Annotated in this window: 101 protein-coding genes and 1 pseudogene (2 of these 102 only partly in view); 63 read left to right on the top strand and 39 right to left on the bottom strand. The window is 71.7% G+C overall.

The window, feature by feature from the left end:
- The 6 genes from IO24_RS0116625 to IO24_RS0116600 form a co-directional block, all read right to left on the bottom strand.
- On the bottom strand, window positions 1–54 hold the start of the coding sequence (locus IO24_RS0116625; RefSeq protein ID WP_031136470.1) for a MaoC family dehydratase. It extends 459 nt beyond the left edge of the window; only the first 54 of its 513 coding nucleotides appear in the window; its start codon is at window positions 52–54; the stop codon falls past the left edge of the window.
- Window positions 55–59: 5 nt separating this feature from the next.
- Entirely contained in the window at window positions 60–1,019 is a 960-nt protein-coding gene (locus IO24_RS0116620; RefSeq protein WP_031136468.1) for an HpcH/HpaI aldolase/citrate lyase family protein, read from the bottom strand.
- The gene (locus tag IO24_RS0116615; protein WP_031136466.1) at window positions 1,016–3,064 is read right to left on the bottom strand and encodes a protein meaA; all 2,049 of its coding nucleotides are present in this window, start codon (window positions 3,062–3,064) and stop codon (window positions 1,016–1,018) included. The genes IO24_RS0116620 and IO24_RS0116615 overlap by 4 nt, the downstream gene beginning before the upstream one ends.
- A gap of 8 nt (window positions 3,065–3,072) precedes the next feature.
- Window positions 3,073–4,416 (bottom strand): crotonyl-CoA carboxylase/reductase, encoded by a 1,344-nt coding sequence (gene ccrA, locus IO24_RS0116610; RefSeq protein WP_031136464.1) that lies wholly within the window; start codon window positions 4,414–4,416, stop codon window positions 3,073–3,075.
- A 383-nt stretch (window positions 4,417–4,799) separates the two neighbouring features.
- Entirely contained in the window at window positions 4,800–5,627 is an 828-nt protein-coding gene (locus tag IO24_RS0116605; protein ID WP_031136463.1) for a TetR family transcriptional regulator, read from the bottom strand.
- A gap of 142 nt (window positions 5,628–5,769) precedes the next feature.
- Complete coding sequence (locus IO24_RS0116600; RefSeq protein ID WP_031136461.1) at window positions 5,770–7,575, bottom strand: 3-hydroxyacyl-CoA dehydrogenase family protein; 1,806 nt, start codon at window positions 7,573–7,575, stop codon at window positions 5,770–5,772.
- Window positions 7,576–7,970: 395 nt separating this feature from the next.
- Here IO24_RS0116600 and IO24_RS0116595 point away from each other — a divergent pair, with 395 nt between their 5' ends.
- Window positions 7,971–8,546, top strand: coding sequence for an adenylosuccinate lyase (locus IO24_RS0116595; protein ID WP_031136458.1), 576 nt, complete (start codon window positions 7,971–7,973; stop codon window positions 8,544–8,546).
- 2 nt (window positions 8,547–8,548) lie between these two features.
- On the opposite strand, the gene IO24_RS0116590 is transcribed toward IO24_RS0116595, so the two are convergent.
- From IO24_RS0116590 to IO24_RS0116580, 3 genes are all read right to left on the bottom strand, one after another.
- Window positions 8,549–9,076: a GNAT family N-acetyltransferase gene (locus IO24_RS0116590; protein WP_031136456.1), complete on the bottom strand. Its 528-nt coding sequence runs from the start codon at window positions 9,074–9,076 to the stop codon at window positions 8,549–8,551.
- Window positions 9,077–9,216: 140 nt separating this feature from the next.
- Window positions 9,217–10,800: an alpha/beta hydrolase gene (locus IO24_RS0116585; protein ID WP_031136455.1), complete on the bottom strand. Its 1,584-nt coding sequence runs from the start codon at window positions 10,798–10,800 to the stop codon at window positions 9,217–9,219.
- Window positions 10,801–10,937: 137 nt separating this feature from the next.
- Window positions 10,938–11,990, bottom strand: a complete 1,053-nt coding sequence (locus IO24_RS0116580; protein WP_031136452.1) for an Rv2578c family radical SAM protein — start codon at window positions 11,988–11,990, stop codon at window positions 10,938–10,940.
- 170 nt (window positions 11,991–12,160) lie between these two features.
- Here IO24_RS0116580 and IO24_RS0116575 point away from each other — a divergent pair, with 170 nt between their 5' ends.
- The 11 genes from IO24_RS0116575 (at window position 12,161) to IO24_RS0116525 (ending at window position 27,513) form a co-directional block, all read left to right on the top strand.
- Window positions 12,161–12,604 carry an SRPBCC family protein gene (locus IO24_RS0116575; protein WP_031136450.1) on the top strand — a complete coding sequence of 148 codons (444 nt, stop codon included), beginning with the start codon at window positions 12,161–12,163 and terminating at the stop codon, window positions 12,602–12,604.
- Window positions 12,605–12,760: 156 nt separating this feature from the next.
- A complete protein-coding gene (locus tag IO24_RS0116570) occupies window positions 12,761–15,151 on the top strand; it encodes an MFS transporter (protein WP_031136448.1) in 2,391 nt (796 codons plus the stop codon).
- A gap of 142 nt (window positions 15,152–15,293) precedes the next feature.
- Window positions 15,294–17,732 carry an ATP-binding SpoIIE family protein phosphatase gene (locus tag IO24_RS0116565; RefSeq protein ID WP_031136446.1) on the top strand — a complete coding sequence of 813 codons (2,439 nt, stop codon included), beginning with the start codon at window positions 15,294–15,296 and terminating at the stop codon, window positions 17,730–17,732.
- 121 nt (window positions 17,733–17,853) lie between these two features.
- Window positions 17,854–18,579 (top strand): class I SAM-dependent methyltransferase, encoded by a 726-nt coding sequence (locus IO24_RS0116560; RefSeq protein ID WP_031136445.1) that lies wholly within the window; start codon window positions 17,854–17,856, stop codon window positions 18,577–18,579.
- A gap of 194 nt (window positions 18,580–18,773) precedes the next feature.
- Entirely contained in the window at window positions 18,774–19,865 is a 1,092-nt protein-coding gene (locus IO24_RS0116555; RefSeq protein ID WP_234335227.1) for an SGNH/GDSL hydrolase family protein, read from the top strand.
- Between the two features lie 74 nt (window positions 19,866–19,939).
- Window positions 19,940–20,773, top strand: coding sequence for a M55 family metallopeptidase (locus tag IO24_RS0116550; protein ID WP_031136441.1), 834 nt, complete (start codon window positions 19,940–19,942; stop codon window positions 20,771–20,773).
- On the top strand, window positions 20,766–22,079 hold the full coding sequence (locus tag IO24_RS0116545) for a M20/M25/M40 family metallo-hydrolase (protein ID WP_031136438.1): 1,314 nt from the start codon (window positions 20,766–20,768) through the stop codon (window positions 22,077–22,079). Before IO24_RS0116550 ends, IO24_RS0116545 begins: the two co-directional genes overlap by 8 nt.
- A 4-nt stretch (window positions 22,080–22,083) precedes the next feature.
- Window positions 22,084–24,048 carry a S9 family peptidase gene (locus tag IO24_RS0116540; protein WP_031136437.1) on the top strand — a complete coding sequence of 655 codons (1,965 nt, stop codon included), beginning with the start codon at window positions 22,084–22,086 and terminating at the stop codon, window positions 24,046–24,048.
- Complete coding sequence (locus tag IO24_RS0116535; protein WP_031136436.1) at window positions 24,045–24,977, top strand: S66 peptidase family protein; 933 nt, start codon at window positions 24,045–24,047, stop codon at window positions 24,975–24,977. The genes IO24_RS0116540 and IO24_RS0116535 overlap by 4 nt, the downstream gene beginning before the upstream one ends.
- A gap of 134 nt (window positions 24,978–25,111) precedes the next feature.
- Complete coding sequence (locus IO24_RS0116530; RefSeq protein WP_031136434.1) at window positions 25,112–26,908, top strand: CocE/NonD family hydrolase; 1,797 nt, start codon at window positions 25,112–25,114, stop codon at window positions 26,906–26,908.
- 44 nt (window positions 26,909–26,952) lie between these two features.
- Window positions 26,953–27,513, top strand: coding sequence for a GNAT family N-acetyltransferase (locus tag IO24_RS0116525; protein ID WP_031136432.1), 561 nt, complete (start codon window positions 26,953–26,955; stop codon window positions 27,511–27,513).
- A gap of 13 nt (window positions 27,514–27,526) precedes the next feature.
- On the opposite strand, the gene IO24_RS0116520 is transcribed toward IO24_RS0116525, so the two are convergent.
- Window positions 27,527–27,874, bottom strand: a complete 348-nt coding sequence (locus tag IO24_RS0116520) for a VOC family protein (RefSeq protein ID WP_031136431.1) — start codon at window positions 27,872–27,874, stop codon at window positions 27,527–27,529.
- 48 nt (window positions 27,875–27,922) lie between these two features.
- Between IO24_RS0116520 and IO24_RS0116515 the strand changes: the two genes are divergently transcribed.
- A complete protein-coding gene (locus IO24_RS0116515; protein WP_031136429.1) occupies window positions 27,923–28,402 on the top strand; it encodes a phage holin family protein in 480 nt (159 codons plus the stop codon).
- A gap of 6 nt (window positions 28,403–28,408) precedes the next feature.
- Window positions 28,409–29,440 (top strand): SDR family oxidoreductase, encoded by a 1,032-nt coding sequence (locus tag IO24_RS0116510; protein WP_037667925.1) that lies wholly within the window; start codon window positions 28,409–28,411, stop codon window positions 29,438–29,440.
- Here IO24_RS0116510 and IO24_RS0116505 read toward each other — a convergent pair.
- The gene (locus tag IO24_RS0116505) at window positions 29,437–29,769 is read right to left on the bottom strand and encodes a hypothetical protein (protein ID WP_031136426.1); all 333 of its coding nucleotides are present in this window, start codon (window positions 29,767–29,769) and stop codon (window positions 29,437–29,439) included. The two genes, IO24_RS0116510 and IO24_RS0116505, sit on opposite strands and share 4 nt — an antisense overlap.
- Window positions 29,770–29,863: 94 nt before the next feature.
- The gene (locus IO24_RS0116500; protein WP_031136424.1) at window positions 29,864–30,826 is read right to left on the bottom strand and encodes a TIGR03557 family F420-dependent LLM class oxidoreductase; all 963 of its coding nucleotides are present in this window, start codon (window positions 30,824–30,826) and stop codon (window positions 29,864–29,866) included.
- Between the two features lie 171 nt (window positions 30,827–30,997).
- Between IO24_RS0116500 and IO24_RS0116495 the strand changes: the two genes are divergently transcribed.
- The 13 genes from IO24_RS0116495 to IO24_RS0116435 all read left to right on the top strand — a co-directional run bounded on the left by IO24_RS0116495 (window position 30,998) and on the right by IO24_RS0116435 (window position 41,069).
- Window positions 30,998–32,839 (top strand): NAD(P)/FAD-dependent oxidoreductase, encoded by a 1,842-nt coding sequence (locus IO24_RS0116495; protein ID WP_031136423.1) that lies wholly within the window; start codon window positions 30,998–31,000, stop codon window positions 32,837–32,839.
- On the top strand, window positions 32,836–34,683 hold the full coding sequence (locus tag IO24_RS0116490; RefSeq protein ID WP_031136420.1) for a transketolase: 1,848 nt from the start codon (window positions 32,836–32,838) through the stop codon (window positions 34,681–34,683). Before IO24_RS0116495 ends, IO24_RS0116490 begins: the two co-directional genes overlap by 4 nt.
- A complete protein-coding gene (gene ligD, locus IO24_RS0116485; protein ID WP_031136418.1) occupies window positions 34,680–35,639 on the top strand; it encodes a non-homologous end-joining DNA ligase in 960 nt (319 codons plus the stop codon). The genes IO24_RS0116490 and ligD overlap by 4 nt, the downstream gene beginning before the upstream one ends.
- A gap of 93 nt (window positions 35,640–35,732) precedes the next feature.
- A complete protein-coding gene (locus IO24_RS0116480; protein WP_078899295.1) occupies window positions 35,733–36,104 on the top strand; it encodes a gas vesicle protein GvpO in 372 nt (123 codons plus the stop codon).
- A gap of 46 nt (window positions 36,105–36,150) precedes the next feature.
- Window positions 36,151–36,585, top strand: a complete 435-nt coding sequence (locus tag IO24_RS0116475) for a gas vesicle structural protein GvpA (RefSeq protein ID WP_031136414.1) — start codon at window positions 36,151–36,153, stop codon at window positions 36,583–36,585.
- Window positions 36,582–37,355, top strand: a complete 774-nt coding sequence (locus tag IO24_RS0116470) for a GvpL/GvpF family gas vesicle protein (protein ID WP_031136412.1) — start codon at window positions 36,582–36,584, stop codon at window positions 37,353–37,355. The genes IO24_RS0116475 and IO24_RS0116470 overlap by 4 nt, the downstream gene beginning before the upstream one ends.
- Before the next feature lie 4 nt (window positions 37,356–37,359).
- Entirely contained in the window at window positions 37,360–37,623 is a 264-nt protein-coding gene (locus IO24_RS0116465; protein ID WP_031136411.1) for a gas vesicle protein GvpG, read from the top strand.
- On the top strand, window positions 37,620–38,372 hold the full coding sequence (locus IO24_RS45975; protein WP_031136409.1) for a hypothetical protein: 753 nt from the start codon (window positions 37,620–37,622) through the stop codon (window positions 38,370–38,372). Before IO24_RS0116465 ends, IO24_RS45975 begins: the two co-directional genes overlap by 4 nt.
- Window positions 38,369–39,478 carry an SRPBCC family protein gene (locus IO24_RS0116455; RefSeq protein WP_031136407.1) on the top strand — a complete coding sequence of 370 codons (1,110 nt, stop codon included), beginning with the start codon at window positions 38,369–38,371 and terminating at the stop codon, window positions 39,476–39,478. The genes IO24_RS45975 and IO24_RS0116455 overlap by 4 nt, the downstream gene beginning before the upstream one ends.
- A complete protein-coding gene (locus tag IO24_RS0116450; protein ID WP_031108661.1) occupies window positions 39,475–39,813 on the top strand; it encodes a gas vesicle protein in 339 nt (112 codons plus the stop codon). Before IO24_RS0116455 ends, IO24_RS0116450 begins: the two co-directional genes overlap by 4 nt.
- Window positions 39,810–40,565 carry a GvpL/GvpF family gas vesicle protein gene (locus IO24_RS0116445; protein ID WP_031136404.1) on the top strand — a complete coding sequence of 252 codons (756 nt, stop codon included), beginning with the start codon at window positions 39,810–39,812 and terminating at the stop codon, window positions 40,563–40,565. The genes IO24_RS0116450 and IO24_RS0116445 overlap by 4 nt, the downstream gene beginning before the upstream one ends.
- Before the next feature lie 16 nt (window positions 40,566–40,581).
- Window positions 40,582–40,770 carry a gas vesicle protein gene (locus IO24_RS0116440; protein ID WP_003994122.1) on the top strand — a complete coding sequence of 63 codons (189 nt, stop codon included), beginning with the start codon at window positions 40,582–40,584 and terminating at the stop codon, window positions 40,768–40,770.
- Between the two features lie 35 nt (window positions 40,771–40,805).
- Window positions 40,806–41,069: a gas vesicle protein K gene (locus IO24_RS0116435; RefSeq protein WP_030843810.1), complete on the top strand. Its 264-nt coding sequence runs from the start codon at window positions 40,806–40,808 to the stop codon at window positions 41,067–41,069.
- A gap of 62 nt (window positions 41,070–41,131) precedes the next feature.
- Here IO24_RS0116435 and IO24_RS0116430 read toward each other — a convergent pair whose 3' ends face one another.
- The 3 genes and pseudogenes from IO24_RS0116430 to IO24_RS0116420 all read right to left on the bottom strand — a co-directional run.
- Complete coding sequence (locus IO24_RS0116430; RefSeq protein ID WP_031136400.1) at window positions 41,132–41,302, bottom strand: hypothetical protein; 171 nt, start codon at window positions 41,300–41,302, stop codon at window positions 41,132–41,134.
- Window positions 41,303–41,344: 42 nt separating this feature from the next.
- Complete coding sequence (locus IO24_RS0116425; protein ID WP_031136398.1) at window positions 41,345–42,166, bottom strand: methyltransferase domain-containing protein; 822 nt, start codon at window positions 42,164–42,166, stop codon at window positions 41,345–41,347.
- A gap of 99 nt (window positions 42,167–42,265) precedes the next feature.
- Window positions 42,266–42,529, bottom strand: a pseudogene (locus tag IO24_RS0116420) (phosphoesterase); the annotation flags it as partial.
- A gap of 235 nt (window positions 42,530–42,764) precedes the next feature.
- On the opposite strand from IO24_RS0116420, the gene IO24_RS0116415 reads away from it, so the two are divergent.
- A complete protein-coding gene (locus IO24_RS0116415) occupies window positions 42,765–43,307 on the top strand; it encodes an MOSC domain-containing protein (RefSeq protein ID WP_031136395.1) in 543 nt (180 codons plus the stop codon).
- A gap of 63 nt (window positions 43,308–43,370) precedes the next feature.
- On the top strand, window positions 43,371–44,990 hold the full coding sequence (locus IO24_RS0116410; protein WP_031136393.1) for an ATP-binding cassette domain-containing protein: 1,620 nt from the start codon (window positions 43,371–43,373) through the stop codon (window positions 44,988–44,990).
- 13 nt (window positions 44,991–45,003) lie between these two features.
- Here the strand turns inward: IO24_RS0116410 and IO24_RS0116405 are convergent, their stop codons facing one another.
- Entirely contained in the window at window positions 45,004–46,104 is a 1,101-nt protein-coding gene (locus tag IO24_RS0116405; protein WP_031136391.1) for a baeRF2 domain-containing protein, read from the bottom strand.
- A gap of 64 nt (window positions 46,105–46,168) precedes the next feature.
- Here IO24_RS0116405 and IO24_RS0116400 point away from each other — a divergent pair, with 64 nt between their 5' ends.
- Window positions 46,169–46,456, top strand: a complete 288-nt coding sequence (locus IO24_RS0116400) for a DUF6158 family protein (protein ID WP_031136389.1) — start codon at window positions 46,169–46,171, stop codon at window positions 46,454–46,456.
- A gap of 190 nt (window positions 46,457–46,646) precedes the next feature.
- On the opposite strand, the gene IO24_RS0116395 is transcribed toward IO24_RS0116400, so the two are convergent.
- The 3 genes from IO24_RS0116395 to IO24_RS0116385 all read right to left on the bottom strand — a co-directional run bounded on the left by IO24_RS0116395 (window position 46,647) and on the right by IO24_RS0116385 (window position 48,225).
- The gene (locus IO24_RS0116395) at window positions 46,647–47,189 is read right to left on the bottom strand and encodes a type 1 glutamine amidotransferase domain-containing protein (RefSeq protein WP_031136387.1); all 543 of its coding nucleotides are present in this window, start codon (window positions 47,187–47,189) and stop codon (window positions 46,647–46,649) included.
- 130 nt (window positions 47,190–47,319) lie between these two features.
- Complete coding sequence (locus IO24_RS0116390; protein ID WP_031136386.1) at window positions 47,320–47,751, bottom strand: CBS domain-containing protein; 432 nt, start codon at window positions 47,749–47,751, stop codon at window positions 47,320–47,322.
- Between the two features lie 72 nt (window positions 47,752–47,823).
- A complete protein-coding gene (locus tag IO24_RS0116385; RefSeq protein ID WP_031136385.1) occupies window positions 47,824–48,225 on the bottom strand; it encodes a DUF2795 domain-containing protein in 402 nt (133 codons plus the stop codon).
- Window positions 48,226–48,383: 158 nt separating this feature from the next.
- Here IO24_RS0116385 and IO24_RS43000 point away from each other — a divergent pair, with 158 nt between their 5' ends.
- Window positions 48,384–48,563, top strand: coding sequence for a hypothetical protein (locus IO24_RS43000; RefSeq protein WP_078899290.1), 180 nt, complete (start codon window positions 48,384–48,386; stop codon window positions 48,561–48,563).
- Here the strand turns inward: IO24_RS43000 and IO24_RS0116380 are convergent.
- Entirely contained in the window at window positions 48,517–50,310 is a 1,794-nt protein-coding gene (locus tag IO24_RS0116380; RefSeq protein ID WP_031136383.1) for a thiamine pyrophosphate-requiring protein, read from the bottom strand. The two genes, IO24_RS43000 and IO24_RS0116380, sit on opposite strands and share 47 nt — an antisense overlap.
- A gap of 239 nt (window positions 50,311–50,549) precedes the next feature.
- Between IO24_RS0116380 and IO24_RS0116375 the strand changes: the two genes are divergently transcribed.
- The 4 genes from IO24_RS0116375 (at window position 50,550) to IO24_RS0116360 (ending at window position 54,712) form a co-directional block, all read left to right on the top strand.
- A complete protein-coding gene (locus IO24_RS0116375; protein WP_031136380.1) occupies window positions 50,550–51,344 on the top strand; it encodes an RNA polymerase sigma factor SigF in 795 nt (264 codons plus the stop codon).
- Between the two features lie 217 nt (window positions 51,345–51,561).
- The gene (locus IO24_RS0116370) at window positions 51,562–52,227 is read left to right on the top strand and encodes a hypothetical protein (RefSeq protein WP_031136378.1); all 666 of its coding nucleotides are present in this window, start codon (window positions 51,562–51,564) and stop codon (window positions 52,225–52,227) included.
- A gap of 179 nt (window positions 52,228–52,406) precedes the next feature.
- Window positions 52,407–53,654, top strand: coding sequence for an aminotransferase class I/II-fold pyridoxal phosphate-dependent enzyme (locus IO24_RS0116365; RefSeq protein WP_031136377.1), 1,248 nt, complete (start codon window positions 52,407–52,409; stop codon window positions 53,652–53,654).
- Window positions 53,651–54,712, top strand: a complete 1,062-nt coding sequence (locus IO24_RS0116360) for an MBL fold metallo-hydrolase (RefSeq protein ID WP_031136376.1) — start codon at window positions 53,651–53,653, stop codon at window positions 54,710–54,712. Before IO24_RS0116365 ends, IO24_RS0116360 begins: the two co-directional genes overlap by 4 nt.
- 2 nt (window positions 54,713–54,714) lie before the next feature.
- Here IO24_RS0116360 and IO24_RS0116355 read toward each other — a convergent pair whose 3' ends face one another.
- The gene (locus IO24_RS0116355) at window positions 54,715–55,347 is read right to left on the bottom strand and encodes a DedA family protein (RefSeq protein WP_037667942.1); all 633 of its coding nucleotides are present in this window, start codon (window positions 55,345–55,347) and stop codon (window positions 54,715–54,717) included.
- Between the two features lie 29 nt (window positions 55,348–55,376).
- Window positions 55,377–56,150, bottom strand: coding sequence for an MBL fold metallo-hydrolase (locus IO24_RS0116350; protein WP_031136372.1), 774 nt, complete (start codon window positions 56,148–56,150; stop codon window positions 55,377–55,379).
- Between the two features lie 82 nt (window positions 56,151–56,232).
- Between IO24_RS0116350 and IO24_RS0116345 the strand changes: the two genes are divergently transcribed.
- The 7 genes from IO24_RS0116345 to IO24_RS0116315 all read left to right on the top strand — a co-directional run bounded on the left by IO24_RS0116345 (window position 56,233) and on the right by IO24_RS0116315 (window position 65,829).
- Entirely contained in the window at window positions 56,233–56,634 is a 402-nt protein-coding gene (locus IO24_RS0116345) for a hypothetical protein (RefSeq protein ID WP_031136370.1), read from the top strand.
- Between the two features lie 109 nt (window positions 56,635–56,743).
- Window positions 56,744–58,819, top strand: a complete 2,076-nt coding sequence (locus tag IO24_RS0116340) for a phage holin family protein (RefSeq protein WP_031136368.1) — start codon at window positions 56,744–56,746, stop codon at window positions 58,817–58,819.
- A gap of 168 nt (window positions 58,820–58,987) precedes the next feature.
- The gene (locus IO24_RS0116335; protein WP_031136366.1) at window positions 58,988–59,416 is read left to right on the top strand and encodes an OsmC family protein; all 429 of its coding nucleotides are present in this window, start codon (window positions 58,988–58,990) and stop codon (window positions 59,414–59,416) included.
- 121 nt (window positions 59,417–59,537) lie between these two features.
- A complete protein-coding gene (locus tag IO24_RS0116330) occupies window positions 59,538–60,923 on the top strand; it encodes a hypothetical protein (protein WP_031136365.1) in 1,386 nt (461 codons plus the stop codon).
- A complete protein-coding gene (locus tag IO24_RS0116325; protein WP_031136363.1) occupies window positions 60,920–61,660 on the top strand; it encodes a glycerophosphodiester phosphodiesterase family protein in 741 nt (246 codons plus the stop codon). Before IO24_RS0116330 ends, IO24_RS0116325 begins: the two co-directional genes overlap by 4 nt.
- A 67-nt stretch (window positions 61,661–61,727) precedes the next feature.
- On the top strand, window positions 61,728–63,593 hold the full coding sequence (gene dnaK / locus IO24_RS0116320; protein WP_031136361.1) for a molecular chaperone DnaK: 1,866 nt from the start codon (window positions 61,728–61,730) through the stop codon (window positions 63,591–63,593).
- Window positions 63,594–63,777: 184 nt separating this feature from the next.
- On the top strand, window positions 63,778–65,829 hold the full coding sequence (locus IO24_RS0116315; RefSeq protein WP_031136359.1) for a laminin G domain-containing protein: 2,052 nt from the start codon (window positions 63,778–63,780) through the stop codon (window positions 65,827–65,829).
- Window positions 65,830–65,839: 10 nt separating this feature from the next.
- On the opposite strand, the gene IO24_RS0116310 is transcribed toward IO24_RS0116315, so the two are convergent.
- Together IO24_RS0116310 and IO24_RS0116305 are read right to left on the bottom strand one after the other, a co-directional pair.
- On the bottom strand, window positions 65,840–66,307 hold the full coding sequence (locus IO24_RS0116310) for a nitrate reductase molybdenum cofactor assembly chaperone (protein WP_031136357.1): 468 nt from the start codon (window positions 66,305–66,307) through the stop codon (window positions 65,840–65,842).
- Window positions 66,308–66,438: 131 nt separating this feature from the next.
- Window positions 66,439–67,302 (bottom strand): helix-turn-helix domain-containing protein, encoded by an 864-nt coding sequence (locus tag IO24_RS0116305; RefSeq protein WP_031136355.1) that lies wholly within the window; start codon window positions 67,300–67,302, stop codon window positions 66,439–66,441.
- Window positions 67,303–67,542: 240 nt separating this feature from the next.
- Between IO24_RS0116305 and IO24_RS0116300 the strand changes: the two genes are divergently transcribed.
- The gene (locus tag IO24_RS0116300; RefSeq protein WP_031136354.1) at window positions 67,543–67,968 is read left to right on the top strand and encodes a hypothetical protein; all 426 of its coding nucleotides are present in this window, start codon (window positions 67,543–67,545) and stop codon (window positions 67,966–67,968) included.
- Here the strand turns inward: IO24_RS0116300 and IO24_RS0116295 are convergent.
- On the bottom strand, window positions 67,950–68,756 hold the full coding sequence (locus IO24_RS0116295) for a helix-turn-helix domain-containing protein (protein WP_031136352.1): 807 nt from the start codon (window positions 68,754–68,756) through the stop codon (window positions 67,950–67,952). The two genes, IO24_RS0116300 and IO24_RS0116295, sit on opposite strands and share 19 nt — an antisense overlap.
- 117 nt (window positions 68,757–68,873) lie before the next feature.
- Between IO24_RS0116295 and IO24_RS0116290 the strand changes: the two genes are divergently transcribed.
- Together IO24_RS0116290 and IO24_RS0116285 are read left to right on the top strand one after the other, a co-directional pair.
- Window positions 68,874–69,179 carry a 4a-hydroxytetrahydrobiopterin dehydratase gene (locus IO24_RS0116290; protein WP_031106506.1) on the top strand — a complete coding sequence of 102 codons (306 nt, stop codon included), beginning with the start codon at window positions 68,874–68,876 and terminating at the stop codon, window positions 69,177–69,179.
- A 4-nt stretch (window positions 69,180–69,183) separates the two neighbouring features.
- Window positions 69,184–69,927, top strand: coding sequence for a class I SAM-dependent methyltransferase (locus tag IO24_RS0116285; protein ID WP_031136349.1), 744 nt, complete (start codon window positions 69,184–69,186; stop codon window positions 69,925–69,927).
- Here the strand turns inward: IO24_RS0116285 and IO24_RS45170 are convergent.
- The 3 genes from IO24_RS45170 to IO24_RS0116270 form a co-directional block, all read right to left on the bottom strand.
- Entirely contained in the window at window positions 69,896–70,543 is a 648-nt protein-coding gene (locus IO24_RS45170) for a hypothetical protein (protein ID WP_037667920.1), read from the bottom strand. The genes IO24_RS0116285 and IO24_RS45170 overlap by 32 nt on opposite strands.
- A gap of 93 nt (window positions 70,544–70,636) precedes the next feature.
- Window positions 70,637–73,291 (bottom strand): cellulose binding domain-containing protein, encoded by a 2,655-nt coding sequence (locus IO24_RS0116275; protein WP_031136346.1) that lies wholly within the window; start codon window positions 73,289–73,291, stop codon window positions 70,637–70,639.
- Window positions 73,292–73,443: 152 nt separating this feature from the next.
- Entirely contained in the window at window positions 73,444–76,362 is a 2,919-nt protein-coding gene (locus IO24_RS0116270; RefSeq protein WP_031136344.1) for a glycoside hydrolase family 48 protein, read from the bottom strand.
- Between the two features lie 451 nt (window positions 76,363–76,813).
- Between IO24_RS0116270 and IO24_RS0116265 the strand changes: the two genes are divergently transcribed.
- Both IO24_RS0116265 and IO24_RS0116260 read left to right on the top strand, forming a co-directional pair.
- Complete coding sequence (locus tag IO24_RS0116265; RefSeq protein WP_031136342.1) at window positions 76,814–78,535, top strand: glycoside hydrolase family 6 protein; 1,722 nt, start codon at window positions 76,814–76,816, stop codon at window positions 78,533–78,535.
- A 130-nt stretch (window positions 78,536–78,665) separates the two neighbouring features.
- Entirely contained in the window at window positions 78,666–79,565 is a 900-nt protein-coding gene (locus tag IO24_RS0116260) for a class I SAM-dependent methyltransferase (protein ID WP_031136340.1), read from the top strand.
- Window positions 79,566–79,679: 114 nt separating this feature from the next.
- Here IO24_RS0116260 and IO24_RS0116255 read toward each other — a convergent pair whose 3' ends face one another.
- From IO24_RS0116255 to IO24_RS0116245, 3 genes are all read right to left on the bottom strand, one after another.
- Window positions 79,680–80,555 (bottom strand): aldo/keto reductase, encoded by an 876-nt coding sequence (locus IO24_RS0116255; RefSeq protein ID WP_045296228.1) that lies wholly within the window; start codon window positions 80,553–80,555, stop codon window positions 79,680–79,682.
- 74 nt (window positions 80,556–80,629) lie between these two features.
- Window positions 80,630–82,456, bottom strand: coding sequence for an AMP-dependent synthetase/ligase (locus IO24_RS0116250; protein ID WP_031136337.1), 1,827 nt, complete (start codon window positions 82,454–82,456; stop codon window positions 80,630–80,632).
- 300 nt (window positions 82,457–82,756) lie between these two features.
- Window positions 82,757–83,635, bottom strand: coding sequence for a LysR substrate-binding domain-containing protein (locus IO24_RS0116245; protein ID WP_031136336.1), 879 nt, complete (start codon window positions 83,633–83,635; stop codon window positions 82,757–82,759).
- Window positions 83,636–83,796: 161 nt separating this feature from the next.
- Between IO24_RS0116245 and IO24_RS0116240 the strand changes: the two genes are divergently transcribed.
- Window positions 83,797–84,810 carry a bile acid:sodium symporter family protein gene (locus IO24_RS0116240; protein WP_031136335.1) on the top strand — a complete coding sequence of 338 codons (1,014 nt, stop codon included), beginning with the start codon at window positions 83,797–83,799 and terminating at the stop codon, window positions 84,808–84,810.
- On the opposite strand, the gene IO24_RS0116235 is transcribed toward IO24_RS0116240, so the two are convergent.
- From IO24_RS0116235 to IO24_RS0116225, 3 genes are all read right to left on the bottom strand, one after another.
- On the bottom strand, window positions 84,746–85,984 hold the full coding sequence (locus IO24_RS0116235; protein WP_031136334.1) for a DUF4185 domain-containing protein: 1,239 nt from the start codon (window positions 85,982–85,984) through the stop codon (window positions 84,746–84,748). The genes IO24_RS0116240 and IO24_RS0116235 overlap by 65 nt on opposite strands.
- Before the next feature lie 11 nt (window positions 85,985–85,995).
- Complete coding sequence (locus IO24_RS0116230; RefSeq protein ID WP_031136333.1) at window positions 85,996–87,867, bottom strand: sialidase family protein; 1,872 nt, start codon at window positions 87,865–87,867, stop codon at window positions 85,996–85,998.
- A 141-nt stretch (window positions 87,868–88,008) separates the two neighbouring features.
- Entirely contained in the window at window positions 88,009–88,926 is a 918-nt protein-coding gene (locus IO24_RS0116225; RefSeq protein WP_031136332.1) for a quinone oxidoreductase family protein, read from the bottom strand.
- 103 nt (window positions 88,927–89,029) lie between these two features.
- Between IO24_RS0116225 and IO24_RS0116220 the strand changes: the two genes are divergently transcribed.
- Window positions 89,030–89,467, top strand: a complete 438-nt coding sequence (locus IO24_RS0116220; protein ID WP_031136331.1) for a MarR family winged helix-turn-helix transcriptional regulator — start codon at window positions 89,030–89,032, stop codon at window positions 89,465–89,467.
- 90 nt (window positions 89,468–89,557) lie between these two features.
- On the opposite strand, the gene fdhD is transcribed toward IO24_RS0116220, so the two are convergent.
- From fdhD to IO24_RS0116195, 5 genes are read right to left on the bottom strand one after another with little or no spacing between them, the layout of a single operon-like run.
- Window positions 89,558–90,406, bottom strand: coding sequence for a formate dehydrogenase accessory sulfurtransferase FdhD (fdhD, locus tag IO24_RS0116215; protein ID WP_031136329.1), 849 nt, complete (start codon window positions 90,404–90,406; stop codon window positions 89,558–89,560).
- Window positions 90,407–90,413: 7 nt separating this feature from the next.
- Window positions 90,414–91,274, bottom strand: a complete 861-nt coding sequence (locus IO24_RS0116210; protein ID WP_031136327.1) for a 2Fe-2S iron-sulfur cluster-binding protein — start codon at window positions 91,272–91,274, stop codon at window positions 90,414–90,416.
- A complete protein-coding gene (locus tag IO24_RS0116205) occupies window positions 91,271–93,094 on the bottom strand; it encodes an NAD(P)H-dependent oxidoreductase subunit E (RefSeq protein ID WP_031136325.1) in 1,824 nt (607 codons plus the stop codon). Before IO24_RS0116205 ends, IO24_RS0116210 begins: the two co-directional genes overlap by 4 nt.
- A gap of 5 nt (window positions 93,095–93,099) precedes the next feature.
- Window positions 93,100–95,025 (bottom strand): molybdopterin oxidoreductase family protein, encoded by a 1,926-nt coding sequence (locus tag IO24_RS0116200; RefSeq protein WP_031136324.1) that lies wholly within the window; start codon window positions 95,023–95,025, stop codon window positions 93,100–93,102.
- Window positions 95,022–95,993 carry a 2-dehydropantoate 2-reductase gene (locus tag IO24_RS0116195; RefSeq protein WP_031136322.1) on the bottom strand — a complete coding sequence of 324 codons (972 nt, stop codon included), beginning with the start codon at window positions 95,991–95,993 and terminating at the stop codon, window positions 95,022–95,024. Before IO24_RS0116195 ends, IO24_RS0116200 begins: the two co-directional genes overlap by 4 nt.
- 234 nt (window positions 95,994–96,227) lie before the next feature.
- On the opposite strand from IO24_RS0116195, the gene IO24_RS0116190 reads away from it, so the two are divergent.
- From IO24_RS0116190 to IO24_RS0116125, 14 genes are all read left to right on the top strand, one after another.
- Window positions 96,228–97,562 carry an OFA family MFS transporter gene (locus IO24_RS0116190; protein WP_031136320.1) on the top strand — a complete coding sequence of 445 codons (1,335 nt, stop codon included), beginning with the start codon at window positions 96,228–96,230 and terminating at the stop codon, window positions 97,560–97,562.
- On the top strand, window positions 97,531–97,671 hold the full coding sequence (locus tag IO24_RS45660) for an MFS transporter small subunit (protein ID WP_167551616.1): 141 nt from the start codon (window positions 97,531–97,533) through the stop codon (window positions 97,669–97,671). The genes IO24_RS0116190 and IO24_RS45660 overlap by 32 nt, the downstream gene beginning before the upstream one ends.
- 149 nt (window positions 97,672–97,820) lie before the next feature.
- The gene (locus IO24_RS0116180; RefSeq protein WP_031136318.1) at window positions 97,821–98,759 is read left to right on the top strand and encodes a beta-ketoacyl-ACP synthase III; all 939 of its coding nucleotides are present in this window, start codon (window positions 97,821–97,823) and stop codon (window positions 98,757–98,759) included.
- 147 nt (window positions 98,760–98,906) lie between these two features.
- Window positions 98,907–99,584 carry a GntR family transcriptional regulator gene (locus IO24_RS0116175; protein WP_031136316.1) on the top strand — a complete coding sequence of 226 codons (678 nt, stop codon included), beginning with the start codon at window positions 98,907–98,909 and terminating at the stop codon, window positions 99,582–99,584.
- A 201-nt stretch (window positions 99,585–99,785) separates the two neighbouring features.
- Window positions 99,786–100,967 carry an ROK family transcriptional regulator gene (locus tag IO24_RS0116170; RefSeq protein WP_031136314.1) on the top strand — a complete coding sequence of 394 codons (1,182 nt, stop codon included), beginning with the start codon at window positions 99,786–99,788 and terminating at the stop codon, window positions 100,965–100,967.
- A gap of 85 nt (window positions 100,968–101,052) precedes the next feature.
- Window positions 101,053–102,570: a sugar ABC transporter ATP-binding protein gene (locus IO24_RS0116165; protein WP_031136312.1), complete on the top strand. Its 1,518-nt coding sequence runs from the start codon at window positions 101,053–101,055 to the stop codon at window positions 102,568–102,570.
- A complete protein-coding gene (locus tag IO24_RS0116160; protein ID WP_031136310.1) occupies window positions 102,567–103,586 on the top strand; it encodes an ABC transporter permease in 1,020 nt (339 codons plus the stop codon). Before IO24_RS0116165 ends, IO24_RS0116160 begins: the two co-directional genes overlap by 4 nt.
- Window positions 103,587–103,603: 17 nt before the next feature.
- The gene (locus IO24_RS0116155) at window positions 103,604–104,650 is read left to right on the top strand and encodes a substrate-binding domain-containing protein (RefSeq protein WP_031136309.1); all 1,047 of its coding nucleotides are present in this window, start codon (window positions 103,604–103,606) and stop codon (window positions 104,648–104,650) included.
- Between the two features lie 55 nt (window positions 104,651–104,705).
- Entirely contained in the window at window positions 104,706–105,917 is a 1,212-nt protein-coding gene (locus IO24_RS0116150; RefSeq protein WP_031136307.1) for a Gfo/Idh/MocA family protein, read from the top strand.
- A 15-nt stretch (window positions 105,918–105,932) separates the two neighbouring features.
- On the top strand, window positions 105,933–106,931 hold the full coding sequence (locus IO24_RS0116145; RefSeq protein ID WP_031136305.1) for a sugar phosphate isomerase/epimerase family protein: 999 nt from the start codon (window positions 105,933–105,935) through the stop codon (window positions 106,929–106,931).
- Window positions 106,932–107,194: 263 nt separating this feature from the next.
- Window positions 107,195–110,917: a ThuA domain-containing protein gene (locus IO24_RS0116140; RefSeq protein ID WP_031136303.1), complete on the top strand. Its 3,723-nt coding sequence runs from the start codon at window positions 107,195–107,197 to the stop codon at window positions 110,915–110,917.
- Between the two features lie 88 nt (window positions 110,918–111,005).
- Entirely contained in the window at window positions 111,006–112,190 is a 1,185-nt protein-coding gene (locus IO24_RS0116135) for an inositol-3-phosphate synthase (protein WP_031136301.1), read from the top strand.
- Window positions 112,187–113,230: an SCO3242 family prenyltransferase gene (locus IO24_RS0116130; protein ID WP_045296226.1), complete on the top strand. Its 1,044-nt coding sequence runs from the start codon at window positions 112,187–112,189 to the stop codon at window positions 113,228–113,230. The genes IO24_RS0116135 and IO24_RS0116130 overlap by 4 nt, the downstream gene beginning before the upstream one ends.
- Window positions 113,227–113,664 carry the 5' portion of a sugar phosphate isomerase/epimerase family protein gene (locus tag IO24_RS0116125; RefSeq protein WP_234335225.1) on the top strand. 726 nt of this gene lie beyond the right edge of the window, so 438 of the gene's 1,164 nt are visible here — the first part of the coding sequence; it begins with the start codon at window positions 113,227–113,229; the stop codon falls past the right edge of the window. The genes IO24_RS0116130 and IO24_RS0116125 overlap by 4 nt, the downstream gene beginning before the upstream one ends.

Here is a 113,664-nt window from a genome sequence, read left to right as displayed (position 1 = left end):
GTGCTTGTACGTCGCCCCGACCTCGAACTCCTCGTAGGTGCGCCCGAACTGCATCGCGCTCAGCCCTCCGGAATCTCGAACTTGCTGGTGCGCTGCATGCCGGCGGCGCGGCCCTTGCCGGAGATGACCAGGGCCATCTTGCGGCTGGCCTCGTCGATCATCTCGTCGCCGAGCATCGCGGAGCCCTTCTTGCCGCCCGCCTCGGACGTGTAGTAGTCGTACGCGTCCAGGATCAGCTCGGCGTGGTCGTAGTCCTCCTGCGACGGCGAGAAGATCTCGTTGGACGCCTCGACCTGGCCCGGGTGCAGCACCCACTTGCCGTCGAAGCCGAGCGCGGCGGCGCGCTGGGCGACCTCGCGGTAGCCGTCGATGTTGCGGATCTGGAGGTAGGGGCCGTCGATCGCCTGGAGGTTGTTGGCGCGGGCGGCCATCAGGATCTTCATCAGGATGTAGTGGTAGGCGTCCGCCGGGTAGCCGGGCGGCTGCTCGCCCACGACCAGCGACTTCATGTTGATCGACGCCATGAAGTCGGCCGGGCCGAAGATGATCGTCTCGACACGCGGCGAGGCCTGCGCGATCTCGTTGACGTTGTTCAGGCCCTGCGCGTTCTCGATCTGCGCCTCGATGCCGATCTTGCCGACCTCGAAGCCCATCGTCTTCTCGATCTGGGTCAGCAGCAGGTCGAGGGCGACGATCTGCTGGGCCGTCTGCACCTTCGGCAGCATGATGCAGTCGAGGTTCGGGCCGGCGCCCTCGACGACCGTGACGACGTCGCGGTACGTCCACTCGGTCGTCCAGTCGTTGACGCGCACGACCCGCGTCTTGCCCGTCCAGTCGCCCTCGTTGAGGAACTTGACGATGGTGTGCCGCGCCTCGGGCTTGGCCAGCGGGGCGCACGCGTCCTCCAGGTCGAGGAAGACCTGGTCCGCCGGGAGGCCCTGCGCCTTCTCCAGGAAGCGGGGGTTGCTGCCCGGTACGGCCAGGCAGGAACGCCGCGGGCGGAGACGGTTGACGGTCATGCGGGGACCTCCAGGGGGTCGAGCTTGTTCGCTTTCCGGATCTCGTCGACGATGCGGCCGATGATTCCGGTGATGTCGAAGTCCTTCGGGGTGAAGACCGCGGCCACTCCGGCTGCCCTGAGCTGCTCGGCATCACCGTTCGGGATGATGCCACCGGCGATCACCGGGATGTCTGTGGCACCCGCCACACGCAGCCGTTCGAGCACGTCCGGCACGAGCTGGGCGTGCGAGCCGGACAGGATGGACAGGCCGACCGCGTGCACGTCCTCGGCGACGGCCGCGTCCACGATCTGCTCGGGCGTCAGCCGGATGCCCTGGTAGACCACCTCGAAGCCGGCGTCCCGCGCGCGCACGGCGATCTGCTCGGCGCCGTTGGAGTGTCCGTCCAGGCCCGGCTTTCCGACCAGGAAGCGCAGCTTGCCCACGCCCAGGTCCTTTGCCGTGAGATCCACCTTGCGGCGGACCAGGGCCAGCGTGCTGCCCTCCTCGACGGGGACGGCCACCGGCGCCGAGGAGACACCGGTAGGGGCCCGGAACTCTCCGAACACCTCGCGCAGGGCCCCGGCCCACTCGCCGGTCGTCGCACCGGCGCGGGCGCACTCCAGGGTGGCCTCCATGAGGTTCCCGGTGCCGCGTGCGGCCTCCTTCAGCCGCTCCAGGGCCTTGCAGGGCCGCGGGTGGTTGAAGGGAGGCTGGTAGCGGCTGTCGCGCCACTGCTGGAGCGAGGCGACGACCCGGGCCTCGACCGCCGGGTCCACCGTCTGGATCGCGGTGTCCAGGTCGGCGGTGAGCGGGTTCGGCTCGGTGCCCTCGAAGATGTTGACGCCGATGATCTTCTCCTGGCCGGACTCGATCCGGCCCCGGCGCTCGGCGTGCGAGGCGACCAGCTGCGACTTGAGGTAGCCGGACTCGACGGCCGCCATCGCGCCGCCCATCTCCTGGATGCGGTCGATCTCGGCGAACGCCTCCTCGACCAGCTGGTCCACCTTCGCCTCGATGACCTTCGAGCCCTCGAAGATGTCCTCGTACTCCAGCAGATCGCTCTCGTACGCCAGCACCTGCTGGATGCGCAGCGACCACTGCTGGTCCCAGGGCCGGGGCAGGCCGAGCGCCTCGTTCCAGGCGGGCAGCTGCACGGCACGCGCGCGGGCGTCCTTGGAGAGGGTGACGGCCAGCATCTCCAGGACGATCCGCTGGACGTTGTTCTCCGGCTGCGCCTCCGTCAGGCCCAGGGAGTTGACCTGGACGCCGTAGCGGAAGCGGCGCTGCTTGGGGTTCTCGATGCCGTACCGCTCACGGGTGACGCGGTCCCAGATGCGGTTGAAAGCCCGCATCTTGCACATCTCCTCGACGAAGCGGACGCCCGCGTTCACGAAGAAGGAGATGCGGGCCACGACATCGCCCATGCGTTCCTGCGGCACCTGGCCGGAGTCGCGCACGGCGTCGAGGACGGCGATGGCGGTGGACATCGCGTACGCGATCTCCTGGACCGGCGTGGCGCCCGCCTCCTGCAGGTGGTAGCTGCAGATGTTGATCGGGTTCCACTTCGGGATGTGGGAGACCGTGTACGCGATCATGTCCGTCGTCAGGCGCAGGCTCGGCCCCGGCGGGAAGACGTGCGTCCCGCGGGACAGGTACTCCTTGACGATGTCGTTCTGGGTCGTGCCCTGGAGCTTGGTGATGTCCGCGCCCTGCTCCTCGGCGACGACCTGGTAGAGCGCCAGCAGCCACATGGCGGTGGCGTTGATCGTCATCGAGGTGTTCATCTGCTCCAGGGGGATGTCCTGGAACAGCCGGCGCATGTCACCGACGTGCGCGATCGGCACGCCGACCCGGCCGACCTCGCCGCGGGCGAGGATGTGGTCGGAGTCGTAGCCGGTCTGCGTGGGCAGGTCGAACGCCACCGACAGGCCCGTCTGGCCCTTGGCGAGGTTGCGCCGGTACAGCTCGTTGGACGCCTCGGCCGTGGAGTGACCGGCGTACGTGCGCATGAGCCACGGCCGGTCCTTCTCCCGCTTGTCCTCGGCGGGCTGACGCTCAGTCATCTGTGACCTCAGATGTTCCGGAAGCGGTTGATGGCGTCGATGTGCTGGGCGCGCTTGTCCTGGTCGCGCACGCCGAGGCCCTCCTCGGGGGCCATGCACAGCACGCCGACCTTGCCCTGGTGGAGGTTGCGGTGCACGTCGAAGGCGGCCTGGCCGGTGTCCTGAAGCGAGTACACCTTGGACAGCGTCGGGTGGATCTTGCCCTTCGCGATGAGCCGGTTGGCCTCCCAGGCCTCGCGGTAGTTGGCGAAGTGCGAGCCGATGATCCGCTTCAGCGACATCCACAGGTAGCGGTTGTCGTACTCGTGCATGTAGCCCGAGGTCGAGGCGCAGGTGGTGATGGTGCCTCCCTTGCGGGTGACGAAGACGCTCGCGCCGAAGGTCTCCCGGCCGGGGTGCTCGAAGACGATGTCGATGTCCTCCCCGCCGGTGAGCTCGCGGATGCGCTTGCCGAAGCGCTTCCACTCCTTCGGGTCCTGGGTGTTCTCGTCCTTCCAGAACTTGTAGCCCTCGGCGCTGCGGTCGATGATCGCCTCGGCGCCCATCGAGCGGCAGATGTCCGCCTTCTGGTCGCTGGAGACGACACAGATCGGGTTGGCGCCGCCGGCCAGCGCGAACTGGGTGGCGTACGAGCCGAGTCCGCCGCTCGCGCCCCAGATGAGCACGTTGTCGCCCTGCTTCATGCCGGCGCCGTTGCGGGAGACCAGCTGCCGGTAGGCGGTGGAGTTGACCAGCCCGGGGGCGGCGGCCTCCTCCCACGACAGGTGGTCGGGCTTCGGCATCAGCTGGTTGGACTTGACCAGTGCGATCTCGGCGAGACCGCCGAAGTTGGTCTCGAAGCCCCAGATGCGCTGCTCGGGGTCGAGCATCGTGTCGTTGTGACCGTCCGAGGACTCCAGCTCGACGGACAGACAGTGCGCGACGACCTCGTCACCGGGGCGCCAGGCGTTGACGCCCGGGCCGGTGCGCAGGACGACGCCCGCGAGGTCGGAGCCGATGATGTGGTACGGCAGGTCGTGGCGCTTGGCCAGCTCGTTGGTGCGGCCGTAGCGCTCCAGGAAGCCGAAGGTCGACAGCGGCTCGAAGATCGACGTCCACACCGAGTTGTAGTTGACCGACGAGGCCATGACGGCCACCAGGGCCTCACCCGGGCCGAGCTCGGGCAGGGGCACCTCGTCCAGGTGGATCGACTTGCGGGGGTCCTTGTCGCGGGTCTCGAGGCCCGCGAACATCTCCGTCTCGTCCTTGTGCACGGTGATCGCGCGGTACGACTCGGGGAGCGGGAGGGCGGCGAAGTCCTCCGACGTGGAGTCGGGCGACTGGATCGCGGCCAGGATGTCCTTAACGGTCACGGTGTTGCCTCCGGCGGTGAGCGCCCTGAGGGAGGGGCGCCGATGGTTACGTCGGTGCTGCTGAGGGTTGAGGGTGTGCCGTCGGTTCGGCGGTGGTGCTGTTCGGCAGCGCTGGGTGGCGCGGGAGGTTGCCTGTGACGCAGGCGCCCTGGGCGAGCAGGCGGGTGAGCTTGCTGGGACGTCGCCCGGACCTCTTCAACGTATGACACCGCGTGTCACCCCGCAAGGCACTGAGTGCCAGAAATTGACCTCAGATGAAATCTTTACGTAACAAATGAGCGATGATCGATCGAACGGGCTCTCCGAGGGCCTGCAAAACGGCCCCTGACATGCCAAAACGGCCACCCCGCGGGGTGGCCGTCATCACACGGGTGAAAGAGGGCTCAGCGCTCCTTGAGTGCCTGCTCGATCGTCCGCATGACCTCATCCAGCGGGGCGTCGGTGCGGGCGACGGTCACCAGCACCTCGCCCTGCGCCGAGGCCGTGGCCGCGGCCGGCTGCGGTTCCGTGGAGCGCCCGGCCCCGATGCCCGACCCGAAGGTCTTGCGCACGATCGCGAAGGCGTGGTCCAGCTGCGCCTCCACATCCCCCTGGGCGCCCGCCCGCAGCCAGCGCCGCAGCACGTGGTTGTGGGCCGTGACGACGGCGGACGCGGCGACCTCCGCCAGCAGCGGATCGTCGTTGGCGTCGTCGGCGTGCGCGCGCTCGTCGAAGTGGCCGAGGAGATAGCGGGTGAAGAGGCGCTCGTAGCGGGCCACCGACGCGATCTCCGCCTCGCGCAGGGTGGGCACTTCACGCGTCAGCTTGTAGCGGGCGACCGAGATCTCCGGCCGGGCCGCGTACATCCTCATGACTTCCTTGATGCCACGGCACACCGTGTCGAGCGGATGCTCGTGCGCGGGCGCGGCGTTGAGCACCGCCTCGGCGCGGATCAGGGTGTCGTCGTGGTCGGGGAAGATCGCCTCTTCCTTGGAGCGGAAGTGGCGGAAGAAGGTGCGGCGGGCGACCCCGGCCTGGGCCGCGATCTCGTCGACGGTGGTCGCCTCGTACCCCTTGGTCGCGAACAGCTCCATCGCGGCGGCCGCCAGTTCCCGGCGCATCTTGAGCCGCTGGGCGGCGGCGCGAGAGCCGGCGGCACTCTCCGGCGCGTCGGTCGCAGCTGGTGTACGTGAGGACTTGGCGGGCTGGGGCATGCCCTGAACGTACTGCATGTGCGCAGCTCGCTGCGCGTGACCTGGTTCTCCTCCGGCGCTGCGGGGCGGGGGAGGGGCGGGCCGGTCGGCCGGGTGGAACCGGTCCGGGCCGAGCAGGCCGCCCCACTCCGCGCCGGACCGGAACCAGTCGCCGGAACGCTCAGCGCTTGGCATATTCGCGGAAGCCACGGCCGGTCTTGCGGCCGAGGCAGCCCGCGGCCACCAGGTGCTCCAGCAGCGGTGCCGGAGCGAGCCCCGGGTCGCGGAACTCGCGGTGCAGGACCTTCTCGATGGCGAGTGAGACGTCCAGCCCGACGACGTCCAGCAGCTCGAACGGGCCCATCGGGTAGCCGCCGCCCAGCTTCATCGCCGCGTCGATGTCGTCGAGCGTCGCGTAGTGCTCCTCCACCATCTTGATCGCGTTGTTCAGGTAGGGGAACAGCAGCGCGTTCACGATGAAGCCCGCGCGGTCACCGCAGTCCACCGGGTGCTTCCTGATCCGGCCACACACCTCGCGGACCGTCGCGTGGACGTCGTCGGCGGTCAGCACCGTACGGACGACCTCGACCAGCTTCATGGCGGGCGCCGGGTTGAAGAAGTGCATGCCGATCACGTCCTGCGGGCGCGAGGTGGCCCGGGCGCAGGCGACGACCGGCAGCGACGAGGTCGTGGTGGCCAGGATCGCGCCCGGCTTGCAGACCTTGTCCAGGGCCGCGAACAGCTGCCGCTTGACCTCCAGGTCCTCGGCGACCGCCTCCACGGCCAGGTCGACGTCCGCGAAGTCGTCGTAGGTGCCCGTGGCGGTGATGCGGTCCAGGGTCTCGGCGGCGGCCTCCGCGGTCATGCGGCCCTTGTCGACCGAGCGGGCCAGGGACTTGCCGATGCGGGCCTTCGCGGTCTGCGCCTTCTCCGGGCTGCGGGCGGCCAGGACCACCTCGTACCCGGCCTTGGCGAAGACCTCGGCGATGCCGGAGGCCATGGTGCCCGAGCCCGCGACGCCGACCGAGCGGACCTCCCGGCCCGGAACCAGGTCGCCGCCCTCCAGCGGGGTCAGCGCGTCCCGCACGACGACCGGGCTGCCCGGCGCCTCGTACGTGTAGAAGCCACGTCCCGCCTTGCGGCCGGTCAGGCCCGCCTCGCTCAGCTGCTTGAGGATCGGGGCCGGGGCGTGCAGCCGGTCGCGGGAGGCGGCGTACATGGCCTCCAGGACCGTGCGCGCGGTGTCGACGCCGATCAGGTCGAGCAGCGCCAGCGGGCCCATGGGCAGCCCGCAGCCCAGCCGCATCGCGGCGTCGATGTCCTCGCGGGAGGCGTACTTCGCCTCGTACATGGCGGCCGCCTGGTTGAGGTAGCCGAACAGCAGGCCGTCCGCGACGAATCCGGGGCGGTCGCCCACCGCGACGGGCTCCTTGCCCAGGTCGAGCGCGAGGTTCGTGACCGCCGTGACGGCCGCCGGCGCGGTCAGCACTGAGGAGACGACCTCCACCAGCCGCATCGCGGGGGCCGGGTTGAAGAAGTGCAGGCCCAGCACCCGCTCGGGACGGGACGAGTCGGCCGCCAGCCGGGTCACGGACAGGGCGTTGGTGCCGGTCGCCAGGATCGTCTCGGGACGCACGATCCCGTCCAGCTCACGGAAGATCTGCTGCTTGACCTCGTACGACTCCGGGGCCACCTCGATGACCAGGTCGGCGTCGGCCGCGGTGCGCAGGTCGGCGGAGGTGCGGACACGGCCGAGGATCTCGGCGCGCTGCTGCTCGGTCAGCCGGCCGCGCTCGACGCCGCGGGCGGTGGAGGCCTCCAGGGCGGCGACGCACTTCGCGGCCTGGGCCTCGCTGATGTCGATGCCGACGACCGTGCGGCCGGCCTTGGCGAGGACCTCGGCGATGCCGGTGCCCATCGTGCCGAGGCCGACGACGGCGACGGTCTGCACCGGGGACTGGGACGGGTCGGAAAGGGGAGTGGCCATCGCGGGACTCCAGGATGAGGGTGACGACGGGGAACGCGCTCCGGGTGCGCCGGAGGCGGCCCGGCAGAAGCCGGACCACGGGCGCAACCGGGTGCGTGAGGAAGTGCGGGTGCTGGCCGGGCTGCGAAGCGCACACGCCCGGTGCCGCTCTGCGGGCGTGCACACGCCCGGGGTGAACGGCGGTTCCGGCCGGCCCTGTCCCGGGGCCGAGCCGTACTGCGGTACCTGAGGCACCGAACCGACTGCTCTCGCGCCGGCCGCGTCACCAGACCGCCGCGAGGAAATACGAGTGGGTAACTCGCTCGTCTGAGCTTAACCGGCGGGTAACGAGCGCGCCAGCCCCGGGTTTGTGATGTACGTCCCGCGCGGCTCGCACCGCCCCTAACCTCTGAGGCATGGACGAAGAGTTGCGATCACTCACGGAGCGCTTACGGCAGGAGTCGGGGGCGTCGCCCGCGTTCGAGCGGCTCGTGGCGACCGACGACCTCGACGCCCTGGCGGCGGTGCTGACCGAACCCGGGCAGCACCTGTGGGCGAGGGAGCTGGCCGCGTTCCGGCTGGGGCTCGCGGGGGACCGGCGAGCCTTCGAGGCCCTGGTGCTGCTGCTCAACCACCGTGACCCCCCGCGCTGCGCCTCCGCCGCCCATGCCCTCGCCCGGCTGGGGGACCCCCGTACCGCCCGGGCGGCCGCCGCCCTCGCCACCAACGAGCTGCGCGTCGCCTACGCGCTGCACCCGGTGCGCCTGCTGGTCGAGCTGCGCGCCCCGGAAGCGGTGCCCGCGCTGATCACCACGCTCCAGCGTCGCCTGCGCCCGCACGATCCGTACCGCCGCGTGGCCCTCGCCTGCGTGGACGGGCTCGGCGCGCTGGGCGACGCCCGGGCCAGACCCGTCCTGAACGAGGCCCTCGCGCATCCGGCGCTGGCCGAGGCGGCGGTGCGGGCGCTGGGGCGGATCCCGAAGCGCGGGTGACGTCAGCGGGGGAGTGCCCTGGCGTACCGCATCTCGGGGACTGTGACCCCCTCCACGTCGAAGAGCTCCTCGGCGCCGTCCGCCCGGAAGCCGGCCCGTTCGTAGAAGCGGCGGGCCCGGTCGTTCTCCTTGAGCACCCACAGGAGAAGACGGCCGTGGCCCGCGGCGGTGCAGCGCGCGACCGACTCCGTGAGCAGCGCCTGCCCCACGCCCTGCCCCACGTGATCCGGGTGCACGTAGATGGCGTACAACTCGGCCTCTCCGGTGCGGACTTCACCCTGCCGATGCGGGCCGTGGCAGGCCCAGCCGACCAGCTCGCCGCCGGTGACCTCGGCGACCAGGTTCACCACACTGACGTCGCCCTGCGAGAGGTGCGTACGACGGCGCTCGGCGTCCTCCTCGACGCTGAGCCCGTCCAGATACGACTGCGGGATCAGGCCCTGGTAGGCGCTGCGCCAGCCGCCGACGCGGATCTGAGCGACACGGTCGCAGTCGGCGAGCGCCATCTCCCGTATCCGAAGGCTCCTCATGGCGCCACAGCCGAGACCTGGCGGGCCCGCGCTGCCGGCGCGGCCTCGCCGTCGGGGGCGGAGATCCTCGTCAGCTCATTCATGGGTCCATGGTGGCGCATGACACTGACAACGCCCGCCCCCGACGGATCGTCAGCCGCTCAGTGACGGAAGCCGAGCAGGCCGTGCAGCGCCGAGCCGTTCGAGGAGGCCGACGCCGCCTTCGAGGTCGTCGCCGCGGGCTTCGGGTCGGGCAGCGCCTCGCACACCGCGTCCGCCTCGCCGTAACGGCGCGGCACGGTGCCGTCCGTCAGGTAGGCCGCCAGGTGCTTGTCCAGGCAGGCGTTGCCGCTCAGCGTGACGCCGTGATTGCCGCCGCCCTCCTCGACGATCAGGCTGGAACGGGCCAGCAGGTGGTGGACGGTGACAGCGCCCTCGTACGGAGTGGCCGCGTCGCCGGTCGCCTGGAACAGCAGGGCCGGCGGCAGCTTGCCGTTGGCCACGTTCACCGGACGCAGCGAGTCCGTCGGCCAGAACGCGCACGGCGCGTTGTACCAGGCGTTGTTCCAGGTCATGAAGGGCGCCTTCTCGTACACCGCCCAGTTGTCCTTGCGCCATTGCCGCCAGTCGCGCGGCCAGTCGGCGTCCCGGCACTGTACGGAGGTGTAGACGCTGTAGCCGTTGTCGCCGGAGGCGTCGACCGCGCCGAAGTTCTCGTACGCCTCGACCAGCGGCTCGGGGTCCTTGTCGTTCACGTACGCCGCGAACGCCTCCGCCAGGCCCGGCCAGTAGCCGTTGTAGTAGCCGCCCGGGAGGAAGGTGTCCTCCAGCTCCGTGCCGCCCACCGTGCCGCCCGCCGGCTTCTTCGCGAGGGCCGCGCGCATCGCGTACCACTTGGCCTCGATCCTCTCCGGATCGGTGCCCAGTCCGTACGCGGCGTCGTGCTTGGCGACCCAGGCCAGGAAAGCGCGGTGGCGGTCGTTGAAGGCCACGTCCTGGTTGAGGTTGGCGTCGTACCAGACGTCGGTCGGGTCGACGACCGAGTCCAGGACCAGGCGCCGGACCCGCTCCGGGAAGAGCTTGGCGTAGACCGCGCCCAGGTAGGTGCCGTACGAGTAGCCGAAGTAGTTGATCTTCTTCGCGCCCAGGGCCTGCCGGATGGCGTCCATGTCGCGCACGGCGCTGGTGGTGTTGATGTACGGCAGGAGGTGCCCGTACTTCCTGCCGCAGGCGGCGGCGAAGGACCTGGCCCGGTCGAGGTTGGCCTTTTCGGTCGCGGGCGACGTCGGCAGGGAGTCCGGGCGGACCGGGGCGAAGTGGCCCGGCTTGCAGTCCAGGGCGGGCTTGCTCGCCCCCACACCGCGTGGGTCGAAGCCGATGACGTCGTACTGGGCCGCGACCTTCGCGGGCAGCGAGGACGCGACGAACCCGGCGAGCGTCAGACCGCTGCCGCCGGGACCGCCGGGGTTCACCAGCAGCGGGCCCTGGTAGGTCCTGGCGGTGTGCGGGACGCGGGACAAGGCGAGGGTGATCTTCTCGCCGTGCGGCCTGCGGTGGTCGAGCGGCACCTTCAGGGACGCGCACTGCAGCGTCGGGTGGTCCTCGGTGGCACAGCTCTTCCAGGTGAGCTGCGCGGTCCGCTCGGTGTCAGCGGTGCCGGGTGCGCTCGCCTCGGCGGGAACGGCCGTGAAGGCCCCGGCCATGACGACGGCGGCGCCGCACAGCGCGGCTGCGCGTTTTCTCATGGAGTCCTCCCAGGACGGCGGGATGAAGGACCGCGAGGGTCGCCGTCCTCGCCGCATCGTCCCGGAAACCGGTCCCGGAAGAACTCATGCTGTCAAACTCATGACCCAATTGGATCTTCGGATGCGCTCGTATGCTCCTATATGAGCGAAAGTTGGGTCGGCCCGGACATCTGCCCGGATGCCGGGGGCTTCTCCACCGGCTCCGCGGGCCGGATCCGCCGCGGCGTCCCCGCGCGCGTGGGTCCGATGCCGTACTCCTCGGCCAGTTGGTGCACCTGACGGGTGATCCGGCGCTGGTACCACTTCGGGGCGTAGGAGCCCTCCGCGTACAACCGCTCGTACCGGGTCACCAGGTACGGATGGTGCTGCCCCAGCCAGGTCATGAACCACTCGCGGGCGCCGGGCCGCAGATGCAGTACCAGCGGTGTCACGGACGTGGCACCACAGGCCGCGATCTCCCGTACGGTGGCGCGGAGTTGAGTGGGCTTGTCACTCAGGAACGGGATCACCGGCGCCATCAGCACTCCGCAGCCGATGCCGTGCTCGCCGAAGGTCCGCACGACCTCCAGGCGCCGCTCCGGCGCGGGTGTGCCCGGCTCGACGGTGCGCCAGAGCTCCTCGTCGGTGAAGCCGACCGACACGGAGATGCCGACATCGGTGACCTGTGCCGCCTGCTTGATCAGCTCCAGGTCGCGCAGGATGAGCGTGCCCTTGGTGAGGATCGAGAAGGGGTTCGCGTGGTCGCGCAGCGCCGCGATGATGCCCGGCATCAGGCGGTAGCGGCCCTCGGCGCGCTGGTAGCAGTCGACGTTCGTGCCCATGGCGATGTGCTCGCCCTGCCAGCGGCGCGAGCCGAGCTGCCGGCGCAGCAGCTCCGGCGCGTTGGTCTTCACCACGATCTGGCTGTCGAAGCCGAGGCCCGTGTCGAGGTCCAGGTAGCTGTGCGTCTTGCGCGCGAAGCAGTACACGCACGCGTGCGAGCAGCCTCGATAGGGGTTGACCGTCCACTGGAACGACATGCGCGAGACCGCCGGAACCCGGTTGATGATCGACCGGGCCCGGATCTCGTGGAACGTGATTCCGCGGAACTCCGGCGTGTCGAACGTGCGGGTCGTGACCGCGTCCGCGCCGAACAGCGCGGCATCGGCCCGGCTGTGTTCGGAGTCCACTGTGAGGTTCTCCCAGCGCATGACGCCTCCTCGGTAGCTCTGACCACAGAATAGAACACATGTTCCCTTGATCGTGCGAGGGTGTTTTCCGAACGCGTTCGACCGGATTGCGCCACCCCGATTTGGGGGGCCGGGCAGCGGGGTGGTTGGCTTGCCCCGACCCCCGAGCAACCATGTCCTGGAGGAATGCGATGGCGCAGGTCGAGGCCACTACGGAGCGGATCGTCGCGGCGGACGCGGAGACGGTGTTCGACGCCCTCGCCGACTACAGCGGTACGCGCGCGAAGCTGCTGCCCGAGCAGTTCAGCGAATACGAGGTGCGGGAGGGCGGCGACGGCGAGGGCACCCTCGTCCACTGGAAGCTCCAGGCCACCAGCAAGCGCGTGCGCGACTGCCTCCTGGAAGTCAGCGAGCCCACCGACGGTGAGCTGGTCGAGAAGGACCGCAACTCCTCCATGGTCACCACCTGGAGGGTCACCCCGGCCGGTGAGGGCAAGTCCCGGGTCGTCGTGACCACCACCTGGACCGGCGCCGGCGGCATCGGCGGCTTCTTCGAGAAGACCTTCGCGCCCAAGGGCCTCGGCCGGATCTACGACGCGATCCTCGCCAGGCTCGCCGCCGAGGTCGAGAAATAGCCCGTCCCAAGGCTCAAACCCGCAGGGGGTGTTGCGCCCCTCACCGGTTCGAGTGATCTCCGCACGGCTCGCTCCTGTGCCGTAACTCGTCGTGCTTGCTCGTAGTTGTCGCTTTTACGCGGGAATTGTGCGGCAGCGCGACGAGGGGAGCGGTGAGTGGGCGGGATCACTCTGGCGCAGGACGAACCGGCGGTGGCGCCTCCCGACACCCCCGCACCACCGCCGGATCCGGACACCGGTCCGAGTCCGCGCCGGGTGCGGCTGGTCTTCTTCGCTCTCATGCTGGCCCTGCTCCTGGCCGCCCTGGAGCAGATGATCGTCGCCACCGCGCTCCCGAAGATCGTCGGTGAACTGCACGGCCTGGACCGGATGTCGTGGGCCATCACCGCCTACCTGCTCACGGCCACCGTCGGACTGCCGATCTACGGCAAGCTCGGCGACATCCTCGGCCGCAAGGGTGTCTTCCAGTTCGCGATCGCCGTCTTCGTCGTCGGCTCCGCGCTCGCGGGCCGGGCGCAGACCATGGATCAGCTGATCGCCTTCCGCGCCCTGCAGGGCGCCGGCGCGGGCGGCCTCATGATCGGCGTCCAGGCGATCATCGCGGACATCGTGCCGCCCCGGCGGCGCGCCCGCTACATGGGCCTGATCGGCGCCGCCTTCGGTCTGGCCTCCGTGGCCGGACCGCTGCTCGGCGGCTACTTCACAGACCACCTCTCCTGGCGCTGGTGCTTCTACGTCAACGTCCCCTTCGGCCTGGTCACCCTGGCCGTCGTCGCCGTCACGCTGAAGTTGCCCAAGCCCGCCGTCAGGGCCCGGCTCGACATCCTCGGCGCGCTGCTGCTGACCGCTGCCTCCACCTGCCTGGTCCTGCTGACCAGTTGGGGCGGCACCGAGTACGCCTGGGACTCGCGCACGATCCTCGGCCTGGCGGCCGGAGCGGCGGCGGCCACCGTCCTCTTCCTCGTCACCGAGCACTTCGCCGCCGAACCCCTCATCCCGCTGCGGCTGTTCAGAGACTCCGTCTTCAACGTCACCGGTCTGGTCGGCCTGGTGGTGGGGGTGGGCCTGTTCGGCGCCGCCAGCTATCTGCCGACGTACCTGCAGATGGTCGACGGGGCCTCCGCCACCGAGTCGGGCCTGCTCATGCTGCCGATGATGGCCGGCATCGTCGGCGCCTCGATCATCGCAGGCCATCTCATCAGCCACACCGGCCGCTACAAGGCCTACCCGATCCTCGGCGGCGCCCTCTCCGTCGCCGGCATGTGGCTGCTGTCCCGCCTGGAGGCCGGGACGCCCCGGCTGCACTACAGCATCTGGATGGCCGTCCTCGGCGCCGGTATGGGCATGGTGATGCCGGTGCTGATCCTCGCCGTGCAGAACTCCGTACGCCCCGCCGACCTCGGCACCGCCACCAGCGCCAACAACTACTTCCGGCAGATCGGCGGCAGCATCGGAGCCGCCGTCTTCGGCACCCTCTTCGCCGACCGGCTCAGCCATGCCCTCGCCGAGCGCCTGCCCGCGCGCGCGGGCACCGGGCTGCCGGACCCCGAGTCCATCACCCCGCAGCTCGTGCACGCACTGCCCCCGGCCCTGCGCGACGGCTACATCCGGGCGTACGCCGACGCCATGCCGCGGATCTTCCTCTACCTGGTGCCGGTGCTCGTCCTCGGACTGGTCATCGCCTTCTTCCTCAAGGAGAAACCCCTGGTGTCCCACAACGCCTCCGTCACCGACCCGGACACGGCGCCGGGGAAAGCCCCGGTCCCGCAGGCCCGCGCCGCGTACGCCGCCGGCGTGCCGGTGTGCGGCTCGGTGCAGCACCACGACGGGACCGTCGTGCCCCGCGCGGCGCTCACGCTCATCGACGTCACCGGGCAGCAGACCGGGCGTGGCGCGAGCGGCGAGGACGGGCGCTACGCGCTGGCCACCCCGGGCCCGGGCTCGTACGTGCTGATCGCCGCGGCCGGCGGCCACCAGCCGCAGGCGGTCTCCGTGACCGTCGGCGAACGTCCCGTCGAGCTCGACATCGTCCTCGGCGGCGCCGGGAACCTGATCGGCACCGTGGTCACCGCCGACGGCACGCCGGTACGGGACGCCACCGTCACGCTCACCAACGTGCACGGCGAGGTCGTGGCCACCACCCGCAGCGGCCGGGAGGGCGGCTACGTCATCACCGAACTCGTCGCCGGCGAGTACACCCTCGCCGCCAGTGCGCCCGCCTTCCGCCCGGCCGCGCTCCCCGTCACCGTCCAGGCCGCCCGCGAGACCCGCCGGGACATCGAACTGGCCGGCGGCGCCGTGCTGCGCGGCACCGTCCGGGCGGGCGGCGGGCGGCCCGTGGAGGACGCGCGCGTGACGCTGCTCGACGTGGGCGGCAACGTCGTCGACACCCTCACCACCGGCGCCGACGGCACGTTCCGCTTCGTCGACCTGTCCTCCGGCGAGTACACCGTCATCGCCGCCGGTTACCCGCCCGTCGCCACCGTGCTCCAGGTCGCCGGAGGGGGCCGCACCGAGCGGGATCTCCAACTGGGCCACGAGGACTGACGGGCCGCGGCGCGCGGGGTCGTACGCCGGTGCGTACCCCGCGCGGGCAATTCCCGCATTGCCTCACATCGCCACCGGCGGGCGCCGTACGGTGGTGACGCCGGCACAGATCTTGCGTCCGTGGGGAGAGAGGGCCTGGGCCATGGACCATGGCACCGACAGGGCTGAGCAGGGCACGGTGACGGAAAGCGCCGAGCCCGGCCGCGTCCCCCTGGCCGTCGTCGTAGTCGACCGCGACGGCCTCGTGTCCCACTGGAGCCGCGGCGCACGGCGGCTGTTCGGCACCCCCAAGGAAGAGGCGATCGGCCGCACCGCTCTCGACCTGCTCCCCGTCTCGGGCGCCCTGCCCGAAGAACGGGACACCACCTCGTACGCCGCCTGCGACGGCCCCGGCCCCGACCTCGGAGCCTCCCTCGACGGAGGGCTGTCCTACCCTGCGGCGGGCCGCGCCCGGCTCACCGCGCCCGGGGACGGCCGGGTCGACGTCCTGTGGTGGGCCTACCCGCTGGTGGGTGCCGGGCCCGAGCGGCTGCTCGTGCTGGCCGCCGACGCCGGAGCCCTGCGTGCGGGCGACGGGGCGTTCGAGCGGATCGCGCCCGGCTTCGCGCTGCACACCGACTTCCCCGGGTCGGAGGACCTCGCCCGCCGGCTCCCCGAGATCCTGCCCAGCATGAGTGTCGGGGAGAGCGCCCGGATCGTCGGGCAGGTCCTCGAACTCGGCTACCCCGTCCTGGAGTTCAGCCAGAACGACCGGGTTCCCGTCACCCCCGACTGGGGCGTTGCCCGGCGTGCCGAGCGCAAGGCGCGCCGCGAACGGGCCGCGCGGGCCCGGGCCGCCGGTGAGCCCGTGCCGGAGGAGCTGCGGGACGAGGGCGAGGACCTCGAGTACGCCGCCGTCCGTGAGCGCCTGGAGTTCCTCAACGAGGTCAGCGGCCGCATCGGCACCTCCCTCGACCTGTCCCGCACGATCATCGAGGTCAGCAGGGCCGTCGTACCCCGCTTCACCGATGTCGCCGGGACGTATCTGCGTGAACAGGTCGTCGCCGGCGAGGGGTTCGAGGACGGTGTGCCCGACACGACCACGATGTGGCACCGGGTCGCCGTCGAGCACACCGACGAACCCGGCCGCTGGGACGACGTCGTCCCCGTCGGCGAGGCCATGCCGTTCCCGGCGCACACGCCGTTCTTCCAGTGCATGACCAGCGGCGAACCCGTCCTCGTGCCGCGCATCAGCGAGGAGATGGGGCACGCCATCGCCGCGCAGTTCGAAAAGCGCGACATCCGGCCGCTCATCACCGGCCGCTCGATGCTCGTCGTCCCCCTGAAGGCACGCAACGTCGTCCTCGGCTTCATGATCCTGCTGCGCCACCCCGCTCGGCCCGTCTTCAACGACATGGACCGTGTCACCGGCGCCGAACTCGCCGCCCGCGCGGGTCTCGTGCTCGACAACGCGCGCATGTACACCTTCCAGGAGAACGTCGCCGAGACGCTCCAGGACAGCATGCTGCCGCACATCCCGCCCCGCATGGCGGGCTGCGACATCGCCACCCGCTACCTGCCGGGCACGCTGCTCGGACGGGTCGGCGGCGACTGGTTCGACGCGGTGAAACTGCACGGCGGGCGCACGGCGTTCGTCGTCGGCGACGTCATGGGACACGGCCTCAACTCGGCCGCGATGATGGGCCAGTTGCGCACGGCGGTGCAGACCATGGCCGGGCTCGACCTGCCGCCCGCCCAGCTGCTGCGCAACCTCGACGACCTCGCCCAGCGCCTCGGCGACACCTACCTGGCGACCTGCCTCTACGCCGTCTACGACCCGATCGCGAGCGAGCTCCACCTCGCCAACGCCGGGCACATCCCGCCCGTCCTGGTCCGGGCCGGCGACGGCCGCGGCGAACTGCTGGACCTGCCCACGGGCGCGCCCATCGGCGTGGGGGGAGTGCCGTTCGAGGCGGTCCGCGTGCGCGTGGAGCCCGGCGACCGGCTGGTGATGTGCACCGACGGGCTGGTCGAGGTGCGCGGCGAGGACATCGGGGTGGGCCTCGCGGCGCTGTGCGAGTCGGCCGCGCACCCGGCCGCGTCCATGGACGACGCCTGCGACACCATCATCCGGGCGCTCGCTGCGACAGGTGCCGAAGCGGGGCGGGGCGGCCGCAAGGACGACGTGGCGCTGCTGATGGCCCGCCTGGGCGGCATCGAGCCGGACGACGTGGCCGAATGGCGCCTCGCCCTCGACGTGGCCGAGGTGAGCCGGGCCCGTGCGGCCGTCCGCGAGCAACTGCACGAATGGGGCCTGGCGAAGCTCGTCGCGCCCGCCGAGCTGATGGCCGGCGAACTCGTCACCAACGCCGTACGGCACTCCCACGGCCGGCCCGTCCAACTGCGCCTGGTCCGCGGCGACACCCTGCTGTGCGAGGTGGACGACGACGACCACGAGCTGCCCACACTGCTCGACACGGGCCCGCTCGACGAGGCCGGACGCGGCCTGCGCGTCGTCAGCACGCTGTCGCGCGAGTGGGGGACCAGCCGGACCAAGGCCGGCAAGACGGTGTGGTTCGAGCTGACGCTGCCGCGTCGCTGAACGCCCCGGGTCGAACGGTTCGTGAAGGTACGTGCCGCGTCCTTGTGGCCGGGGCCGGGGCGCGATACACCGTACTCGCCCGTCGTATGGCGGGATTCGTTCGCACCCTGGGGAGTGGGCCATGAGCGTGACGAGTCGGTACCGGGAGGCGTGGGAGGGGTTCTGGCGTGAGGCGTCCGCCGAACCCGGGGCGGTGTTCTGGGACGCGGAACCGGTCCTGACCGTGGGGCCGCATCTCGCCCTGTTCGAGCCGTACCTGGCCGATCCCGCGCTGCCACTGCTGGACCTCGGCTGCGGCAACGGCACCCAGACCCGCTACCTCGCCGACCGCTTCCCGCACGTGCTGGGCGTCGACCTGTCCGCCGCGGCCCTCGACCACGCCCGGCGTTCCGACCCGGCGGGGCAGGCCGCCTACCGGCAGCTGGACGCCGCCGAGAAGGAGGAGTCCCAGGCCCTGCACGCCGAGCTCGGCGACACCAACGTCTACATGCGGGGCGTCCTGCACCAGTGCGAGCCGGACGACCGGCAGTCCCTGGTCGACGGGATCGCCACGCTGGTCGGCGACCGCGGCCGCGCCTGCCTGGTGGAGCTCTCGGGCGCCGCCAAGCAGGTGCTGAGGGACCTGGCGGGCGGCCCCGAGGGCCCGCCGCCCAAGCTCGCCCCCGTGTTCCGGCACGGCCTCGCGCCCGGCGAGGTCGCGGACGAGGCCGTGCCCGAGTATCTGCGCTCGGCCGGTCTCACCGTCCTGGCGAGCGGTCGACTGCCCCTGAAGACCACCGAGTACCGGCCCGACGGCACGCGCATCGAGCTGCCGTCCACCTGGCTGGTGGCGGGGCGTACGGCTTGAGACGAGCGGCCGGCGGGCACCGGCCGGCCGAGTTCGTCGTCACCGGGCGGCGGCCCGAGGCACTCGTGCCGTTCCGCTTCGACCGGCTCCGGCGCTGAGCCGGACGTGGTCTGGTGGACGACAGAATTGTCGGTGTACGGTCACCCTGCCCGGTCCACGTACCTGCCTCGTCCCCGCGGAGGACAGTCATGCCGATGCCCTGGTTACGGATGCTGGTCGCCTCGGCGGCGTCGGCGGCGCTGGTCGGCACATCCGCCGTCACGACCGCCGCCGCACCGGACCATCGCGCGGTACGGGACAGCGTGCACACCGCAGGGCGGGTCCAGGACGCCGGCGACCTGCTCCGGTACAGCTGGCCCGGCGTCTACTTCGAGGGCCGGATCCGGGGCACCGGCGTGGGCGTCGTGCTCGACGACCCGGCCGCCGACTACGACGTCCAGGTCGACGGAAGCACCGTCGCGACCCTCGTCACGCCGGGACGGACCACCCATTGGGTCAGGGGCCTGCGCGACGGCGTGCACACCGTCCGGCTCGTCAAGCGCAACGACACCCCGTGGAGCACCAGTTCCTTCGGCGGCTTCGTCGCCGCACCTGGCGGTGCCGTCCTGGCCCGGCCGGCCGCGCGCAGCCGCCAGATCGAGTTCATCGGCGACTCCCTCACGGCCGGCTACGGAAACCTCTCCGCCTCCCGCGACTGCGACGGCGAGCAGCTCAAGCGCACCACCAACGCCGACGTGAGCTACGGCGCCCTCACCGCCCGGGGGCTGCGCGCCGACTACCAGGTCAACGCGTACTCGGGCCAGGGCATGGTGCGCAACTACAACGGCGGCTCCCCGGAGGTGAACTACCGCACCTTCTACGACCGCGCGCTGCTGAACGTGCCGGGCGACGTCTGGCGGAACCCGGGCACCTGGCGGCCGCAACTCGTGGTGGTCAACCTCGGCACCAACGACTTCTCGACCCCGGTCAACCCGGGCGAGCCCTGGACGGACGAGAGCCTCGCCGCCGCCTACCGCAGCGCCTACAGCGGCTTCCTCGAAAAGCTCCGCAAGCGCTACGGGGCCACGACCACCATCCTGGCCGCGGGCACGGGCCCGTTCGCCGGCCATGTCGAACACGTCGTCCGGGAACGCACCGGCGCGGGCGACCGCCGGGTCCGCTACTGGCCCCTCGACACCACCGGCCTGGACCACAACGGCTGCCACTGGCACTACTCGGCCCGCGATCACCGCCTGCTGGCCGACCGGCTCACCGCCTACCTCGACGACCTGCCGATCCGCTGGTGACCACCTCGTAGCCGGTTCCGCCCGCAGCGCGTAACGTGACGAACCATGAAGATCTCCGCCCTGGAGGGTTCGTCATGAGAATCCTCATCAGCGCCGACATGGAGGGCGCCACTGGCGTCACCTGGCCCGATGACGTGATGCCGGGCGCGTCCCAGTGGGAGCGCTGCCGCTCGCTGTTCACCTCCGACGTCAACGCCGCCGTGCAGGGCTTCCACGACGGCGGCGCCGACGAGGTGATCATCAACGAGGCGCACTCCACGATGCGCAACCTGCTGCTGGAGCAGCTCGACGACCGCGCCCGGATGCTCACCGGCCGGCACAAGGCGCTGTCCATGGTCGAGGGCGTGCAGCACGGCGACGTCGACGGCGTCGCGTTCGTCGGCTACCACGCGGGCGCCGGCATGGAGGGCGTCCTCGCGCACACCTACCTCGCCAACTCCATCACGGGCGTGTGGCTGAACGACGTACGGGCGAGCGAGGGTCTCCTCAACGCCCAGGTCGTCGCCGAGTACGGGGTGCCGGTCGTGCTGGTCACCGGGGACGACGTCGCCTGCGAGGATGCCCTCGGGTACGCGCCCGAGGCGCTGAAGGTCGCGGTGAAGGACCACGTGTCGCGCTACGCGGCGGTGTGCCGCACACCCGCCCGCACCGCGGCGGACATCCGGGCGGCGGCAAAGGAGGCGACCGCGCTGGCGGTGCGGCACGCACCCGTGCGCGGCGGCCCGTTCACCGTGGCCGTGGAGTTCGACGCGGAGCACCTGGCGATGGCCGCCACCGTCGTCCCGGGTGTGGACCGGATCGCGGAGCGCAAGGTGGCGTACACGAGCGAGACCATGTACGAGGGCATCCGCGCCTTCAAGGCGGTCACCACGATCGTCTCGGCTGCGGTGGAGGAGCAGTATGGCTGAGCGGGTGGACGGGCCCGCGCTGGACGAGGTCGTGACCTTCACGTCCGACCTCATCCGGATCGACACCACCAACCGGGGCGGGGGCGACTGCCGGGAGCGGCCCGCCGCCGAGTACGCCGCCGCACGGCTCGCCGAGGCCGGCATCGAGCCGACTCTGCTGGAGCGCACCAAGGGGCGGACCAACGTCGTCGCCCGGATCGAGGGCACCGACCCCTCGGCCGATGGCCTGCTGCTCCACGGCCATCTCGACGTCGTGCCCGCCGCGGCCGCCGACTGGAGCGTGCACCCGTTCTCCGGGGAGATCCGCGACGGGGTCGTGTGGGGGCGCGGCGCCGTCGACATGAAGAACATGGACGCGATGATCCTGGCCGTCCTGCGCGGCTGGGCCCGGCAGGGCGTCCGGCCCCGCCGGGACATCGTCGTCGCGTTCACCGCGGACGAGGAGGCCAGCGCCGAGGACGGCTCCGGGTTCCTCGCCGACGAACACCCCGCACTGTTCGAGGGCTGCACCGAGGGCATCAGCGAGTCGGGCGCCTTCACCTTCCACGACGGCGGCGGGCGGCGGATCTACCCGATCGCGGCCGGGGAACGCGGCACCGCCTGGCTGAAGCTCACCGCCCGCGGACGCGCCGGGCACGGCTCCAAGGTCAACCGGGACAACGCCGTGACCCGCCTCGCGGGCGCCATCGCGCGCATCGGCGCACACGAGTGGCCACTGCGGCTGACCCCGACCGTACGCGCCGCGCTGACCGAACTCGCCGCGCTCTACGGCATCGAGACCGACCTCACCGACGTGGACGCACTGCTGGAGAAGCTCGGCCCGGCCGCCGCCCTGGTCGAGCCGACCCTCCGCAACAGCGCCAACCCGACCATGCTGGACGCCGGTTACAAGATCAACGTCATTCCCGGTGAGGCCGTGGCGTACGTGGACGGCCGGTACATGCCCGGCGGTGAGGACGAGTTCCGCAGCACCCTCGACCGGCTCACCGGGCCGGACGTGGACTGGGAGTTCCACCACCGAGAGGTCGCCCTTCAGTCGCCGGTGGACTCGGCGACCTTCGCGGGTATGCGGGCCGCCGTCGAGGAGTTCGCGCCCGAGGGCCATGTCGTGCCGTTCTGCATGTCCGGCGGCACCGACGCCAAGCAGTTCTCCCGCCTCGGCATCACCGGCTACGGTTTCACCCCGCTGAAGCTGCCGGACGGCTACGACTACGCGGCCATGTTCCACGGGGTCGACGAGCGGGTACCGGTCGAGGCACTGCACTTTGGTGTCCGCGTACTCGACCGGTTCCTGCGGACGGCCTAGCAGAGTGGGGGAAACGGTGCGGACGCTGGCCTACGGGGCGTGGCCCTCGCCCATCGACGCGGCGCTGACCGCCGCGCACGACGGGCACCCGGAGTACGTGGGCTTCGTCGGCGACGAGGTGTGGTGGACCGAGCCGCGCCCCGACGAGGGCGGCCGGCGCACCCTGGTCCGGCGGCACCCCGACGGCCGGGAGGAGCCGCTGCTGCCCGCGCCGTGGAACGTGCGCAGCCGGGTCATCGAGTACGGCGGGCACCCGTGGGCCGCCCTCGCGGGTGACGCGGGGCCGCTGGTGGTGTTCGTGAACTTCGCCGACCAGCGGCTGTACCGCTGGGAACCGGGAGGCGAGCCGCGCCCGCTCACGCCCGTCTCCCCGGTGGGCGGCGGCCTGCGCTGGGCCGAGCCGCTGCCGCTGCCCGACCGGGGTGAAGTGTGGTGCGTGCTGGAGGAGTTCACCGGCGAGGGGCCCGCCGACGTGCGTCGCGTCCTGGCCGCCGTACCGCTGGACGGATCCGCGGCCCGGGACCGGGATGCCGTACGCGAACTCACCGACGGCGGGCATCGGTTCGTGACCGGGCCGAAGCTCTCGCCCGACGGGCGGCGGGCCGCCTGGCTGGCCTGGGACCATCCGCGCATGCCCTGGGACGGCACCGAACTGCTCCTCGCCGACGTCGCCGCCGACGGCACCCTGCGCGGCGCCCGGGCCGTGGCCGGCGGGCCCGGCGAGTCGATCGCGCAGGCCGACTGGACCCACGACGGCCGCCTCCTGCACGCGAGCGACCGCACCGGCTGGTGGAACCTCTACCTCGACGGGGAGCCGCTGTGCCCGCGCGAGGAGGAGTTCGGCGGGGCGCTGTGGAAGCTGGGCTCGAGATGGTTCACGCCGCTGCAGAGCGGTCTGATCGCCGTCGTGCACGGCCGGGGCGCCACCGCCCTCGGCATCCTGGACCCCGAGACCGGCGAGGTCGTCGACGCGGCCGGACCCTGGACCGAGTTCACCCCCACCCTCGCCGCCCGCGGCGAGCGGGTCGTCGCCGTCGGGGCCAGCCCGCGCAGCGCCTACGAGGTCGTCGAGCTGGACGCCCGCACCGGCCGGGCCCGGGTCGTCGGCGCCGAGCACGACGACGCCGTGGATCCCGCGTACTATCCCGAGCCGCAGATCCGCGTCTTCACCGGCCCCGACGGACGCGACATCCACGCCCACATCTACCCGCCGCACCACCCCGGCTGCGTCGCGCCCGGCGACGAGCTGCCGCCCTATGTCGTCTGGGCGCACGGCGGGCCCACCGGCCGCGCGCCGCTCGTGCTCGACCTGGAGATCGCCTATTTCACCTCGCGCGGCATCGGCGTCGCCGAGGTCAACTACGGCGGCTCCACCGGCTACGGCCGCCCGTACCGCGAGCGGCTGCGTGAGCAGTGGGGCGTGGTGGACGTCGAGGACTGCGCCGCCGTCGCCCTGGCCCTCGCCGACGAGGGCACCGCCGACCGCGGCCGGCTCGCCGTCCGGGGCGGCAGCGCGGGCGGCTGGACCGCGGCGGCCTCGCTCACCACGACCGACGTCTACGCCTGCGGCACGATCAAGTACCCGATCCTGGATCTGGCCGGCTGGGGCACGGGGGAGACCCACGACTTCGAGTCGCGGTACCTGGAGGGTCTGATCGGGCCGCTCGCGGAGGTGCCCGCCCGGTACGCGGAGCGCTCGCCCGCCGCCCACGCCGACCGCCTCACCGTGCCGTTCCTGCTGCTCCAGGGCCTGGACGACGTGATCTGCCCGCCCGTCCAGTGCGAGCGGTTCCTGGCCCGCCTGGAGGGCCGGAAGGTGCCGCACGCCTATCTCGCCTTCGAGGGGGAGGGACACGGGTTCCGGAAGGCGGAGACCATGGTGCGCGCCCTGGAGGCCGAACTCTCCCTCTACGCCCAGGTGTTCCGCCTGAACCCGCCCCGCATCCCCAACCTGGAGCTCACCGGGTGAACCAGCTCGTCCGACCGCCCCGGCTCGCCCCCGGCGCCCGCGTCGCCGTCGTCGCGCCCAGCGGGCCCGTGCCCGAGGAGCGGCTCCAGGCCGGGCTCGACATCCTGCGCGGCTGGGACCTCGACCCCGTGGTGGCGCCCCATGTGCTCGGCCGTCACCGAGAGCTGGGCTACCTGGCCGGGACGGACGAGCAGCGGGCCGCGGACCTCCGAAGCGCCTGGTGCGATCCGTCCGTCGCGGCCGTGCTGTGCGCCCGGGGCGGGTACGGGGCGCAGCGCATGGTCGACCTGCTCGACTGGGACGCGATGCGGGCCGCCGGCCCGAAGGTGTTCACCGGGTTCAGCGACGTCACCGTCCTGCACCAGGCCTTCGCCACCCGCCTGGGCCTGGTCACCCTGTACGGGCCCGCGGCAGCCGGCGTCGACTTCCTCAAGAACGCCGGGGCCCAGGAGCACCTGCGGGCCACCCTCTTCGAGCCGGAGTCCGTTCGGACCGTCACGGCCGTGCCCCCGGGCGGCACCGCCCTGGTCCCGGGCCGCGCCCGGGGCGTCACCCTGGGCGGCTGCCTGAGCCTGCTCGCGAGCGACCTCGGCACCCCGCACGCCCACCCCGGGGCGCGGGGCGGGCTGCTGCTGATGGAGGACGTCGGCGAGAGCCCGTACCGTCTGGACCGGTACCTGACCCAACTCCTGCGCACCGGCTGGCTCGACGGGGCCGCCGGGATCGTGCTCGGGTCCTGGGCGGCGTGCGGCCCGTACGGGGAGCTGCGCGCGGTCTTCGCCGACCGGCTCGGCGGCCTGGGCGTCCCGGTCGTGGAGGAGTTCGGGTTCGGGCACGGTGAGGGCGCGCTGACCATGCCGCTCGGGGTCCAGGCCGAACTGGACGCCGAGGCGGGCACGTTGACGCTGGACGAACCGGCCCTGAGCTGAGCGGGCCACTATTGAAATGCTGTCAAGAAACCCTCGTTTCGGTGATTGACGACTGCTGACACGTGTCACACCATGACAACGGGCCAGTACCTACTGGTCGGTATCCGGTTGGACCGGGTGTCGCCGCCCTCACCGTGGAGGTCCGTGTGTCCCGACGCGTGCCCAGATCCCGCGCACTCCTCGCTCTCGCTCTGGGCGCCGCCCTGGCCGTGCCCCTCACCCTCACGTCGCCGGCGACCGCAGCCGCCGACCCCTACACCGTCACGCCGCTGACGTTCACCGTCCGGGCGGGCGGGCGCACCTGCGCCATCGACGCCGACCTGTACCGTCCCGCCGGCGTGGACCGCGACCACCCGGCGCCGGCCGTGCTCGGCACCAACGGCTTCGGCGGCAGCAAGTCCGACGGTTCCACGGACACCATCGGCAAGGCCTTCGCCCGGCGCGGCTACGTCTCGCTGATCTACTCCGGGCTCGGATTCGGCCGCAGCGGCTGCCTCATCTCCCTCGACGACCCGGCCATCGACGGCGCCGCCGCCGCGCAGCTGGTCGACTTCCTGGGCGGCAAGCGCGCCGCCGACGACGGCACCACCGCCGACTTCGTCACCCGTGACGCGCCGGGCGACCCGCGCGTCGGCATGATCGGAGGCTCCTACGGCGGCGCCGTCCAGCTCGCGACGGCCGCCGTCGACCACCGCCTCGACGCGCTCGTCCCGATGATCACCTGGAACGACCTGGCGTACTCGCTCGCCCCCAACAACGCCCCCGGCAGCGGCGGCGTCCCCGGAGCCTTCAAATGGCAGTGGACGAACGGCTTCTACCTCATCGGTGAGGGCCAGCCGCTGCTCCAGCCCGGTCTCGATCCGTCCCGCATCAACTCCCTGGCGTGCCTGCACTTCGTCACCGAGGCCTGCCGGACCGTCCACACCCTCAACTCCGGGAGCTACCCGGCCGACCGGACCGCCGAGCTGCTCGCCTTCGCACGCCGTGTCTCCCCGGTGTCGTACCTCCACCGCGTCCACACGCCGACCCTGCTGGTCCAGGGGCAGGCCGACACCCTGTTCAACCTCAACGAGGCGACGGCGACGTACCGGACGCTCAAGGCCCAGGGCACGCCCGTGAAGATGATCTGGCAGTCCTGGGGCCACAGCGGCGGGCTCACCGGCCCGGCCACCGGTGAACTCGACCTGTCGAAGGGCAACCTGGACACCAGCTACGTCGGCCGGCGCGTCCTCGCCTGGTTCGACCGCCACCTGCGCAAGCGGACCCACGTCGACACCGGACCGCCCTTCGCCTACTACCGCGACTGGATCACCGACCCCGACCGCACCTACGCGACCGCCGGCCACCTCCCCGCCCTCAGCCGCACCCTGTACCTCTCGGGCGACGGCACACTCGTCGACCACCGCGGCAAGGTGGCCCGCGGCAGCCGCGGCTACACCAACTGGCTGATCCCCACGAGCCACTCGGAGAGCTCGCTCACCGGCCTCATCGGGCTCCAGGACTCACCGCCGCGCGACACCAAGGGCACCTACCTGGCCTGGACGAGCGCCCCACTGGAACGCCCCCTCGACGTCGTCGGCGCACCCCGGGCCACGCTCAAGGTCGTCTCCCCGAAGGCCGAGCGCACCCAGAACTCCGCCGACGCGGCCGACAAGCTCGTCCTGTTCGCCAAGCTCTACGACGTCGCCCCCGACGGCACCCGCACCCTGGTGCGCCGACTGGTCGCGCCGGTGCGCGTCCCGGACGTCACCAAGAGCTTCACCGTCACCCTGCCCGGCATCGTGCACCGGTACGAGAGAGGACACCGGCTGCGGTTCGTGATCGCCGCGAGCGACGACGCCTACTTCGGCAACCGGGGGATCAAGCCGGTGACCGTGATCAGCGGGCCGCGGAACACCGGGGTGCTCCAGCTGCCGGTCGCCGGCTCCTGACGCCACGACTGGGGACACACCGGCAGCGCGGTTACTGTGGCGGGGTGCCGCACCACGCATCCCGCCACCTCGCCGAAGGCCCCCGGGTGGGCATACGCCCCTTCACCTACGAGGACGGCGCCGAGTTCACCGCCCGCGCCCGGGAGAGCAAGGACCTGCACCACCCGTGGCTCTTCCCGCCCACCACGACACAGGCCTACACCGCCTACGCCGGGCGGCTGATCGAGGACCCCTCCAAGGCGGGGTTCCTGGTGTGCGAGAAGAGCGACGGGGCCATCGCCGGGTTCATCAACATCAACAACATCGTCGAGGGCGGCTTCCAGTCCGGGGCGCTGGGCTACGGCGCCTTCGCGCACGCCGCCGGGCGGGGGCTGATGCGCGAAGGGCTGGACCTCGTCGTGCGGTACGCGTTCGGCCCGATGCGGCTGCACCGGCTGGAGATCAACGTCCAGCCGGGGAACGCCGCGTCGATCGCCCTGGCCCGCGGCTGCGGGTTCCGCCCGGAGGGCTTCTCGCCGAAGATGCTCTTCGTCGACGGGGCCTGGCGCGACCACGAACGCTGGGCCATCACCACCGAGATGATCACCGGGCCGAGGCCGCGCTGAGCCCGCGCGGCGCCTACCCGTGGCGGTCCACGTACTCGTAGACCGACCCGTCCGGATGCAGGGCGATCAGATTGCGGCCCGCCGGTGAGGCGATCGGGCCCGCGACGATGTGGGCGCCCAGTTCGGTCAGCACCTTGTGGGTCTCCTCGACGTCCGTCACGGCGATCGTCGCGGCGACCTTGCGCAGCACCTCCAGTTCGGCCGGGGGACCGCTCATCAACAGGAAGCAGCCGATCGCCGCCACCTGGACACCTCCCCGCTCGAAGCGCTGGGCTCTGCCGCCCGCCAGCCGCTCGTAGAAGGGGATCGCGGTCTCGAGGTCGTCGACGCAGACGCGCAGTGTGGCACCCAGAATCTCCATGCGGCTGAGCCTAGTTACGCGCAGGGGGGCGAGGGTACCCGGCCGGGCATGAAGCCGTTGGATCACCTGGAGCATCTGGACAAGCATCTGGTCGACGAGCTGGCACAGGTGGCGCGCGAGACCGTACGGGAGGAGCTGCGCGAGCAGACGCGCAAGCAGCGCCGCAAGGCCGCGCTGTACGCCGCGTCCGGCGCGCTCGCCCTTTATGCCGGCGCGGCCCTCGCGCTCGCCGTGGGGCTGGCCCTCGCCCTCGGACTGCCCGACTGGGCCGCCGCGCTGATCACCGCCGTGATCCTGGGCGCCCTGGCCTATGTGCTGCGCGGCATGGCCCGGCCGTCCCGGCCCGGCCCGGAGCACGCGTCCGGCGTGGCGCCCGGCGGGGACAGCGCCCGCCGGACCGCCGCCGGTGCGGTCGGCGGCATGCCGTATCCGCCCGTGCCGCCGGCCCCGCCCGCCGGGACGGCCGCCCCGGGCACCGTGCCCCCGCGGCCGGCCGACGGCCCGGACGTACCCCACCGCGGGGTGTGATGCCGGGTGCGCAAGGCAGGAACATCGCACGAGCGCGGCCGTGTGGTCGTGGTGACCGGGGCCAGCGGCGGTGTCGGCCGGGCCACGGTCCGGGCCTTCGCCGCCCGCGGCGACAAGGTCGCCCTGCTCGCCCGCGGGCGTGCGGGACTCGCCGCCGCGGCGGACGAGGTGGAGCGCGCCGGGGGCGAGGCGCTCGTCGTCGGCGTGGACGTCTCCGACGCCAAGGCCGTCGACGACGCCGCCCAGCAGGTCGTCGACGCGTTCGGCCGTATCGACGTCTGGGTCAACAACGCCTTCACCGGGGTGTTCGCGCCGTTCACGGAGGTCGCCCCGGACGAGTTCCGGCGCGTGACCGAAGTGACGTACCTGGGCTATGTGTTCGGCACCCGGGCCGCCCTGCGCCACATGCTGCCGCGCGACCGCGGCACCATCGTGCAGGTCGGCTCCGCGCTCGCCTACCGGGGCATTCCGCTGCAGTCGGCGTACTGCGGGGCGAAGCACGCCATCCAGGGGTTCAACGAGTCGCTGCGCTGCGAGCTGCTGCACGCGCGCAGCGGGGTGCGGACGACGATGGTGCAGCTGCCGGGCCTCAACACCCCGCAGTTCGACTGGGTGCTCAACCGGATGCCGGGGCGGGCCCGGCCCGTCGCGCCCGTGTACCAGCCGGAGGTCGCGGCCCGGGCGATCGTGCACGCGTCGTCGCACGCGCGGCGCCGGGAGTACTGGGTGGGCGGCTCCACGGCCGCCACGCTCCTCGCCAACGCGGTGCTCCCCGGGCTGCTGGACCGCTATCTGGCCCGCACCAACGTCGACGCGCAACAGGAGGAGGGCCGCCCCGAGGGGCCGGCGAACCTGTGGTCCCCGGCGGACGGACCGCACGGGCGGGACCACGGCGCGCACGGGCGCTTCGACGACGAATCAACCGACGACAGCCCGCAGCAGTGGCTGTCGCGGAACCGCGGGTGGATGGGCGCGGCCCTCACTGCGGGAGCCGCCGCCCTCGCAGCCCGCAAGCTGGCCGCACCCGCCCGCCGCTAGGCGCCTTCCGCGGTGCCCTCGGCGCCGTCGAGGAAGCGCAGCAGCACGGCCGCCTCCGCACGCAGCCGTTCGGCACGGTCCGCGTGGGCGGGGGCGGTCAAGTGCGCCGCCGCCTCCAGCCGTTCGGCGGCCTCCGCGCGCACGATCTCCACCACCTCGCGCTCACCGAGCTCGCGCCGGGCCGCCTCGGTGGCGCCGGCGCCGACTGGTGAGGCTTCCAGAGCGGCGGCGTGGGGCACCGACCCGTCCACCGGCACCGCCTCGGCGTTGTCCAGTGCGGACAGGGTGCCGCGCAGGGCGCTCACCGCGGCCTTGTCCCGGGCCCGCATCGCTTCCGGCAGAGCGGCACGCATACGTAGACGAACAGACATGCGGGCGACTCTAGCTGCCCGCTGCCCCTCCACCTCTTGATTTTCGTCCCCGTCAGACGGACTGCTGGAGCTGCGGCAGCACCTTGGTGCGGTAGAAGTCGAAGAAGCCGCGCAGGTCCGGGCCGATCTGGTTCACATAGACCCGGTCGAAGCCCGCGTCGGCGAACTGCTTCAGCTCCGCCACGTGCTCGTCCACGTCGTCGCCGCACACCCTGTTCTCGCGCACCATGTCCTCGGTGACGAGCTGCTGCGCCTGCTCGAAGTGCTTGGGCGAGGGCAGGACCTGGCCCAGCTCGCCCGGCAGTTGCTCGTTCGCCCAGAGCCGGTGGACGGTCCGTACGGCCTCGTCCTTGTCGGTGCCGTAACAGACCTTGGTGCCGCCGCTGACCAGCTTTCCGCCGCCTCCGCCCTTGCGGTACTGCTCCACCATCGCCTCGTCCGGCGTGACCGTGATGTAGCCGTCGCCGACGCGGGAGGCGAGCTGGGTCGCGGCGGGGCCGAAGCCGGAGATGTCGATCGGGATCGGCTCGTCCGGGACGGTGTACACGCGGGCGTTCTCGACCGTGTAGTGCGGCCCGTGGTGGTTCACCTCCTCGCCGGTGAACAGCCGGCGCATCACCTGGACGGCCTCCTCCAGCATGTCGAGGCGGACGTGGGCCGGCGGCCAGTGGTCGCCCAGGATGTGCTCGTTGAGCGCCTCGCCGGAGCCGACACCGAGCCGGAAGCCGTTGTTCGTCATCACCGCGCTGGTCGCCGCGGCGTGCGCCACCACCGCCGGGTGCATGCGCACCGTCGGGCAGGTCACCGCCGTCTCGACCGGCAGGGACACCGCCTCGGACAGCGCGCCGATCACCGACCACACGAACGGGCTCTGCCCCTGCTCGTCGTTCCACGGGTGGTAGTGGTCCGAGATCCACAGCGCCTGGAATCCGGCCTGCTCGGCCATCCGCGCCTGCTCGATCAGCTCGGCGGGCCCGTACTGCTCGCACGAGAGGAAGTAGCCGTACTCAGGCATGGGGGAGTGCCTCCGCGACGTCGGCGGTCCGTATCCCGCACCGGGTACCCCCGCCCGGGGCCGGAAACCGGCGGCGTCCGGGCGAGCGGGACCCGGCCGACGTTTGGGTGCCCTGGCCAGGGGGACGCGGAAGGCTCCCGAGCTACGCGACAGCGCCGGAGGCGAGCGACCGTGAGTCGACCCCGCATCGTGATCGTCGGTGCCGGCTTCGCCGGGTACCGCACGGCCCGCACCCTGTCCCGGCTCACCCGGGGCCGGGCCCACATCACCCTGCTGAACCCGACCGACTACTTCCTGTACCTGCCCCTGCTGCCCCAGGTCGCGGCCGGCGTCCTGGAACCGCGCCGGGTCACGGTCTCCCTCTCGGACTCCCTGCCGGAGGTACGGCTGGTGCTGGGCGAGGCCGACCGGATCGACCTCGACGACCGCACGCTGCACTACACCGGCCCCGAGGGCGAGGAGGGCACGCTCTCCTACGACCGGCTGGTGCTGGCCGCGGGCAGCGTCAACAAACTCCTGCCCATCCCCGGTGTCGCCGAGCACGCGCACGGCTTCCGGGGGCTGCCGGAGGCGCTGTACCTGCGCGACCACGTGACCCGGCAGGTGGAGCTCGCGGCTTCCGCCGACGACCCCGGGACGTGCGCCGCGCGGTGCACCTTCGTCGTGGTCGGCGCGGGGTACACCGGCACCGAGGTCGCCGCGCACGGGCAGATGTTCACCGACGCGCAGGTCCGCAAGCACCCGCTGCGGCGGGGCATGCGGCCGCGCTGGATGCTGCTGGACGTGGCGCCGCGCGTGCTGCCGGAAATGGACGAGAAGCTCTCCGCCACCGCCGACCGGGTGCTGCGGCAGCGGGGCGTGGACGTGCGGATGGGAACCTCCGTGAAGGAGGCCACACACGACGGGGTGGTGCTGAGCGACGGCGAGTTCGTCGAGACCCGCACGCTGGTGTGGTGCGTGGGCGTACGTCCCGACCCGCTGGTCGAGTCCCTCGGGCTGCCGATGGAGAAGGGACGGCTGCTCGTCGACCCGCACCTCCAGGTGCCGGGCCGGCCCGAGCTGTTCGCGTGCGGTGACGTGGCCGCGGTACCGGATCTGGAGAAGCCGGGGAGCTATACGCCGATGACCGCGCAGCACGCCTGGCGGCACGGCAAGATCGCGGCGGAGAACGTCGCCGCGTCGCTCGGTCTCGGCGGTGCGCGCAAGCCCTACCGTCATCGCGACCTGGGCTTCGTCGTCGACCTGGGCGGGGCGAAGGCCGCCGCCAACCCGCTCGGGGTGCCCCTGTCCGGCGTACCGGCGGGCGCGGTGACGCGGGGCTACCACCTCGCCGCGATGCCCGGCAACCGGGTCCGGGTCGCGGCCGACTGGCTGCTGGACGCCGTACTGCCGCGCCAGGCCGTGCAGTTGGGGCTCGTACGGTCCTGGTCGGTGCCGCTGGACACGTCGTCGCCCGAGGTGGCCCGGGTACCGGGCGGGCCCGGGCGGCGGCAGGAGGCGAGCGCCCGTTCCGGGCCGGGGGCGGCGCTCGCGGCCGACACCGACGACGGGGGCCCCGGCACCGGAGGGCCCGGCCGGGCCGGGTCCCACGATGAGCCCGCGAAGGGGCGGCCCGGATCCGGGGCGACGCAGGTACGCCCTGGTTCCGGGGCCGCGCAACCGCGGTCCGAGCCGGAACTGGCGAAGGGCCGCCCGGCCGCGGGCCGGCCCGGCTCTGGGCACGGCGAGGTGCGGTCCGAGTCCGAGACGGCGAAGGGCCGCCCGGCGGAGGGGGCTGCCGCCGAGCCTGCCAGGAACCAGCCGGGTGGTGAGCCTGCCAGGAACCAGCCGGGTGGTGAGCCTGCCAGGAACCAGCCCGGTGGTGAGCCTGCCAGGAACCAGCCCGGTGGTGAGCCTGCCAAGAACCAGCCCGGCGGTGAGCACGCCAAAAATAGGCCCGGCGGTGAACCTGCGAAGCCCGGCCCCGTCAAACGAACCGACGCCCCGGACGACTCCGCGAAAGGAGACTCATGAACACCGGTGAACTCACCGACCTCGGACAACAGCTGCGGGTGGACAGCGTCCGCGCCGCCGCCTCGGCGGGTTCCGGGCACCCGACGTCCTCGATGTCCGCGGCCGACCTGATGGCCGTCCTGCTCGCACACCACCTCCGCTACGACTTCGACCGCCCCTCCCACCCCGGCAACGACCGCTTCGTCCTCTCCAAGGGCCACGCCTCTCCGCTGCTGTACTCCGCGTACAAGGCGGCCGGTGCCATCGACGACGAAGAGCTGCTCACCTTCCGCAAGCTGGGCAGCCGCCTCGAAGGGCACCCCACCCCGCAGCGCCTGCCGTGGGTCGAGACGGCCACCGGCTCGCTCGGCCAGGGCCTGTCCGTCGGGGTCGGCATCGCGCTGGCCGGCAAGCGGCTCGACCGCACCGGCTACCGCACCTGGGTGCTGTGCGGCGACAGTGAGCTGGCCGAGGGATCCGTGTGGGAGGCCGCCGAGCACGCCGGGTACGAGCACCTGGACAACCTCACCGTGATCGTCGACGTCAACCGGCTCGGCCAGCGCGGCCCCACCCGGCACGGCCACGACCTCGACGCCTACGCCCGCCGCTTCCAGGCCTTCGACTGGCACACCATCGAGGTCGACGGCCACGACGTGGACGCCGTCGACCGCGCCTACGGAGAGGCCGCGTCCACCACGGGCCAGCCCACCGCGATCCTCGCCCGCACCCTCAAGGGCAAGGGCGTCGAGGGCGTCCAGGACCGCGAGGGCCTGCACGGCAAGCCGCTGCCGGAGGCCGACGAGGCGATCGCCGAACTCGGGGGCCCGCGCGAGATCGGCGTCCGGGTGCAGGAGCCGCCCGCCGCCCGCATGCTGCACTCCGTCCACACCGGGAACTTCGAACTCCCGAGGTGGGACCAGGGTGAGGAAGTCGCCACCCGCAACGCCTTCGGCGAGGCGCTCGCCGCCCTCGGCACCGGCCGCGGCGACATCGTCGCCCTGGACGGCGAGGTCGGCGACTCCACCCGCGCCGAGTTCTTCGCCAAGGAGCATCCCGACCGCTACTTCGAGTGCTACATCGCCGAGCAGCAGCTGGTCGCCTCGGCCGTCGGCCTCGCGTCCCGCGGCTGGGTGCCGTACGCCACCACGTTCGCGGCGTTCCTCACCCGTGCCTACGACTTCATCCGGATGGCGTCCGTCAGCGGCTCCGGCATCAACCTCGTCGGCTCGCACGCGGGCGTCGCCATCGGCCAGGACGGGCCCAGCCAGATGGGCCTGGAGGACCTGGCGATGATGCGGGCGGTGCACGGCTCGACCGTGCTGTACCCGTGCGACGCCAACCAGACCGCACGGCTCGTCGGCACGATGGCCGGCCTGGAGGGTATCCGCTACCTGCGCACCTCGCGCGGCGAGAGCCCGGTGATCTACGCCCCCGACGAGGAGTTCCCGGTCGGCGGCAGCAAGGTGCTGCGCTCCTCCGGCCAGGACCGGCTGACCCTCGTGGCGGCGGGCGTCACCGTGCACGAGGCGCTGGCCGCCGCAGACTCCCTGGAGCAGGAGGGCATCGCGGTGCGGGTGATCGACCTGTACTCCGTGAAGCCCGTCGACGGGGCCACCCTGCGCCGGGCCGCCGAGGAGACCGGCTGCCTGGTGACCGTGGAGGACCACCACCCCGAGGGCGGCATCGGCGACGCGGTCCTCGACGCCTTCACCGACGGTCGCCCCGTGCCGCGTCTGGTGCGGCTCGGCGTCCGGTCGATGCCGGGCTCGGCGTCCCCGGAGGAGCAGCTGCACGCCGCGGGCATCGACGCGGAGTCCATCGCCGCGGCCGGACGCCTGCTGGTGGAGGAGGCGGTCGTGCGGTGAGCGGCGCCGACGGTACGCGCAAGGTGCGGGCGGGCCGTCGCACGGTGGAGGTGCACCGGCCGGACAAGGTGCTCTTCCCCGGCGGCGGCGACGCCAAGGAGTACACCAAGGGTGACCTGGTGGACTTCTACCGGGCCGTCGCGCCCTTCATGCTGCCGCACCTGCGCGGCCGCCCGCTGATGCTGGAGCGGCACCCGGACGGCATCGAGGGCCCGACGTTCATGCAGAAGAACACCCCGGAGCACTACCCGGAATGGATCCCCCGGGTCGAGGTGACCAAGGAGGGCGGCACCGTCCGCCACACCGTGTGCGACGACACCCCGACCCTCCTGTACCTGGCCGACCAGGCGAGCATCACGCTGCACCGCTGGCTGTCCCGCGCGGACGGCGTCGACCACCCCGACCGGTTGGTGTTCGACCTCGACCCTCCCCCAGTGCCTGAAGGGCCTGGGGGGACCCCCAGGGACGACTTCGAGGCCGTGCGCGAGGCCGCCCGGCTGCTCGGGGAGCTGCTCGACGAGCTGGAGCTGCCCTCGGCGCTGATGACCACGGGCTCGCGCGGGCTGCACGTGATCGTGCCGCTGAACGGACGGCACGACTTCGACGAGGTGCGCGCCTTCGCCCGGGACGTCGCCGACCTGCTCGCCGCAGCCCACCCCGACCGGCTCACCACCGCCGCCCGCAAGAAGGAGCGCGGTGAGCGGCTCTATCTCGACATCCAGCGCAACGCCTACGCCCAGACCGCCGTCGCGCCCTACTCGGTCCGGCCCCGCCCGGGCGCCCCGGTGGCCACTCCCATCACCTGGGGCCAGCTGGACGACCCGGAGCTGCTCGCCCGCCGCTGGACCGTCGCGGACGCCGTCGAGCAGGCCCGCACCAACCCCTGGTCAGGCCTGCTGAACCGCGGCAGGGCGCTGGGGCCGGCCCGGCGGCGGCTGAACGCCCTGCGCGGCTGAAGCGCCCCCGCGTTCAGCCGGACGGGTGGCAGATGCATGTGCCCGTAGAGGTTTGGCGAACACTCTTGCGGCCACACGGAGGGGGAGGTGGCCATGTCGAACACAAAAAACACGCAAGAGTCACAGGGTTCACAGAAGTCACAGGACTCTCAGAACTCGAGCAAATCGAACGACAACAGGTCGGCCCCGAAGCGGCCGAGCCCGATGGAAGTGCTGCGCCAGGCGCGCGGCCAGCTCGCGGAGCTCACCGGCATGGAAGCCGAATCCGTGTCGTCCTTCGAGCAGACGGAGGAGGGCTGGGCGCTGGAGGTCGAGGTTCTCGAACTCGAGCGCGTGCCCGACACGATGAGCCTGATGGCGAGCTACCAGGTGGAGCTCGACGCAGAGGGGCAGCTCACGGGTTACCGGCGCGTCCGCCGCTACGAACGCGGGCGGTCCGACGCGCGCAGGCCCGGCGGCCGCTAGGCCGCCCGACCGGACCCCCACCCAGACACGAGGAGGAACACCCGGCATGACAGTCGTACCGGCACAGCAGTCCGGCGGCGGAGGCGGCAGCAGCGGTCTCTACGACGTACTTGAGCTCGTCCTGGACAGGGGGCTCGTCATCGACGCATTCGTGCGAGTCTCCCTGGTCGGCATCGAGATCCTCAAGATCGACGTACGCGTCGTCGTCGCCAGCGTCGACACCTATCTGCGCTTCGCCGAGGCGTGCAACCGGCTCGACCTGGAGGCCGGGCCGCGCAAGGACCCGGGCCTGCCCGACCTGGTCGGGGAGATGACCGAGTCCGGCGCCCGCGGCAAGTCCAAGGGAGCGCTGTCCGGCGCCGCCGAGACCATCTCCGACGCCTTCAACCAGGCGCGGAGCGAAGGTTCCGAGCGTGAGACCGAGTCGCGTCCGCGAGCCCGCAAGAGCACGTCGTCCCGCCGTAAGGAGGAGCAGGAGTGAGCACTTATGTCTACGGCATCGCGGCGAGTTCGCACCCCGGCCTCCCCGAGGGCATGAGCGGCGTCGGAGACCCGCCCCGCCCGGTGCGCATCCTGCGCGAGGGGGACCTCGCGGCGATCGTCAGTGAGGCGCCCGACGGGCTGCGGCCCAAGCGCAAGGAGCTGCTCGCCCACCAGAACGTGCTCAGCGAGGCCGGCGCGGCCGGTTGCGTGCTGCCCATGCGGTTCGGCAGCGTCGCCCCGGACGACAACTCCATCACCGGGGTGCTCGCCGAGCGTGCCGAGCACTACAAGGAGCGGCTGCAGGCCCTGGACAACCGGGTCGAGTACAACGTCAAGGCCAACCACGTCGAAGAGGCCGTCCTGCACCAGGTGATGGCCGAGAGCCCCGACATCCGCGGTCTCGCGGAGGCCAACCGGCAGGCGGGCGGCGGCAGTTACGACGACAAGATCCGGCTCGGCGAGCTGGTCGCGGCCGCGGTCAAGGCCAAGGAGGCCGACGACGGCGCCGCGGTGCAGCGCGCCCTGGCCCCGGCCGCCGACGACGTGAGCGTGGGCCCCGAGTCCACGGGCTGGCTGGCCAACGTGTCGTTCCTGGTGGACCGGGATTCGGCCGAGTCCTTCCTGGCCGCGGTCGAGCAGCTCCGCAAGGACATGCCGCACCTGGAGGTGCGGGTCAACGGACCACTGCCGCCGTACAGCTTCGTCGAGCCCGGCCCGGCCGAGCCCGCGGGCACTGTGGCGAGCGGAACGGACACCGGAGCGGGGTGACGACGTGGGCCTGATCTCTGAGGTGCTGCTGCTGCCGTTCGCACCGGTACGCGGCAGCGCCTGGGCCATCAAACAGGTAGTCCAAGAGGCCGAGCGGATCTACTACGACCCCGCCACGATCCGGGCCGAACTGGCTCGCCTCGAGGAGCAGATGGAGGCCGGAGAGATCACGGAGGAGGAGTTCGACCGTCTCGAGGACGAACTCCTCGACCGACTGGAGAACGCTTCGCGCGGGAGCGCGGGAACAGGCAACGGGACAACACAATGAACCGAACGGGACTGGGTCTCGCCATAGGGGCCGGATACCTCCTGGGACGGACCAAGAAGCTGAAGATGGCAATGGCCGTCGGTGGCCTGGTCGCCGGGAAGAAGCTGAATCTGAGCCCGCGCATGGTCGCGGACCTGCTGCAGCAGCAGCTGAAGAACAACCCGCAGTTCAAGGAGATCGGCGACCAGCTGCGCGAGGACCTGCGCGGTGTCGGCAAGGCTGCCTCCGGCGCCATGGTCGAGCGGCAGATCGACGCGCTCGCCGACCGGCTGCACGGCCGGACCGCCCAGGTGCGCGACCAGCTGTCGGGTGTGGTGCCCGGCGGTCAGGACGACGACGCGGAGGACGCCGAGTACGAGGACGAGGAGCCCGAGGACTCCGGCGCCGACGAGGCGGACGAGCCCGAGGACTCCGGCGCCGACGAGGCGGACGAGCCCGAGGACTCCGGCGCCGACGAGGAGGACGAGCCCGAGGACTCCAGCGCCGACGAGGAGGACGAGCCCGAGGACTCCAGCGCCGACGAGGAGGACGAGGAAGAGGAGGAGGAGCCGCAGGCCAAGAGGGCCGCCAAGAAGGCGCCGGCCAAGAAGGCTCCCGCGAAGAAGACCGCCAAGAAGGCCCCCGCGAAGAAGACGGCGGCCGGACGCAAGACGGCGGCGAAGAAGACCACGGCCGCCAAGAAGGCGACCTCCGGGAGCAGAGGCGGCAGCGCCCGCTCCCGGCTGCCGAAGGGAGGCGGTGAGGGATGAGCGACACTCTCGGCTCGGCGAAGTCCGCCGCCAACGGAGCGAAGAACCCGCTCACCGACCTGGCCCACAGCGAGGCCGCCGACCGGCTCAAGGCCGAGTTGCAGGAGTACCTCGCCGCCCAGGCCACCCGCATGCTCACCGGTGCCGGCCGCAAGCTCGGCGAGACCACCGGCAAGCTGAATGACATCGCCGAGGGCAAGAGCCCCGGTTTCGCCAAGCTCGCCCTCGACGGCGGCCGCAAGATTGCCGAGGGCAAGGGGCCCCTGCGCTCCGCACTGGAGCTGGGCGGCTCGCGCATCAAGGACAAGGTCATGGGCGCCTTCAAGGGCCTGGGCGGCAAGGGCAAGGGCAAGGGCCGTTCCGGCAACAAGCCCACCGTCATCATCGAGCACATCGACGTCGGCGTGCCGCTGCGCACCGCCTACGACCAGTGGACCCAGTACCAGGACTTCAGCACCTTCGCGAAGGGTGTCAAAGCCGCGAGCAAGGCCGACGACACCACCTCCGACTGGCAGTTGAAGGTCTTCTGGTCCAACCGCAGCTGGAAGGCGAAGACGACCGAGCAGCTCCCCGACGACCGCATCGCCTGGACCTCCGAGGGGGCCAAGGGCACCACGAAGGGCGTCGTCTCCTTCCACCGGCTCACCGACAACCTGACCCGCGTCCTGCTGGTCATCGAGTACTACCCCTCCGGCTTCTTCGAGAAGACCGGCAACATCTGGCGCGCCCAGGGCCGCCGGGCCAGGCTCGACCTCAAGAACTTCGTCCGCTTCATCACGATCAAGGGCGAGGCGGAAGACGGCTGGCGAGGCGAGATCAGCGACGGCGAGGTCGTCCGCAGCCACGACGACGCGGTCGCCGAGGAGGAGTCCGAGCAGGAGTCCGAGGAGGAACGCCCCGAGGGTGAGGAGGCCGAGGGCGAGTACGACGAGGAGTCGGAAGAGGACGAAGAGGAGCCCGAGGGCGAGTACGAGGACGACTCCCAGGCCGAGGACGACGAGGAGGCCGAGGACGAGGAGGAGCCCGAGGAAGAGGAGGAGCCCGAGGGCGAGTACGAGGACGACGAGGACGAGGATGAGGAAGTCGAGGCAGGGAGCCGGCGATGACGACGCCCAGCAGGATGCCCGAACCCTATGGTCAGGGAAGCGGCGCCAACCTCGCCGACATCCTTGAACGAGTGCTCGACAAGGGCATCGTCATCGCGGGCGACATCCGGATCAATCTGCTCGACATCGAACTCCTCACGATCAAACTGCGGTTGATCGTCGCTTCGGTCGACAAGGCGAAGGAGATGGGCATCGACTGGTGGGAGACCGACCCGGCCCTGAGCTCGCGGGCCCGCCGTGACGAACTGACCCGTGAGAACGCCGAGTTGCGCGAGAGGCTGGCCCGGCTGGAGGAACTGGAGCCCGGCCGCGCGGAGAAGAAGGAGGCACCGTGACCGGACTGCGGTACGTCTACGCCGTCTGCCGCCCCTTCGGCACACCGCTCCAGTCCCAGCTGTCAGGTGTGGCGGGCGACCCGCCCAGGGCACTGACTCACCACGGCCTGGTGGCCGTGGTGAGTCACGTGCCGGAGCGGGACTTCGCCGAGGAGCCGCTCCGCGCCCATCTGGAGGACCTGGACTGGCTCACCGAGACCGCCCGCGCCCACCAGGGCGTCATCGACGCGCTCACCACCGTCACGACCCCGCTGCCGCTGCGGCTCGGCACCGTCTTCCACGACGACAGCGGCGTGCGGATGATGATGGAGGCCCGCGAGGAGGATTTCCGGAGCACGCTCGACCGGCTGGAGGGCCGGGTCGAGTGGGGCGTGAAGGTGTACGCCGAGTCCGAACCGCAGGAGAGGGCCCGGCCCCCGCAGAAAGCCGCGTCGGGCCGGGACTACCTGCGGCAGCGGCGCATGCAGACCAGGTCCCACGAGGAAAAGTGGCAGAAGGCCGAAGCCTTCTCGACCCGGCTGCACGAGGAGCTTTCCGCATTCGCGGAGGATTCCCGGATGCATCCCCCGCAGAATCCGGCGCTTTCCAAGGCCACCGGGCGGAACGTATTGAATGCCGCCTATCTCGTTCCGCGTGCGCATTCCGAGGAGTTCGTGGAACTGGTGGACCGCACAAAGGGTGAGGTGCCCGGGATGCGCATCGAACTCACCGGCCCCTGGGCGGCCTATTCGTTCGCCGGGGAGGCCACATGAACGACGGGGAGAATCCGTGACCGTAGTGGAACGCCGTGAGGTCGCCCTCGTGGACCTGCTCGACCGGCTGCTCGCCGGCGGCGTCGTGATCACGGGAGACATCACGCTGCGCATCGCCGACGTCGACCTCGTCCGTATCGACCTCAACGCGCTGATCAGCTCGGTGAACGCCCAGGTGCCCTCACCGTTCGAGGAGTTGCTGTGACCACCCCCGAGAATCCCCGGCCGCGCTCCAACCGGATGGATCTGGAGCCCGACACGGTCGAGCGTGACCTGGTCAAGCTCGTGCTGACGGTGGTGGAGCTGCTGCGCCAGCTCATGGAGCGCCAGGCGCTGCGCCGGTTCGACGTGGGCGACCTGAGCGAGGAGCAGGAGGAGCGGATCGGGCTCACGCTCATGCTGCTCGACGAGCGGATGACGGAGCTGCGCGACCGCTACGGGCTGCGGCCCGAGGACCTCAATCTGGACCTCGGGCCGCTCGGACCGCTGCTTCCGCGGGACTGACGCACACGCGCGCGCTTCCCCGGTCCTGGCTCAGGACCGGGGAAGCGGTTGTGTTCGTTTATTCACCACCTGTACCAGCGGCCCCTGCCGCCGGCTGCCGACGTGCCGCGGACGAAGAATCCCAGCAGCCACAGGACAAGGACCGCGAGCGCGATCCACCAGAGAATCTTTACTGCGAATCCGGCGCCGAACAGAACCAAAGCCAGAAGCAGCACCAGCAGGATGGGAACCATAATTCGAACCTCCTGCTTTAAGGGTGTCCCGGAAACGGTGTCTCAGGCTTCCTTGCGGCAGAGAATTTCTCCGTGCAGGACGCTGAACCAGCCGTCCTCCCGGGCGCCCCACTCCCGCCAGGCCTCGGCCACGCCCCGCAGCTCCGCCTCGTCGGTGTGCCCGCCCTCCAGGGCCCGGTCCGCGTAGGCCGACGCCAGGGTGCGGTCGGCCCACAGCCCGCTCCACCAGGCCCGCTCCTCGGGCGTGGCGAAGGTCCAGGTGCCGGAGGTCGCCGTGATGTCCGTGAGCCCGGCCCGCAGCGCCCAGGCCTTCAGTCGGCGCCCGGCGTCCGGCTCACCGCCGTTGGCCCGGGCGACCCGGCGATAGAGGTCCAGCCAGGCGTCGAGCCCACCGGACGCCGGATACCAGGTCATGGCCTCGTAGTCCGCGTCCCGTACGGCGATGAGACCGCCGGGCCTGACGACCCGCTTCATCTCCTGGAGCGCCCGTACCGGGTCGCCCACGTGCTGGAGCACCTGGTGGGCGTGGACCACGCAGAACGTGTCGTCCGGATAGTCCAGGGCGTGCACGTCGGCGACCGCGAAGTCCACGTTGGCCATCCCCCGCCCGGCCGCCGCGGCCCGCGCCTGCTCAAGGATCTCCGGCACCCGGTCGACGCCGGTGACCTGCCCGTCCGGTACGAGCGCCGCCAGGTCGGCGGTGATCGTGCCGGGCCCGCAGCCGATGTCCAGGATCTTCATGTGGGGCTTGAGCGAAGGCAGCAGGTACGCGGCCGAGTTGGCGGCGGTCCGCCAGGTGTGCGAGCGCAGTACGGACTCGTGGTGCCCATGGGTGTAGACAGCGGTCTCCCGGGGTTCCGGCATGGCGGATCCCACCCCTTCCGATCGGGTTGGCATGAGATCACCGTACGCAGACTGGCCGAATATTGAGATGTGCATCCTGCTATATGGACTGACGGTGTGTCAGTAGCCTGCGATCGGCCGGTACACGGTCAGCGCCTCCGGGAGCTTCTCCAGCGTCACGCGGCCTTCCACCTCGGTCACCTCGCCGTCGTAGGCGAGGAGCGTGCCCGGTGCCACGCCGTCCAGGCGCAGCCGCCCCACCTGGACGGCCGCGTGGGCGGGGGAGCGGGTCAAGGGCCCCGCGAGGGCAGCGGCGAGCAGCCGCGCGGCGGGCCGGCGGCCGCCGTGCACCACCCGCACGTCGAGCTGCCCGTCCGCGAGATCTCAGCCGCGGCAGCACGGGGTCCGCCCCCGGCCGGCGCCGGGCCCCGGCGGCCTCGAACAGGCGGCGGTCCAGGGCGAGGACGCGGTCGCGCAGGGGATGGTGCCCGGGCTTCGGGGTGGTGAGGTCCAGGTCGGGGGGCGTCATGCCGTGCGGGTACCCGGAGGGGGTGGACACACCGACGGTCCGGCGGCAGTCTCGGAGCTGATCACCATCATGGAACAGGGGGACCGAGAGATGAACGGGCACGTGACGGCGGTCAGCAGCAACGGAGAGTACTCCTTCACCAAGCCGAACCGGGACAGCATCACGCTGCTCACCGGGCTCGGGGTGGAGGGCGACGTGCACGCCGGGGTGACGGTCAGGCACCGCTCGCGCGTCGCGCAGGACCCCACCCAGCCGAACCTGCGCCAGGTCCACCTCATCCACGAGGAGCTTTTCGCCGAGGTCGGCGCGGACGGGTTCGAGGTGGCGCCCGGCGAACTCGGCGAGAACATCACCACCCGGGGCATCGACCTGCTCGCACTGCCCACCGGAACGCTGCTGCGCATCGGCGACAGCGCGGTCCTGCAGGTCACCGGGCTGCGCAACCCCTGCCGGCAGATCGACCACTTCCGGGACGGGCTGCTCAAGCGGGTCGTCGGACGGGACGAGGCGGGCCGCGTCGTGCGCAAGGCCGGGATCATGACGGTGGTGCGGGAGGGCGGCGTGGTGCGGCCCGGCGACACCGTCGAGGCGGAACTCCCCAGCGGGCCGCACCGGCCGCTGGAGCGGGTCTGACCGGCACCCGCAGACCGGAAACCCGTTTGCCCCGGACGCCCGCGCCCCCACAGAATCGCGCCCATGGGTCACCTCGAAGCCGCGCACCTGGAGTACTACCTGCCCGACGGAAGGGCGCTGCTGGGCGATGTCTCGTTCCGGGTGGGGGAGGGGGCCGTCGTGGCCCTCGTGGGGCCCAACGGCGCCGGGAAGACCACCCTGCTCCGGATGCTCGCCGGTGAGCTCAAACCGCACGGCGGGTCCGTGGTCGTCGGCGGCGGGCTCGGCGTGATGCGGCAGTTCGTGGGATCCGTACGCGACGAGACGACCGTGCGGGACCTGCTCGTCTCCGTCGCCACGCCCCGCATCCGCGAGGCGGCCCGCGCCGTGGACGCCGCCGAGCACGCCATCATGACCGTCGATGACGAGGCCGCCCAGCTGGCGTACGCGCAGGCCCTCGCCGACTGGGCCGAGGCCCGCGGCTACGAGGCCGAGACACTGTGGGACATGTGCACCACGGCCGCGCTCGGGGTGCCGTACGACAAGGCGCAGTTCCGGGAGGTCCGCACCCTCTCCGGCGGCGAGCAGAAGCGGCTCGTCCTGGAGGCGCTGCTGCGCGGCACCGACGAGGTGCTGCTCCTCGACGAGCCCGACAACTACCTCGACGTCCCCGGCAAGCGGTGGCTGGAGGAACGGCTGAAGGAGACCCGCAAGACGGTTCTGTTCGTCTCCCACGACCGTGAGCTCCTCGCCCGCGCGGCCCAGCGCATCATCTCCCTGGAGCCCGGCCCCGCCGGCGCCGACGCCTGGGTGCACGGCGGCGGCTTCGCCACCTTCCACGACGCCCGGCGCGAGCGCTTCGCCCGCTTCGAGGAGTTGCGCAGGCGCTGGGACGAGAAGCACGCTCAGCTGAAAAAGCTCGTGCTGAACCTTCGTCAGGCAGCCGCGGTCAGCCATGAGATGGCCTCCCGCTACGCGGCCGCCCAGACCCGACTGCGCAAGTTCGAGGAGGCCGGACCGCCCCCGGAGCCGCCGCGCGAGCAGGACATCAAGATGCGGATCAAGGGCGGCCGCACCGGCGTCCGGGCCGTCACCTGCGAGAACCTCGAGCTCACCGGCCTGATGAAACCCTTCGACCTGGAGGTCTTCTACGGCGAGCGCGTCGCCGTCCTCGGTTCGAACGGCTCCGGCAAGTCCCACTTCCTGCGCCTGCTCGCCGGCGACGACGTGGCACACACCGGCAACTGGAAGCTGGGCGCCCGGGTCGTCCCCGGCCACTTCGCGCAGACGCACGCGCACCCGGAGCTGGAGGGCCGCACGCTCCTCGACATTCTGTGGAAGGAGCACGCACAGGACCGCGGCGCCGCGATGTCCCGCCTGCGCCGCTATGAGCTGACCCACCAGGCGGAGCAGACGTTCGAACGGCTCTCCGGCGGGCAGCAGGCCCGTTTCCAGATCCTCCTGCTGGAGCTCCAGGGCGTGACGGCGCTGTTGCTGGACGAGCCCACCGACAACCTGGACCTGGAGTCCGCCGAGGCGCTCCAGGAGGGTCTGGAGGCCTTCGACGGGACGGTCCTCGCGGTCACCCACGACCGCTGGTTCGCCCGCTCCTTCGACCGCTTCCTGGTCTTCGGCAGCGACGGCCGGGTCCGGGAGACCTCGGACCCGGTCTGGGACGAACGCAGGGTGGAGCGGGCCCGTTAGGGCCCGCTCCGGATCACTTCCAGCGCAGCAGCGCCCCCAGGCCGCCCACGGGAACCTCCCGCTCGGAGACCGACAGCGCGGGCGCGTCCGTGGCCACCGCGGAGCGGATGAGCGCGTCGTCCGCCCGGGCCGGCCACGAGTGCTGCTCGCCCAGGACCTTCAGGTCCGTCCGGCGCACCGCGAGCTGGTCGGGGTCCTCCCCGATCCACACCTCACGGTGCGCGTCGGGCCCGTCGACCCTGATCAGCAGCTCGTCGATACGGTGCTCCCGTGCCGCCTCGACCAGCGCGGGCACGCCCTCGACGGCCCCGGCCCGGCCCTCGTCGTCCGGGTTGCGGGCGGCGCGGAAGCGCTCCAGCTCCGCCTCGGCCTGCCGCCCCACATGCTCGGCCCGGGCCCGCTCCACGTCCTCGTCGAGCAGCCGGCTGCCGGTGCCGTGCGGCGCCTCGACCACCAGGTCGTGCAGCCGCTTGGGCAGCCGCTCGTGCACGGACCGCCGCTCCCGGTCGTCGCCGACGAGAATCAGCAAGTCGGCCTTGGTCTCCTCCTGGCACACGGCGAGCGCGTCGGCGATCTCCGCGGCGTTGTGCTCCCAGGTGTTCTCCACCCGCAGCTGGAAATGCCGCTCGGACCAGTCCGCGGAGCCCGTCCGGTGCATCGGCCACTGCCGCCCGGTGACGCTCCCGGCGTCCTGCCGGCCCAGCGCGTTGCGCAGCTCGAAGTCCGCGCCCTTGCGGTCGACGTACGCCACCACGCACACCGGGTCCTCACCGGCCAGCTCCAGCAGCGGCGCGACCCGCGGCAGCGGCGCCCATTCGGCCCAGTCACCGCCCTGCGGGGGACGGACCAGCGGCGGGTCGAGAACGACCTCGCCGGCGCGGGCGAACAGGGCCCGGCCGTGCGGCTCGGAGGAGTGCCGCAAATCCTCGATCGCGCCCTGCACAGCCCGGCACGTCGCCTCGTCGGCCCCCTGCGCGGCCAGCTCCCTGGCCATCGCCTGGGCCGTCAGCTCCCGCTCGTGGGGAGTGCCCTCCGTGTGCCGTGAGGTGTCGACGTACACGGACGCCCAAGGCCCGGGGTGTTCGTACAGTGGGTGCAGAAAGGCGAGATCCATGGTTCCTCCCGGATGCCGCTCGGGGGTAGTGCTCAGTTGCTCCGGGGGCGGGTACCCGGACCGCATGAACGAACACGACGAGCGGGGCGACACGATGACCGGAGTGGACCCTGACCGGCTGGACGACCAGCAGCTCATGAAAGAGCTGGAGACCATCCACCGCACGCGCCACGACACGCTGCTGTACGGCTCGAACGACGCGCTGCGCGCCCACAACGAGCGCATGGCCCAGCTCGAGGGCGAGTACCTGCGCCGCAATCCGCGCCGCCCGGTGGCCGCGGGCCGCACGCGCGAAGGGGCCCGGGAGCGGGGGAGCGGGGAGTCGGCGACTCCCACGGCCCCCGGCACCTGAGCCCCTCGAGGACGCGACCGGAACAGCACCGGCACGCACGCGCACCACAGGGCCGGACCGATGGCCACCGGACCGGCCCCGCAGGTCAGCGCCGTATCGCCGGCCTTCCCCAGGGGCGATGCCCGGCGACGGCCGTCACGAACGCGTCCAGAACTCCTCGCTCGCCGGCTCCGGCGACGTGTCCGGGCTGTCAGGCGGCCTGCTGGGCGAAGACGTCGAGGAAGGTCTCGCAGAACGCCTTCAGATCGTCCGGCTTGCGGCTGGTGACCAGCTTGTTCGCCCCGTGGTCACAGACCTTGACCTGCTTGTCGACCCAGGTGCCGCCCGCGTTGCGGATGTCCGTCTGCAGGCTCGGCCAGGACGTGAGTTCCCGGCCGCGCACGACGTCCGCCTCGACCAGCGTCCACGGCGCGTGGCAGATCGCCGCCACCGGGCGGCCGTGCTCGAAGAAGTCCCGGACGAACGCGACGGCCTTGTCGTCCATCCGCAGGAAGTCCGGGTTGGCGACGCCGCCGGGCAGCACGAGAGCACCGAACGAGTCCGGCGAGGTGTCGCCCACGACCTCGTCCACGGGGAACGTGTCCGCCTTGTCGAGATGGTTGAAGGCCTGGATCTCGCCCTGTTGCGTCGATACCAGCACGGGCTCGTGGCCCGCGTCCTTCGCGGCCTGCCACGGCTCGGTCAGCTCGACCTGTTCGACACCCTCGGGTGCGACCAGAAACGCGATACGCATGATGTTCCACGTCCTTTCCGGGAGCGGGCGGCGATCCGGTGCGCCGCGTCGCCCCTCGTGTTCTTCCTGCTCTTCTCGTTCCGGTGGCCGGTACACACGCCGACGCTGATCCGCCCGGCCCGGTCCGGGCTCACGCACCACCGCGGGCGTCGGGCTCGGCCCGGCTGATGTCGGCGAGCGCCGACGCGGGGTCCTCGGCCTCGGCCACGTCGCCGAGGCTCACCATCCCGACCGGCAGCCCGTTCTCCACCACCGGGAGCCGGCGCACCGCGTGCTCGCGCATCAGCGTCACCGCCGTCGCCACCCGGTCGTCCGGCGTCACCGTCACCGGATTCCTCGTGCACACGGTCTGCGCGCTGACCGTCATCGGGTCGGCGCCGTCGGCGACGGCCCGTACCGTGATGTCACGGTCGGTGAGCACACCGATCACGTCCTGCCCTTCGGCCACCACCACGTCACCGATGTTCTGCGTACGCATCAGCTGTGCCGCCTCGACGAGCGAGGCGTCCGGGCGCACGGCGACCACACCCGCTGTCATCACGTCTTTGACGTACTCGGCCATCACTGGGGCCTTCCCTCCGTTTCCAGGCCGGTGGGGGCGCCGCGGCATGCCGCGGCGCCCCCTGCGCGGTCCCTACGCGTACTCCTCCGGCCCGGTCTCGCGGGCCCGGATCAGGGCCTGGGCCAGCTCCTGGACGTTGCCGTAGCGCTCCTGTCGCGGCAGCTCCTCCAGGGCCTCGACCAGTGCGTCGGGTGCCTGGTGGCCGCGCAGCTCGCGGGCCAGCTCGCGCGGACTCGCGGGGAACACCCTGCGACCCAGGATCCGGGCCAGCTCCAGCCGCACCGACTCCAGGGACGTCGGCGCACGGCTCGGCGTCACCGGCCCGTGGGCGACCTCGGGATCGTCCTCGGCGGACGGCTCCGGGTCGTGCCACTCCTCACTGCGGGTGGGGTGCCCGGACCTGAGCAGACCCTGCAGTTCGTGTTTCATCTCGTCGTCCCGGTGGACGCTCAGCCGGTCGCTGCCTCGCTGCATGTCTCCCTCCAGACGTTCGGGGGCCCGCACCGCGTACCCGTACACCGGAGGCCGACACAGGTTCCCGGGCACGCTCGCCGCCGGCCGCACTGGTTTGCGCCATGTCCTGCGGGAGACCCGGATCACACCCCCCACACCTCTCTGGGGAAGGACCCGTCATGGCGATGCTCGCTGTGCTCATCCCGCTGCTCATGCTCGGAGTGGTGCTGGTGCTGGGCCGTTACGAGGAGTTGCTGCTGCCGCAGGAGGACGCCGACCGGCGCGAACCGGCCGGCGTACCCCCCGCCGCCGCTACTTCTTCTCCCGCCCCGGCAGGAACTCCTGCACCTTCGCCTTGAAGCCCCGCTTGACCATCGATCCCCGGTCCGCGTCGCCCTTCAGGACCGACGCGGCGGTCGCCTCCATCTGGTCCCAGGTGGCGTGCGGCGGGATCGGTGGGACAGCCGGATCGGTCAGGAACTCCACCACCGCGGGACCGTCCGCCTCCAGCGCGGCCCGCCAGGCCGCCTCCACGTCCTCAGGCTTCTCCACCCGGATGCCGGTCAGCCCCAGGGAACGGGCGAACGCGGCGTACTGCACGTCCGGAAGCTCCTGCGAGGGCAGGAACGACGGTGCTCCCCCCATGGCCCGCAGCTCCCACGTGACCTGATTCAGATCGTGGTTGTTGAACACCGCGATCACCAGCCGCGGGTCCTCCCACAGGTGCCGGTACTTGGCCGCCGTGATCAGCTCCGCCATCCCGTTCATCTGCATCGCACCGTCCCCGACCAGCGCGATCGCCGGCCGGTCCGGGTGCGCGAACTTCGCGCCGATCGCATACGGCACCCCGCAGCCCATCGTCGCGAGCGTGCCGGAGAGCGAGCCGCGCATGCCCGGCTTCATGGTCAGGTGCCGCGCGTACCAGTTGGCCGTCGAGCCCGAGTCGCACGTGACGATCGCGTCGTCCGGCAGCAGCGGGTCCAGCGCGCGGGCCACGTACTCCGGGTTGACCGGGTCGGCGTCGAGCCCCGCCCGGCGCTCCATCACGTCACGCCAGCGCGTCACGTTGTCGCACACGGTGTCGTACCACTCCCGCCCGCGCCCCTCCTCGATCAGCGGGATCAGCCGTTCCAGGGTGGCCTTCGCGTCCCCGACCAGGTTCACCTCGTACGGGTAGCGCATCCCGACCATGTGCGGATCGATGTCGATCTGCACGCCCCGCGCCTTGCCGAACTCCGGCAGGAACTGGCTGTACGGGAACGACGACCCGATGGTCAGCAGCGTGTCGCAGTCCCGCATCAGCTCGTACGAGGGGCGGGTGCCCAGCAGGCCGATCGAGCCGGTGACGTACGGCAGTTCGTCGCTGAGGACGTCCTTGCCGAGCAGCGCCTTGGCGACACCCGCGCCGAGCAGCTCGGCGATCCGCTGCACCTCGGCCCGTGCGCCGGCCGCGCCCTGGCCGGCCAGGATCGCCACCTTGTCACCGGAGTTGAGAATCTCGGCGGCCCGCCGCACCGAGTCGTCGGACGGCACGGCCGTCCACGAGCTGCGGTCCAGGCTGGAGGGCACCATCTTGAACTCGTGCGTGGGCGGCGTGTAGTCGAGCTCCTGCACGTCGCCGGGGATGATGAGCGCGGTCGGGCAGCGGCGCGCGTACGCCGTGCGGATCGCCCGGTCCAGCACGTTCGGCAGCTGCTCCGGCACCGTCACCGTCTCCACGAACTCGGAGGCGACGTCCTTGAACAGCGTGTGCAGATCCACTTCCTGCTGGTACGACCCGCCCATCGCGGTGCGGTGCGTCTGGCCGACGATCGCCAGCACCGGCACATGGTCCAGCTTGGCGTCGTACAGGCCGTTCAGCAGATGGATCGCGCCCGGCCCCGACGTCGCCGCGCACACCCCGAGACGGCCGCTGAACTTGGCGTAGCCGACCGCCTGGAACGCGGACATCTCCTCGTGCCGTGACTGCACGAACCGCGGCTCGTTCTCGGCCCTGCCCCACGCGGCGAGCAGGCCGTTGATGCCGTCGCCCGGATAGCCGAAGACCTGCTCCACTCCCCATTCGCGCAGCCTTCGCAGGACATGGTCGGCGACCTTGGTGCTCATGTACGACCTCCCGGGCGTTCGGGGACAGAGCCAGCCGTACGAGTCACCCTGCGCCACGGCGGAAAACCTCTCCGGGTTTGCGGGTGAGGGCCGGGGGCAGGCGCCCTTCAGTGCTTCGGACAGGAGGCACGCCCGTGGGAGCGGCGTCGCGCGCCGCCACCGAGGCCCTGTCCCCCAGCGGATGCGCTTCCACGGTGACCGTCCGACCCGCAGCATTTTCAAGGGAATTGCGACGCATCATGCAGACCCGAACCAGCGCGAAGCGGCACTCCCACGACGACGCCCCCGACACCGCCGAAGCCTTCCGCAGGCTCACTTCGATGCCCGCCGGTCCGGAGCGCGACGCGCTCCGCGACGAGATCGTCGAGGCCTGGCTGCCCATGGCGGACCGCCTCGCCGGACGCTTCCGCAGCCGCGGCGAGAGCTTCGAGGACCTGCGCCAGGTCGCCGCCCTCGGCCTGGTCAAGGCCGTCGACCGGTACGACCCCGAGCGCGGCCACGCCTTCGAGAGCTACGCCGTGCCGACCATCACCGGCGAGATCAAGCGGCACTTCCGTGACCACATGTGGACCCTGCACGTGCCCCGCCGCGTCCAGGACCTGCGCAACCGCGTGCGGACCGCCGGCCAGGACCTCTCCCAGACGATCTCCGGCCGCCGCCCCACCGTGACCGAGATCGCCGAGCACGCGGACATGAGCGAGGAGGACGTCCGGGCCGGCCTGGAGGCACTGGAGAGCTTCACGGCGCTGTCCCTGGACGCGGAGCTGCCCGGCAGCGAGGACGGGTACTCCCTGAGCGACGCGATGGGGTCCCAGGACCCGGCGCTGGACACGGTCGTCGACCGCGAGTCCGTGAAGGCCCGGCTGGCGGCGCTGCCCGAGCGGGAGCGGGCGATCCTGTACATGCGGTTCTTCGGAGACATGACACAGAGCCGGATCGCCGAGGAGCTGGGGATCTCGCAGATGCACGTGTCCCGGCTGATCAGCCGGTGCTGCGGCCGGGTGCGGGAGCAGGTCATGCGGGATGTCGCCTAGCGCCGCAGGGGTTGACGCGGTCGTGCGAGTGCGGGCCGGTGGTGGCTTGTCGCGCCCACGCGGCGGAGCCGCAGATCGATACCGCTCCGCGCCCCTGGGTCGCTCCGATTCACCCGGTTGAGTGGCACCGTCCCGCCAATGGGGCCTCGCCGCGCGCGGCGACAGAGAGACCTGGCTGTCATGGCAGAGGGGTATGACCACCGAAGGAGTCCCCTCGATGCGCCGCAGCCTGCACGCCCTGTCCGCCGCCGCCCTGGCCGGCTCAGCCCTCGTGGGCTTCGCGCCGGCCGTCTTCGCCGAACCGGCCGCCGAGGTCGCTCCCGCCACCGTCCACCCCGGAGAAACGCTCACCGTCTCGGTCAGCTGCGATCCGGCCGGGGGGCCGCCGCCCGACACCCTCGACGCCACCTCGCAGGCCTTCGACGAGGGCACGGTGCCGCTGCGCCGGGTCACCGGCAACGACGACAAGGTGTCCGGCCCCGCCTACCGCGGAACGGCCCGTATCGCCTCCGCGGAGAACTTCGAGGGTGATCCGGACGCGCCGGGGGAGGACTCGGCGTGGACCGTCGACGGCACCTGCCCGGCCGCTCCCGGCGGAGAGGGCAAGCAGTGGAGCGCGACGTTCACCGTGGCGCACGGCTCCGGGCCCCACAAGCCCACGCACAGACCCACCCACAAGCCCTGCCCCGAGCCCTCGCACCACGGCGGACAGCACCACACCGAGTGCGACGCGGCAGCGGTCCAGCGCGGGGTGCGGGCCGGTGACGGCGGCACCTTCACCGACTCCGTACCGGCCCTGGTCGCGGGCGGGGTGCTGATCGCGGGAGCGTTCGGAGCCGCCCTGCACCGGCTGCGCAACCGGGAGCACGACCCCTGCCGCTGACCCGCCCGGCCCGTTCCACCGTCCCGGAAGGACCCGGTTTCCCCGGCCCGGGCCCGCTCATGCTGTGACCGTCACAACCCGGCCGGGCGCCCATGGGGCGGCGGCACCCTGGGTACTCAGTGGCCCAGGACAGGCGGCACAACACGGCGGCACCAGGCACTGGCACTGCGGAGGTACGGATGCGGCGGACGGCCCCGGAAGGTCACGGCCCCGTCCGGTTCGGGCCGCCGCTCCCCGAGGACGGGCTGCCCGTCCTGCCGGAACTGTCCGCGGTGCTCGCCGCCGCGGCGTCCCGGGGCGGCCACGAGCCGGTCGGCGGCGGCACGACTCTGCGCGAGGCCGCCTGCGGCTACTGGGACCGGCGCGGACTGCACTGCGATCCGGACCGCGTGGCCGCCGGCCCCGGCTCGCCCGCCCTGCTGCTCGCGCTGACCGCCGCCCTCGGCGGCGACGTCCTCGTCCCGAGACCCTGCGCCGCCTGGTGGGCGCCGTACGCACGCCTGCTGGGGCGCCCCGCCTTCCACGTGCCGACCCCGCCCGAGAGCGGCGGGGTTCCGGACCCGTACGCGCTGCTGGAGACCGTACGCCGGGTCCGCGCCGAGGGCGGCGACCCGCGCCTGCTCGTGCTGTCCGTCGCCGACGACCCCACCGCGACCGTCGCCCCTCCCGAACTGCTCCACGAGACCGTCGAGGCCGCCCAGGGCGAGGGCCTGCACCTCGTCAGTGACGAGACCTGGCGCGACACCCTGCACGAGCCGCGCGACACCGTGCTGCTCAGCCCCGCCGAGATGGTGCCCGACCGGGTCACCGTCGTCACCGATCTGGCCGGGGCCCTGCTCCCGCCCGGCTGGCCGGCCGCCGCGGCCCGCTTCCCCGGCGGGGAGGACGGCGAGGACCTCCACGCGCGCGTGCTCGACATCCTCACCGCCCTCGACGCCCGCGTCGCCGCGCCCATCGCCGCGGCGGCCGCGTACGCCCTGGGGGAGCCGGAACCGGTCACCGCGCGCACGGCGACCTCCGTGCGCCTGCACGCGCTCCTGGCCGCCGAGGCGCACGCCGCCGTCGTCGCCGCGGGCGCCCTCGCCCGGCCCCCGCGCTCCGGCCGCCACCTGTACGTGGACCTGGCCCCGCTGCGTCCCGCGCTGACCGCGCACGACGTCGGCGACGCACAGGAACTGGAGGACTTCCTCACCGCGCGCCTCGGCATGCCCGCCCCGGGCGGACACCGCTTCGGCGACGACCTCGAAGCCCCGCGCGTGCGGCTTTCCACCGGCGCACTGGTGGCGGGTGACGACACGGAACGCGCGGAATGCCTCACCTCACCCACGCCGTTGGAACTGCCGCAGGTGCAACGCGCGTTGATCCGGCTGAAGTCGGTCTTCGACGATCTCCGCGACGACGCTCAGCGATGGGAGCCTCCTCGATGACGCAGCAGTCCGAGTCGACCACCGGCACGACCATTCGGGAAACCGACGAGCCCCCGCTCCCGTCACCCCTCGCGCCCCCGCATCCGCCCCTGGCCGAACCCCGCCCGCTGGCCGAGCGCCGGGTGTGGCCGCGCACCTTCCACGACCGGCTGACCGCGCCGCTCCCGGGCCTGAAGGCCATGGCCCGCTTCGCCAGGGAGGGCGCGGTGAGACCGGGCCCCGAGGGCCTCGCCGACATCCCCCGGCTGCCCTACGCCCCGGCCCCGCTGCCCCGCGTCGACGCCCGCACCGTCGCCGTCACGTGGGCGGGACACGCCAGTTGGGTGCTGCGCATCGGCGGACTGACCGTCCTCACCGACCCGGTGTGGTCCCGCCGCATCCTCGGCACCCCGGCCCGGATCACCCCCGTGGGCGTCCCCTGGGAGGACCTGCCGCGCGTCGACGCCGTCGTCATCAGCCACAACCACTACGACCACCTGGACGCCCCCACACTGCGCCGCCTCCCGCGCGACACCCCGGTGTTCGCCCCGGCCGGGCTCGCCCGCTGGTTCCACCGCCGTCGCTTCACGCGCGTGACGGAACTCGACTGGTGGGAGGCGGCCGAACTGGACGGCGTCCGCTTCGACTTCGTCCCGTCCCACCACTGGTCCAAGCGCAGCCTCACCGACACCTGCCACAGCCTGTGGGGCGGCTGGGTCCTCACCGACCGGGACGGCCGGCGCGTCTACTTCGCGGGTGACACTGGCTACGGCCACTGGTTCTCCCGCATCGGCCGCCGCTACCCCGGCATCGACCTGGCCCTCCTGCCCATCGGCGCCTACGACCCCCGCTGGTGGCTCCGCGACGTCCACTGCGACCCGGAGGAAGCGGTCCGCGCGGCCCAGGACCTGGGCGCGCGCCGGATGGCCCCCATGCACTGGGGCACGTTCGTGCTGTCGGCGGAGCCGGTCATGGAGCCCCTGACGCGCGTGCGGGCGGCGTGGGAGAAGACGGGGCTGCCCCGGGAAGACCTGTGGGACATGCCGGTGGGCGCCTCACGAGTGCTGTCCGGGGGCTGACCTCAGGGCCGTCGCGGGGAACTGCGCACCCGCCGTACCACCGTCGGCACCGCGCTGACCAGCAAGGTCAGCCCGATCGCCGCCACCACGCCCTCCCACGGCTCGGCGAACAGCGACCCCCCGAGGATCCCGATCAACTGATAGGTCACGGCCCAGGCCAGACACGCCGGCAGGTTCCCGCGGGAGAACCTCCGCAACGGCCACTCGGCCAGCAGACAGGACAGCATCACCGGGATACGCCCCGCCGGCACCAGCCGGGACAGCACCAGCACCGCCACCCCGTGCGCGGCCAGTTTCTCCTGCGCCTGCTCCAGCCGGTCCTCCGGCGCCCGTGACCGGATCGCCTCCAGCCACCGCGAGCCGTTCTTCGACTTCAGCCCGCGCCGCCCCAGCCAGTACAGCGCCGCATCACCCAGGAACGCCGCCAGCGACGCCGTCACGAAGACCATCGCCAGCGAGAACGGCGCCGTCTGATGCACGGCGACCACCGCCGCCGAACTCACCAGCGCCCCGGTCGGAATCACCGGCACCAGCGCCCCGGCCAGCACCAGCAGAAAGAGCGTCGGATACCCGATCGCCTGCTGCGTGGACTCCGGAACCAGGGACGCCGGTGTGACGGCCGACGCCGCGAACAGGGGCGCGAGCGCCAGGGGCGCGGACCAGTTCACCGGGCGGCTTCCAGGCGCACGCTCTCCCCGTGCCCGAGCCGGTGCACCGCCACGGCCGGCGCGTGCCGGGCCGCCAGCCGGACGAACTCGTCCCCCGGCGCGTGGAACTCGTGGGGGCGTACGGCCTCCATGCCGATCGGCCAGTACGTGCCGTAGTGCACCGGCACCGCACTGTGCGGCGCCAGCCGTTCCAGCGCCTGCGCCGCCCGGCCCGCGTCCAGGTGCCCCTCGCCAAGGTACGGCCCCCAGCCGCCCACCGGCAGCAGCGCCACCTCGACCGGCCCTACCTCCTTGGCCATCTCGTCGAACAACCCGGTGTCCCCGGCGAAGTACGTCCGGGCCTCCCCGGCTATGACATATCCGAGCGCGGGGGAGCGGTGCGGCCCGAACGGCAGCCGCCGCCCGTCGTGCAGCGCGGGCACGGCCCGTACGACGATGTCGCCGACCGGGATCTCGTCCCCGGGGGCCACCTCGCTCACCCGCAGGTGCGTGAGCCGGCGCAGTCGGGGCACCGCCCGGCGCGCGCCCCGGGGCACGAGCAGGCGCGTGCCGGGAGCCAGCCGCATCAGCGACGGCACGTGCAGATGGTCGGCGTGCAGATGCGACACGAGCGCCACGTCCGCGTGCGGGGCACCCGGGGGCGGCAGGGCTCCGCGCCGACGGCGCAAGTGTGCGAGCCGGCGCGCGAACAGGGGATCCGTGAGCACGCGCACGTTCGAGTCCTCGACGGTGCAAGTGGCGTGACCCCACCAGGTGATCTCCACCGGCACTTCTTTGCCTCCTTCGCGCGACTCCCCGAAGCCTACGTGCAGGAGTAGGGTCGGCGGCGAAACCGGAGGTGAGGGGGACGCCATGGTGCCGGTGCGGGTCACGGCGATCGCGAGTCTGACGCCGCTGGAGGAGCTGGACCACGATCCGTTCCTGGTCGACTCCCGCAGTCAGCACGCGATGTGCGCCCGCTGGGCCGCCGAGCGGGGCTACGTGGTCAGCCGGGAGTTACTGGTCCGCGGGCTGCGGCCCGACCACGGCGCGCTGTGGGACGGCGTCCGGCCCGGCCTCGACCTGTTCGTCGCGCCCAGCCGGCGGGTACTGGAGAGCGCGCTCGCCTCCGTCGAGGAATTCACCGCCGAGTGCGCCCGGCGCGGTGTACGCGTCGAGACGGTGGGGCAGGCGGAACCGGCGTACGACGCGGCGATGAAGGCGTGCGTGCACCGGCGGCTGTCGATGCCGACGGCCGGATACGACGGGCGCTGACCTCCCCTCCGGGGGTGCGGCCCGGGGACGAAGAGGCCCGACCGGGCGTTGGGACACTGTGGGGGAGGACCCGCGACGGCTGCGGGCCAGGGACGTGAGGTGGCTGGGCGTGCGGGGCGTGTGGTGGCGGCGGGTCGCCAGTCAGGTGGGGCGGAGTGTCGCCGTGTGGGCGGTCTCCACCGTCACCATGCTCGTGCTCGCCGGGATCCTGCCGGACTTCCGGCTCCGCTCGGAGAACGGCGACAGCGCGACCGACATCGCCGTCACGGCGGCCTTCGGCGCCGGCGCCTTCGGTCTGCTGTCGGCCGTGGTGTGGCCGCTGCTCGTCCGGCTCCTGCTCCTCGTGCCGGCGCTCGTGCTCGGGCTGCTGGTGTTCTTCCTCAACGGCGCGCTGCTGCTGCTCGCCCTCAACCTCAACCCGGCCGAGCGCGGCGCCGCCGCGCCGGAGACCGCCGTCGTGGTCGCCGCCGTGATGTCGGCCGTGGCGTCCGCGACCGGCGCCGCCCTGGCCGTGCGGGACGACGACGCCTACCGCCGCAGGCTGTACCGCCTCTCCGACCGCCGCCGCCGGTCCGGGCCGCCCTCCCCCGCCGGCCCCGGCACGGTCTTCGTGCAGCTCGACGGCGTCGGCCACGACACCCTGCTCGACGCGGTCGGCCAGGGCCTGATGCCCACCGTCGCCCGCTGGCTCGACATAGGCGACGGCGGCCGCCCCACCCACCGGCTCACCCCCTGGCGCACCGACTGGTCCAGCCAGACCGGCGCCAGCCAGCTCGGCATCCTGCACGGCAGCAACCATGACGTCCCCGCCTTCCGCTGGTACGAGAAGGACACCCGCGAAGTGGTCGTCTGCAACCGCCCGACCAGCGCGGCCGAACTCCAGCGCCGCGCCGTCGAGTACGCCGGGCACGGCGGGCTGCTCACCGTCGACGGCGCCAGCCGCGGCAACCTCTTCAGCGGCGGCGCCGACCAGCAGGCCCTCGTGCTGTCCATCGCCGCCCGCCGCCGCAGCCGGGAGAACCGCTCCCGCGCGGGCTACTTCGCCTACTTCTCCGACCCGGCCAACGCCGTGCGCACCGCGCTGTCCTTCATCGCCGAGGTGGGCCGGGAGATCGGCCAGTCCACCCGGGCGCGGCTGCGCGAGCAACGCCCGCGCGTCTCCCGAGGCGGCCTCTACCCCCTCGTCCGGGCCTTCGCGACCGTCGTGGAGCGCGACGTCGTCGTCGCCGCCGTGACGGGCGACATGCTCGTCGGCCGCACGGCCGTCTTCGCCGACCTGGTGGCCTACGACGAGGTCGCCCACCACTCCGGCCCGGCGAGCCGCGACGCGCAGAAGGTCCTCGAACGCCTCGACAGCTCGCTCGCGCTCATCGAGAACGTCGCCGAGCACGCCCCGCGCCCCTACCGGATCGTCGTGCTGTCCGACCACGGCCAGAGCCCCGGCGAGACCTTCCGTTCCCGCTACGGCCTCACCCTCGGCGACCTGGTGCGGGCCGGCTGCGGCATGCCCGTACCGCGCAAGGCGGAGCGCACCCGCAGTGGGGCGGAGGCCCGCGCCGCCGTCCGCGCCGCGCTGCGCATCCCCGTGGAGGAGACCGGCGACCAGCACCGCCCCGGGCGCCGCGAGGAGCCGATCGTGCTGGCCTCCGGCAACCTCGGTCTGATCTCCTTCCCGGACGTCACGCACCGCATGAGCAAGGAGGAGATCGACGCCCGCCACCCCGCGCTGCTGACGACCCTCGCCAACCACCCCGGCATCGGCTTCCTGCTCGTCCGCAGCGAGGAGCACGGCGGTGTCGTCCTCGGCGCGTACGGCGCCGAGATCCCGCTGGCCGACCTCGACGACAACCCGGGCCCGCTCGCCGCGTTCGGCCCGGGCGCCGCCGACGCGGTCCGCCGTACGCACTCCTTCCCGCACACCGCCGACATCATGGTCAACTCCTTCCACGACCCGGCCGACGGCGAAGTCCTCGCCTTCGAGGAGCAGATCGGCTCCCACGGCGGCCTCGGCGGCGCCCAGGGCAGACCCTTCCTGCTGTCGCCGCTCGGCCTGTCGGCACCGGCCGCCCAGGGCGAGGAACTCGTGGGCGCCGAGCACGTGCACCGGGTGCTGCGCCGCTGGCTGCGCGAGTCGAACGGACCGCAGGTGCCGCTGGAGGCCACCGAGGAGGAGCACGCCGCCTGAGAACCCGGCCGCACCTGCCGGGCCGTACGCACACCCAGGGGAGCGCGGCTGCCGTTCACCACCAGAGGGAAGGTCTCTCGCGTGAGTTGAGCCGTAGTGTGATCGGATGGGGGGCACGGGGCCCGGAGACGGGCCCGCAGGCGAGTCCGTACGCGAAAGGAAGAACTCGTGGCTACCACGCGCTCCGCACACACCGTCTGGGAAGGCAACCTGCTCGAGGGCAATGGTGTCGTCACCTTCGACTCCTCCGGCGCCATCGGCGAGCAGCCGGTCACGTGGGCGTCGCGCGCCCAGGAGGCGAACGGCAAGACCAGCCCCGAGGAGCTGATCGCGGCCGCCCACTCCAGCTGCTTCTCCATGGCCTTCTCCAACATCCTCGACAAGGCCGGGACGCCGCCCACCAAGCTCATCACCTCGGCCGACGTCTCCTTCCAGCCCGGTGAGGGCATCACCGGCATCCACCTCACCGTCGAGGGCACCGTCCCCGGCATCGACGAGGAGGCCTTCCAGGCCGCCGCCGACGAGGCCAAGGTCGGCTGCCCGGTCAGCCAGGCCCTCAAGGCCACGCCCATCACGCTGACCGCCAAGCTCGCCTGACCTGCCGCACCCCGTCGCGCGGGCCCGCCCACCAGGGGCGGCCCGCGCGTCGTCGTCGGTTCACCACCCCCGGCCGGGGTATGAACCAGACGCCTCGAACCGCCGGGCCGGAAGGAACGCGATGCTGCCGGGAACGTCCACGAACGCGACGGTGCTCGACTCCGCCACCCGTGACCGGACCCGTGTCCTGCTGCTGTTCAGCCTTTCCGGACGGCTCCGCCCCCGGAGCACCGCCCTCGGCGCCCTCGTCGACCGCTACGACTACGGCCGCTTCGCCTCCCATCTGCTGACCAGCCAGGACGTGTTGCCCGTCCCGGTCCTCGACGAGGAGGTCGCGCCCCGGCGGCTGCGGCTGCCGCACGGCGACCACGGCCTGGGCCTCGCGGCCTTGCGGATCCTCGTCGTCACCACCCCGCGCGGCGATGCCACCCTCGTCGTGGACTGCGCCTTCGCGGGCGAGACCACCGCCGGCGACCTCGCCGTCTGGCTGGCCACCACCTGTTTCGACCGGGAGCGGATCGAGCTCGACGACCGCCCAATCCTGCAGACACTGACCGCACGACTCGGCGGCCGGCCGCTCGCCCTCGGCCAGAACGTGCACCAACTCGTCTTCCCCGGCGGTCGGTTACAGCGGGAACTGCTCAGTGCCGACGAGGCCCGCAAGGCCGTCCTGCTGAACGAGATCGTCTACCGCGGCCGGATGCCGTGGAACCCCGCCACGCCCTACGACGCGAGCCTCGCACCGCACCTCCGCAACCACGGCCTCACCCTGTCCGTCCTCGGGCGGGGCGTGTCCGTCCAGGCCGGCTGGGCCCCGCACGTGGAGAACGGCCTGGCCCTCGTCGCCGTCGGCATGATCTCCGCCCTGTCCGTGCTCCAGCGCACCCGGCTGGCGGCCTTCGCGATGATGAAGGCCAACGAGCAGGCGCTGACCGACTCGCCCACCGAGATCCGCTCCCTGATCTCCCGCCTCTCCGCCGGCGTCAACGAAGTCCAGCTGGACCTGGCCTTCGGCGTCGAGGCGTACGTCGACAGCCTGCTGATCCCCGAGATGGTCACGGAGGCGTTCCAGTCCTCCCTGCGCGACGCCCTCGGCATCCGCGACAGCCTGGAGAACTCGGCCCGCATGGTCGAACGGCTCACCTCGGTGACCAGCGCCCGCTCCGCCGCCCTGGACGCCGAACTCGCCGAACGCGACGACCGCCGCGACCGCACGGTCTCCGGCCTGGTCGCCGCCGCCACCCTGATCGCCCTGCCGCCGACCCTGCTGCTGGCCTTCTTCGGCGTGAACGGCACGAACGTCGACGAACACCGCTCCATCCTCGACCTGCGCGCCTACGGCGCCGCCTACGCGCTGGCGTGGCTGCCCTTCGTCGTCCTCGTGGCGATCGGCTGGGTCCTGCTCAGACGGGTCAGCACCCGCTCCGGTTCGCTGCTGCCCGCGCCCGACGAGAGCTTCGTACCCGTCCCGCCTCCTCGCGCGCCCGACGGAAGCCGACGACCGTGACGCCACCGCCCGCCGTCTCCGCCCACCGGGGCGGCTCCGAGCGCGCCGGCCCCGCCACCTGGGAGGCATACGAGGACGCGATCGGGTCCGGTGCCGAGTACGTCGAGTTCGACATCCGCCGCACCGGGGACGGGGTCCTCGTCGTCTACCACGACCCCCGGGTCGGGCCCGCCGGCCCGCCGCTGTCCGCGCTCACGCACGCCGGGCTGTGCGAGCGGGCCGGGTACGCCGTGCCCGTGGTGGACGAGGTCATGGCGCTGATCGCCGGGAAACTCGTGGCCCACCTGGACCTCAAGGAGGTCGGTTACGAGCAGGAGGTGGTCGACCGGGCGGTCGCCCTGCTCGGCGCGGACGGGCTCGTCGTGACGACCCTGGAGGACCGGTCCGTCGCCGCCGTGACCCGGGGCTTCCCCGCGGTGCGCACCGCCCTGTCCCTCGGGCGCGACCGCAGGGAGCTGGCCCTGGCCCGGCTGCCCGGCACCCGGCTGAGCGAGCTGTTCCCCGCCCGCCGCATCCGGGCCTGCGGGGCGCACGGCGTCGCCGTGCACCAGCGGCTGGCCAGGACCAACGTGCTGCGCGAGGCGACCCGGCACGGCCTGTTCACCATGGTCTGGACCGTCAACGACGACACCCTGATGCGGGCTTTCCTCGCCCACCCGCGCGTCGACGTGCTCATCACCGACCGGCCCCGGCGCGCCGTGGCGCTGCGCGGGCCGATCACCCCATCGCGGCATTGACAACAGCGCACTCAAGTTTTGTGCTGGAGGGGGTGGAGTGTCGTCGCCCTGGCGGAAGGGGACAGCGATGGGACGAGCGGTCGGGATCGACCTCGGAACCACGAACTCGGTGGTCGCCGTGCTGGAGGGCGGTGAGCCCACCGTCATCGCCAACGCGGAGGGGGCCAGGACCACCCCCTCGGTCGTGGCGTTCGCCAAGAACGGCGAGGTGCTGGTCGGGGAGGTGGCCAAGCGGCAGGCCGTGACGAACGTGGAGCGCACCGCCCGCTCGGTCAAGCGGTACATGGGCGACGCGCACTGGCGCTTCCCCGACGAGGGCGACGTGGACGGCACCCGCTACCGGGCGCAGGAGCTGTCCGCGCGGGTGCTGCAGAAGCTGAAGCGGGACGCGGAGTCCTACCTCGGCGAGGACGTCACCGACGCGGTGATCACCGTCCCGGCGTACTTCGACGACAGCCAGCGGCAGGCGACCAAGGAAGCCGGTGAGGTCGCGGGCCTGAAGGTGCTGCGGATCATCAACGAGCCGACGGCCGCGGCACTCGCCTACGGACTGGACAAGGAGAACGACCAGACGGTGCTCGTCTTCGACCTCGGCGGCGGCACCTTCGACGTGTCACTGCTGGAGATGGGCGAGGGCGTCATCGAGGTGAAGGCCACCAACGGCGACACGCACCTCGGCGGCGACGACTGGGACCAGCGGATCGTCGAGTACCTGATCAAGCGTTTCAAGGGCCAGAACGGCGTCGACCTCGCGCGCGACAAGATGGCGGTGCAGCGGCTGCGCGAGGGCGCCGAGCGGGCCAAGATCGAGCTGTCCAGCTCGACGGAGACGACGATCAACCTGCCCTACATCACGGCCTCCGCCGAAGGACCCCTCCATCTCGACGAGAAGCTGACCCGGGCCCAGTTCCAGGAGCTCACCGCGGATCTGCTGGACCGCTGCAAGGCCCCGTTCCACCAGGCGGTCCAGGACGCCGGCGTGCAGCTCTCGGCGATCGACCACGTGATCCTCGTCGGCGGCTCGACGCGGATGCCCGCGGTGACGGACCTGGTCAAGGAACTCACCGGCAAGGAGCCGCACAAGGGCGTCAACCCCGACGAGGTCGTGGCCGTGGGCGCGGCGCTCCAGGCGGGCGTCATCCGCGGCGACGTCAAGGACGTCCTGCTGCTCGACGTCACCCCGCTGTCCCTGGGCATCGAGACCAAGGGCGGCATCATGACGAAGCTCATCGAACGCAACACCACCATCCCGACCCGGCGTTCGGAGATCTTCACGACGGCGGCCGACAACCAGCCCTCGGTCGGCATCCAGGTCTACCAGGGCGAACGGGAGATCGCCGCGTACAACAAGAAGCTCGGCGTCTTCGACCTGACGGGCCTGCCGCCGGCGCCACGTGGTGTGCCGCAGATCGAGGTGGCGTTCGACATCGACGCCAACGGCATCATGCACGTCTCCGCCAAGGACATGGCGACCGGCCGCGAGCAGAAGATGACCGTCACCGGCGGCTCGGCCCTGCCCAAGGACGACATCGACCGCATGATGCGCGAGGCCGAGCAGTACGCCGAGGAGGACGGCAAACGCCGGGAGGCCGCCGAGACCCGCAACCAGGCCGAGCAACTCGTCTACCAGACCGAGAACTTCCTCCGCGAGAACGGCGACCGGGTCCCGGCCGACACGAAGTCCGAGGTCGAGTCGGCCGTCGCCGAGGTGAAGGAGCGGCTGGAACAGCAGGCGGACACCGCCGCCCTGCGCGCCGGCGTCGAGAAACTCGCCTCCGTCAGCCAGAAGATGGGCCAGGCGATGTACGCCCAGACCCAGCAGCCCCCCACGGAGGAGCCCCCCACCGCGCCGCAGGACGAGGAGGGAGTCGTGGACGCGGAGATCGTGGACGAGGAGAAGAACGGACGGGACGAGAAGGGCGGCGCCGCCTAGCCCAACTCCCCGCGCGCACCGGAAGGGGAAAACCCTTACTGCGAAGTCAGTGCCCCCTGTTAACCTCCAGCAGCTCGTGTGACCGGCGGGCCGAGGGAAGTTCACAGGGGAGGGACAGGTGGACGCACTGAAGAGATCCGGCGGACACAGACTGCTGGCGGTGGGGTGTGCGGTGGCGGCCGTGATGACGACCGGTACCGGCGTGGCACAGGCCGCGGACAACCTGCCGCCGAAGCAGCCGCTCGTCCAGGATCTGGAGACGGGGCACAAGGAGTGCGCGGCGGGGGACCAGAGGGCGTACGTCTCCGGGCCGCCCGTCCTGAGCGCGGTCCTGTACGACCCGGAGGAGGACAACCACCCCGCCGAGGCCAACCTGGTCAAGGGCGAGTTCGAGGCGTGGTGGACGGACGCCGACGGGGTGGAACAGCGCCTCACGCGCACGACGCTCGAAGGACACTCCGGCGATCCGCAGCGGTGGCACATGCCGGAGGGCTCCGTCCCGCCGAACACCGTCATCTCCTGGCGGGTCCGCGCGAACGACGGCAAGGCGACCTCCCCCTGGAGCTCCGAGGGTGACGGCTCCGTCTGCGAGTTCGTCTACGACGACGAGAACCCGGAGAAGGCGGCCATCTCCTCGCCCGAGTACCCGGAGAACGTCCACTGGGTCGACGGAGTCGGCGTCTACGGCCACTTCACCATGGACTCGCCCTCCGACGACGTCGTGTCCTACACCTACGGCTTCATCGGCGGCCCCTACGGAACCGTCCGCCCCGAGCGGCCCGGCGGGCCGGTGACCATCCCCTTCCTGCCCCTCGACTCGGGCCCCGAGAGCCTGACCGTCCGGGCCATCGACCGTGCCGGACGCAGCAGCGCCCAGTCGTCGTACGACTTCTTGGTGAAGTCCGGCCGCGCGCCCGTGGCCCACTGGCCCCTGGCCGACGCGAAGGGGGCCACGTCCGCCGACGCCGAGGCGGGCACCGACGCGGCCGCCGGCTCCGGCGTCACCTTCGGCGCCCCTGCCCCCGCGCGCACGAAGCTCAGCGCGTCGGCGACCCTGGACGGCAGCAGCCACGGCCACCTCACCACGGACGCCCCGGCCGTCGCCGACCCCCGCAAGAGCTTTGCGGTCAGCGCCTGGGCCCGCCCGGCCGAGACCGACCGGAACATGACCGTCGCCGGCCAGGACGCGGGGGAGTCGGCCGCTTTCGCCCTCGGTCTGAACGCCCGGGGAGAGACTCCGGACTGGTCGTTCACCGTCGGCGGCGCAACCGTGTCGGGCGGTGCTCCGGAGACCGGCGAATGGGCCCACCTGCTGGGCGTGTACGACGCCGAGACGGGCGAGGCGCAGCTGTACGTCAACGGCCATGAGGCCGGCACCAGGGCCGAGGCCACACCTGCCGCCACCGCCGGCGCCTTCCAGATCGGCCGGGTCCGCGACGGAAACGGCTACCACGACCGCTGGCACGGCGAACTGGGCGGCGTCAGGGTCCACGACCGGGTGGTCGTGCCCGACGAGGCTGCCGAACTGGCGCACCGCGAGCCGTCATTGCGTGGGCACTGGTCCCTGGAGACGGCCCCGGACGGCGCCAGCCCCGACCTGAACGGTGGCGCGCCCCTGAAGCTGGGACCCGGTGCGACGATCTACCGCGTCCCGGACGGCTCGTGCGAGTGGTGGCTGGACCCGGACTGCACGCCCGCGCCGCAGCCTCTTGCCGGCGACGGCCACCTGGCACTCGACGGCAAGACCGGTCACGCGATCGCCGAGGGGCCCGTGGTCGACACATCGGACAGCTTCACCATCGGCGTGGTCGTGCAGCTGGCGGACAGGGAACCAGACCGCCCCATGACCGTGCTGTCGCTGCCCGGCGAGCACACCGACGCCTTCAAGGTGCGATACCAGCCCGAGCAGCACGCCTGGCAGCTGGTGATGCCGCACAAGGACGAGCGGGGCGCCCCCGAGGCCGTGGTGGCCCGGTTCGCGAGGTCGGACGGCCGCGACGGCATCGGCCACCGCGTCGCCGTGGTCTACGACGACGCGACCGACAAGGTGAAGCTCTACGTCGACGGCCAGACCGGCGCCGACGCGACAGCGGTCCTCCCGAACGGCTGGCGCGCCTCCGGCCCCCTCCAGATCGGCAGGGCCCGGACGGGCGACGGCTGGGGCGAGTACCTGCACGGCGACGTGGACGAGGTGCGCGCCTTCGCCGGCGCGCTGCCCGACGGCCGCATCCCGTAACCGGGCCAGGTCAGGAACCGGTGTGCGCGGGCGGCAGCGTCGCGCACACCGCGTCCAGTACCGTCGCGTACGGCGTGCCGAAGCCGGTGAGGCCGCACCGGAGCTGGTCCAGACCGTCGCGGTGGTCCACGAGCAGCTCTGTGGTGCCGGTGCGGGCCGCGAACTCCAGCACCGCGGGCAGGAAGTCCGGCGGCTCCTCACCGGTGGTCTCCAGGCCGTGCGCCCGGTACAGCTCCTCGGAGGGCGCCGGGGCGGCCTCGCGCCAGACGCTCAGATACAGGCTGTGCTCCTGCCCGGCCTCGAACACCTCGACGTAGTGCGCGGCCAGCTCCATCGGCGGGGTGACGGCCGCATGGTCGGCGAACTCCCGCAGCTGCGGGGCGGCTTCGCGCAACAACGGCAGCCGCGCGCGGAAGTCGTCGTCGGGGTACATCAGGCACAGCGCGGCCGCCTGGTACAGCACCTCGAATCCGGGCATCGGACCTCCTTCGCGTGCGCTCCCTTGCCTGCCGTCATCCCGACGCTAGGGGCGGTCCGTAAGGCACACCTGCCGACGGCGCCCGTACGGGTCAGAACCCGTGCCATGACGTCAGGGCGGAGGCGAGGACCTCAGTAGTGCTCGCGGTACTCCCGCAGCAGCTCCTGCGTGCGCTGCGCCGAGCCCGCCCCGGCCGTCATGTGGTCCAGCACCTCCAGATGCGCCGAGACCTCCTTGCGGGAGTCCAGGTACAGCGCGCCGGTCAGATACTCGGTGAAGACCATGTCGGGCAGCTCCGGCTCGGCGAAGCGGAACAGCGAGAACGGCGCGTACGTCCCCGGATGGGGGCCGTCCGCGAATTCGGCGATCTGGAGCGTGACCCGGTCGCGCGTGGCGTACTCCAGCAGTGCGTCCAGCTGGTCGCGCATCACCCGGCCGTCGACGCTCACCGGGCGGCGCAGCACCGTCTCGTCCATGATGACCCACAGGTGGGGCGGGTTCGGCCGGTCCAGGAGCCGCTGCCGCTCCATCCGCAGCGACACATGCCGCTCGACGGCCTCCGGCCCGGCGTTAGCGATGGTGCCGGCCTCCAGCACGGCCCGCGCATATCCCTCGGTCTGCAGCAGCCCCGGCACGAAATGCGGCTCGTACGACCGGATGATCCGGGCGGCGCCCTCCAGGCTCACGTACAGGCTGAACCACTCCGGCAGCACGTCGTGGAACCGCTGCCACCAGCCCGGCCGGTTCGCCTCCTCGGCGAGGTCGACGAACGCGGTCACCTCGTCCTCGGCCACCCCGTAGACCGTGAGCAGGACCTGCACGTACGGGATCTTCAGCGCGACGTCGGCGGTCTCCATCCGCCGGACGGTCGCGGGGGCGACCCGCAGCACCTTGGCGGCCTCGTCACGACTGAGGCCCGCGGCCTCGCGCAGCTCCTGCAACCGCTTGCCGAGGACCACCTGGCCCACGGTGGGTGCGGCCCGCCGTTCACTCACGCCACGCCTCCCCGAACGTGCCCAAGCCTGTGATCAGTCTGTCACGACCGGGCGGCCGCGTCACAGGGCTCGCACCGAGGAGATCGACGAAGCGGAGGAACCACACGGGCATTACCCCGCGGGTAATCGACCGGACGCCGCCGGACCGGGATCGTGAACGTACCGGCTCCCGGGCCGGCGCACTCCGGCCCGGGACCCGGCCCAGCCGCCGCACCACGACCCGACGGAGGGTGATTCCCCATGTCCGCGATCCAGCTCGCCGCACTCGCCCGGACCTCCGAGCCGCAGTCCATGCTGCGCCGCTTCCTCGCCCTTGACGCCCTCGTGACCGGCGCCAACGCGCTCGCCTACCTGGCGTTCTCCGGCCCGCTCGGACGGTTCCTCGGCGTCGACGCGACGCTGCTGCTCGCCCTGGGCGCGTTCCTCGCTCTCTACACCGCGGGCGTGGGCCTGCTGGCGGCCCGCAGGGAGCCGCCGGCGTTCGGCGTACGGGCCGTCGTGGAGGCCAACCTCGCCTGGGCGGCGGTGAGCCTCGCGGCCCTGGCGCTGTGGCTCACGCCGAGCACGCCGGGCGCCGTGTGGACGGTGCTCCAGGCCCTGGCCGTGGCAGGGTTCGCCGCCCTCCAGCACACGGCCCTGAGGGCCCGTCAGAGCATGAGCGTCTGAAGGTACTTGGCCGTCGCCGGGTCGGCCGGGAGCAGTGTCTCGATGGCCAGCTCGGCGACCGTCACGTCCATCGGCGTGTTGAACGTGGAGATCGAGGAGATGAACGACAGCGTCCGCCCCTCGTGCTCGATGTGCAGCGGCAGCGCGAAATACGGCACCGGCTCCGACGGCTCGTCCGCCGGACCGGCGGCGGGCACGGGATACGCCGCCACCTCCTCGTACAGCGCCCGCAGCGGCTCCGAGCGATGCAGTGCGATCTGCCGCTCCATCTGCTCCAGCAGGTGCCCGCGCCAGGCGCGCAGATTGCGGATGCGGGGCGCGAGGCCCTGCGGGTGCAGGGCCAGCCGCATCGCGTTCAGCGGCGGTTCGAGCAGTGCCTCGCCGACGCCGTCGACCAGCGTCATGATCCCCCGGTTGGCGGCCACCACGTTGTACAGCGCGTCCACCACCAGCGCCGGATACGGCTCGTAGCCGCTGATCAGCCGTTCGATGCCCTCCCGGAGCGCGCCCAGCGCCGGGTCGTCCAGCGGGGTCTCCGGGTAGCGGGGGGCGTAACCGGCCGCCAGCAGCAGCGCGTTGCGCTCCCGGACGGGGACGTCCAGATGCTCGGCCAGCCGCAGCACCATCTCCTCGCTGGGCCGGGAGCGGCCGGTCTCGACGAAGCTGATGTGCCGGGCCGAGGAGTCCGCGCGCAGGGCCAGCTCCAGCTGGCTGACCCGCCGCTGCTCCCGCCAGGCCCGCAGCAGTGGGCCCACGCCCTGCTCGACGGTGGACGGGTGAGTGGTCATGCCGGGACCGTAGTCGAGAACCGGTCGTGCCGGACAGGTACACCCTCTGACCAGGGTCCCGGACGCCTTGCTGTGGCAGGCTGAGAGGACACAGCAGCCAGGGAAGGAGCGCGGCCCATGCCCGTCGAACCGCTGTCGCAGAAGGAGGTCGAGGACCGGCTGGCCGAGCTGCCGGGCTGGTCGCTCGACAAGGACCACCTCATCCGCTCCTACCGGCTCGGCTCGCACTTCGCGGCGACGGCGATGGTCGTGCACATCGCCCAGGTCCAGGAGGAACTGAACCACCACTCCGACCTCACGCTCGGCTACAACACCGTCTCCCTGGCCGTGCACACGCACAGCGCGGGCGGCGCCGTCACCGAGAAGGACTTCGAGCTCGCCCGCAGGGTGGAGGACCTCGCCCCCGGGCACGGGGCACACTGACCGGGTGCTCGACTACGACAAGGAAGCGGAGCGGTACGACGCCTCGCGCGGCGGCGAACCCCGGGCGGCCGCCGCCGCGGAAGCCGTGCTGAGTCTCGTACCGCCGGACACCCGCAGTCTGCTCGACGTCGCCTGCGGCACCGGCATCGTGACCCACCGGCTCGCGGCCGCCCGTGACGGCATGCGGGTGACCGGCGTCGACCTCGCCCCGGCGATGGCCCGGCGGGCCTCCACCAGGCTCCCCGGTGCCGTCGTGCGTGCCGACAGCCGCCGGCTGCCCTTCCGGGACGGGCAGTTCGACGCCGTGTGCAGCGTGTGGCTGCTGCACCTGGCCGCCGGGCCCGCCGAGGTGCGGGCCATCGTCGGCGAGTGCGCCCGGGTGCTGCGGCCCGGCGGGATCTACGTCACCACGGTCGACAAGGCCGCCTCCCACAACGTGGGCAGTGACATCGATGTCGTCCTGTCCTCCCGGCCGCCCAGCCCGGTCCGGGACGCGGCGTTGGACGTCGAGTATCGCGCCGCGGCCCACGGCCTGGTCCCGGCCGGGCAGGCCCGCTTCACCGGTCACGGCCAGGGCCGCAGCCCTCGCCGCACGATCGCCGACCTGCGCCGGGGCTGGTTCGTCACCCTGCCGCCGGGCGACCCCCTCGCCGACGGATTCGCCACCCGGCTCGCCCGCCTCCCCGAGCAGGGCCGCCCGCGCCCCGACCCGGTGTTCAGTCTGCGGGCGTTCCGGAAGGCCGGGTGAACGGCAGGGCGAGGGCGCGGGCGAGGGCGGCCGTGACGGTTGTGGAGTGGCCGGGCAGGTACCGAGCACCCCAGCCGGCCGCCGCCGCGAGAAAACCGGTCAGGTCGCGCTCGGCATCGCGCAGGAGTTCGTGCAGCTCGGTGACGGACAGCTCGATCACAGGGCTGTCGCTCCGCTCGGCGTCGACGGTCAACCGGACGGTGTCTCCGAGGCGCTCGGCGTACGGGTCCGGGTCGTGGCCGAAGGAGGCCCGGCCGCTGCCGTGGAGGACCTCGTGCCAGTCACGCCAGTCCTCCAGCCCGTTGCAGCATCCGGGGGTGAAGGCAGTGCCGTCGGAGCGGTCCGTGACCCGCATGCCGCCGGCCGCGAAGAGGGTGTCGAAGGTCAGCAGGCCGTGGAGGAAGGTCCCGAGCGGGTCGGCGGGCCGGGGCGGGCGGTCGTCCAGCTCGGGGTCGATGTCGTTGCAGCGGGCGATGCACATCACCGCCGTCCCGACCTCGGCGGGGGAGAGCCCGCCGCTGAGCGGCAGGTAGCCGAACGGCTCGACCTCGGCGACAGGCCAGAGGCCGAAGCCGTCAGGGGCGCCGGTCTCCAGAACCGGCTGCATCACGATCATTCGGGCAAGTGTTCCGCATCCCCTGCCCCTGTCGCCTCTCGATTCGCGCCGACGGGGGCGCCCGCGCGTCCGGCACGCCCCCGCCGGCACCCCTCAGGTGACCGTGCAGGTCCGGTCGCCCAGTCTGAAGGCGGCCGGATTCGTGTTCGTGGCCGACCGGTTCGCCGTGAAGCCGAAGCTCACCGATGATCCCGCCGCCACGTTCGCGTTCCAGCCGACGTTCTTCGCCGTCACCGCCGAACCCGACTGGGCCGCTTCGGTGTTCCACGCCTGGGTCAGCTTCTGGCCGTCGGGGAAGGCCCAGTTCAGGGACCAGCCGTTCCAGGCGCCGGTGCCCGTGTTGGTGAGCTGGACGTCCGCCTGGAAGCCGCCCGACCACTGGCTGGTGACCTTGTAGGTCACCTTGCAGGCGCCGGTCGGTGTCGGGTCGGGGCCCGGCCCCGGATCCGTCGTGCCGCCACCGGAGCTGTCGCCGTAGATGACGCCCCGGCCGTTGGTGGAGACGTAGACACGGCCGTACACCCGCGGGTCGCCGGTGATCGCCGCGCCCGTCCAGCCCCACCGGTGGGCGTCGTCGTTGATGCGCGTCCAGCTCGCGCCCTTGTCCGTGGAGCGGAAGACGCCGCGCACGCCGCCGATCTTCGCGCTGGTGAAGAGGGTCTGGTAGGAGGCGCCGGGCGCCGCCTTGCCGAAGCCGATGGTGTCGGCCTGCTCGACACCGGGGAGCTTGGTGAAGCTCGTCCCGCCGTCCGTGGAGTGCCACAGGCCGTACGCGCCGTCCGTCGCGCCACCCGCCAGCCAGACATCGCCCTTCCCGCCCGGCAGCGCCTTGAAACGGACGCTGTCGCCGCTGGGCAGCCCACCGGCCGGTGACTCCTTGAACGTGGCCCCGCCGTCCGTGCTGACGTAGAACTTCCCGGACTTGAAGCCGTAGAAGGTCTTCGTGTCGACCCGGTCCGACTCGACGATCGCCCCGGCGGGGATCCCGGCGGACGCCTGCCACGACGTGCCGAAACCCGTGGTGTGGTGCACGCCGGCGCCCTCAGGGCTCCAGACGAACCGGCTGCCGTCGGCCGCCGACGCGACCGTGCCGCCACCGCTCACGCCCGAAGGGTCGGTCCCGGCGAACCAGTGGGCGCCGTTGTCCGTCGAGAACGCGATGTGCGGGCCCGCGTCCAGGTTGCCCACCCGGACGACGGTGTCCGGGTTCGACTCGGCGAAGTCCAGGCTCGTGGTCGTCGTGAAGTTCGGCTGGGTGAACATCATCGACGGCACCTTCGTCAGGTCCGTGTGCCGGAAGCCGCCGATGTCACCGAGCGCGCTCAGCAGCGGGGCACCGGACGGGGGAGAGGCGAGGTCGTTGACCGCCGTCTCCTCCAGGCCCTGGACCATCGGCTTGACGGCGAACTTGCTTCCGCTGTCCCAGTTCGTGAGGTTCTCGGTGCCGTAGATCGTCGCACCCGTGCCGTACATCATGCGGTTCGAGTCGAACGGGTCGATCTCCAGGGCCTCCGTCATCCAGCCCAGCTTCGGCGTCTGCTCGGGCGGTTGCGGGTTCGCGCCCCAGGTCAGCCACGGCGAGGAGGAGACGTCCATCGTGTAGCGGTTCTCGCGGTTCGGATACGACGTGTAGTCCCACGCCTTGCTCCAGGTCGCACCGCTGTCCGTGGAGCGGAAGATCTGCGTGTCCGGCCACCAGGAGCTGTACGCGGTCGCCATGACCGTGCCCGGCTTCTGCCGGTCCACCGTCAGCCCGCTGAAGCCGTAGGAGGTGTCGGCCTCCGCCACCGGGCTGATGTTCGTCCAGGTCCCCGTCCCGGTCGCGTACCGCCACAACCGGCCCTTGCCTCCGTCGTACGGGCCGCCCTTGTCGCTGTAGGCCAGGTAGAGGTGGCCGTTCTTCGCGTCCAGGACGCCCTTGTGGGCGAGGTGGCCGGTGGGCTGCCCGGCCAGCCGCTGCCAGGTCGCGCCCGCGTCTGTCGACCGGTACACCGCGTTGTCCTGGTCGGCCACCCCGACGTAGATCGTCTTCGTGGCGTTCCCGGCGGTGCCGGTGGACTCGTCGAAGGTGACCCAGACGATGCCCTGGTTGTCGCTGGAGTAGCCGGACGTGTCGCTCGGATCCGCCACGTAGTTGCCCACGTTGGGGAAGTTCGCCACCTGCGACCAGGTGGCCCCCGAGTCCGTCGACCGCCACAGCCCCTTGCCGCTGGGCGCGCCCAGGTACAGCACGCTGTTGCGGTTCGGGTCGACGGCCAGCCGCTCGCCCATGCCCCGCCCCGGCATGTTGCCGCCCAGCTTGAACGGCAGCTGCGCCTTCTGCCAGCTCGCGCCCCGGTCGGCGGAGCGCATGACGGCGCCGTTCTTCGGGTCCCAGCTGTTGGTGTACGTCCCGACCGCCGCGTACACCCGGTTCGGATCGACGGAGTCGGACGCGATGCTGATGACGCCCGTGTGCCCCCAGTCGTCCCACCCGACCGAGTCCAGCAGCGGCGTCCAGGTCTTCGAGGACTCCTGCCAGCGGTAGGCGCCGCCGATGTCCGTGCGGGCGTAGGCCAGGTTCTTCTCGGAGCGGTTGAAGACGATGCCGGGCACGAACCCGCCCCCGTCGATCCGGGCGTTCTTCCAGGTGTAGGTGTCCGCGGCGAGCTTCGCCGCCGGAGGATCGGCGGCCAGGGCGGTGGGGGCACCCGACAGCAGGCCGGCCGCCAGCGCCAGCACCGCCGTGAGGATACGGGTTCTTCGCACGGTGGGGGTCCTTCCGTGAGGGGGAACGTGCGAGGGCCGGGCGGCTCCCAGTGCGGGTGGGAACCGCCCGGCCGTGGCCCCGCGTCAGGTGCAGGGCCAAGTACGCAGAGCTTCGGACGCGCCTACCTCTCGAGGGGAGCGCCCGGCGGGGGCTATTCGAGGAGCTCCGCGTACGAGCCCATGGCCAAGGCGATATCCGCCTGAGCCCAGAACCGGTGATACGTGAACGACGGAACGGCACCGCCCGCCAGATAACTCTCGATCTTCGACCAGGCGGGATCGTCCTCGTAGAAGGACCGGATCGAGTCGAACGTCGACGACGAGTTGATCGCGTCACCGTTCGGCATCGTGCCCGTCCAGCCGCTCGGGATGGACACCGGGTCGTCGAACCGGTTGTAGTCCGCGCGGTTCTCCGGGACGGCGATCCCGAGATCGTCCTGGTGGTTCGCCCACATACCGTCCAGCAGCTTCTTCGCCGCTGCCGCGGCCTCCGTGTCACCGGAGCGGTCCGCGTAGTACGTCAGGGTCTTGGCGAACGAGGCCGCCACACCGACATCGTTGGTGTAGTCGGCGACGGTGACGTGCAGCCCGCTGTTGGCCCCGGGGCTCGACGCGTTCCAGGTGTCGGGCTGGCCCGACCACTGCAGCGTCGACGGGATGCGGTAGGTGCCGTCCGGGTTGAACGTGGTCTTGGACAGCGCCCAGTCGACCCACTTGTCGAGGACCGCCTTGGCCTTCGCGTTCCCCGTCTGCTGGTACAGCTCGGCGACCCGCTCCACGGACCACGCCTGGAAGCCGAACCACTGGTTGGACGGCGGGTCGTGGTACACGGGCTTCTCGTCGTAGTACATGCCGTAGAACGTCGACTTCCCGGCGGGCGGGGTCGCGTACCGGCCCGCCCAGCTGTTGGTCGCGCCGCCCGCGATGGCGCCTTCGTCCGACTGCAGCCAGCGGTAGAACTCCAGCTGCCGGTCGAGGGACTTGGCCCAGTCGGCCGCGCCCGTCGCCGACTTGGGCTTCAGCGGGGCGTAGTTGCTCAGCGCGTAAGCGGCGAGCGGGTTCTGGTAGCCGCCGTGGGCGTGGCTGGAGCCGATGCGCCACGACCAGCCGGCCGAGGTGTCGGTGGCACCGCCCCATGCGTAGTACCAGGACATCAGGTACATCGAGGCGTCCTTGCCGGTGCCGGCCGGACAGGTCGACGGCCCGACACAGTTGCCGATCTTCTTGAAGTACTTGTCGAACATGGAGTAGCGCAGGTAGTCGCCCATCTTGGCGGCCTTGCCGACGGTCGCGGACACGGCACTGCCCTTGCCCTGCTCCTTCGCCCAGATGTCCGCCCAGTACGCGGCCTGTACGGCCCGTGCGTCGGCGTCCGGCGCGTTGGTGAACTTCCACTGCTTGGCGTAGGAGGCGTCACCGGTGAACAGGTCCAGATAGCCGTTCTTGCCGCCGTACTTGAAGGCGTCGCAGGTCGGCTGCGGCACCGTCTCCCACACCGACTCCTGCGCGCCGCGCTGGAAGGTGTTGATGTACGACGGGCCGGTGTCCGACGGGCCCGCCTCGCACTTGCCGGGCGAGTTGCCGTAGCCGTAGACGTTGTCGACGTCCTGGAGCCAGTGCATGCCGTAGACGTCGTCCGTGCCGTACGCGCTCTTCAGCTCGGCCGCGATCGGGTCAGGGCCGACCGAGACGCCGGTGTCGAGCTTGGCCGGGTACTCGCCCGGCGTGTCCAGCTCGGGCGCGTAGGTCGCCGGCTTCGAGGCGTTGTAGAAGGAGTTGGTCGGCTGGTCGGCGTGGGTGGGGATCATGTACTTCTCCATGAGGTCCCACGCCCCGTTGAACTTCGACCAGTCACCCGTCACCTTGCCGTACATGGCCTGGAGCCACAGGAGGTAGCTGTACGCCTCCGAGGTGGTCTCGTGGCCGTGGTCCGGCGCCTCGACGATCAGCGTCTCGACCGAGTGGTAGGGGATGCCCTCGGGGGAGAAGTAGCCGTTCGCCGGGTTGGTGATCTTCCCGTAGAGCTCCAGGAAGCGGGCGTCGTACACCTTCGCCGCCGCCAGCTGGGTCACGGTGACCGAGGCCTTGGCGTGGCCCTGCGCCGTCGACTCGAACACGGCGGATCCGCTGCCGGAGCCCGCGGCGGTGACGGTCACCTTCTGCGCGGTGTTCCAGTTCTGCGGCGTGAAGGTCAGCGAGGCGCCGGCCGAGACCGACAGCCCCGAGTTGCCACTGGCCCGGGCCGAGGCCACCGTCACGTTCGCGGAGGGCTGCTTGGACAGCTTCACCTCGTAGGTGCCCGACTTGCCCGACTGGACGCCCAGTTGGAGCGGCGAGGCCACGACGGTCGGGCCGGAGGCGACGGTGATGCCGACCGGGGTGGAGTCGGCGGAGGCGCCCGTGCTGTCGTAGGCCTTCGCCACCAGGGAGTGGCTGCCCACGGTCAGGTCCGAGACGGACAGCGCGTAGGGCGCACTCGTGTCCGTGCCCAGCAGCTTGGTGTCGTCGTAGAACTCCACCTTGCTGATCGTGGCGTTGTCCGCGGCGGCGGCGGTGGCCGCCAGCGGCACCGCCTGGCCCTGGGTGTACACGGCGCCCGCGCTCGGGCTGGTCAGCACGGCGATCGGCGGCTGGTGCGCGCCGGTGCAGGGTGTGCCGTTGACCGAGAAGGATGTCGGCGCCGTGTTGCCGCCGCTGTAGGAGAACTGCGCGCCGGTGGAGACGGCGGCGCCCGCGGCGACCCGTGCGTTGTGGCCGGCGTTCTTCACGGTGATGTTCTGGCCGGACTGCGACCAGGTGCCGTTCCAGCCGTTCCCCAGCTTCTGGTTGCCGGAGTAGGCGTAGGTCAGCGTCCAGCCGTCGATGACGTCCGTGCCGCGGTTGGTGAGGGTCAGGTCCACCGTGAAACCGGAGCCCCAGTCGTTCGTCTTGTAGTCGACACTGCACTGAAGTGCCGCCGCCTGCGCGGGAGTCGACCCTGAGGAGAGCATCGTCAACGGAAGCGCGAGAGCTGCGAGGGCGGCGGTCCACAACCGCCGTACCGCTCCGCGTCTCCGGGGTGGGGGATGCATGGTGCTGGTTCCTCCTTGCGGCTCGGAGAAGTCAAGGCTTGAACCAGTGGGAGCGCTCCCATAGTGCGGACGCGTCAGGTACCGGTCAAGGTCCTTGAAGAGTCGAAAAGATTCGACGCCGCGCGTTGAGCAAAAGTCAGTGACTCCCCTGTTCTTTACCGTCACTTGGCGCTACCTTCCTTGACACCAGTGGGAGCGGTTCCATCAGTCGACGCGTCCGTAACGGCACGCCCGACCTGCAAGGAGTCGCTCATGCGACACCCCCCGCGTTCAGTACTTTGAGCCGCCGCCGGCGCGAGACGCCGCGTGCGGCGGACAGTTGCTGCCCCGCGTCGGCCGCGTACGGCGCCGCACCGGCTCCGGCATGCCCGCGAAGCCTCACCGCACCTGAAGAACCCCCCACGGAACCGCGGAAATCGCAAGGAACCCAACGGAAGAGGGACCCCCACTCATGAGCCGTACGAGAACCGCGTTACTGGCCGCCGTCACCCTGGTCGCCGGCGCGACCGGCACCGCCTTCGCCGTCGACCCGGGCAGTGCCGGCATCGCCGCCGTTCCCTGCACCGTCGACTACAAGATCCAGAACCAGTGGAGCACCGGCTTCACCGCCGCCGTGACCCTCACCAACAACAGCGCCGCCAAGTCCTCGTGGTCGCTGAAGTGGTCGTACGCCGGGAACCAGAAGGTCACCAGCGGCTGGAACGCCAAGATCAGCCAGAGCGGGGCCGCCGTCACCGCCGCCAACGAGAGCTACAACGCCCAGCTGGCGACCGGCGGCTCGGTCAGCTTCGGCTTCCAGGGCAGCTACAGCGGCAGCAACGCGATCCCGGCCACCTTCACTCTCGACGGCGTGACCTGCAACGTCGACGACGGCGGTCCCGGCGGCCCCACCGATCCGCCGGACCCGGGCGGCCCCGCCAACCGGGTGAACAACCCCTACGAGGGCGCCAAGGTGTACGTGAACCCGGAGTGGTCCGCGAAGGCCGCCGCCGAGCCGGGCGGCAGCCGTGTCTCCAACCAGCCCACGGGTGTCTGGCTGGACCGGACCGCGGCCATCAACGGCGCGGGCGGCAAGATGGGCCTGCGCGCTCACCTCGACGAGGCGCTGCGCCAGAAGGGCTCCGGCGAACTCGTCGTCCAGCTCGTCATCTACAACCTGCCCGGCCGTGACTGCGCGGCCCTCGCCTCCAACGGCGAGCTGAAGCCCGACGAGATCGACAAGTACAAGACGCAGTACATCGACCCGATCAAGGCGATCCTCGCCGACTCGAAGTACTCCTCGCTGCGGATCGTCACCACGGTCGAGATCGACTCTCTGCCCAACCTAGTCACCAACACCGGCAGCCGCCCGACGGCCGTCCCGCAGTGCGACGTGATGAAGGCCAACGGCAACTACGTCAAGGGCGTCGGCTACGCGCTCAACAAGCTCGGTGACGTGCCGAACGTCTACAACTACGTCGACGCCGGGCACCACGGCTGGATCGGCTGGGACGACAACTTCGGTGCCTCCGCGACCCTGTTCAAGGAGGCCGCGTCCGCCGAGGGCGCGACCGTGAACGACGTCCACGGCTTCATCACCAACACGGCGAACTACAGCGCCCTGAAGGAGAACAACTTCACCATCAACGACACCGTGGCCGGCAAGTCCGTCCGCGAGTCGAAGTGGCTCGACTGGAACCGTTACACCGACGAGTTGTCCTTCGCCCAGGCCTTCCGCAACCAGCTGGTCACGACGGGCTTCAACGCGAACATCGGCATGCTGATCGACACCTCCCGCAACGGTTGGGGCGGCACCGCACGGCCCACCGGACCGGGCGCGACGACCAGCGTCGACACGTACGTCGACGGCGGGCGCTACGACCGCCGCTTCAACACCGGCAACTGGTGCAACCAGTCCGGAGCCGGTCTCGGCGAGCGCCCGCAGGCCGCCCCGGCGGCGGGGATCGACGCGTACGTGTGGATGAAGCCGCCGGGCGAGTCCGACGGGGCGAGCAAGGTCATCCCGAACGACGAAGGCAAGGGGTTCGACCGCATGTGCGACCCGACCTACACGGGCAACCCGCGCAACAACAACAACATGTCCGGTGCCCTGGCGGACGCGCCGCTGTCCGGGCACTGGTTCTCCGCCCAGTTCCGGCAGCTGATGCAGAACGCGTACCCGCCGCTGTCCTGACCTGTCTGTGCTGATCCGCTGATCCGCCGGGGCTCGCGCCCCGGCGGATTTTGCGGGACCGGCAACAGCGGTGGCCTCCGCACGGTGCGTCGGCGCACGCTGACCGCATCCGAGCGAGAGGCTGACCACCATGGCGCACCAGCACGACCACGACCACGAGCCCGAGCGTGGTCATCACCACGACCACACCGACATGGACTGGGCCGAGATGGGCCACATGCTGGAGTCCTCGGCGGAGCTCTTCGCGTCCCTGTACGAGCGGGCACTGGGCTGGCTGGCGAAGGAGGTGACCGAGCCGGGGCTGATCGTCGACGCGGGCAGCGGGCCGGGCGTCGTGGCGTGCCTGTTCGCGGAGACGTTCCCCGGTGCGCGGATCGTGGCCGTGGACGGCTCCGAGCCGCTGCTGGAACGGGCCCGGGCGCGGGCCGAGCGGCAGGGGGTCGCCGACCGCTTCAGCACTCTGGCCGGGCAACTCCCCCACGTGCTGGGCGAGTTGGAGTATCCGGCGGACCTGCTGTGGGCGAGCCGCAGCCTGCACCACCTCGGCGACCAGCGGGCGGCACTCGCCGCGTTCGCGGCACGGCTGGCACCCGGCGGCACGCTGGCTCTCATGGAGGGCGGTCTGCCCGCGCGGTTCCTGCCGCGCGACATCGGCATCGGCCGGCCCGGCCTCCAGGCCCGGATCGGCGCCGTGGAGTCGGAGTGGTTCACCCGGATGCGCACCGATCTGCCCGGGCACGTCGCCGAGACGGAGGACTGGCCGGCCCTGCTGGCCGCCGCGGGCCTGAAGCACACGAGGACGCACAGCTTCCTGCTCGACCTCCCGGCGCCCGCCTCGGACCGGGCGCGTGCGTATGTCGTGGCGTCCCTGTCGCACATGCGCGACAAGCTCACCGAGGGGCTCGACGCCGAGGACCTCGCGACTGTCGACCGCCTGCTCGACCCCGACGACGAGGCGAGCCTGCACCGCCGCCCGGACGTGTTCGTCCTGGAGGCCCACACGGTGCACACGGCGGTCCGGCCCGCGTAGCGCCGACGGCCCTGCTACGGCCGGTGAGGCGGCCGGACCGAGCGGGCGGGAGAAACGGCGGCGCCCCGGTCCCGGCCCATCAGGGCATCGGGACCGGGGCGCCGGCGGTGCGGCTCAGGCTCCGTTGAACTCCGCCGGGTCCGGGCCAAGGCGCCGGTCCTCGTTCAGGGCGCTGATCGCCGCCAGGTCCTCGTCGTCGAGGCTGAAGTCGAAGACCTCGATGTTCTCCTTGATCCGCGACGGCGTCACGGACTTCGGGATCACCACGTTGCCCAGCTGGAGGTGCCACCGCAGCACCACCTGGGCCGGGGTGCGGTCGTGCTTGCGGGCGATGGCCACGATCGCCGGGACCTCCAGCAGGCCCTTGCCCTGGCCGAGCGGCGACCAGGCCTCCGTGGCGATGCCCTGCTCCGCGTGGTACTCACGGGCGGCCTGCTGCTGGAGGTGGGGGTGCAGCTCGATCTGGTTCACCGCCGGGACGACCGACGTCTCACCGATCAGCTTCTGAAGGTGCTCGGGAAGGAAGTTGGAGACACCGATGGCCCGGATCCGGCCGTCGGCGTGCAGCTTCTCGAACGCCTTGTAGGTGTCGACGTACAGAGCACGCTCCGGCGTCGGCCAGTGGATCAGGTACAGGTCGACGTAGTCCAGGCCGAGCTTGTCCAGCGACGTGTCGAAGGCGCGCAGCGTGGAGTCGTACCCCTGGTCGGCGTTCCAGAGCTTCGTGGTGACGAAGAGTTCCTCGCGGGGGAGACCGGCGGCGGCGATGGCCTTGCCGGTGCCCTCCTCGTTGCCGTAGATCGCCGCGGTGTCGATGCTGCGGTACCCGGCCTCCAGCGCCGCCGCGACGGCCGTCTCGGCCTCGTCGTCCGGCACCTGCCAGACGCCGAAGCCCAGCTGGGGCATCTCGACGCCGTTGTTCAGGATGATCTGGGGGACCTTGCTCACGAGCTCTCGATCCTTCGGTAAGTGGTCAGGTGTGCTTCCCATCGTCAACGATCACGGGCGGTGATGCATTCCTGACGGGAGAATTCCGAAGTCCCACCTGCCCCGTGGGGCGCACGTCACGCCCGGTAGAGCGCCTCGACCTCGTTCTCGTACGCCTTCTCGATCGCCTTCCGCTTCAGCTTCAGGGACGGGGTCAGCAATCCGTGCTCCTCAGTGAACGGCTGGGCCAGTATGCGGAAGGTACGGATCGCCTCGGCCTGCGAGACCAGGGTATTGGCGGCGACCACCGCGCGGCGCACCTCCGTCTCGAGATCCGCGTCGCGCACCAGCTCCGCCGGGGACAGCTGTGGCTTGGCCCGCATGGCCAGCCAGTGCTCCACGGCCTCCTGGTCGAGGGTCACCAGGGCGGCGATGTACGGGCGGTCGTTGCCGACGAGGATGCACTGGTTGACCAGCGGATGGTCCCGGACGCGTTCCTCCAGCACACCGGGCGAAACGCTCTTGCCGCCGGATGTGACCAGGATCTCCTTCTTGCGGCCGGTGATGGTGAGGAAGCCGTCCTCGTCCAGCGCGCCGAGGTCACCGGTGGCGAGCCAGCCGTCGTGAAGGGTCGCGTCGGTGGCCTTCTGGTTGTTGAGGTACCCCTGGAAGACGTTCTCGCCGTGCAGCCAGATCTCGCCGTCGTCCGCGATGTGCACGGTCATGCCGGGGATGGCCTGTCCGACCGTGCCGAAGCGGGTGCGCCCGGGCGGGTTGGCGGTCGCGGCGGCCGTGGACTCGGTCAGGCCGTAGCCCTCGTAGATGTGCACGCCCGCCCCGGCGAAGAACAGACCGAGCCGGCGGTCCATCGCCGAGCCGCCCGACATCGCGTGCTTGATCCGGCCGCCCATCGCGGCGCGGATCTTGGCGTAGACCAGCTTGTCGAACAGCTGGTGCTGCATGCGCAGCCCCGCCGACGGGCCGGGACCGGTGCCCCAGGCCTTGGCCTCCATCGCGTCCGCGTACTTGATCGCGACGTCGACGGCCTTCTCGAAGGCCCCGGAGCGGCCCTCCTTCTCGGCCTTGCGGCGGGCCGCGTTGAACACCTTCTCGAAGATGTACGGCACCGCCAGGAAGAACGTCGGCCGGAACGCGGCGAGGTCGGGCAGCAGGGCCGCGGCGTTCAGCTGCGGCTGATGGCCGAACTTCACCCTGCCGCGGATCCCCGCGACCTGGACCATCCGCCCGAAGACGTGCGCGAGCGGCAGGAACAGCAGGGTCGCCGCCTCGTCGCCGCGCCTGGAGTGGAACACCGGCTCCCAGCGCTCGATGACGGTGTCCGCCTCGTACATGAAGTTGCCGTGCGTGATGACACAGCCCTTGGGGCGCCCGGTGGTGCCCGACGTGTAGATGATCGTGGCGACCGAGTCGGGTGTGACGGCCTGCCGGTGGCGGTGCACCACCTCGTCGTCCAGGTGCGCGCCCGCGTCGTACAGCTCGTGCACGGCGCCGGAGTCGAGCTGCCACAGCAGGCGCAGCTGGGGCAGCCGGTCGATGACGGTGGCGATCGTCATCGCGTGGTCCTCGTGCTCCACGACCGCGGCCGTCACCTCGGCGTCGTACAGCATCCAGAAGCACTGCTCGGCCGAGGACGTCGGGTAGACCGGTACGACCTGGGCGCCGATCGTCCACAGCGCGTAGTCGAACAGGGTCCACTCGTAGCGCGTGCGGGACATGATCGCGACCCGGTCGCCGAACCGGATGCCGCTCGCCAGCAGACCCTTGGCCAGGGCGAGCACCTCGTCGCGGAACTCGGCGCTGGTGACGTCCCGCCACTGGCCGGACTCGTCCTTGCGGCCCAGCGCGATGCGCAGCGGGTCCTGCTGGGCATGCTCGAAGACCACGTCGGCCAGACCGCCCACCGGAGGTGCCAACGCCAACGGAGGGTTGGTGAACTCGCGCAAACCCCGCTCCCCGCTCCTCAGCGCTCCTGTCGAGTGACGCTCCGCACAGCGCCGTGAAAGCTACCCCACACAGGCAGGGGGCGGGAGGGGGTACGAAGGCGAGCATCGCTCTTGTCTGCGCTGGTCAGCGAGGGAAAAAGCGCTCACATGGGGAAGGGTCGGACACATTCCTGACGGTTGAGTAAGTTTCGGTGCCGTAATCTCCACCGAATCTGTACGAGTCCGGCCGGAGTGCGACGCGCCTTCGAACGGGGCCTCTTCTGTCAGCGGAGTGGCGGCGGATTCCGTCACTCCGGTTCGTCACAGGCCCTTGCGCTCACTGCGGTGCAGCCGGTCCCCGCCCGCGAGGATCGCCGCCGCCAGAGCGTCTGCCGCGCCCTGGGCGGAGGTCCGGCGCCGGCCGTGGACGAGCACGAAGTCGACCTGTCCCAGTTCCGGCAGCCCCGCCCGGTCCGGGACCCGGGCCAGTCCCGGCGGGATGAGGCCGCGGGAGTGCGCCATCACGCCGAGACCGGCCCGGGCCGCCGCGACGAGGCCGTTGAGGCTGCCGCTGGTGCACACCACGCGCCACTGGAGGCCCTGCCGCTCCAGGGCCTCCAGGGCGAGCGCGCGGGTGATGCCCGGCGGCGGGTAGACGATGAGCGGCACCGGGCGGTCCGGGTCGAGCCGGAGGCGTTCCGCGCCGATCCACACCAGCCGGTCGTGCCGGACCAGCTCGCCCCGCGGGTCCTCGGGCCGCCGCTTGGCCAGCACCAGATCCAGCTTCCCGGCGGCCAGCTGCTCGTGCAGCGTGCCCGACAGTTCGACCGTCAGCTCCAGGTCGACCTCCGGGTGCTCGTGCCGGAAGCCCTCGAGGATCTCGGGCAGCCGGGTCAGCACGAAGTCCTCCGAGGCGCCGAAGCGCAGCCGGCCGCGCAGCCGGGTGCCCGTGAAGAACGCCGCCGCCTGCTCGTGCACCTCAAGGATCCGGCGAGCGAAGCCGAGCATGGCCTCGCCGTCCTCCGTCAGCTCCACCGAGTGCGTGTCCCGGGTGAACAGCGTCCGCCCTGCCGCGTCCTCCAGTCGCCGCACGTGCTGGCTGACCGTCGACTGCCGCAGCCCGAGCCGCCGTGCGGCCTGCGTGAAGCTCAGCGTCTGCGCCACCGACAGGAACGTGCGCAGCTGGGACGGGTCGTACATGCCTTCCACGTTATCGCGGAACGTGATGACAGTGAGAGCCGTGTACGGGATTCCCGATCGCCAAGTCGGGGAGCAGGATGGAAGGGGGCCGCTGCGGCCCCGGACCGACCGAAGTACCCAGCAAGTGGAGCACCGTGAAACGCCTGCACTGGCCGAGTTGGATGCCGATCGACCCCTACATCCTGCTACTCCTCGGGACGGTGGGCCTCGCCGCACTGTTCCCGGCGCGTGGACCGGCCGCCGATGTCGCCTCCGGTGCCTCCACAGCCGCGGTCGCCCTCCTCTTCTTCCTCTACGGCGCGAGGCTCTCCACCCGTGAGGCGCTCGACGGCCTGCGGCACTGGCGGCTCCACGTCACCGTCCTGGCCTGCACCTTCCTCGTCTTCCCGCTGCTCGGGCTCGCGGCCCGCGGACTGGTGCCGGTGATCCTGACGCACCCGCTCTACCAGGGCCTGCTCTTCCTCACGCTCGTCCCCTCGACCGTCCAGTCGTCGATCGCCTTCACCTCGATGGCCCGCGGCAACGTGCCCGCCGCGATCTGCGCGGGCTCCTTCTCCTCCCTCGTCGGCATCATCGCCACCCCGCTGCTCGCGGCCTCGCTGCTCGGCGGCCACGGCGGCGGATTCTCCGCAGGCTCGCTGCTGCGGATCGTGCTGCAACTGCTGGTCCCCTTCCTCGCGGGGCAGCTGCTGCGGCGCTGGATCGGCGGCTTCGTCACCCGCCGCAAGCAGGTCCTCGGGCTGGTGGACCGCGGCTCGATCCTGCTCGTCGTCTACACCGCGTTCAGCGCGGGCATGGTCCAGGGCATCTGGCACCAGGTCAGCCCCGCGCGGCTGGGCGGCCTGTTCGTCGTCGAGGCGGTGATCCTGGCCGTGATGCTGCTGGCCACCTGGTACGGCGGCAAGGCGCTGCGCTTCGGCCGGGCGGACCGGATCGCGATCCAGTTCGCCGGCTCGAAGAAGTCCCTGGCCGCCGGGCTGCCCATGGCGAGCGTCCTGTTCGGCGCGCAGGCGGCGCTCGCCGTGCTGCCGCTGATGCTCTTCCACCAGATGCAGCTGATCGTGTGCGCGGTGATCGCCAAGCGGCGCGCGCGGGAAGCGGCGGGCGAGGTCACCGCGCCGCAGCCAGCCGCAACGACACGAACCGCGGTCGGTACAGGGACACGTTCCGGCTGAGCTGGGCGGCGGCGCCCGTCGTCTCCAGCCAGTTGACGTCGTAGCTCAGGACGAGCCGTCCGCCACCGCTCAGCACCGGATGCGCCTGCGGGTTGTAGGCGGCCACCTGCCCCTGCGGCAGCGGTGGGGTGAACTCCTTCCCCGGCCCGTGCCAGGGCCCGGCCGGGGAGCAGGCCCAGTAAGACGCCACCGTGGTCAGCCCCTTCGGGCCGGCGGCCATCGTGAACAGCAGGTACGTGCCGCCCTCCCGGACGACCGTGAACGCGCTGCCCACGCCCTTGCGCCGTCCGTCCCCGAGCACCGGCCGGGGGCGGGCGCCGGGCACCCACGCCGAGCCGCTCCAGTACTGCCAGGCGTCCGGGTCGGCGAGCCCGCCCTCCGGTATCCGGGCCGCGTACGCGTGCGAGGCGGGACGGGAGGCGGCCCGGCCGTCGTCGCCGCCGAACACATAGGTCCAGCCGTCCTCCTCGACCAGCGTCGTGCCGAACAGCACGCGCCGGGACGGGTCGGGGACCGGCTGCTGGTCGAGCACCTCGACGATCGACTCCAGGCGCAGGCCGGGCAGCGACAGGGTGGCGACCTCGGTGGCGGTGGGCACCCCGTAGATCCAGGGGGCCTGCCCTGCCGTGCGCACCCACAGCAGCACCCGGACGACCTGCTCCGAGGCACCGGGGGAGCGGGGTTCGACGCGGGCGGCGACCGGCCAGCGCCACTGGTTCGGCGCCGGGTCGGCGAACAGCGGGGCGGGCAGCGTGGATTCGAGCCGGCCGTCGCGCATCAGCACGGCGGAGTTGCGCACCAGCGGCGTGGTGGCGTCCCGCCAGGCGTAGGACTCGCCGTGCGGGTTGGGCGGGCCGTACACCCGGCCCAGGTAGGTGTCCGAGAACAGCCACAGCACCCGCCCGTCCGGCAGCCGCACCGAGTGGGTGCCGTCGCCGCCGGTCCAGTCGTCGGTGCGGCTCGCGTCGTCGCCGTAGCGGGAGAACTCGGCGGTGAGGCCGCCGTCCGCCTCCCAGGAGCCGACCGTGAGGCCCCGGCATGCGCCGTCGCCGCTCGAACCGTCGTCGTCCGGCAGGGCGATGAGCAGGACAGCGCCGAGAACCAGGACCAGCAGCAGGCCGATCCCGGTTCCCGTGCGCTGTCGTGCTCGTGCTGCTCCTGAGTCGTCGGGCACGTTCCGCGACGTTAGTTGCTGCCGCTCACCTGGTCCATGGGCAGCCACAGCACCGTGCCCCGGGGAGCCGCGTCCGAGGCACCTGAGGCCAGCTCCTTGTCGCTCAGGGCCCGGTTCCACACCCGGACGTCGTCGATCGCCCCGGTGAGGAACGCCCGGCTGTCCATGCGCTGGCCGATGTGCACGCCGAACGGGGAGTTGCGACTGACCGAGCCCGGCACGTCCGCGGTGCCGAGCGCCTCGCCGTCGAGGAAGAGCGTCAGCCGCCCTCCGCCGCGGCGCAGCGCCAGATGGTGCCAACGGCCGTCGTTGTGGGCGCCGTCGGTCCAGACCGAGGCCGACCTGACGGTCGTCGCACCCGACCGGGTGGTGATCAGCCCCCGGACCCGGTCGCTCGCCGGCTCCCCGCGCAGCCAGATCTGCGGCTGGGTGGTGCCGATGCCGCCCATCCACAGGAAGGGCTGTTCGCCGGTCGTGGCCGTGTAGCGGAAGTGCAACGAGGCCGTGAAGTCCCCCTCCCCGAGCGGGAGCCGCGACCGGTAGGGCAGCCGTACGGCGTCGTCGGTGCCGTCGAAGGACAGCGCTCCGCCGCGGACGCCGGCCGTCCGCACGGCACCGCCGAGCACCGCCGCGGGCTTGGCGCCCGCCGCCGCGTCGCGCGTGGTCGGGTCGGCGCCCCGGCGCGGTGTGAGCCAGTCCTCGGTGAAGCGGGCGAAGCGGATCTCGTCGCGGGCGTCGACCGCGCCGCCCTCGTACAGCAGGCCCACCGTCGTGCCGCCCACCGCCGCCATGTCGGAGTAGCCGGACCAGTCGGTGGTGACGACCGTGCCCCGGTCCACGCTCTCCCAGGTGCGCCCGCCGTCGTAGGAGGAGCGGACCATCATCGTGCGGCGGCGGTCGGGGTCCGCCGGAGCGGACAGCAGCATCCGGTGGCCCAGGCGCAAGGTCGCGCCCTGGACCTGCGGGGTGTACAGGTCCGGGAGGCCGCGGAACGGTGCGGCGAAACTGTCGCCGCCGTCCAGGCTGAGGGTCTGGGAGCGGTGGCCCAGGTCGGTGCCGTCCTGTTCCCGGCCGCTGACGAGCAGCGCGCCGTCGGCGCGCTCGGTGAGCGTCACCTCGGACGGCTTCTGCCGGAACGTGCCGTCCTGCGCTATGGGCCAGGTGTCCGTGGCGCCGGCCCGCCAGGAGTCGCCGCCGTCGTCGCTGACGATGAGCGCGGCGTGGTTGGCGGAGACCCGGCTGCCGTTCCACGTCTCGGTGTTGACGCCGAACACGAGCCGCCCGGCGTGCTCGCCGCGGGTCAGCTGGATACCGTGCACCGGGCCGGTCGCGTACCAGGAGTTCCAGTGCTCGGGCAGGATCTCGTCGCTCAGATCGCGCGGCTCGGACCAGGTCCGGCCGTCGTCGTCGCTGTACTGCAGGTGCGGGGTGCGGTCGCAGGGGACGGTGCAGTTGCCGGCGTCCGTACGGCCGGTGTTGAACGTCTCGGCCAGCAGGATCCGGCCGGTCCTGCGGTCCACGAGGGGCACCGGGTTGCCGTGCGTGTCGCCCGCGCCCTCGGTGACGACCTGGAGCGGCCCCCAGGTGCGGCCGCCGTCGGTGGAGCGCTTGACGACGATGTCGATGTCGGCCGCGTCACCGCAGTTGAGGACGCGGCCCTCGGCGAAGGCCAGCAGGGTGCCGCTGGTGGTGCGCACGATCGCCGGGATCCGGAAGCAGGCGTAGCCCGGGTCCTGGGACGCCTTGAAGAGCACCTGCTGTTCGAACTCCGGTAAGGCCGTGACGGACTGACTGTGTGCCGGCGCGGTGGGCGCGAGCAGCGCCCCGGCGGCGAGAGCGGCTGTCAGGGTGGATCTCAGACGTGCGCGAAGACTTGACGGCATGGTGCGACCTGCCCTTCATGCGGCTGTCGGCACCGGACCACCGGAGCATGGGACAGACATCCGGTCATCCGGACATTCCACGTCCAATGTGCGGGCCACAGACGGTACTTGGGTTCACAGACCCCCCACAAGAAGCGTGCGTCAGGGGATCAGGACGACCTTGCCGAGGTTGGACCGCTCGTCGATCTCCCCGTGTGCCTTGGCCGCGTCCTCCAGGGCGAACTCCCCGTGGACGGCGGGCCTGAGCTCGCCCGCCGCGAACAGCCGCCACAGCTCCTCGCGCCACTGCTCGTACAACTCCGGCTTCCCGCGGGCGATGCGGGCCAGCTGGAACCCGATCACCGACTTGGCGCCCACGAGCAGGTCGTACGCCTGGATGATGCCGCCCCCCGAGCTGTACGCCACCAGCCGCCCCTCCGGGGCGAGTGCGGCGAGAGCCGGGGTGAGCAGCTCCCCGCCGACCGCGTCCAGGACGTAGTCGACCGGGGTGCCCCAGCCGTCGTCGCCGTACGTGATGACGTGGTCGGCGCCGAGGCCCCGGACGAAGTCGGCCTTGGCCGGGTCGGAGACGGCTCCCACGACCCGTCCGGCGCCGCGCGTGGTGGCCAGTTGCACGGCCAGCTGGCCGACGCCGCTCGCGGCCGCGGTGACCAGGGCCGCCTCGCCCGGCTGGGGCCGGGCCGCCTCCAGGGCGCCGAGGGCGACCAGGCCGCTGCGGACCAGGGCGACGGCGTCGACGGCGCTCGCGTCCCGCGGGACCGGGGAGGCCATGGCCTCGTGCAGCAGTGCGAAGTCGGCGTAGCCGTGGCCGAGGCACAGCCCGGTCACCCGGTCGCCGGTGCCGTAGCGGGTGACGCCCTCGCCGACGGCCGTGACCTCCCCGGCGATCTCGCCGCCGAGCGGGGCGGGCTCGGCCGCCTCGGTGACCTTGCGTACGACCGGAAGCGTGACGCCGATCGCCTCCGCGCGCACGAGCAGCTCTCCGGGGCCGGGCTCGGGGAGCGGCGCCTCCTCCACGAACAGGGGACCGCCTCGGGATTCGTAGCGGACGCGGCGCATCGCACCTCCGGGGTCGTTGGTGTGCCCCACGGATTCGTTGGGGAGCCCAACGGTATAGGAGGATCATAGGAAGAACCAACGATTACTTGGTTAGGCTGCGGCCATGTCGGAAGCCCCCCTGCCCGCGATCCGCTCCCTGCCCAGCTGGCTGCTCGGCCGCGCCGCCGCCCGCGGCCGCGCCCTGGTGGCCGAGGCGCTGGCCGAGGAGGACATGCGGATGTGGCACCACGTGGTGCTGTCCGCCGTCCGCGACCTCGCCCCCGTCGCCCAGGCCGATCTCGGGCGCGCGGTGCGGCTGGACCCCAAGGATCTGGTCGGCGTGCTCAACGACCTCCAGACGGCCGGTCTGGTGGTACGCGAGCCGGACGCGAGGGACCGCCGCAAGAACGCGGTGTCCCTCACCGGGGAGGGCGCCCGGCTGCTGAAGCGCTGCGAGGTGGCGGCCCGCGCCGCCAACGACGAGCTGCTCGCCCCGCTGTCGGCGGCCGAACGGGAGCGGTTCACGGACATGCTGCTGCGGATATCCGGCGTGACCGACTGAGGCCGACGTCAGGCCGAGACGGGGCCCCTGCGGCGCAGGGGGCGCTCCCCGCCGGTCGGGGCCCCGCCGCCGTGTCGCGGAGGAACCTGCTCAGCCCTGGGCGGCCGCGGCCCGCAGGGCGATACGGTCCTCACCCGCGTACACGTTCATGGAGCTGCCCCGCAGGAAGCCCACCAGCGTCAGGCCCGTCTCGGCGGCCAGGTCCACCGCCAGCGAGGACGGGGCCGACACCGCCGCCAGGACCGGAATGCCGGCCATCACGGCCTTCTGCGCCAGCTCGAAGGAGGCCCGGCCCGACACGAGCAGGACCGCCCGGGACAGCGGCAGCTCGCCGTTCTGCAGGGCGCGGCCGACCAGCTTGTCGACCGCGTTGTGCCGGCCCACGTCCTCCCGGACGTCCAGCAGCTCGCCCTCCTCGGAGAACAGGGCCGCCGCGTGCAGGCCGCCGGTCCGGTCGAAGACCCGCTGGGCCGCGCGCAGCCGGTCGGGGAGGCTCGCGAGCAGCTCGGGGGTGACCCGGACCGGGGGAGTGTCGGCGATGGGCCACCGGGCTGTGGTGCGCACCGCGTCCAGCGACGCCTTGCCGCACAGACCGCAGGAGGACGTCGTGTAGACGTTCCGTTCCAGCGTGATGTCGGGGATCACCACGTCCGGGGCCGTCTGCACGTCGACCACGTTGTACGTGTTCGACCCGTCGGCGGTGGCCCCCGCGCAGTAGACGATGTTCCGCAGGTCACGCTGCCCGCCCAGCACCCCCTCGCTCACCAGGAAGCCCGCCGCCAGCGCGAAGTCGTCGCCGGGGGTGCGCATGGTGATCGCCAGGGGCTTGCCGTTGAGCCGGATCTCCAGGGGTTCCTCGGCGACGAGCGTGTCCGGGCGGCTGGAGACCACCCCGTCCCGGATGCGGAGCACCTTGCGTCGTTCCGTGACTCGTCCCATGTCCTGATCAGCCCCGGTTCTGTACGTGCTGGTAGCCGAAGCGGCCCTTGATGCAGAGGTTGCCGTGGGTCACCGGGTTGTCGTGCGGCGAGGTGACCTTCACGATCTCATTGTCCTGCACGTGCAGCGTCAGGTTGCAGCCCACTCCGCAGTACGCGCACACCGTGGTCGTCTCCGTCTGCCGCGACTCGTCCCAGGTGCCCGCCGCGCGCATATCGAACTCGGACTTGAAGGACAGCGCGCCGGTGGGGCACACCTCGATGCAGTTCCCGCAGTACACGCACGCCGAGTCGGTCAGCGGCGCGTCGTGCTCCACGGCGATCCGGGCGTCGAAACCCCGCCCGGCGACCGAGATCGCGAAGGAGTTCTGCCACTGGTCGCCGCAGGCGTCGACGCACTTGTAGCAGAGGATGCACTTGTCGTAGTCGCGCACGTACAGGTCGTTGTCGACCTTCGGCTCCTCGTTGAGCCGCGCCGCGGCCGGGCCGAAGCGGTCCGGCTTCGCCTCGTACTCCTTGAGCCACCCGGCGACCTTCGGCGTCGTCGACAGGTCGACCGAGGACGCGAGCAGCTCCAGGACGACCTTGCGGCTGTGCCGGGCGCGTTCGGTGTCGGTGCGCACCTCCATGCCCGGCTCGGCCTTGCGGGAGCAGGCCGGGACGAGCGTCCTGGCCCCCTCGACCTCCACGACACAGACCCGGCAGGCGTTCTTCGGCCGCAGTGTGTCGCCCTCGCACAGGGTCGGGATGTCCTTCCCGGCCGCCCGGCAGGCGTCCAGGACGGTCGAGCCCTCGGGGACCCGGGCCTCCTCGCCGTCGAGGGTGAACTCCAGCATGCGGCGCGGGATCCCCAGCGGTGTGACGGTCATTCGTACGCCCCCAGACGGTCGATGGCGGATTCCACGGCGTTCCACGCGGTCTGGCCGAGACCGCAGATGGAGGCGTCCCGCATGGCGCGGCCGACCTCCCGCAGCAGCGCGATGTCCCCGGCGGCGCCGGCGCCGGTGCGCTCCACGATCCGGTGCAGCGCCTCCTCCTGCCGCACCGTCCCGACGCGGCACGGCACGCACTGCCCGCACGACTCGTCCCGGAAGAACTCCGCGATGCGCAGCAGCAGCCGTGGGAGGGGCACGGTGTCGTCGAAGGCCATGACCACTCCCGAGCCCAGTGTCGTGCCGGCCTCGCGCGTGCCCTCGAAGGTGAGCGGGATGTCCAGCTCGTCGGCGCGCACGAACCCACCGGCCGCGCCGCCGAGCAGCACCGCCCGCAGCCCGTCACGCACCCCCGCTCGCGTGAGCAGATCGCCCAGTGTCGCGCCGAACGGCAGCTCGTAGACACCAGGCCGCTCCACGGTCCCGGACACGCAGAACAGCTTGGGTCCGGTGGAACGCCGGGTGCCGATCGCCGCGTACGCCGGGGCGCCCATGGTCAGGATCGGCAGGACGTTGACCAGGGTCTCCACGTTGTTCTCGACCGTCGGCTTGCCGAACAGGCCCTTCTCCACGGGGAACGGCGGCTTCGAGCGCGGCTCGCCCCGGTACCCCTCGATGGAGTTGAACAGGGCCGTCTCCTCACCGCAGATGTAGGCGCCCGCGCCGCGCCGGATCTCGATGTCGAAGGCGTAGCCCTGCCCGAGGACGTCGTCGCCGAGCAGTCCCCGCGCGCGGGCCTGCGCGATCGCGTGCTCCAGCAGGTGCAGGGCGCGCGGGTACTCGCCGCGCAGGTAGAGGTAGCCCCGGTGTGCCCCGGTCGCGTAACCGGCGATCGTCATCGCCTCGACGAGCGCGTACGGGTCGCCCTCCATGAGCACCCGGTCCTTGAAAGTGCCCGGCTCGGACTCGTCGGCGTTGCAGACGAGGTGGTGCGGACGGTCCGGCTGGGACGCCGTGGCCTGCCACTTGCGGCCGGTGGGGAATGCGGCGCCGCCGCGCCCGACCAGGCCCGAGTCGGTGACCTCGCGGATGACCCCGGCGGGACCCAGCTCGAAGGCCCGGCGCAGGGCGGTGTAGCCGCCGTGGGCGCGGTAGTCGTCGAGGGACGCGGGGTCGACCACGCCGACGCGGTGCAGCAGCAGCAGACCGTCCTGCCCCGCCTGGGGCACCGCCAGCGCGGCCGGCGGTTCCTCGGGCGCGGAGCCGGGCGAACTCGCGGCGAGCACGGCGCCCTGGACGGTCGCCGGCGCCGAGACCGCGGTACGCACGGGGTCCCCGGCCTTGATCGCGAGGGCGGCCGGGGCCCGTTCGCACAGGCCCAGGCAGGGGCTGCGCTCGACACTCACGCCGCTGCCGAGGCCCAGCCGCTCCTCGATCCCGGCGCACAGCTCCGGCGCCCCGGCCGCCGCGCACGCCAGGTCCGTGCACACGTGGAGCACGGTCGCAGGACGCGGCCGGACGGAGAACATGGCGTAGAAGGTGGCGACCCCGTACGCCTCCGCCGGCGGCACCGTCAGCCGCCGGCACAGGTAGTCGAGGGCGCCGTCACTGATCCAGCCGACCCGGTCGTTGATCGCGTGCAGCCCCGGCAACAGCAGGTCGCGGCGGTCCCGGGCCTCGCGTCCGCCACGCGCCCACCTCAGATCGGCGTCGGAACGGTCGGCGCCCTCCCAGGAGGACTCCGGAGGCCCCAGCAGGGCGTCGACGGCCGTCCGTTCCTCGTCCGTCGGTTTGCTGTCGCCGAAGTGCAGGTCCACTTACGTCACCCCACGATGGTCGCGATGGGCAGCTTCTCGATCCGGATCGCCGACGCCTTGAACTCCGCCGTCCCCGCGATCGGGCAGTTCGCCTCGATCGTCAGCCGGTTGGTGTCCACCTCGTCCGGGAAGTGCATGGTCATGAAGGCGAGCCCCGGCCGCAGCGCGGGGTCCACCCACACCGGCGCGGTCACCGACCCGCGCCGCGAGGTCACCTGGACGTGCTCGCCGACCACGACCCCGTGGTGCTCGGCGTCCTCCGGGCTCAGCTCGATGAACTCGCCGCGCCGCAGTGGCGAGGAGTAACTCCCGCTCTGCACTCCGGTGTTGTACGAGTCGAGCCGCCGCCCGGTGGTGAGCCGGATCGGATACCGCTCGTCGGTGAGGTCCACGGGCGGGTCGTGCCGCACGATCCCGAACGGAGCGAGCGGGCCGCGCCTGACGGGGTCGGTCTCCCACAACCGGCCGTGCAGATAGGTGGGTTCGATCCCGTCCGTGCTCGGGCAGGGCCACTGGATGCCCTGGTGCTCCTCCAGACGCTCGTACGTCATGCCGTAGTGGTCGGGCGAGACGGCCCTCAGCTCGTTCCACACGGTCTCGGCGTCGGCGTACTTCCAGTCGTGGCCGAGGCGGGCCGCGAGGTCGCAGAGGATGTCGATGTCCTCGCGGGCCTCGCCGGGCGGGGTGACGGCCTTGCGGACGCGCTGGACCCGCCGCTCGCTGTTGGTGGTGGTGCCGTCGGTCTCCGCCCAGCCGGCCGTGGCGGGCAGGACGACGTCCGCGAGCTCGGCGGTCTTCGTCAGGAAGATGTCCTGCACGACCAGGAAGTCGAGCGACGTCAGCCGCCGTACGGCCTGCTCGCTGTCGGCCTCGGACTGGGCCGGGTTCTCGCCGATGCAGTACACGGCCTTGAGCGTGCCGTCCTCCATGGCCTCGAACATCTCCGTGAGGTTCAGGCCGTAGTGCGGCTGGATCACGGTGTCCCAGGCCGACTCGAACTTCAGACGGACGCTCGCGTCCAGGATGTCCTGGAAGCCGGGCAGCCGGTTGGGGATCGCGCCCATGTCACCGCCGCCCTGCACATTGTTCTGCCCGCGCAGGGGTTGCAGGCCGGAGCCGTAGCGGCCGACGTGCCCGGTGAGCAGGGACAGGTTGATCAGGGCGCGGACGTTGTCGGTGCCGTTGTGGTGCTCGGTGATGCCCAGGGTCCAGCACAACTGGGCCCGTTCGGCACGGGCGTAGGCGTGCGCCAGCTCGCGGATCGCCGCGGCCGGTACGCCCGTCACCTTCTCGGCGAGCGACAGCGTCCACGGCTCGACCAGGGCCCTGTACTCCTCGAAACCGCTGGTCGCCCGCTCGATGAACGCCTCGTTCGCGAGCCCCGCGTGGATGATCTCGCGGCCGATCGCGTGCGCCATCGGGATGTCCGTGCCGACGTTCAGCCCCATCCAGCTCTCCGCCCACTCGGCGGTCGAGGTCCGGCGCGGATCGACCGCGTACATCCGGGCGCCGTTCCTGATCCCCTTCAGCACGTGCTGGAAGAAGATCGGGTGCGCGAACCGGGCGTTGGAACCCCACATCACGATGACGTCGGTGTGCTCGATCTCCTCGTACGACGACGTCCCGCCGCCGGAGCCGAACGCCGCCGACAGGCCCGCCACGCTCGGGGCGTGACAGGTGCGGTTGCAGGAGTCGACGTTGTTGGTGCCCATGACGACCCGGGCGAACTTCTGCGCCACGTAGTTCATCTCGTTGGTGGCGCGGGCGCAGCTGAACATGCCGAAGGCGTCGCGGTTGCGTCCGAGGCCCTGGGCGGCCCGGTCCAGGGCCTCCTCCCAGGTGGCCTGCCGGAAGGGCTCGTCGCGGGAGTCCCGGACGAGCGGGTGGGTGAGCCGGGCGTAGGTCTTGGGGGTCCGGTCGCGTTTGCTCATGCGGCGCTCCTCAGCGCGAGCAGGTCCGAGATGGCGTGCACGGTGCGCAGGGTGGGCACCTCCACGCCGGTGATCTCCGCCAGTTCGACGACCGCTGCGAGCAGCACGTCGAGTTCGAGCGGCTTGCCGCGCTCCAGGTCCTGGAGCGTGGAGGTGCGGTGGTCGCCGACCCGCTCGGCCCCCGCGAGCCGGCGCTCGATGGAGACGCCGACCTCGCAGCCGAGGGCCTGGGCGACCGACAGCGTCTCGGCCATCATGATCTCGATGACCTTGCGGGTGCCGCCGTGCAGGCACATCTGCCGCATGGTGGCGCGGGCCAGCGCGCTGATCGGGTTGAAGGAGATGTTGCCGAGCAGCTTGACCCAGATGTCGCTCCGCAGGTCCGGTTCGACCGGGCACTTCAGTCCGCCCGCCTGCATGGCCTCGCTGAAGGCGAGACAGCGGGCGGAGCGGCTGCGGTCGGGCTCGCCGATGGAGAACCGCGTGCCCTCCAAGTGCCGGACCACTCCCGGCTGTTCGAGCTCGGTCGCCGCATAGACGACGCATCCGATGGCCCGTTCGGGCGCGAGCACCGCACTGACCGCGCCGTGCGGGTCGACACTCTCGACACGGTGGCCGTCGTACGGGCCGCCGTGCCGGTGGAAGTACCACCAGGGGATGCCGTTCTGGGCCGCGACGACCGAGGTCGTCTCGTGCAGCAGGGGCGCGATCAGCGGCCCGCACGCCGCGTACGCGTTGGCCTTCAGGCCCAGGAAGACATGGTCGGCCGGACCGACTTCGGCCGGGTCGTCGGTGGCGTGGGGGTGCGCGGTGAAGTCGCCGCGTGGGCTGCGCACCCGGACTCCGTGCTGCCTCATGGCCGCCAGATGCGGTCCACGGGCGATGAGATGCACCTCGGCACCCGCGCGGTGGAGCGCGGCGCCGACGTAGGCGCCGATGGCACCGGCGCCGAGAACTGCGACTTTCACGGGAACACTCCGTTCGGTTTGAGGGATACCGCGGAGGTGGCTGCCGGCCGGCCGCCCACGGGCCGCGTATGGCTCGCGGACGGCTTGTGTCGACGAAATATTGTCTACAGTATGGAGGTTGGGGCGGCAAGGGTCTGGGCGCCGACCGTTCGGCGCATGCTGAATACCGCTCACCGCATACGGTCGACGCGCCGCCTTCTCAACTTCCGTGCGGATCCCTACCGTCCGGGGTTCATGAGTCCCCCAGTCGCGCCCCCGGGCTGGAGCCGCTGGCTCGTTCCGCCCGCCGCTCTCTCCGTCCACCTCTCCATCGGCCAGGCCTACGCCTGGAGCGTGTTCAAGCCGCCCCTGGAGTCCGCGCTCGGTCTCAGCGGCACACAGAGCGCGCTGCCCTTCCAGCTGGGCATCGTCATGCTGGGCCTGTCCGCCGCGTTCGGCGGCACGCTCGTGGAGCGCAAGGGCCCGCGCTGGGCCATGACCGTCGCCCTGATCTGCTTCTCCTCCGGCTTCCTGCTCTCCGCGCTGGGCGCGTCCCTGGAGCAGTACTGGCTGATCGTCTTCGGCTACGGCTTCGTCGGCGGCATCGGCCTCGGCATCGGATACATATCGCCCGTCTCCACGCTGATCAAGTGGTTCCCGGACCGGCCCGGCATGGCCACCGGCATCGCCATCATGGGCTTCGGCGGCGGGGCGCTCATCGCCTCACCGTGGTCGTCCCAGATGCTGGAGTCGTTCGGGAGCGACAGCTCCGGCATCGCGCTCGCCTTCCTCGTGCACGGACTGTCGTACGCCGTCTTCATGCTCCTGGGCGTGCTCTTGGTCCGGGTTCCGCGTCATGCCCCAGAGGCCCGGGGAACTGCGCGACAAGCCCCCGCCGGCCCGCAGGTCTCCGCGAACCGGGCCATCCGCACCCCGCAGTTCTGGCTCCTGTGGATCGTGCTCTGCATGAACGTCACCGCCGGCATCGGCATCCTGGAGAAGGCCGCGCCGATGATCACGGACTTCTTCGCGGACACCTCCACCCCCGTGTCGGTGACGGCCGCCGCCGGCTTCGTCGCGCTGCTGTCCGCGGCGAACATGGCGGGCCGCATCGGCTGGTCGTCGACGTCCGACCTCATCGGCCGCAAGAACATCTACCGCGTCTACCTGGGCGTCGGTGCGCTGATGTACGCGCTCATCGCCCTGTTCGGCGACTCCTCCAAGCCGCTGTTCATCCTGAGCGCACTGGTCATCCTCTCCTTCTATGGCGGTGGTTTCGCCACGGTTCCGGCCTATTTGAAGGATTTGTTCGGTACGTACCAGGTCGGTGCCATCCACGGACGGCTGCTCACCGCCTGGTCCACGGCCGGGGTGCTCGGCCCGCTGATCGTGAACTGGATCGCCGACCGCCAGGAGGAGGCGGGCCGGCACGGCGCGTCCCTGTACGGGCTGTCGTTCGTCATCATGATCGGGCTGCTCGTCGTCGGCTTCGTCGCCAACGAACTGATCCGGCCCGTCGACCCCCGCCACCACGTCCCCGCCCCGAAGGAGGCCGCCCATGTCCGGCGACAGCGCTCAGAGTCCGCCTAGCCCGGACCGGCGGTGGCTGATCGCCTTCGCCTGGGTGTGGGTGGGCGTACCGCTCGCCTACGGGCTGTACGAACTGGTGCGCAAGGCGACGCAGCTGTTCACCGGCTAGGAGTTCGACAGGTGCCCGGGAGCCCGAGGTGCTGACCGAAGCTGACAACCCCGGGGCCTGTTTCCTGTCACCTTGGCTGCCGTCGTACCCGTGAGTCACTGATCAGACTGGAGGATCCGCTACCCAAGGCAACGAGGGGGATCCACCCAATGAACGGCTCGCGCATCGCCGCCGTCGGCCACTACCAGCCCGCCAAGGTGCTCACCAACGAGGACCTGGCGGGCCTGGTGGACACCAGTGACGAGTGGATCAGGAGCCGGGTGGGCATCCGCACGCGCCACATCGCCGGACCGGACGAACCGGTCGACGAACTGGCCGCCCACGCCGCCGCCAAGGCCCTCGCGGCCGCCGGACTGACCCCGGCGGACATCGACCTGGTGCTGGTCGCCACCTCCACCGCCGTCGACCGCTCACCCAACACGGCCGCCCGGGTCGCGGCCCGCCTGGGCATCCCGCAGGCCGCCACCATGGACCTCAACGTCGTGTGCGCCGGCTTCACCCACGCCCTGGCCACCGCCGACCACGCCGTCCGCGCGGGGGGCGCGAGCCGGGTGCTGGTCATCGGGGCCGACAAGATGTCCGACGTGACCGACTGGAGCGACCGCAGTACGTGCGTGCTCGTCGGCGACGGGGCGGGGGCCGCGGTGGTCGAGGCCGCCGACGAGCCGGCGATCGGGCCGGTGCTGTGGGGCTCGGTGCCCGAGATGGGCAACGCGGTGCGCATCGAGGGCACCCCGCCGCGCTTCGCCCAGGAGGGCCAGAGCGTCTACCGCTGGGCCACCACGCAGCTGCCGGCCATCGCGCGCCGGGCCTGCGAGCGTGCCGGGCTGGAACCGGCCGACCTCGCCGGAGTCGTGCTGCACCAGGCGAACCTGCGCATCATCGAGCCCCTCGCGGAGAAGATCGGCGCCGTCAACGCGGTCGTCGCGCGCGATGTCACCGAGTCCGGCAACACCTCGGCCGCGAGCATCCCGCTGGCCTTCTCCAAGCTCGTCGAGCAGGGGGCCCTCGTCACGGGCGACCCGGTGCTGCTGTTCGGCTTCGGCGGGAACCTGTCGTACGCGGGGCAGGTCGTGCGCTGCCCGTGAGGGCCAGGGCGGTGTGACGCGGTCAACTCCCCGAACCCCTGGCTCTTGTGCGCCGTAGACTGTAGACGAAAGACAATCGATACTGGCTCTGCGGCGGCACCGGCTCGCGCCGCACCGTGCACGGCCCTGCCGAGGAGGGGGACCGCGATGCTGTCGACAGGCCTGCCCCAGGGGGCGGTACCCAAGCTGGAACGCCCGGGTCCGCTGCGTGACCGTGTCTACGAGGCGCTGCTCGAACTCATCACCACCCGTGCGCTGCAGCCCGGCCAGCATCTCGTCGAGAGCGAACTCGCCGGGCATCTCGGAGTCTCCCGGCAGCCGGTGCGCGAGGCGCTGCAGCGGCTCAACACCGAGGGGTGGGTCGATCTGCGGCCCGCTCAGGGCGCGTTCGTGCACGAGCCGACGGAGGAGGAGGCCGACCAGCTCCTCACGGTCCGTACGCTCCTGGAGGCCGAGGCGGCCCGCCTCGCGGCGGCCAACGCGAACAGCGCGGGTATCGCCGCCCTGGAAGCGCTGTGCGCGGAGGGTGAGAAGGCCGTCGAGGCCGACGACGTGGACGGGGCCGTCGCCATGAACGCCCGCTTCCACGCCAAGGTCATGGAGCTCGCCGGCAACGCGGTCCTCGCCGAACTCGCCGCCCAGGTCGACCGGCGTGTGCGCTGGTACTACACGCCGGTGGCCCGCCAACGGGGCCACCAGTCCTGGATCGAGCACCGCGAACTGATCGCCGCGATCGCCGGCCGGGACGAACAGCGCGCCACCCAGCTGATGCGCGACCACACGGAACACACGCGCCGGTCGTACCACGCGCGTTCCCGCTCGTAGCGCCGCCTCGCCCGTCCTGCGAGGCAAGGCACCCGTCACCGCTTCTTTGTCCTGTGAGTGGAAAAAGTAGAGGGCAATTCCTGCGCGACTTCTTCCCACCTCCGGCAGCCGCTGCTACGTTCCCTCCGAAAGCAAGCCACCGAGGTGGCGGAAAACCGGCGCGCACAGGCCGATCGAGGCGGGGAGGGGCTCGTGAGACGCATGACCGCACGACCCGCGAACGCCCATCAGGCCCGCCTCCTCAAGCTGTTGCGTGACGGCGGGCCCAACTCCCGTGCCCAGCTGGGCGACCAGGTCGACCTCTCGCGGTCCAAGCTGGCCGTGGAGGTGGACCGGCTGCTGGAGACGGGCCTGGTCGTGGCCGACGGACTCGCCGCCTCGCGCGGTGGCCGTCGTTCCCACAACGTCCGGCTCAACCCCGAACTGCGTTTCCTCGGCGTCGACATCGGCGCGACCTCGATCGACGTCGCCGTCACCAACGCCGAACTGGAGACCCTCGGGCACCTCAACCAGCCCATGGACGTGCGCGAAGGCCCCGTCGCGGTCTTCGAGCAGGTCCTCGCCATGGCCGCGAAACTGAGGGCCTCCGGGCTCGCGGAAGGGTTCGACGGCGCCGGCATCGGCGTCCCGGGCCCGGTCCGCTTCCCCGAGGGCATCCCGGTGGCACCGCCGATCATGCCCGGCTGGGACGGCTTCCCCGTGCGGGAGGCGCTCAGCCAGGAACTCGGCTGCCCCGTCATGGTCGACAACGACGTGAACCTCATGGCGATGGGGGAGCAGCACGCGGGCGTCGCCCGCACCGTCGCCGACTTCCTCTGCGTCAAGATCGGCACCGGCATCGGCTGTGGCATCGTCGTCGGCGGTGAGGTCTACCGCGGTACGACGGGCAGCGCCGGCGACATCGGGCACATCCAGGCCGTCCCCGACGGCCGCCCGTGCGCCTGCGGCAACCGGGGCTGCCTGGAGGCCCACTTCAGCGGGGCGGCCCTCGCCCGCGACGCCGTGGAGGCCGCCCAGCAGGGGCTCTCGGCCGAACTGGCCTCACGGCTGGAGACGAACGGCGGCCTCACCGCCGTCGACGTCGCCGCCGCGGCCGCCGCCGGCGACGCCACCGCCCTCGAGCTGATCCGCGAGGGCGGCAACCGCACCGGCCAGGTCATCGCCGGCCTGGTCAGCTTCTTCAACCCGGGCCTGGTGGTGATCGGCGGCGGGGTGACCGGCCTCGGCCACACTCTGCTCGCCGCGATCCGCACCCAGGTCTATCGCCAGTCGCTGCCACTGGCGACCGGCAACCTGCCCATCGTCCTGGGCGAGTTGGGCCCCACCGCCGGAGTCATCGGCGCGGCCCGGCTCATCAGCGACCACCTGTTCTCACCCGCGTAAGCACTCGGTCCAGTACGGCGTACCAGCACCGCGCCCTGCTTTGCCCTGCCCTGAAACCGGCCCGCACGCCCGCCAAGGGGACCTCATGGCATCAGAACCACCGCTGCTCAGCATGTCCGGCATCACCAAGTCGTTCCCCGGAGTCCGGGCCCTCGACGCCGTCGACCTCGACGTCCAGGCCGGCGAGGTGCACTGCCTGCTCGGCCAGAACGGGGCCGGCAAGTCCACCCTCATCAAGGTGCTCGCCGGCGCCCACCAGCCCGACACCGGCCGCCTCCGCTGGCGCGGCGACGAGGTCACCCTCCGCTCGCCGATCGCCGCCATGCGCCTCGGCATCGCCACCATCTACCAGGAACTCGACCTCGTGGAGCACCTGTCGGTCGCCGAGAACGTCCACCTCGGGCATGAGCCGACCACCGCCGGCTTCGTCGTACGGGGAAAGGCCGCCAGGTCCTCAACAGCCGCACTGCTGAAGCGGCTTGGACATGCGGAGATCGATCCGGCCCGGCTCGTGGGGGAGCTGTCGGCGGCCCAGCAGCAGATCGTGTCCATGGCGCGGGCGCTCTCCCACGACGTACGGCTCATCGTGATGGACGAACCGTCCGCCGCCCTCGACCCGGACGAGGTCGACAACCTCTTCCGCATCGTCGGCGACCTCACCGCCGCCGGAGTCGCCGTCGTCTACATCTCGCACCGTCTGGAGGAGATCCGCCGCATCGGCGACCGGGTGACGGTGCTGAAGGACGGACGGGCCGTCGCGAACGGGCTTCCCGCGAAGTCGACCCCGACCCGCGAGGTCGTCGCGCTGATGACCGGTCGCAACGTCGAGTACGTCTTCCCGGACCGGCCCGTCTCCCCGCCCCCCGGCGAGCCCGTGCTGAAGGTACAAGGACTGTCCAGGAAAGGAGAGTTCGAGCCCTTCGACCTGGAGGTGCGGCCGGGTGAGATCGTCGGGCTCGCGGGCCTGGTGGGCTCGGGCCGCTCCGAGATCCTGGAGACCGTCTACGGCGCCCGCAAACCGACGACCGGTCACGTACGGGTCGACGGCGAGGCGCTGAAGCCGGGCAGCGTACGGGCCGCCGTCCGGGCCGGACTCGGGCTCGCCCCCGAGGAACGCAAGGCGCAGGCCCTGCTGATGCTGGAGTCCGTCACCCGCAACGTGTCGGTCTCCTCCATGTCCCGCTTCGCGCGCGGCGGCTGGATCGACCGGGGCGCCGAACTCGGCGCCGCCCGGGCCGCGACCCGCGAGCTGTCGCTGAGGCCCGACAACCCGTCCGTGCCCGTGCGCACCCTGTCCGGCGGCAACCAGCAGAAGGCCGTCCTGGCCCGCTGGCTGCTGCGCGGCTGCAAGGTGCTGCTGCTCGACGAACCCACCCGCGGCGTCGACGTCGGCGCCCGCGCCGAGCTCTACGCGGTCATCCGCCGCCTCGCCGACGAGGGCCTCGCCGTGCTGCTGGTCTCCAGTGAGGTGCCCGAGGTGCTCGGCCTCGCCGACCGTGTCCTGGTGCTGCGCGAAGGGCGTGTCGTCCACACGGCGCCCGCGCGCGAACTCGACGAACACCGCGTACTCGACCTGGTCATGGAAGGAAGCCCGGCGTCATGACGCAGCCCGTCTCCCCGCCGCGGGACAGCAGCACCGACAAGGTGCCCCCGGCCCGGCCCCCCGCCTGGCGCGGCACGCTGATCCGCGCCGACGTCCGCACCCTGTCCCTGCTCGGCGTGCTCGCCGCGCTGATCCTCATCGGCGGCATCACCAAACCCGACGAGTTCCTCGACACCCGCAACCTCCAACTCGTCCTCACCCAGGCGTCCGTGATCGGCGTCGTCACCGTCGGCATGACCTTCGTCATCGTCTCCGGCGGCATCGACCTGTCGATCGGCGCGATCGTGGCCCTCGCCTCCGTGTGGGCCACCACCGTCGCCACCCAGGAGTACGGCTTCGCCGGCATCCTCTTCACGGCGATGGTCGTCGGAGTCGGCTGCGGTCTGGTCAACGGGGTGCTCATCGCCTACGGCGCGATGGTTCCGTTCATCGCCACCCTCGCCATGCTGGCCTCCGCCCGCGGCCTCGCCCTGCAGATCACCGACGGCAAGACGCAGATCGTCACCGTGCCGTCCGTCCTCGACCTGGGGGAGCGCGACGCCTACGTCCTCGGCATCCCGCCGCTGGTCATGGTGTTCGCCGTCGTCACCGTCATCGGCTGGCTGGTCCTCAACCGCACCACCTTCGGACGCCGCACGGTCGCCGTCGGCGGCAACCCGGAGGCCGCCCGGCTCGCCGGCATCGACGTCCGCCGCCAGCGGCTCTACCTCTACCTGCTGTCCGGGCTGTGCTGCGGCATCGCCGCCTTCCTGCTGATCATCCTGTCCGGCTCCGGCCAGAACACCAACGGCAACCTCTACGAACTCGACGCCATCGCCGCCGCGATCATCGGCGGCACCCTCCTCACCGGCGGCCGGGGCACCATCACCGGCTCGGTGCTCGGCGTCCTGATCTTCACCACGATCACCAACATCTTCGCCCTGAACAACCTGCAGAGCGACGTCCAGCAGATCGCCAAGGGCGCGATCATCGTCGCCGCCGTGCTGGTCCAGCGCCGTACCGCGAGCACGACCTGAGGAAAGGGTTCACCGCCATGCCAGAGAACACGAGCCGCAGAGGGCTGCTCTTCGGGGCCGCCGCCGTCTCCGCCGGTGCCCTCCTCACGGGGTGCACCAGCAATGAGCCGTCCGACTCCAAGGACGAGCCGGCCGCCAACGACCAGCCGGCCGCCGACGACAAGCCCGGCAAGCAGGTCACCATCGGCTTCGCCGGACCGCAGGCGGACCACGGCTGGCTCAACGCCATCAACGACAACGCCAAGAGCCGCGCCGAGAAGTACTCCGACGTCACCCTGGAGATCACCGAGGGCTCCAACGACACCGCTCAGCAGATCGGCCAGATCGAGACCCTCATCAACAAGAAGGTCGACGTCCTGGTCGTGCTCCCGGCGGACGGCAAGGCCCTCACCCAGGTCGGGCTGAAGGCCATGCGCGCCGGCATCCCGGTCGTCAACCTCGACCGCATCTTCAACACCCCGCAGGCCTACCGCTGCTGGATCGGCGGCGACAACTACGGCATGGGCCTCAGCGCCGGGCACTACATCGGCGAGAAACTCAAGGGCAAGTCGGGCGCCCGCGTCATCGAACTGGCCGGCCTGGACAACCTGGAACTCACCAAGCAGCGCACCCAGGGCTTCGACGACGCCCTGAAGAACTACCCCGACATCAAGAAGGTCGCCCGGCAGGCCGCCGACTTCACCGTCGAGTCCGGGCAGGCCAAGATGGCCCAGCTGCTCCAGGCCCAGTCGAAGTTCGACGCACTGTGGAACCACGACGACGACCAGGGTGTCGGTGCGCTGCGCGCCATCGAGCAGGCCGGGCGCGACGACTTCCTGATGGTCGGCGGCGCCGGCGCGCTCTCCGCGTTCCAGGCCATCAAGCAGGACGACGGCGTACTCAAGGCGACCGTGCTGTACCCGCCGACCATGGCCGCCTCCGCGATCGACCTCGCCCGCGCCCTCGGCCAGAGCAAGGGCATCGGCGGCCTCGCCGAGTTCGAGATCCCGTCGTCGCTCACGCTCTACTCGGCCGTCGTCGACAAGACCAACGTCGACCAGTACATGTCCACCGGCTTCAAGTGAGCCACCCCGCACCCCCCACGTGCGCCACCCCGACCAGGACGAGGAGGACACCCGTATGGGACAGCCGCAAGCGCAGTCAGATGGGACCGAGGCAGGCAAACCACCCCTGCGCGTGGGGATGGTGGGCTACGCCTTCATGGGCGCCGCGCACTCCCAGGGCTGGCGCACCGCGGGCCGCGTCTTCGACCTGCCGCTGAACCCCGTGCAGGCCGTGATCTGCGGCCGGGACGCCGCCGCCGTCCGCGCGGCGGCCGACCGGCACGGCTGGGCCTCCACCGAGACCGACTGGCGGGCCCTCGTCGAACGGGACGACGTCGACCTCGTCGACATCTGCACCCCCGGCGACAGCCACGCCGAGATCGCGCTCGCCGCCCTGGCCGCCGGCAAGCACGTGCTGTGCGAGAAGCCGCTGGCCAACACCGTCGAGGAGGCCACCTCGATGGCCCGGGCGGCCGAAGCGGCCCACGCGCGCGGCCAGATGGCCATGGTCGGCTTCAACTACCGCCGGGTGCCGGCCACCGCCCAGGCCCGCCGGATGGTCGCCGAGGGCCGCCTGGGCAGGCTGCGGCACGTCCGCGTGACGTACCTCCAGGACTGGCTGGTCGACCCCGGCTTCCCGCTGACCTGGCGGCTGCGCAAGGAGCAGGCCGGCTCGGGCTCGCTCGGCGACCTGGGCGCGCACATCATCGACCTCGCGCAGTACCTGGTGGGGGAGCCGCTGGCCGGCGTCTCCGCGCTGACGGAGACCTTCGTACGGCAGCGGCCTCTGCCCACCGGCGCCACGAGCGGACTGTCCGCCGTCTCGGCCGCCGGCACGGGGGAGGTCACGGTGGACGACGCGGCCCTGTTCACGGCCCGCTTCCCCTCCGGCGCGATCGCCTCCTTCGAGGCCACCCGCTACGCCACCGGACGCAAGAACGCCCTGCGCATCGAACTCAACGGCGAGCGCGGCTCGCTCGCCTTCGACCTGGAGCGGCTCAACGAGCTGTCCTTCCACGACGGCACCGAGCCGGGCACGGAGGCGGGCTTCCGCCGCATCCTCGTCACCGAAGCAGACCACCCCTACCTGGAGGCGTGGTGGCCGCCGGGCCACGGCCTCGGCTACGAGCACACCTTCGTCCACCAGGCCCGCGACCTCGTCCACGCCATCGCCGAGGGCCGCCGCCCCGAACCCTCCTTCACCGACGGGCTCCAGGTGCAGCGGGTGCTCGCCGCGGTGGAGGAGAGCGCCGAGAAGAACTCCGTCTACACGCCGATCGCGGTCTGAGGAGGCTCGTTTTCGATGCCGCGCACTTTCACGCTCTTCACCGGCCAGTGGGCGGACCTGCCCCTGGAGGAGGTCTGCCGCCTGGCCCGGGACTTCGGCTACGACGGCCTGGAACTCGCCTGCTGGGGCGATCACTTCGAAGTCGACAAGGCCCTCGCCGATCCGTCGTACCTGGACGGCCGCCGGGCCCTTCTCGACAAGTACGGCCTGAAGTGCTGGGCCATCTCCAACCACCTGACCGGCCAGGCCGTCTGCGACGCCATCATCGACGAGCGCCACCAGGCCATCGTGCCGGCGCAGGTGTGGGGCGACGGAGACCCGGAAGGAGTCCGGCAGCGCGCCGCGGACCGTATGAAGGACACCGCCCGCGCCGCAGCCGCCTTCGGTGTCGACACCGTCATCGGCTTCACCGGCTCGGCCATCTGGCACCTGGTCGCCATGTTCCCGCCCGCCCCCGAGGCGATGATCGAGCGGGGCTACCAGGACTTCGCCGACCGCTGGAACCCGATCCTGGACGTCTTCGACGCCGAGGGCGTGCGGTTCGCGCACGAGGTCCACCCCAGCGAGATCGCCTACGACTACTGGACCACTCAGCGGGCCCTCGAAGCCGTCGGCCGGCGCCCCGCGTTCGGCCTCAACTTCGACCCCAGTCACTTCGTGTGGCAGGACCTCGACCCGGTCGGCTTCCTCTGGGACTTCCGCGACCGGATCTACCACGTTGACTGCAAGGAGGCCCGCAAGCGCCTCGACGGACGCAACGGCCGGCTCGGCTCCCACCTGCCCTGGGGTGACCCGCGGCGCGGCTGGGACTTCGTCTCCGCCGGGCACGGTGACGTCCCCTGGGAGGACGTCTTCCGGATGCTGCGCTCCATCGACTACCAGGGCCCGGTCTCCGTCGAGTGGGAGGACGCCGGCATGGACCGCCTCCAGGGCGCGCCCGAGGCGCTGACGCGGCTGAAGGCCTTCGACTTCGATCCGCCCAGCGCGTCGTTCGACGCCGCGTTCAACAGCTGAACCAGGCACCCCGAGCAGGTCGGGGGCGGGGATCGGTACCATCGCCGGTCCCCTCTCCGACCTGCACGAATCCCGCTTTGTCCAGTGCTGGGAGAAAGCCCGATCGATCCTGACGCAAGGGGTGTTCGCCCCGGACGGACGCGGTTACCGTTCTTGATGTGTTCAGGACACAAACACCTCCGGGGTGACGGCGCACCCCGGCGCCCGCACCGCACGTCTACGCACCCACCCCGTACGGCCCACCCCGTTCCCGGAGGGACTTCGTGCACAGAACCAGACCCAGAAGCACCCGCACCCCCAGGCGGCCCAGGCTTCGCACCACTGTCGCCCTGTTCACCGGCCTGCTCCTGGCCGTGGGCACCCCGGCCACCGTCGCCGGCGCCCACCCCGGACAAGTAGAACAGGACGAACCGGCAGCCGCCGAGGGCCAGTTCCAGCAGGTGCCGCTCGCCAAGGGCGAACCCGAGACGGGCGAGCCGATGTCGCTCGCCGTGCTCCCGGACCGCAGCGTCCTGCACACCGCGCGCGACGGCACGCTGCGCCTCACCGACCAGGGCGGCGTCACCAAGGTCGCCGGCAAGCTCGACGTCTACAGCCACGACGAGGAAGGCCTCCAGGGCGTCGGTATCGACCCGGACTTCAAGAACAACCGGGCCATCTACCTCTACTACGCCCCGCCGCTCGACACCCCCGCGGGCGACGCCCCGGAGACCGGCACCGCCGAGGACTTCAAGAAGTTCGACGGCGTCAACCGCCTCTCCCGCTTCGTCCTCAAGGCCAACGGCACGCTGGACATGGCCAGCGAGAAGAAGATCATCGACGTCGCGGCCTCCCGCGGCACCTGCTGCCACGTCGGCGGCGACATCGACTTCGACGCGGACGGCAACCTCTACCTGTCGACCGGCGACGACACCAACCCCTTCGCCTCCGACGGCTTCACACCGATCGACGACCGGCCGAACCGCAACCCGGCCTTCGACGCCCGCCGCAGCTCCGCCAACACCAACGACCTGCGCGGCAAGATCCTGCGCATCAAGGTCGCCGAGGACGGCTCCTACACGATCCCGGAGGGCAACCTCTTCGCCCCGGGCACCGAGAAGACCCGTCCCGAGATCTACGCGATGGGCTTCCGCAACCCGTTCCGGATGAGCGTCGACGACAAGACCGGAACCGTCTACGTCGGCGACTACGGCCCCGACGCCGGCGCCGCGGACCCCAAGCGCGGCCCGGCAGGACAGGTCGAGTTCGCCAAGGTGACCAAGGCGGCCAACTTCGGCTGGCCCTTCTGCACCGGGAACAACGACGCCTACGTCGACTACGACTTCGCCACCAAGGAATCCGGCGAGAAGTTCGACTGCGGCGCCCCGAAGAACACCTCGCCGCACAACACGGGCCTGGTCGACCTGCCGCCCGCGCAGGCCGCCTGGATCCCCTACGACGACGGCTCCGTGCCCGAGTTCGGCACCGGCTCCGAGTCCCCGATGGCCGGCCCGGTCTACCGCTACGACCCCGAGCTCGACTCCAGCGTGAAGTTCCCCGAGGCGTACGACGGTGACTTCTTCGCGGGCGAGTTCGGCCGCCGCTGGATCAAGCGGATCGAGCAGAACGCCGACGGCTCCGTCGCGAAGATCAACGACTTCCCGTGGACCGGCACCCAGATCATGGACATGGAGTTCGGCCCCGACGGCGCGCTCTACGTCCTCGACTACGGTGTCTCCTGGTTCCAGGGCGACGAGCACTCCGCGCTGTACCGGATCGAGAACGCCGAGGACGGCTTCTCGCCCATCGCCGAGGTGAGCGCCGACAAGACGTCCGGCGCGGCCGGCCTGAAGGTCAAGTTCACCGCCTCCGCCAAGGACGCCGACTCCACGGACCTCACCTACAGCTGGGACTTCGGCGACGGCACCAAGGGCGAGGGTCTCAACCCCACCCACCGGTACAAGAAGGTCGGCACCTACAGCGCCACCTTCACCGCCAAGGACCCCGAGGGCAACACCGGCAACGCCAGCGTCCGCATCGTGGTCGGCAACACCGAGCCCAAGGTGAGGATCGACGTCCCGGGCAACGGCGCACTGGCCGAATTCGGCAAGCCCGTCCCGTTCAAGGTGACCGTCACCGACCCCGAGGAGTCGGTCGACTGCTCCAAGGTCAAGGTCACCTACAGCCTCGGCCACGACTCGCACGCCCACGAGCTGACCAGCGAGATGGGCTGCGAAGGCACCCTGAAGCCGCCCCCCGGTGACGGCGGCCACGACCCCAACGCCGACATCTACGGCGTCGTCGGCGCCGGCTACACCGACGGCGGGGCGAACGGCCAGGAGGCCCTGACCGGCACCGCCCGCACCGTGCTCCAGCCGCTGCACCGCCAGGGCGAGCACTTCACCACCCAGTCGGGCGTGTCGGTCATCGAGAAGACCGGCGCCAACGGCGGCAAGACCGTCGGCAATATCGACGACGGCGACTGGATCTCCTTCAGCCCCTACCGGTTCGACGGGCAGAAGAAGATGACCGTGCGGGCCTCCTCCGGCGGCGCGGGCGGCTTCGTCGAGCTGCGCACCGGCTCGCCCGACGGACCGCTGCACGGCTCGGCCTACATCCCGCCGACCGGCGGCTGGGAGACCTTCCAGAACGTCGACGTGCCGCTGCGGTCGCTCCCCAAGAAGACCACCGACATCTACCTGGTCTTCAAGGGCGGTGAGGGCGCTCTGTTCGACGTGGACGACTTCGAGTTCTCCAAGGAGCCGTTCAAGGGCGGCAAGAAGGTCCTGGTCTTCTCCAAGACCGCCGGCTTCCGCCACGACTCCATCCCGGCCGGCACCACCGCGCTGAAGGAACTCGGCGGCCCGGCCGGCATCACGGTCGACGCCACCGAGGAGGCGAAGCAGTTCACCACGGCCAACCTCGCCAAGTACGACGCGGTGGCCTTCCTGTCCACCACCGGTGACGTTCTCAACACCGAGCAGCAGCAGGCGTTCGAGAACTACGTGAAGAACGGAGGCGGCTACATGGGTATCCACGCCGCCGCCGACACCGAGTACGACTGGGAGTTCTACGGCGGCCTCGTCGGCGCCTACTTCGACTCGCACCCGGCCATCCAGAAGGCCACCGTCCGCGTCGAGGACCACGACCACCCGTCGACCGCGCATCTGGACGACGCCTGGGAGCGAACCGACGAGTGGTACAACTACCGCACCAACCCGCGTGCGCAGGCCAAGGTCCTCGCCACCCTGGACGAGACCACCTACCAGGGCGGGAACATGAAGGGCGACCACCCGATCGCCTGGTGCCAGAGCTACGGTGGCGGCCGGTCCTTCTACACCGGCGGCGGCCACACCAAGGAGTCCTACGCCGACGAGGCCTTCCGCGCCCATCTGCTCGGCGGCCTGCAGTACGCCACCGGCCAGGTGAAAGCGGACTGCAAGCCGAGCAAGGACTACCGGAAGATCTTCAACGGCCAGACCCTGGACGGCTGGAAGCAGGCCGGTCCCGGCAAGTTCAACGTCAAGGACGGCGTGATGGAGACCGAGGGCGGCATGGGCCTGCTCTGGTACCAGGCCAAGGAGCTGAAGTCGTACTCCCTCAAGCTCGACTGGAAGATGCGGGGCGATGACAACTCCGGGATCTTCGTGGGCTTCCCGGCATCCGACGACCCCTGGTCCGCGGTGAACAAGGGCTACGAGATCCAGATCGACGCCACGGACGCGGCCGACCGCACCACGGGCTCCGTCTACTCGTTCAAGTCCGCGAACATCAAGGCCCGTGACCAGGTTCTGCGGCCGCCCGGCCAGTGGAACAACTACGAGATCAAGGTCCAGGGCGAACGCCTCCAGGTGTTCCTCAACGGAGTCAAGATCAACGACTTCACCAACAGGGACCCCCAGCGGAGCCTGACCGACGGTCACATCGGCCTCCAGAACCATGGCGCCGACGACCAGGTCTCCTTCCGCAACATCCAGTTGAAGGAACTGCCCGTCACGGGTGGCTGAGAGCGGCGGCGGGCGGGGGACGCCGGACCCCCGCCCGCCGCCTCCGTACCTCCCCCCCCAGGGCTCGCGCACGATCAGGAGGCTGCCCATGTCCGCGTCCCTCTCCCGACCGCGTGTGGGGGTGTGGCTGATCGGAGCCCGCGGCTCCGTCGCCACCACCGTCGTCACGGGGTGCGCCGCCGTCACCGCGGGACTGCACCCGCCCACCGGCATGGTGACCGAGACCCCCGCGTTCACCGACAGCGGTCTGCCCGCGCTGTCCGACCTCGTCTTCGGCGGCCACGACACCCTCGACTGCCCCCTGCCCAAACGCGCCGAGACCCTGACCGCCGGCGGCGTCCTCCCACCGGGCACCGCCACGGCCGTCGCCGCCGAACTCGCCGCCGCAGACCGGGAGATCCGGCCCGGCGGCCCCATTGCGGGGGACACCAGGAGCGAGACCGAACTGATCACGGCCTTCGCCGACGACATCCGCGACTTCGTCCACCGCCACGCACTGGAGCGGGCCGTGGTCGTGAACGTCGCCTCCACCGAACCCGCGTCCCAGGGCCCCGGCTCCCCGCTCCCTGCCAGCACCCTCTACGCGCTGGCGGCCCTGCGCGCGGGCTGCCCCTACGTCAACTTCACCCCCTCCGAGGGCATGCACCACCCCGTCGCCGCCCGCCAGGCCGAACAGAGCGCCCTGCCGTATGCCGGCCGGGACGGCAAGACCGGACAGACGCTGCTGCGCGCCGTGCTGGGACCGATGTTCGCTCAGCGGGCGCTGAGCGTCCGGGCCTGGTCCGGCACCAACCTGCTCGGCGGCGGCGACGGCGCGGCCCTCGCCGACCCGGCCGCCGCAGCGGCGAAGAACGCAGGCAAGGAACGCGTCCTCGCCGACACCCTCGGCACCGTCCCCGAAGGCGAGGTGCACATCGACGACGTCCCGGCCCTCGGCGACTGGAAGACCGCCTGGGACCACATCGCCTTCGACGGCTTCCTCGGCACCCGCATGATCCTCCAGACCATCTGGCAGGGCTGCGACTCGGCGCTCGCGGCACCCCTGGTGCTGGACCTGGCCCGCCTGACAGCCCGCGCCCACGAGACGGGGCGGTCCGGCCCGCTCGACGCCCTCGGTTTCTACTTCAAGGACCCCGTGGGGGAGGGGCCCTCGGGACTGTCCGAGCAGTACGAGGAACTGGTCCGGTTCGGGCGGAGCCTGGGGCAGGCCGACGGAGAGGGCCGCGCCGCACGGTCGGTGACGGGCCCCGGCCGGACGGGAGAAGCGCTGTGACGCTGCCCGAGAACCCCTGCGGATGTCCCGACGGGGCGTCCACAGCCGCTCCTGGAGGCACCGCCGGTGACACGGCGGCCTCCTGCGCTTGCACCGGCCGCTCACGCCGGACCCGCGCCTGGGCCGAACTCCTGCGCCTGCCCGCCCTGTTCAGCGTCCCCGGAGACGCCCTGGCCGGCACGGCCGCCACCGGTGCGGCCCCCGGCCCCCGCACCCTGTTCGCCATCGGCTCCTCCCTCTGCCTCTACGAAGCCGGCATGGCCCTCAACGACTGGGCGGACCGCGACGTCGACGCCGTCGAACGCCCGCACCGCCCCCTGCCCTCCGGCCGCATCCGACCGGCCGCCGCGCTCACGGCGGCCTGCGCCCTCACCGGCGCCGGACTGGCCCTGGCCGCCAGCGCGGGCCGCCCGGCCCTGGCCGTCGCCGCGCCCCTGGCGGCAACCGTCTGGGCGTACGACCTCGGCCTCAAGCACACGCCCGCCGGACCCGTGGCCATGGGTGCGGCCCGCGGCCTCGACCTGCTCCTGGGAGCCGCGGCCACGACCGGCCGTACCCGCCCGGCCCTGCCCTCCGCGGCCCTCCTCGGCACCCACACCCTGGCCGTCACGACGGTCTCCCGGCAGGAGGCCCGGGGCGGCTCACCTCTGGCCCCTCTGGCGGCCCTCGCGACGACGGCCCTCCTGACCCGTCTGGTGACGCGCCACCCCGCTGGTCCGACGAGAGACCACCGGCAGGCAACCGCCCACGGACCGACGGGCCCCCGCGCGCCCCGGCGGCGCCCAGGGCAGGAGTCCGCCGCGCTGCTCACCACCGTCCTCGGCGCCGCCTACGCCGCGACGACCGCGCGCCCCTGCTTCCACGCCGCCCTGAACCCCTCACCGCCTCTCACCCAACGCGCCGTCGGCGCCGGCATCCGCGCCACCATCCCCCTCCAGGCCACCCTCACCGCCCGCTCCCGGGGCACGGCCACCGCCCTCCTCATCGCGGCCCTCGCCCCGCTCGCAGCGAGGTACGCGAAGAAGGTGAGCGTCACATGAGCCCTGAAGCCCGCGCCTCCGAGAACCGTGCCGGGGCCTCACGAGCCCCCAGCGCCCAGTCAGCCTCCTCCTCCGACGCTTCCACCCCTGCCGCTGCCTCTTCCCACGCCACCGTCCAGGCAGCCCGCTCGCGCCACACCCCCACCCGGGCCGCTGCCTCGCCTCACCCCACCGTCCGGGCCGCTGCCTCGCCCCACACCGCCACCGTCCCGCCCGGCGCCCTCCCCTCCCTCCGCTTCGGCTACGGCACCAACGGTCTCGCCGACCTCCGGCTCGACGACGCCCTCTCCCTCCTCTCCGACCTCGGCTACGACGGTGTCGGACTGACCCTCGACCACATGCACCTCGACCCGCTCGCCCCCGACCTCGCCGCCCGCACCCGCCGGATCGCGCACCGGCTGGACGCGCTCGGCCTCGGTGTCACCGTGGAGACG

This window comes from Streptomyces flavovariabilis, assembly GCF_000725785.1.
In the GTDB taxonomy this organism is placed as follows: domain Bacteria; phylum Actinomycetota; class Actinomycetes; order Streptomycetales; family Streptomycetaceae; genus Streptomyces; species Streptomyces hawaiiensis.
This window is presented reverse-complemented; position numbering and strand designations above follow the sequence as displayed.

Excerpts from the sequence above, each read along its gene's own strand:
- IO24_RS0116620 (WP_031136468.1), bottom strand. The coding sequence starts at position 1,019 with ATGACCGTCAACCGTCTCCGCCCGCGGCGTTCCTGCCTGGCCGTACCG.
- IO24_RS0116615 (WP_031136466.1), bottom strand. The coding sequence starts at position 3,064 with ATGACTGAGCGTCAGCCCGCCGAGGACAAGCGGGAGAAGGACCGGCCG.
- IO24_RS0116605 (WP_031136463.1), bottom strand. The coding sequence starts at position 5,627 with ATGCAGTACGTTCAGGGCATGCCCCAGCCCGCCAAGTCCTCACGTACA.
- IO24_RS0116600 (WP_031136461.1), bottom strand. The coding sequence starts at position 7,575 with ATGGCCACTCCCCTTTCCGACCCGTCCCAGTCCCCGGTGCAGACCGTC.
- IO24_RS0116595 (WP_031136458.1), top strand. The coding sequence starts at position 7,971 with ATGGACGAAGAGTTGCGATCACTCACGGAGCGCTTACGGCAGGAGTCG.
- IO24_RS0116590 (WP_031136456.1), bottom strand. The coding sequence starts at position 9,076 with ATGAGGAGCCTTCGGATACGGGAGATGGCGCTCGCCGACTGCGACCGT.
- IO24_RS0116585 (WP_031136455.1), bottom strand. The coding sequence starts at position 10,800 with ATGAGAAAACGCGCAGCCGCGCTGTGCGGCGCCGCCGTCGTCATGGCC.
- IO24_RS0116580 (WP_031136452.1), bottom strand. The coding sequence starts at position 11,990 with ATGCGCTGGGAGAACCTCACAGTGGACTCCGAACACAGCCGGGCCGAT.
- IO24_RS0116575 (WP_031136450.1), top strand. The coding sequence starts at position 12,161 with ATGGCGCAGGTCGAGGCCACTACGGAGCGGATCGTCGCGGCGGACGCG.
- IO24_RS0116565 (WP_031136446.1), top strand. The coding sequence starts at position 15,294 with ATGGACCATGGCACCGACAGGGCTGAGCAGGGCACGGTGACGGAAAGC.
- IO24_RS0116560 (WP_031136445.1), top strand. The coding sequence starts at position 17,854 with ATGAGCGTGACGAGTCGGTACCGGGAGGCGTGGGAGGGGTTCTGGCGT.
- IO24_RS0116555 (WP_234335227.1), top strand. The coding sequence starts at position 18,774 with ATGCCCTGGTTACGGATGCTGGTCGCCTCGGCGGCGTCGGCGGCGCTG.
- IO24_RS0116550 (WP_031136441.1), top strand. The coding sequence starts at position 19,940 with ATGAGAATCCTCATCAGCGCCGACATGGAGGGCGCCACTGGCGTCACC.
- IO24_RS0116545 (WP_031136438.1), top strand. The coding sequence starts at position 20,766 with ATGGCTGAGCGGGTGGACGGGCCCGCGCTGGACGAGGTCGTGACCTTC.
- IO24_RS0116520 (WP_031136431.1), bottom strand. The coding sequence starts at position 27,874 with ATGGAGATTCTGGGTGCCACACTGCGCGTCTGCGTCGACGACCTCGAG.
- IO24_RS0116515 (WP_031136429.1), top strand. The coding sequence starts at position 27,923 with ATGAAGCCGTTGGATCACCTGGAGCATCTGGACAAGCATCTGGTCGAC.
- IO24_RS0116505 (WP_031136426.1), bottom strand. The coding sequence starts at position 29,769 with ATGCGGGCCCGGGACAAGGCCGCGGTGAGCGCCCTGCGCGGCACCCTG.
- IO24_RS0116500 (WP_031136424.1), bottom strand. The coding sequence starts at position 30,826 with ATGCCTGAGTACGGCTACTTCCTCTCGTGCGAGCAGTACGGGCCCGCC.
- IO24_RS0116490 (WP_031136420.1), top strand. The coding sequence starts at position 32,836 with ATGAACACCGGTGAACTCACCGACCTCGGACAACAGCTGCGGGTGGAC.
- IO24_RS0116480 (WP_078899295.1), top strand. The coding sequence starts at position 35,733 with ATGTCGAACACAAAAAACACGCAAGAGTCACAGGGTTCACAGAAGTCA.
- IO24_RS0116475 (WP_031136414.1), top strand. The coding sequence starts at position 36,151 with ATGACAGTCGTACCGGCACAGCAGTCCGGCGGCGGAGGCGGCAGCAGC.
- IO24_RS45975 (WP_031136409.1), top strand. The coding sequence starts at position 37,620 with ATGAACCGAACGGGACTGGGTCTCGCCATAGGGGCCGGATACCTCCTG.
- IO24_RS0116455 (WP_031136407.1), top strand. The coding sequence starts at position 38,369 with ATGAGCGACACTCTCGGCTCGGCGAAGTCCGCCGCCAACGGAGCGAAG.
- IO24_RS0116450 (WP_031108661.1), top strand. The coding sequence starts at position 39,475 with ATGACGACGCCCAGCAGGATGCCCGAACCCTATGGTCAGGGAAGCGGC.
- IO24_RS0116435 (WP_030843810.1), top strand. The coding sequence starts at position 40,806 with ATGGATCTGGAGCCCGACACGGTCGAGCGTGACCTGGTCAAGCTCGTG.
- IO24_RS0116430 (WP_031136400.1), bottom strand. The coding sequence starts at position 41,302 with ATGGTTCCCATCCTGCTGGTGCTGCTTCTGGCTTTGGTTCTGTTCGGC.
- IO24_RS0116425 (WP_031136398.1), bottom strand. The coding sequence starts at position 42,166 with ATGCCGGAACCCCGGGAGACCGCTGTCTACACCCATGGGCACCACGAG.
- IO24_RS0116415 (WP_031136395.1), top strand. The coding sequence starts at position 42,765 with ATGAACGGGCACGTGACGGCGGTCAGCAGCAACGGAGAGTACTCCTTC.
- IO24_RS0116410 (WP_031136393.1), top strand. The coding sequence starts at position 43,371 with ATGGGTCACCTCGAAGCCGCGCACCTGGAGTACTACCTGCCCGACGGA.
- IO24_RS0116405 (WP_031136391.1), bottom strand. The coding sequence starts at position 46,104 with ATGGATCTCGCCTTTCTGCACCCACTGTACGAACACCCCGGGCCTTGG.
- IO24_RS0116400 (WP_031136389.1), top strand. The coding sequence starts at position 46,169 with ATGAACGAACACGACGAGCGGGGCGACACGATGACCGGAGTGGACCCT.
- IO24_RS0116395 (WP_031136387.1), bottom strand. The coding sequence starts at position 47,189 with ATGCGTATCGCGTTTCTGGTCGCACCCGAGGGTGTCGAACAGGTCGAG.
- IO24_RS0116390 (WP_031136386.1), bottom strand. The coding sequence starts at position 47,751 with ATGGCCGAGTACGTCAAAGACGTGATGACAGCGGGTGTGGTCGCCGTG.
- IO24_RS0116385 (WP_031136385.1), bottom strand. The coding sequence starts at position 48,225 with ATGCAGCGAGGCAGCGACCGGCTGAGCGTCCACCGGGACGACGAGATG.
- IO24_RS43000 (WP_078899290.1), top strand. The coding sequence starts at position 48,384 with ATGGCGATGCTCGCTGTGCTCATCCCGCTGCTCATGCTCGGAGTGGTG.
- IO24_RS0116380 (WP_031136383.1), bottom strand. The coding sequence starts at position 50,310 with ATGAGCACCAAGGTCGCCGACCATGTCCTGCGAAGGCTGCGCGAATGG.
- IO24_RS0116375 (WP_031136380.1), top strand. The coding sequence starts at position 50,550 with ATGCAGACCCGAACCAGCGCGAAGCGGCACTCCCACGACGACGCCCCC.
- IO24_RS0116370 (WP_031136378.1), top strand. The coding sequence starts at position 51,562 with ATGCGCCGCAGCCTGCACGCCCTGTCCGCCGCCGCCCTGGCCGGCTCA.
- IO24_RS0116365 (WP_031136377.1), top strand. The coding sequence starts at position 52,407 with ATGCGGCGGACGGCCCCGGAAGGTCACGGCCCCGTCCGGTTCGGGCCG.
- IO24_RS0116360 (WP_031136376.1), top strand. The coding sequence starts at position 53,651 with ATGACGCAGCAGTCCGAGTCGACCACCGGCACGACCATTCGGGAAACC.
- IO24_RS0116345 (WP_031136370.1), top strand. The coding sequence starts at position 56,233 with ATGGTGCCGGTGCGGGTCACGGCGATCGCGAGTCTGACGCCGCTGGAG.
- IO24_RS0116330 (WP_031136365.1), top strand. The coding sequence starts at position 59,538 with ATGCTGCCGGGAACGTCCACGAACGCGACGGTGCTCGACTCCGCCACC.
- dnaK (WP_031136361.1), top strand. The coding sequence starts at position 61,728 with ATGGGACGAGCGGTCGGGATCGACCTCGGAACCACGAACTCGGTGGTC.
- IO24_RS0116315 (WP_031136359.1), top strand. The coding sequence starts at position 63,778 with ATGACGACCGGTACCGGCGTGGCACAGGCCGCGGACAACCTGCCGCCG.
- IO24_RS0116310 (WP_031136357.1), bottom strand. The coding sequence starts at position 66,307 with ATGCCCGGATTCGAGGTGCTGTACCAGGCGGCCGCGCTGTGCCTGATG.
- IO24_RS0116300 (WP_031136354.1), top strand. The coding sequence starts at position 67,543 with ATGTCCGCGATCCAGCTCGCCGCACTCGCCCGGACCTCCGAGCCGCAG.
- IO24_RS0116295 (WP_031136352.1), bottom strand. The coding sequence starts at position 68,756 with ATGACCACTCACCCGTCCACCGTCGAGCAGGGCGTGGGCCCACTGCTG.
- IO24_RS0116290 (WP_031106506.1), top strand. The coding sequence starts at position 68,874 with ATGCCCGTCGAACCGCTGTCGCAGAAGGAGGTCGAGGACCGGCTGGCC.
- IO24_RS45170 (WP_037667920.1), bottom strand. The coding sequence starts at position 70,543 with ATGATCGTGATGCAGCCGGTTCTGGAGACCGGCGCCCCTGACGGCTTC.
- IO24_RS0116270 (WP_031136344.1), bottom strand. The coding sequence starts at position 76,362 with ATGCATCCCCCACCCCGGAGACGCGGAGCGGTACGGCGGTTGTGGACC.
- IO24_RS0116265 (WP_031136342.1), top strand. The coding sequence starts at position 76,814 with ATGAGCCGTACGAGAACCGCGTTACTGGCCGCCGTCACCCTGGTCGCC.
- IO24_RS0116260 (WP_031136340.1), top strand. The coding sequence starts at position 78,666 with ATGGCGCACCAGCACGACCACGACCACGAGCCCGAGCGTGGTCATCAC.
- IO24_RS0116255 (WP_045296228.1), bottom strand. The coding sequence starts at position 80,555 with ATGGGAAGCACACCTGACCACTTACCGAAGGATCGAGAGCTCGTGAGC.
- IO24_RS0116245 (WP_031136336.1), bottom strand. The coding sequence starts at position 83,635 with ATGTACGACCCGTCCCAGCTGCGCACGTTCCTGTCGGTGGCGCAGACG.
- IO24_RS0116240 (WP_031136335.1), top strand. The coding sequence starts at position 83,797 with ATGCCGATCGACCCCTACATCCTGCTACTCCTCGGGACGGTGGGCCTC.
- IO24_RS0116230 (WP_031136333.1), bottom strand. The coding sequence starts at position 87,867 with ATGCCGTCAAGTCTTCGCGCACGTCTGAGATCCACCCTGACAGCCGCT.
- IO24_RS0116225 (WP_031136332.1), bottom strand. The coding sequence starts at position 88,926 with ATGCGCCGCGTCCGCTACGAATCCCGAGGCGGTCCCCTGTTCGTGGAG.
- IO24_RS0116220 (WP_031136331.1), top strand. The coding sequence starts at position 89,030 with ATGTCGGAAGCCCCCCTGCCCGCGATCCGCTCCCTGCCCAGCTGGCTG.
- fdhD (WP_031136329.1), bottom strand. The coding sequence starts at position 90,406 with ATGGGACGAGTCACGGAACGACGCAAGGTGCTCCGCATCCGGGACGGG.
- IO24_RS0116210 (WP_031136327.1), bottom strand. The coding sequence starts at position 91,274 with ATGACCGTCACACCGCTGGGGATCCCGCGCCGCATGCTGGAGTTCACC.
- IO24_RS0116200 (WP_031136324.1), bottom strand. The coding sequence starts at position 95,025 with ATGAGCAAACGCGACCGGACCCCCAAGACCTACGCCCGGCTCACCCAC.
- IO24_RS0116190 (WP_031136320.1), top strand. The coding sequence starts at position 96,228 with ATGAGTCCCCCAGTCGCGCCCCCGGGCTGGAGCCGCTGGCTCGTTCCG.
- IO24_RS45660 (WP_167551616.1), top strand. The coding sequence starts at position 97,531 with ATGTCCGGCGACAGCGCTCAGAGTCCGCCTAGCCCGGACCGGCGGTGG.
- IO24_RS0116180 (WP_031136318.1), top strand. The coding sequence starts at position 97,821 with ATGAACGGCTCGCGCATCGCCGCCGTCGGCCACTACCAGCCCGCCAAG.
- IO24_RS0116175 (WP_031136316.1), top strand. The coding sequence starts at position 98,907 with ATGCTGTCGACAGGCCTGCCCCAGGGGGCGGTACCCAAGCTGGAACGC.
- IO24_RS0116170 (WP_031136314.1), top strand. The coding sequence starts at position 99,786 with ATGACCGCACGACCCGCGAACGCCCATCAGGCCCGCCTCCTCAAGCTG.
- IO24_RS0116165 (WP_031136312.1), top strand. The coding sequence starts at position 101,053 with ATGGCATCAGAACCACCGCTGCTCAGCATGTCCGGCATCACCAAGTCG.
- IO24_RS0116160 (WP_031136310.1), top strand. The coding sequence starts at position 102,567 with ATGACGCAGCCCGTCTCCCCGCCGCGGGACAGCAGCACCGACAAGGTG.
- IO24_RS0116155 (WP_031136309.1), top strand. The coding sequence starts at position 103,604 with ATGCCAGAGAACACGAGCCGCAGAGGGCTGCTCTTCGGGGCCGCCGCC.
- IO24_RS0116150 (WP_031136307.1), top strand. The coding sequence starts at position 104,706 with ATGGGACAGCCGCAAGCGCAGTCAGATGGGACCGAGGCAGGCAAACCA.
- IO24_RS0116145 (WP_031136305.1), top strand. The coding sequence starts at position 105,933 with ATGCCGCGCACTTTCACGCTCTTCACCGGCCAGTGGGCGGACCTGCCC.
- IO24_RS0116135 (WP_031136301.1), top strand. The coding sequence starts at position 111,006 with ATGTCCGCGTCCCTCTCCCGACCGCGTGTGGGGGTGTGGCTGATCGGA.